The following is a 113664-nucleotide window of genomic DNA, read 5'->3' on the forward strand; positions in this document are numbered from 1 at the left end:
GCGAGGTCGCCAGCTATTGCGGATTGACCCCCAGTCCCTGGAAGAGCGGCGGCATCGATCGCGAGCAGGGTATCAGCAAAGCCGGCAATCGGCGGGCGCGCCAGAAGGCGATCGAGCTGGCGTGGCTCTGGCTCCGCCACCAGAGCGACAGCGCGCTCAGCCGCTGGTTCCGCACCCGCACCGCCAACGCCGGCAAGCGCACCAAACGCATCGCCATCGTCGCCCTGGCGCGCAAGCTGATCGTGGCGCTGTGGCGCTACCTCACCACTGGCCTCATTCCGGAGCAGGCAACCATGAAGGCATAAAACAAGCCACGTCGCTACGCATCGCGGCTTCGCCGCGCTCCGTGCGAGATGGATGATGACCGTGCCATCCTAGGGCTCAAACGCCGTTTCGTAGATGGGTCTCATCCTCGCCAGGCTTCCTCGCCGCAAGCATGCGGAAGGTGGGTACGGATCAAGCAATCCGACCGGATATGAGGTGATGCAGTGAGCTGCAAAAATCTTCGGAAGCCATTCCTCGCATGCTGCCCGATCGTCGCGCTGCGCTTCGCATGGCTCCGCGCGCCGCCCTCTCACCACAAAAACCTGACCCAGACCCGGAGAGAACCTTGACTCACAAATCCCCATATGAGGGTGGGTAGAGCGAAGCGAAGCGAAACCCACCAACTTCACGCGGCGGCGACAAGTGATGGGTTTCGCTTCGCTCCCCATCAGCCGGGCCGAACCATCCTTCGAGGCTCGCTCCGCTCGCGCCTCCAGCGACAAAGGCGAGGCCTTTGCGCGGGGATGACGGGTTAAGATCGCGTGCTCGCTCTAAAACTCGCCGTGCCCCTGCGGATCGACCAGGCGGTTGATGCGCTGCGCCGCGGCCATGGCAAAGCGCACCGTCATCGCCTTGCGCGTGGCCGCCGGCAGGCGATGCTCCGGCGCCTCGCAATGCAGATGCGCGCCATAGGCGTCGGCGATGATCAAACCGGTGTCCTCCGGGAAGATCTCGCACGGCAGATCCTGCGTGAAGGCGAAGAACAGCCGGTCGCAATGCATACGGTAGTCCTGCCATTTCTGATCCGCACGCAGATCCTCGACCGACGACTTGATCTCAACGATCCAGATCTCGCCGCGCTCGTTCAACGCGACCAGATCGGCTCTTCGGCCGGACGGCAGCGGCAATTCGCTGATGCAGGAAAATCCCAGCGATCTCAGAAGCCTCGCCGTGCCGCGCGCGATCGCAAGCGCGGTCTCCGACTGGCGTCGGTCGGGCGCGGGCACAAGCGCGATCTGGCGGGCGGATGAGTCCATTGCGCTAAGATTAGCCGATTCCACGAGAGCATGATCCGGAAAAGTGGAAGCCGGTTTTCCGCGAAGATCATGCTCCAGCCGATAGAGCGCGGCAGCGCGGGAATCGGCCGCAAATTCGCGAGGAAGGCGCCTTGATTCCGGCCTCAAGCCACCGCGAAGCCGATGGAACCTGGTTCCGAGGGACGAAACCACTGCAGGAGAGACCCATGAGGTCACGCATCACGCTTCGCTCGTTCGTCTTCGCTCTCGCAACCCTGCCACTAACAGCCGGACTGTCATCGGCCATCGCCAAGCCGGTGGTCGAGGTCGCCTTCGTGCTCGATACCACCGGCTCGATGGGCGGATTGATCGAGGGCGCCAAACGGAAGGTCTGGTCGATCGCGACCGCAATCGTCGATTCCAATCCCGACGCCGATATCCGGATGGGCCTCGTCGCCTATCGCGACATCGGCGACGACTATGTGACCCGGAAGGTCGAGCTGACGCGCGACATCCAGGATCTCTACGGCAATCTGCTGGAATTGAAGGCGCGCGGCGGCGGCGACTGGCCGGAGAGCGTCAACGAAGCGCTCGACGTCGCCGTCAACAAGATGCAGTGGACGCAAGGCCGCGACAGCACACGCATCGTTTTTCTGGTCGGCGACGCCCCGCCGCACATGGACTATGCGCAGGACACCAAATACCCGGTCACGCTCGCCGTTGCCAAGCAACGCGACATCGTCGTCAACGCCGTGCTCGCCGGCAACGCTCAGGATACCGAGCGGGTGCGGCGCGATATCGCGCAGAACGGCAACGGCGAGTTCATCCCGATCCCGCAGGATGGCGGCCAGATCGTGACCATCGAAACGCCGTTCGACGAGGACATCATCATCCTGCAGCGCCAGATCAACGGCACCGTGATTCCCTACGGTCCGCGCGCACTGCAGAAGCGAACGGAATCCAAGGCCCAGCAGCTGGCGAGCGTCGCCGCGGCTTCGCCGGCCCGCGCGTCGGAGATGGCAAGCTTCATCAACAAGCGCGCCAAGGCGACGTCGGAGGCGGTCACCGGCGACGGTGACCTGGTCGCCGACGTCGCGGCCGGCCGCAACGATGTGGCAAAGGTCAGGGACGAGGATCTGCCGGACAATCTCCGCGCCATGAAGCCGGAAGCGCGCAGCGCCGAGATCGACAAGCAGATCACCCAGCGCAAGGCGTTGAACGAGAAGCTCGCCGCGCTGGTCACCAAGCGCGACAAATACGTCGCCGAGCACCGCAGGAGCGCGCCGAAGGCGTCATCGTTCGATCGCGTGGTCGAGGACACGCTGAAGGCGCAGATCAAGCGGTAGTCAGCCGGCACGGAGCGTCGTCCGGCTCCCTTGCGGGACGGCGCTCCACAGGAACCCGTCGCCGCCTCACCGCTTATCCTCCCGGCCGCCGCCACGGGTGGACTGGAGAGGATTGCCTGGTGATCGACGACCTCTGGTACAAGAACGGAGTGATCTACTGCCTGTCGGTTGGCACCTACATGGATGCCAACGGCGATGGCATCGGTGATTTCAGCGGCCTGCTCCGGCGCCTGGACTATTTGCACGGGCTCGGCATCACCGCGATCTGGCTGATGCCGTTTCAGCCTTCGCCCAACAGGGACGACGGCTACGACATCTCGGATTATTACGACGTCGATCCGCGCTACGGCACGCTGGGCGACTTCGTTGAATTTACCCATGGTTGCCAGCAACGCGGCATCCGCGTCATCATCGACCTCGTCGTCAATCACACCTCGGATCAGCACGCCTGGTTTCGATCAGCGCGCAGCTCGAAGGACTCGCCGTACCGCGACTGGTATGTCTGGTCGGACAAGAAGCCTGCCAATGCCAACACCGGCATGGTGTTTCCCGGCGTTCAGAAATCGACCTGGACGCGCGACAAGCAAGCCGGCGCCTGGTACTTCCATCGCTTCTACGATTTCCAGCCGGACCTCAACACATCGAACCCGCATGTGCAGGCCGAGATCCTCAAGATCATGGGGTTCTGGATTCAGCTCGGCGTCTCGGGCTTCCGCATGGACGCCGTGCCCTTCGTGATCGCGACCAAGGGCGCATCCAGGCGCAAGCCGGTCGAGCAGTACGACATGCTGCGATCGTTTCGGGAATTCCTGCAATGGCGCCAGGGCAACGCGATCATCCTCGCCGAAGCCAACGTATTGCCCGAGACGGACATGGAATATTTCGGGCGTGACGGCGACCGAATGCACATGATGTTCAACTTCCATGTCAATCAGCATCTGTTCTACGCGTTGGCGTCGGCGGATACGAAGCCGTTGGCGAAGGCCTTGACGGCGACCAAGCCACGGCCCGCGACCGCACAATGGGGCTTGTTCCTGCGCAATCATGATGAACTCGACCTCGGCCGCCTCTCCAAGCCGCAGCGCGAGACGGTGTTCGAGGCATTCGGTTCCGACAAGAGCATGCAGCTCTACGACCGCGGCATCCGGCGACGGCTTGCGCCCATGCTGGGCGGCGACCGCCGACGCATCGAGCTCGCCTACAGCGTGATGTGCACGCTTCCCGGCACGCCCGTGATCCGCTACGGCGATGAACTCGGCATGGGCGACAATCTCGACCTGCCCGAACGCAGTTGCGCGCGCACGCCGATGCAATGGTCGACCGAGCCCCACGCCGGCTTCACCGAAAGTGATCGGCCATGTGTGCCCGTCATCGACAATGGACCGTACGGCTATGAGCACGTCAACGCGGCCAAGCAACGGCGCGATCCCAATTCGATGCTGAATTGGACCGAGCGCATCGTCCGGATGCGCAAGGAAGTCCCCGAGGTCGGCTGGGGAGATTTCAAGGTCATCGCAAGCCGAAATCCCGCCATCCTGATCATCCGGTACGACTGGCGTAACAACTCGGTGCTGTTCGTGCACAATTTCGCGGAAAAGCCGCTCGAGATATCCTTCGACGTCGGGCTGCCCGACGATGCCGGCAATCTCCTCGTCAATCTCCTGACCGAGGACCACAGCCGCGCCGACGATGCCGGTCGCCACAAGCTTCTGATCGAGGCCTACGGCTATCGCTGGTACCGGGTCGGCGGGCTCGATTATCTGCTCAAGCGCAGCGACATCGATACCAACGAGCCCCGCACGCGGCGTCAATCGTCCTGATGCGGCCCAAGGATCACGCCCTCATTGGCGCGTAGATCGAGCACGCCTTCGACCTTCTCGCCCTGCCGGTCCATCAAGGTCGACAGCAGAACCTCGTTGCTGAAGCCGATCGCGCTCGACGAGACCGACGCCGGCGCCGCGCCGAAATTCAGCGCGATCACGGCGACGCCGTCAGTGCTGCGCCGCCGGTAGAGCAGCACGTCACCGTGCGCCGCCACCGGCTCATAGCTGCCATGGATGAGCTGCGGAAGTCTTTGCCGCAGCGCGATCAGCGCCTTGTAGAGATTGAGGATCGACGCCGGCTCCGCCTCGAGGCTTGCGACATTGTCGCTGGCAAAATCCTGCGCCAGCGGCAGCCATGGCGTGGCGGTCGAGAACCCGGCATGGCACTCGGCGCTCCATTGCATCGGCGTACGGCAGCCGTCGCGGCCGACGCCGATGTCAGGCACATTCTTCTCAAAGGGATCGCGCACCTGATCCGGCGCAATCGCAACCTGGCGCATGCCGATCTCGTCGCCGTAATAGAGCGTCGGCGTGCCGCGCAGCGTCAGCAGCAGCATCGCGGCGACCGGCGCCTGCGCCGGCCCCACCCGGCTCGCCACCCGCGGCCGGTCGTGATTGCCGAGCACCCAGTTCGGCCACGCCCCCGGCGGCAGCGCCTTTTCGTAGTCGGCGATGATCATCTCGACCGCACGCGCACTCCACAAGGTCGACAGCAGCGCGAAGTTGAACGGCATCTGCGCGCCGCGCAGATCGTTGCCGTAATAGGCAACCAGCCGGTGCAGCGGCAGATAGATCTCGCCGATCAGCACGCGGTCGTCGAATTCCTCGGTGACGCCGCGCATCTCAGTGATGACGGAGTGCACCTCGAGCTGATCGGTCGAATATTGCGTCAGCAGCTTCTCGTGCGGCGGCCGGCCCTCGCGATAATGCGGGTTTGCCGGGTTATCGCGGAAGTCGGCATCCTTGATCAGGTGCCAGATCACGTCGACGCGAAAACCGTCGACGCCCTTGCGCAGCCAGAAGCGCATCACGTCGTAGATCGCGTCCCTGACCTCGCGATTGCGCCAGTTGAGATCGGGCTGCTGCGCGAGGAAGGCGTGATAATAGTATTGGCCTGAGGTCTCGTCATACGCCCAGGCGCTGCCGCCGAACTCGGACAGCCAGTTGTTGGGCGGGCCGCCGTCCGGCGCCGGATCGCGCCAGATGTACCAGTCTCGCTTGGGATTGTCGCGCGAGCTCTTCGCCTCGATGAACCAGGGATGCTGGTCGGATGTGTGGTTCGGCACCAGATCGAGGATCAGCTTGAGACCGGAATCGTGCGCGGCCGCGACCAGCGCGTCGAAATCCTCCATCGTGCCGAACAGCGGATCGATGCCGGTGTAATCGGAGATATCGTAACCGAAATCGGCCATCGGCGACGGGAAGATCGGCGACAGCCAGACCGCGTCGACGCCGAGCCGCGTCAGATAGGGCAGCCGCGTGATGATCCCCTTGAGATCGCCGACGCCGTCACCGTCGCTATCCGCGAACGAGCGCGGATAGACCTGATAGAAAATGCCGCGTCGCCACCAGTCCCTGTTGTCCTGATCCATCCCGTCCCCCCAAGCTCGCAGCCCGGCCCAGGCCGCTCCGCGCCCGGAGCGGCCGATCGGTTCAGGGATGACGCACAATTCGGGACGGAAAGATGGCCGGATTCAGCCGCTATAGCCGGTTCAATGCCGGGCCATCGCCAGCTGATAGATGGTGATCAGCACCTCGAACAGGATCAGGAAGACGATGATCAGCTCCAGCCGCAGCGAGCGGCCGGTGTCGATGATGTCGGTCAGCACCTGCGCGGTTTCGGCGACGACCGCGAGCTTGCGGTTCAGCGACTCCGCACGTTCCTTCAATTCATACTCGTCCTCGAGCCGGGCATAGAGGCGCTCGAGCTGCGGCTTGTCCCAGAGGATATCGGGCTTCTCCGACACCTCGACCGGCCCGGCCACGCGATGCCGCACCAGCAGCGCGTTGCCGATGTGCTTGAGGATCGCAACGCGGCCGCGATGGACGCGGCCGCCCTTGGCGAGCTCTCGTGCAAGCGGCTCGGTCGTATCGAAGACTGCCCGGACCTCGCGCTCGTGCCGCGCCAGCACCACGCTTTTCGCCAACGCCTCGCCGACGAGGATCAGCCGCTCCGGCGAGAGGCCTTGCAGATAGATCGGGCCGCCCGGCGGAATCTGATCCTCCTTCTCGGCGGCGAGCTCGATGATTGCGATCTCTTCCTCGCGCCGCGTGAACAGGCCGGTCATGCGCGACTGCAGGCTGCGCAGGAATTCATCCTCCTCCAGCGCATTGAGGCCGATCAGCACGACGACGCCGTAGCGGAACAGGATCGCCACGCCATTTTCATTGACGCGAAACGCCAGCGGCGTCGTGGCCAGCACGTCGCCGCGCTCGAGGCCCGACGTGTTGATGCGGTCCGCAACGAAGAAGGCGCGCGCGGTGGTCCGGGGTCCGCCGAGCGGTGATTTGGAAGCCTGGGTCATGAAGTTCCGGACTGCGAGGACTTGAATCATGATCGAGAGCAGCCGCGTACCGGCCTGCTCACGAACTTGTTCTGCTGGAGGTGACCTTATCACGGTCCGTTTTGGGATCACACGCCGGGGCGGCCGCATTTCCGGCGCGTGTTGACGGCGTTTGCCGGAAGCCTATGGTGCCCCCATGAACGAGACAACCGACACCAAGCCGAAGGCCGGCGCGATCATCGTGCCCGTGACGCTGTTCGAGCAGAACTGCACCATCATCTGGCACGAGCCCACCAAGAAGGCCGTGGTGATCGACCCGGGCGGCGACGTGCCGAAGATCCAGGCCGCGATCAAGCAGACCGGCGTGACGGTCGAGAAGATCTGGCTGACCCACGGTCATATCGACCATGTCGGCGGCGCCGCCGAACTGCGCGACGCGCTCCAGGTCAAGATCGAGGGCCCGCATATCGCCGACAAATATCTGCTCGACAATGTCGTCTCGAGCGGCGCGCGCTTCGGCATGGCCGGGGTGCGCAATTTCGGGCCAGACCGCTGGCTCGACGAGGGCGATCAGGTCTCGATCGGCGATCTCACCTTCGACATCCTGCACTGCCCCGGCCACTCACCGGGCAGCGTGGTGTTCTTCAACAAGGAGCTGCGCTTCGCCCATGTCGGCGACGTGCTGTTCGCCGGCTCGGTCGGACGCACCGACTTGCCCGGGGGCAGCCATCCGACGCTGATCCAGTCGATCAAGGACAAGCTGCTGCCGCTCGGCGACGATGTCGGCTTCATCTGCGGCCATGGCGCCGGATCGAGCATCGGCCAGGAGCGGATGACAAATCCGTTCCTGACCGGCGAGATGTAGCTACTTCATCAGCCCCGCGGCGGTGAGCGCCCGCGTGATGACGCCGCCGACATCGACACCCTTGCTCCGTCGCCTGCGCGGCCGATCGCTCTTGCCGCCCGATGCCACCTCCGGCTCGGCCGCTGGCACCGGTACCGTCATCGAGACCGTGTCGGCGCGCTCGCGCGGAATTCCGGTCGGCGCGATATGCGGCTGACGGACCTTGTCGGTCAGGCCGAAGAAGCTCGCGATGTGATAGGACGAGGAGATCCCGGCCTCGATCAGGAACGCGCCCTCCACGCCATAGCGCTCGTCGTTATCGGCAAGCCCGAGCGGCGTGCCATGGGCCATGTCGGCGATAGTGTAGGACTCGACCAGCGTTTCGCCGTCGGCGTTCCACCACACCTCGCGCGGATGGCCGTCGACATCCGCCTTCGACATCGCAGCAGGCGGCAGGCCGTGCACGTCGAGCCACTGCCGGACGATCGCATCGGCGTTGCCGGGATGCACGGTGCGGTCGGCGCTGCCGTGCCACACCGAAATCTTCGGCCATGCGCCGCCATGCGTGGACGCGTTGCGCACGAGACCGCCGAGCTCGGGCGCGGACAGCGCGCTGCCATGCATCATCGTGTGCAGCGCTTCGCGCAGATCGGTGGCGACGCCGAACGGCAGGCCGGCGATGATGGCGCCGGCAGCGAACACATCCGGATAGGTCGCGAGCATGACCGAGGCCATCGCGCCGCCGGCGGACAGTCCCGTCACATAGACCCGCCGCGGGTCGATCTCATGCGTGCCGATCATATGCGCGATCATCTGCCTGATCGAAGCGGCCTCGCCCTGCCCGCGCGCGATGTCTTGCGGGTTGAACCAGTTGAAGCAGGTGTTGCCGTTGTTCAACGCCTGCTGCTCCGGCATCAGCAGCGCGAAGCCGTAATGCGCCGCAAGCGCCGACCAGCCGGCGCCGAGATCGTAGGACGCGGCGGTCTGGCCGCAGCCATGCAAGACCACGACGAGCGCGGGCGACCGCGCCAGCTGCGCGGGCACGAACGAGAACATTTTCAGATCGCCGGGGTTGACGCCGAATTCGGTCGTCTCGACGAGCGGCGTCGGCACGGCCGGCGCGAGTGCGCCAAGGCCGCTGAACGCGTTCATCTTCGGCAGATGACGCAGAAATTCGACGTTGTTGATCAGGGACAACAGCAACTCCTGAGGTGATTTAGTTTTCTGTGTCACCCGATCAGATAATTGCTGCACTGCAAAATGAAAAGGCCGTGTGCTGTCTTTCCCTGCGGAATTGTGAGAATCGGCGTTAATGCGTGATCGCGCCGCGGGCCGGCCGAAATAGTTGCCGTAGCACCTTGTTTGAGCACCAACTTTTCAGGAATGCGCGCCGCGTGCAGCCGGATTCACGGGGTGGCGCGGCGCATCCATGACAGAAATGCGGCTGAAATGGCGATCGACAGCACAAACAATGCGCATGCCGCAAACAGCGCCAGACGTGCTGACATCGTGCTCTCGATTGCGAAGAAGACTGCGCCGATCGCGGCGACGCCGGCCGCGTTGCCGATCTGCGTCGTCGTACCGTACATGCCGGAGCCGGCACCGGCGCTCGCGGGCTGCACGCTCGCGAGCACCGCGCTCGACAATGGCGCCATGACGAGCCCCTGGCCGTAGCCGAAGATCATCAGCACCAGCGCCAGCAGCAGTGCCGACGGTGCCGCGACCGTCTCAATCGTCGCGACGAGCACGGCGAGACCGACGATCTGCAGCGCACAGCCCTCGATCAGCACCAGCGTGCCGCGATGCCTGGCGCGCACGCCGCTGTGACGCGAGGCAACCACGAAGGTCAGCGCCAGCGGCACGAACACCAGCCCGGCCTGTAGCGGCGGAATCTGCAAGCCCTTCTGCATGAACATGGTCATGATGAGGTAGAAGGACAGGTTGGCGAAGAAGAAGAAAAACACCGCGACCAGCCCGCGCATGAAGGCGCGATCCGACAGCAGCGACAGATCGATCAGCGGCATGCCGCCGCGACGCGCGACGGCCCGCTCGAGCCGCACGAAGGTCGCGATCACAGCGATGCCCACTGTCATCACCAGCCAGACCCATGCCGTCCAGCCGAAATCATGGCCAAACAGCAGCGGACCGATCAGGCACAACAGGCCCGCGAACAGCACGATCGCGCCCGGGATATCGAGCCGCGTGCCGGCGCGGCGCGGCACCGTCGGCATGATCTTCAGCGCCGCCGCGATAATGATGACACCGCACGGCACGTTGACGAAGAACACTGCGCGCCAGCCGAGCCCGGCGAGGTCGAGCGTCACCAGCACGCCGCCGAGCATGAAGCCGGCGGCGCCCGCAAGTCCCAGCACGATGCCGTAGATGCCGAACGCCCGCGCGCGGGCGGCGTCTGAGAACAACAGATGCAGCGTCGCCAGCACCTGCGGCACCATCAGCGCCGCGGTTGCGCCCTGCGCGAGCCGCGCGACGATGAGCTCGGGCCCGGACTGCGCGAGACCGCACCACAGCGAGGTCACCGAGAACCCGGCGACGCCGGCGATGAACACATTCCTGGTGCCATGGATGTCGCCAAGCCGGCCGCCGGTGACCACCAGCGTGGCATAGGCGATCAGGTAGATCGCGATCACGGCCTCGATCTGCGCCGGCGTCGCGTGCAGCTCCGCCGCGATCGTCGGGATCGCGACGTTGACGATGAAGGCATCGACACCGAACATGAACTGCGCCGACACCACGATCGCCAGCACCCACCAGCGGCGGGACGTATCCGCTCGCGTCGAAACGATCTGGTGCATGTCCTGTCCTGCCCGAAATGATGTTACGGCGGACATCAGCAGATTCCGGTCATCGCTTCGATTACCTGCGAGGTAAGCCCGGGATCACAGACGCTCGAGCCCCGGCTGCCAATTTGCGTTGACGCGCTGGGAAACATTCCGGACGGCGGCAATCGCCGCCGATTTGCGCAACAACCATGCGACCGCCGCAACCCCCGAGCATTGCCTTGCCCCGGGCCACCCCGTAGGTTGGCGGAAAGCCCCCGATAACAATAGTCCGGAGAGAACGACCCATGGCGCGCCTCAAGTTCGGAGCCTTCCTCGCCCCGCATCACCCGATCGGCGAGCATCCGATGCTGCAATTCCGCCGCGACCTCGATTTCGTCGAGCAGCTCGACGCGCTCGGTTACGACGAATTCTGGTGCGGCGAGCATCACTCCTCGGGCTGGGAGACCATCGCCTCGCCGGAAATGTTCCTGGCCGCCGCCGGCGAGCGCACCAAGCGCATCAAGCTCGGCACCGGCGTGATCTCGCTGCCCTATCATCACCCCTTCAACGTGGCGCAGCGCATGGTGCAGCTCGACCACATGACCGGCGGCCGCGCCATCTTCGGCTCCGGCCCTGGTGCGCTCGCCTCCGACGCCCATACGCTCGGCATCGACCCGATGACCCAGCGCGACCGCCAGGACGAGGCGATCGCGGTGATCCGCCGCCTGTTCAACGGCGAGCGCGTCACCGCCAAGACCGACTGGTTCGAGATGCACGACGCCGCGCTGCAGATCCTGCCGCTGCAGGAGGACATGCCGTTCGTGGTGGCCTCGCAGATCTCGCCCTCGGGCATGACGCTCGCCGGCAAATACGGAATCGGCATCATCTCGCTGGGCTCGATGTCGACCCAGGGCCTGATGGCGCTGCCGCAGCAATGGCAGTTCGCCGAGGACGCCGCCAAGAAGGCCGGTACCACCGTGAGCCGTTCCAACTGGCGCGTGCTGCTGTCCTGGCACATCGCCGAGACCCGCGAGCAGGCGCGGCGCGAGGCCGGCGCCGGGCTGATGCGCTGGCACAACGAATATAACGTCGGCACCCTGATGCGGCCGGGCCTGACCGCGTTCTCCTCGCCCGACGAGGCCGTCGACAAGACCGCCTTCGTCGAAGGCGCCGCGTCCACCATCGGCACGCCGGATGATCTGATCAAGATGATCAAGAATCTGGTCGATGTGTCGGGCGGCGTCGGCTCGATCATCGGCTTCGCGCACGACTGGGCCAATCCGGAAAACACCCGCCGCAGCTGGGACATGGTCGCGCGCTATGTCGTGCCCGAGATCAACGGCTATATCGACGGCCTGCGCAAGTCGCGCCAGTTCCTGATCGACAACCGCGCCGTGTTCGAACGCGCCGGGCAGGCTGTGATGGCCAAGATCATGCAGAACGACAAGGCCGCCGCCGCACTTCAACAAACCGGCCCCGGCCGCGTCGCGATCCCCGCCGTGAATGCGCCGGATCTTGCGAAGGCCGCGGCCAAGCAGAAGGTGTGATTTGCGATCCTTCCTGGAGGAAGAAAGAACGCCAGCTCGCGCCACACCCACCGCCGTCGTCCCGGCGAAGGCCGGGACCCATACGCCGCGGCGGATGTTGTGAACGGGGCTCGTCGTTCCAGCATCGCTCAACAATGACCATTCGGGGTAGTAGGCCCTGGCTTTCGCCAGGACGACGGCGGGGATGGTTTGCGATTCAAGACGTCAAGCGGCGCGGTGTCATCACCCGCGCATGCGCATGCGGGTGATCCAGTATTCCAGAGACGCCTATGCTTGAGCCGAGAAGCCGCGGCGTGCTGGGTCGCCCGGTCGAACCGGGCGATGACAGTGCGAATGCCACACACGATCGTCGTCCTGGCGAAAGCCAGGACCCATTACCCCAAATGCGAATTGTTGCGCGACGCTGGGGCCACGATCCTTCTGACAACCAAAGCCGGTGGTTATGGGTCCTGGCTTTCGCCAGGACGACATTGAGTGTGTAGCGCGGCCGGCGGGTCATACATCCGCATTCTCGCGACATAAATTGTCCGCCTCATGCGCATTCGTCGACTGCGCATCGGCGTCCACCGCATCTCGACCCACGTTCGTGACGACCGCGAAGCGCCCCTCGATCGGGTGAGACGGACGGAATTGAACATCTGATTTGCACGGCGACGGAAGCGCTCATTTGCCCATCGGGTTAATACGTCGCAACCCGACGCCCCCGGCGACGCAGACTTGCGTCGCCTTGTGAACCACCCAAGGCAGACATGCACTCATGTCGAGACTCGAGAGCGTCTCACCTCTCCCCCGCCGCGCCGACCGGAGGCTCGCAATGACGATACCGAATCAGCCCGCCCCCTGATCGAATGCCTTGCGCAGTGCGACGTAGCCGGCCTGCTGCTGGCTCCAATTGCGGCCGCCGGTGATGGCGCCGTCGATGACGAGGTCGTGGCCGTTGATGAAGCTCGACTCGTCGCTCGCCAGGAACACCGCGGCATGCGCGATGTCGTCGGGCAGGCCGGCGCGCGGGATCGGCTGCGCCGCCTTGTAGACCTCGCGCATCACGGCTGCGGTCTTCTCCGCCGCTTCCGTCGACAGCCCGAGCGCCTTGCCGAAAATGCCGGTGGCGATCGCGCCCGGCGAGATCGAGTTGACGCGGATGCCGGACTCGCCGAGCTCCATCGCCACGCATTTGGTGAAATGGATGACCGCGGCCTTCGCGGCGCCATAGACCATCGATGAGGAGAAGCCGGCGAGCCGTCCGGCGATGCTGCCATTGTTGATGATGCTGCCGGAGCCCTGTTTGCGCATGTAGGGCGCGGCATGCTTCATGCCGAGCATGACGCTGCGCACCAGCGTCGCCATCGCGGCGTCGAACCGCTCGACGTCGAGACCTTCGATGCCCCCGGTCTGCGCCGGCCCGCCGGCATTGTTGAACAGGCAGTCGATCCGGCCGAACCTCTCGACCGCAAGCGCGATCAGCGCCTGCATCTGTTCCTCGACCGTAACGTCGGTCTGACGGAACACGCAAGTCTCGCCGAGCTGTTGCGCCAGTGCCTCGCCCTCCGGCGCGCGACGCCCGGCGATCACCACCTTCGCGCCCTCCGCGACAAAGACCTCCGCCGTGCGTAGCCCGATGCCGCTGGTCGCCCCTGTGATCACCGCGACCTTGCCGTCCAGCCGTCCCATGTCGGTCCCCTCAACTTACGTAGGATGTTGTGGATATTCCCCAGCTCCTGCTGCCAATACAAGCACTTGCAAGCCGCCACGCTCGCAAGGTCCGCCTGTGGCCAGAAGGCAACAACTGCGGTTTTTCGGTCGCAGCGGCCTTATTTTGGGTCGCCTGTTCACGTGAACTGGAACGACCGATGGCGAAGTGGATCGACGATTTCAGGGCGTGTTGGCGGGGCGATGCCCAGCCAACGGTGCGGCTTGCGGTGGCCTTCGCGGTGCTTTGTCTCGTTTTGGCCACGGCCGCGCGCTTCGGGCTCGCCCAGATCCGGCCGGATGTGTTCTTCACGCCCTATTTCCCGGCGGTGTTCTTTGCCACCGCCCTTGGCGGTTTCCGGATCGGGATCGCGACCGCGCTGGCGAGCGGCCTGCTCGGCGTGGTGCTCAATTTCAGCGGCGCGCACGCCGATCCGGCGCGCTTTGCGTTGTTGATGATGTTCTGGGTTGTGTGCGGCATCGCGATCTGGGGCGTCGAGCATTACCGTTCCCTGGTCGCACAGCAGCGCGAAGTTTCCAAACGGCTGATCGAGGAAGAGCAGTACCGCAAGGTCGTGGTCGACGAATTGCAGCACCGGCTGAAGAACAAGTCCTCGACCATTCATGCCGTGCTGCATCAGGCGCTGCAGGACCGGCCCGATGTCTGGCAGCGCATCGACCATCGCATCCGCGCGCTCTCGGCAACCGACGATCTGATCGCGCGGGTCGATGGCTATGGCTGCGATATCAAGGATTTGCTGCGCTCGGAACTCGGGCCCTACGGCCATGTGCGGTTCAATCTCAATGGCGAGCAGCTGTTCCTGCCCGCCAAGCTCGCCGTCTCGCTGGCGTTGATCTTCCACGAGCTCGCAACCAACGCCGGAAAATACGGCGCCTTCTCCTCGCCGCGCGGATTTTTACAAGTGTCATGGACGGTCGACGACGGACGTCTCAACGTGATCTGGGACGAGACCGAAGGACCGGCGGTCGAGGCGATCGGCGAAGCCGGCTTCGGCACCAAGCTGCTCAAGTCGGCGCTGCGGCCGTTCGACGGCAAGACCGAGATCAGTTACCTGAAGACCGGTGTTCACTGCACCATGCAGTGCAAGCTTCCGAACTGTTGATAAGTTGGCTTTCCGGCACACGCGCATGTGTTGATGCAACCGCGCGCAGCGCAATCGCTTTCACCAACGGTCGCGGCCGACATTGATACTCTGTTAATGACGATTGCCGCGACGGCTTGCGAAAGCCGCCGCGGTCTCATTCTGTCACGGCATTTCGCAGGTCCGCTTAACCAAAACTACAACGGACTTTGCCAAGGTCGGCGCATGCATAGTCTCACCAGGCACGATTTTCAGGCGGGCGCGGCAGCGACCGGCCAAGACGATATTTCCGGAAATGAATTGCGTATCCTGCGCGACCTGCTCCAGCTGTTGCCGGCGGGTGTGACGACCGTCCAGGACGAGCAGGGCCAGTTCATCCTGGTGAATGAAGCAGCCGCGAGCCAGCTGCAGCTGGCCGCCAGCGCGAGCCAGCCGTCCTCGGTCGATGAGCGCCACGCCGCCAACCTGGACCTGCTGCGCAGCGGCCGTCCAGTGGTGCTCGAGGAAACGCTCTCCTGCGGCGCATCCAAATACGTGTTTCTGACCTCGCACCGGCCGGTCCGGATCGCCGGTCGCAATCTCCTGATCTCGACCTCGACCGACATCAGCGAGCAGAAGGCGTTCGAGGACCAGCTGTTCCGCTCGGCCTATTACGACGAGCTGACCGGCCTGCCGACCCGCCGGGTGATAGAGCACCGCGTCAACGGCTTGATCCGCGACGATTCGCAAGGCCATTTCGCGCTCGCCTTCCTCGACGTCGACAACTTCAAGCACATCAACGACTATTACGGCCACGCGATCGGCGATGCGCTGCTCGTTGAGCTCTCGAAGCGACTCGGCCACGCGCTGCGCGACACCGATATCCTGTCGCGCATCTCCGGCGACGAATTCCTGCTGCTGCTCAACCCGATCAGCGGCAATGACGAGGTCGCCGAATTCATCCATGTCATGCAGGAGAGGCTGAAGGCGCCGTTCTTCATCGAGGACTCCGAGATCTTCGCCTCGACCTCGATCGGCGTCAGCCTCTATCCGATGCATGGCCGGAGCTACGAGGCGCTGCGCCAGAACGCCGACATCGCGATGTACCGCGTCAAGAACAACGGCAAGGGCTCGACCGCGTTCTTCGACAACAGCATGGAGCGCGAGGCGCTGGCGCGGATGAAGATCGAGCAGTCGCTGCGGCTGGCGATCCTGGAAAAGCGCTTCTGCTGCGCGTTTCAGGCCAAGGTCGATATCCGCACCCAGGAGGTGAAGGGCATCGAGGCGCTGGTGCGGCTGCGCGACGACGAGGGCGTGATCCAGGCGCCGGGCACCTTCATCGATCTCGCGGTCGAGCTCGGCCTGATCGACGAGCTGACGTTCCTGGTGCTGGCGGAGATCGTCAAGTCGATCGACCTGATCAACGACACGTTCGGTCCGACGGCGACGATCAGCATCAATGTCGCCGCCAAGCAGGCCTCCAACCTCGAATTCATGCGCCGGTTCGCTCGCGCGCTCGAGGAGACCGGCTTCCCGAAACGCTTCATGATCGAGGTGACCGAGGACGCGTTCGTGACGCGGTCACATTTCCAGGACCAGATCCTGCCGATCCTGCGCGGCATCGGCGTCGGCATCTCGATCGACGATTTCGGCATCGGCTATTCGTCGCTGTCGGCGCTCGCCGACATCACCGCCGACGAGATCAAGATCGATCGCTCCTTCATCACCGACATCCATCAGCGGCCGCGCAGCCAGGGCATCTTGCGCGCAATCGAATCGCTGAGCGAGGCGCTCGGCATGACCGTGATCGCCGAGGGTATCGAGTCCTACGAGGAGCTCACCTATCTGCAGGCGGCGAGCAAGATCCGCTATGCCCAGGGCTATTACTTCGCCAAGCCGATCTTCCTCGAGGATTTGAGGCCGGCGACACCGGTCGCCAGTGAGACGCGCGCCAGCATGGCAGCGCGCCCCGCCCAGGAAGGCCGCCAGGGCTATTCGCGCGCCAGCGGCTTCCGGCGGTAGGCGATAGGCGCCCATCAAATTGACGGCTGAACCACCTCGCCCCGCTTGCGGGGAGAGGTCGGATCGCATCGCCCTCTAAGAGCGAGCTTCGCTCGTCTCGACCCGTAAGAACGGGGAGAGGGAGCGGACAACAGCCCTACTTCTCCAGTACCGCCAACGGCTGCACGCCGTTATTCGCGGGGCCGGCCTGCATCGTGATCAGCATCATCGAGACCATGTCGTAATAGCCCATGATGGCGATGATATCCGTGATGCCGCGCTCGCCGAATTTATCCAGCGCCGCCTTGTAGACGGCGTCGCTGACCTTCTTGTCGCGATAGAGCGCGATGCCGAGATCGTACAGCGCAGCCTCGTCGTCCTTCATGCTCTCGGGCCGCGCGCCCTTGGCGATGGCGTCCGCGATTTTCGGATCGAGCCCGCCCTTCATCGCCAGCGGATAGTGCGCGGACCATTCATATTGCGCGGTTCAGTGCCGCGCCGTGATCAGGATCGCCATTTCGCTGAGCCGCGCCGGCAGCGAGGTATTCCAGCGCAGGTACTCCGACAGGTTCGACAGCTTCGGCGCCAGATCGGGATTGCGGATGTAGGCGCGGTAGGGCGGCGCGGTGAATTTGGCATTGCGCGGCGGCGCGCTGATCATGTCGGCCCAGGCCTTTTGCGCTGGCGACAGTTCCTCCGCCTTCAGCGGCGCAAAGCGCACGGCGTCCTCGGCCCGCACGGCCGACACCGACAATGCCAGCGCCGCCAGGATCCCTGCTCCGAATATTGTTCTCATTGTTGTTCTCCCTTTTCGGTGCAGGCGTCTTTGCGCCCCTGCCCGGTCGCGCGAGCTTAGTTGCCGTCGCGATGGATGCAATGAGGTGCCAGCTGTCGTTCAGCGCGGGCCGCCGAACCGAAGCGCCTCGTCACGGCAGGCGCGCGGTTAGGCCACACCTACCGCAGCACCGGGCGGCGGCGTATATAAAGAGCAGTCCCAAGCGGCGCGAAGGTGTCAGCCATGCAGCCTGTGTCTATCCTCCTGAACATCCTCTGGATCCTGATCGGTGGCGCGTGGATGGCGTTCGGCTGGCTGATCGCCGCCGTGATCATGGCTGTGACCATTATCGGGCTGCCCTGGGCGCGCGCCGCCTTCAACATCGCCGTCTACACGCTGCTGCCGTTCGGCTCGCGTGCGGTGCGCCGCGATGAGGTGACCGGCACGTCCGACATCGGCACCGGACCGCTCGGGGTGATCGGCAACCTGATCTGGTTCATCCTGGCCGGCTGGTGGCTCGCGATCGGCCATGTGATCACCGCGATCCTGCTGGCGGTGACCATCATCGGCATTCCGTTCGCCTGGGCGCATCTCAAGCTTGCCGGCATCGCGCTGTGGCCGATCGGCAAGGTGATCGTGCCGGCGTGACGCTGGCTGGGCCGTCGGCGGCTAGAGCCAATCCTTCGTGGTCTGGCTGCAAGCCTGGTAGTCGCGCCGCCAGACGAAGCCACCGCCGCCACACGGCGGGCGCGGCCGTGAGGTGGCGGGACACTCGTTCCTAACCCGCGCGGCGGTGCCCCATCCGTCGATCACGCAGGCACCTCGTGAGGTCCTGTGGCAACCGTCACCGCATCCCTCTGCGGCGTTGGCCGGGGTCAAGCCGAGGAAGGCACCGGCTGTCAGAAGCGTGATCAAACCTGCTCTCATGATGTTCTCCATCGAGCTGTCGGTCGTGCTGCTCCATTCGCGATACGAGCGTAGGCGATCTCAGTGCCGCTTGCCACCGAATCCGCGCACAAATTCTGGTGTCGGGGGCTCAGCGCGCCGCTCGCAGCCGGGGATGTCGAACACGGCGGTCAGGCCGCAGGGCGAATTGAGCATCTTGCCGCCGGCATGGCCGACGCCGGGCACGTCCCACACGCTGTGGTTCGGCGCGCCGTTGTCGCGGGCCTGCATCGCGGCGGCATAGGAATGCCCGCGCGCGTAACGATATGGTCCTTCGGCCTCCGCCATGCAGGATTTGTCGAGCGCGGGATGATTGGGGTTGGTGTCGAGCGTTCCAAGCAGATAGATCACGCGGCGTGCGACATAGGCCTGCTCCAGCGCAGCCGGCGAAGGCTCGGCAAGATAGGGCGGGCGGTTGTCCATGCCGAATTTCCAGCTGTTATAGCCATGGCAGTTCGCCGCGATCGCGGGCTCCGGCCGCTCTTTGGTGAAATAGGCGTAGGAGGACGGATTGGCGACCACATAGCGCACGCCGATACCCTCGCGCAGCAGGACCTGGTCGCCCTTCACCGCGATCGCATAGCGCTGCACCACCTGGGCGCCGCCGGAATGGCCGAACACGACGACCTGCTGCAGGTTGGGAAACAGCTTGCGGTCGCCGAGCTTCGCCAGGATGGCATCGAGCGCCTCAAACGAGCTCGCCGCGCTCGGCGCGAGCGCAGGCTCGCCGCCCTGCCAGCCATAGAGGCTCCAGCGCAGCGTCTCCGCCGGCAGCTTGAATGCCTCGACGTCGGACTCGATCAGGAATTGCGGCGCGATCATCAGCGCATGCTCGCCGGCATCGCCGGCTGCGGCCTGCGCGCTCAGCGCCGCGCGAAAATAGTCGTCGGCATTGCGCAGCACGCCGTGCAGCACGAGCACCGCGCGCGTAACATCCGGCAGCGGATTGGACCAGTCGGCCGAGAGGTAGAGCGGAAAGCTCGCTTTGCCGACGGCAATCCGCGCATTGGCGATCTCCTTGACCGGCTTCCGGTCGCGCTCGGTCTGTGCCTGCGTCGCGGACGCAGTGGGTACGTGAGCCGCCGCCACGACGAGCAAGGCCGCGGCCGCAAGCCAGACCCGGTGATGCATGGTTCGACTCCGTTGCTGCCGCGCGCTCGGCCGGATCATGGCGCGTCAGGCGCAGATTCGCCCGTGAATTTTCGGAAAGCTTCCGCACCCGCGCCTCAGGCGACGAGCCGCCCGCGATTGTTGGCGGCGAGGATCGGGCGGATCAGGCGGCCGAACCGCTCGGCCTCCTCGTCATGCAGATAGCCGGACAGGCAGAAGGAGTGGCAGCCGGCATCGATGAACTGCTGCAAGGTCGCGGCGCATTGCGCGGGATTGCCGACCACCGCGATGCCGGCGCCGGGCCGCACCTTAGTGATGCCGGTCCACAGATGCGGCATCAGAAGATCGCCGTAGTCGCGCGCGAGCTGCTGCACGCGCTGGTTGGCCTCCGAGCGATTGTAGAGCGTCTTCATCTCCTGCTTCTGCCGCTCGGTAGCGTGGCGCACCAGCTGGTCGGCCGCCTCCCAGGCATCGGCCTCGTTCTCGCGGCAGATCACCTGCAGCCGCATGCCGAAGCCGATCGCATCCTCGCGGTCATGCGCCCGCGCCATCCGCCGGATCTCGGCGATATTCTCCGCGATGCGCTCCGGCAGATCGCCCCAGAACAGATGGACGTCGGAATGCTTCGCCGACACCTCCCAGGCCTGCCGCGAGCCGCCGCCGAGATAGAATTTCGGAAACGGCTGCTGCAGCGGACGCGGCCTGATGTGCGCGCCGGAGATCGTGTGAAACCTGCCCTGGAAATGCACCGGGCTGCGCGTCGTCCACAGCGCCTTGAGGATCGAGACCTCCTCCTCCATCAGCGCGTAGCGCTCTTCCTTGGGCTGACGCACGCCCTCGGCCTCGACCTCGCTCTCGTTCTGGCCGGCGATCAGATTGATGCAGATCCGCCCGCCCGACATCTGGTCGAAGGTCGAGATCATCTTTGCCATCAGCACCGGGTTGATATAGCCGGGCCGCGCCGCAATCAGCGGCTTGATCCGGCTGGAGCGCGCCGCCATGAAGGCACCCGTGATCCAGGCCTCCCAGCACACCGAGCCGACCGGGATCAGCAGATACTCGAAGCCGGCATCCTCGGCCGCCTTGACCACGCGCTCGCAGAGTTCCGGCGAACCGGCGATCTGGGCTTCCATCAGCCCATAGGCCGTGGTGTCGCCATGCGTGGGCAGATACCAGCCGAATTCCAGCGGACGCATGGGCAAACTCCCTCGAAAGACGGCCTTTTTTCGCGGCCTGTCATATTGTCGGGAGGCAGTTTACAGCCCTCAACCAGTTGGACAACGCCGTTGCCGACAGGGAGCCAATCAGCTAAATGAACCCCTGCACGCACCCGTAGCTCAGCTGGATAGAGCGTTGCCCTCCGAAGGCAAAGGTCACACGTTCGAATCGTGTCGGGTGCGCCATTTCCGCTTCGTTTGCCGCCGTTCAATTGTAGCCTTTGCTGCGCTCCCCGCGGCTTAGGGGATTCTTGCAACAACGTTGGGCCGGTTTTTCTCGAGCCAGGCGACGGCCTCGGGTCCATCGACGATACACTCGAAGGTTTCCCAGGTTGGGTCCTCCAGAGATTCCAGTTGCAGTCGCTTCGCCGCATACTCAACGAGGTCGTGCAGGCGTTCGTATCCTTGTCTGTGCTCGAGGGAATCTGCAATCGCAGTGCTGGTCCATCCTCGTTGGGCCAAATCGATAATGCTCGGAGCATCAGCCTCGCTGAACCACGGTGTGGCATCGAACTCGATGCAGCGAACGTTGTCGGCGGTATGGCAAGTGGCGTGGATCATTGGATTCCTCCGTTTCCCGGCTAACTACCTGCGCCAGCATCGCACTTCTCACGTCGCTGCCTCGCACGCCGTCAGGCCTTGACCAAGTCCCCCAGCAGGTTCGCCGCCACCGTCAGCTTGGCGAGGGTCAGGCCGCTGGCAGCGATCTCCTCGACCGAGCGGCGGATACGCGTCGCCTCGGGGTGAGCCGCGAGCCAGGTCTCGACGGCCTGCTGGCCAGACTGGCCGGTTGCCAGCATATCGGCCGCCAGTCTCCTTTCGGCGCCGGCGATCTGCTCGACGGCGCGATCGATGGCCATGCGTTCGAAATAATCGTTGGCCGGCACACTGCGTGCGGCGGCGATGATGCGGTCGAGACGGAAATTCGCCTCGGCGGCGTAGAAGGTCGCGGCGGCATCGCCGATGGGGCGCTTGGTGCGCTCGGCAACCGTCACGATGTCGGGAGCCGAGACCAAAGCGTCAAGATCGGCGAGCTCGCCGGCGAGGCCGGCCGGGACACCGGCGTCGGCGAGTTCCTGCCGCCGCTTGACGCGCGCGGCTTGCAAGTCCGGCGGCAAGGCAGCGTCGAGCCCGGCGACGATCTGGCGGATCGCCGGGCCGAAGCGCGCGACAACGGCCTCCAGCCCGTCCTTGAAATCGGCATTGCGCACGTACCAGACCATGCGGGGGAGCAGGAGGTCCTGCACTGAAGCGTAGAGGGACAGCTGCAGCTGCCCGTCGATGCAGGCATCGAGCGCGTCGATCGCGTCATTGAGCCACTTCAGGCCGTAGCATTCGTCGACCGCCACATAGGCCATCACGATGGTCGGGATATCGGCGTCGGTCTCGTCGATCAAGCGCACGACGCAGGCCGGGCCACCGCGATTGATCACCGCATTGGCGAGACTGGTCGCGATGATCTCCCGCCGCAAGCGATGCAATCCGGCCGCGGTCGGGAATTTGTCCTGAACCTCGCGCGGAAAATACTGGGATAGTTCGCGGGCAAGATAGGGGTCATCGGGCACGCTGGTGACGAGCAGGTCATCGTAGAGGGTCAGCTTGGCGTAGGCGAGCAACACGGCAAGCTCGGGCCGCGCGAGGGACTGGCCGCGCCGTGTGCGCTCGGTGAGCGCGGCGTCGTCGGGCAAGAACTCCACAGCGCGGCTGAGCAAGCCGCGCTGTTCGAGCGACTGCATCAGGCGGGTGAGGAAACCGGTCTCGGCCACACCCTTGCGCTCGGCCAGCGAGAGCGCCAGCGTCTGCAGATAGTTGTTGCGCAGCACCAGCACGCCGACCTCGTCGGTCATCGCGGCAAGCAGGCTGTTGCGGTCAGTGGGACTGAGGCGTCCCTCGCGCTCGGGGCGCGCCAGTGCGACCTTGATGTTGACCTCGACGTCGGACGTGTTCACGCCGGCCGAATTATCGATGGCGTCGGTGTTGAGCTTGACGCCCTTCTGCGCCGCTTCGATGCGGCCGCGCTGGGTAACGCCGAGGTTGGCCCCTTCGCCGATCACCCGGGCGCGCACGTCGCCACCCGCGATGCGGATCGGATCGTTGGCGCGGTCCCCGACCTGATCGTCGCTTTCCCCGGAGGAGCGGACATAGGTGCCGATGCCACCAAACCACAACAGGTCCGCGCGAGCCTTCAGGATCGCCGTCATCACCTCGAAAGGCGTGGCCTGCGGCTTGTCGAGATCGAGCAGCGTGCGCACTTCCGGCGCAAGCGGGATCGCCTTGAGCGAGCGCGAGAACACGCCGCCGCCCTGCGAGATCAGCGACTTGTTGTAGTCCTGCCAGCTCGATCGCGGCAGATCGAACAGGCGCTGGCGCTCGGCGAAGCTGGTCGATGGATCGGGCGAAGGATCGATGAAGATGTCGCGATGATCGAAAGCCGCCACAAGCCTTGTCGCCGGCGAGAGCAGCATACCATTGCCGAAAACGTCGCCCGACATGTCGCCGACGCCGACCGCGGTGAACGGCATGGTCTGAATGTCGGTGCCGAGCTCGCGGAAGTGGCGCTTGACCGCCGTCCAGGCGCCGCGCGCCGTGATCCCCATCTTCTTGTGGTCATAACCCTGGCTGCCGCCGGATGCGAAGGCATCGCCGAGCCAATGGTTCTTCTCGGCCGAGATCGCGTTGGCGACATCGGAGAAGGTGGCGGTGCCCTTGTCGGCGGCAACGACGAGGTAAGGGTCGTCGCCGTCGTGGCGCACGGTGGATTCGGGCGGCACGACGATGTCGCCGTCGAGATTGTCGGTGAGTTCGAGCAGCGAGCGAACGAAGATGCGATAGCTTTCGGTGCCCTCCGCAAGCCAGGCGTCGCGCTTGGAAGGCGGCGGCAGGCGCTTGGGCACGAAGCCGCCCTTGGCACCGACCGGCACGATCACGGCGTTCTTGACCTGCTGCGCTTTCACCAGGCCGAGGATCTCGGTGCGGAAATCCTGCGGCCGGTCGGACCAGCGCAAGCCACCGCGCGCAACCTTGCCGAAGCGCAGGTGAATGCCTTCGACACGAGGGGAATAGACGAAGATCTCGTAGAGCGGTCGTGGAGCGGGTAAGTCGTCGATCCGGCGCGCCTCGAACTTGAAGGAGATCACCGGACGCGGATGTCCATCCTCGCCGATCTGCCACAGATTGGTGCGAACGGTAGCCTGCACCAGATTGGTGAAGCGGCGCAGGATGCGGTCTTCATCGAGCGAGGCGACGGATTTGAGCTGTTCCTCGATCTCGGCAAGCAAAGCCGTCTCACGCGCCGCGCGCTCGGCGTCCGTCAAGGCGAGGCGCGGATCGAGGCGGGTCTGGAACATCGCGACCAGGCTGGCCGTGATCGCGGCGTTCTTGCGCAAGGTCTCCCACATGTAATCCTGGGTGAACGGAGCGCGGATCTGGTGCAAATAACGCGACAGCGCCCGGATGGTCGAGACTTCCCGCCAGCTTAGGGCGGTGCGCAGGATCAGGCCGTTATATCCGTCGGATTCGGCGCGATCGGTCACCACCGCCATGATCGAGGCTTCCAGGCGATGGCTGAATTCTGGGTTGATCTCGATGGGCTGGCCGTCACTGGTCTCGATCGTCATGTCGTGCAGCCAGACCGGCGCAGGCCTGGTACCGGGCACGATCTGATAGGTGCGTTCGTTGACCACGCGCAGGCCGTGATTTTCGATCACCGGCACGCGGTAGGACAACGACAACGGTACGGCGTCCGAAAACACCTTAAGGCCGAAGCGCCTCGGATCGTCGCCTTCGATGCGGTAAACCGAAATCGTTACCGGGCGGGCCGGCGTCAGCTTTTCGACGGTCGTGATATCGGCGATCGCCTGTTCCGCGCCGAACACCTCGGTATAGCCGCCGCTGAAGGCCTGGGCATATCGGTTGGTGAGCATGCGCGCCCGCATGCCATCGGTCGACGCCGTGAGCGCGGCCTTCAGCTTGTCGGCCCAGGTCGCGGCAATGGCGCTGATCCCGGCTTCGAGCAGGGCGCGGTCGACGACGGGCGTTTTGCCTTCATAGCGTCCGATGATGAAGTGGACACGCGCAAGCGCCCCTTCAGGGAATGATACGTAGGAGGCGGACAGCTTCCCCTTGTAGACCTGCGCCAAAAAGGCTCCGACGCGCGTGCGGACGTCGGTGTCGTATTTGTCGCGCGGAATGAAGGTGAGGATGGAGACAAAGCGATCGAACTTGTCGACCCGCGGCAACGCCCGGACGCGCGGACGCTCGTAGAGGATCAGGATCTCGATGACGAAGTTATAGAGCGTGTCGACGTCGATCTGGAACAGCTCGTCACGCGGATAATCTTCGAGAATATGCATCAGCGCCTTGCCGGAATGGCCGTTCGGGTCGAAGCCCGCGCGCTGCAGCACCCGCGAAACCTTGTGGCGGACATAAGGGATCTGCCGTACCGAGCGAGTATAGGCGCCCGAGGTGAAAAGGCCGACGACGCGCAACTCGCCTTCGAGCCGGCCGTCGGGCGAGTAGAGTTTGATGCCCACATAATCCATCCGGGTGCGGCGATGGACGCGGCTGGAGACATTGGCCTTGATGACGATCAGCAGAGTCGGCTCGTGCATGAACTCGCGGATTTCCGGCGTCATCACCACCATTTCGCTGCCCCGGCGCAGGACCTTCACGTCCGGATCGCGCAGGATGCCGAGGCCTTCGCCGGTCGTAATGTCGTCCGACGCGTCGCTGTCGGGCGAGAAGCGATATTTGCGCACGCCGAGGAAAGTGAAATTGTCCGCGCAGAGCCATTGCAGGAACTGATTGGCTTCGGCGAGTTCGTCGATCGGCAGCGGCGGCGGATTGGAAGAGAACGTCTTGATCGCTTCCTCGACACTGTCACGCATGACGCGCCAGTCGGCAACGCAGGCGCGGACATTGTTCAACGTCCTGGTCAGGCCGTCGATCAGCTTCTGGCGATCGGAATCCGCGTCCAGGCGGGTGATGTGGAGATGAATCAGGCTTTCGCGCGCGCCCTTTGCTCCCTCCGGCAGTGCTTCCCCATAGAATCGCAACAGCTTGCCCCCTTCATCGCGCTCCACGGCGATGATCGGGTGAGCGACCAGGGTGACCTCGAGGCCCTGCTCGGCGAGCTCCGCCATGGTGGAATCGAACAGGAAAGGCATGTTGTCGTTGAGAATTTCGAGCACGGAAATCTCGCGCCCGTTCGGCAACGTCGGATTGACGACGCGGATATCGGCGCTGCCGGCGGTACGCCGCTGCACGTGCTCCCAGGCCTGCTCCGCCAGGAGGGCAAGCGAGGCGGCATCGTAATTGGCGAGATCCTCGATGTTGGTGTAGCCGAACAAGGGCTCGGCAAAGGCCCGGGGGCTCTTGCCCGCTGGCACGCTGCCCGCTGCATCGCGGATCAGGGCTGCCCGGGCCTTGTCGTCACGCCACGCCATAATGTCCTCCATTTGCCGTGCCGTCCGATCGCAGCCGCGACCATCCGCTTGATTCTGGAGTGCATCTCTTCGTGCGCCGCGATCGAATGCTAACACGAAATCCTAGCTTCGACGGCTGCCGACGACAATACTACGATCCCGCAGCGAGCGGCGCACGCTGCCGTGAGGCGTGCTGAATTTCGCTTGCGACAGCGGATGGGCCGAAGTCGGCGGCGACGGCGGCCGAACGCCCGGGCAGGAAAAATCACATGCAATTTCAATTATGTGCGGGTTCGCGCCACCGTTCGGCAGGGATGTCGTATCTGACGGACAGCGGCTGCACTCAGGTCAGGTCTTTCGGCATCGTGATGCCGAAGCGGAGAATCTGGCGATGGATGGTCGAGCGATCGACGCCGCGTTCGCGTGCCACCCGCGAGACATTCCAGCGATTGTTGCGCAACGCTGCAAGTAGCGCATCGGCTTGCCGCGACGTCGCCGCTCTGCCACGTACCGGCTTTCGGGCGATATCCTCGCCCAGGGGATGAGCGATCCGGTCCGGCAGATCGGCAAGATCGATCGTGCCGTCGTTCGACAGCGCGCAGCCATGATCGAGCGCGTTGATCAGCTCGCGGATGTTGCCAGGCCATTGGTACTTGAGCAGCGCGCTGCGCGCGCTTGCCGTCAGCGCATAGTTGGCCTTGTGCTCCGTCGAAAGCCGATGCAGGGATTGATCGATCAGCCACTCGATATCGGTCCGCTGACGCAGCGGAGGCAGCGCAAGCACCGCGCCGTTGAGGCGGAAATAGAGATCCTCGCGGAACTGCCCCGCCTTCACCAGCGCGACGAGGTCGCGATGGGTGGCAGCGATGACGCGGACATTGAGCGGGACCGGCCGGGTGCGGCCGACCGGCGTCACCTCGCGCTCGGCGAGCACGCGCAACAGGCGCGTCTGCGACGAGATCGGCATGTCGCCGATCTCGTCAAGGAACAGGGTGCCGCCGTCGGCTTCGAGCACGAGACCCTTCTTGCCCTTGGCCGCCGCTCCGGTGAAGGCGCCCGCCTCGTGGCCGAACAGCTCGCTCTCGATCAGGCTCTCCGGCAGCGCGGCGCAGTTGACGGCGACGAAGGGCCTGCCTGCCCGCGCACTGACCGAATGCAGCGCCTTCGTCAGGTGCTCCTTGCCGGTGCCGGTTTCGCCGGTGATGAGCAAGCCCATCTGGGTGTTGATGAGCTTGGCAGCGCGCGTCACCACATGATGCATGGCGGGATCGCCGCGGAACAGGTTGCGCAGCGGCGCCGGAAGCGCCGACTCGCTGCGGGAGGAGGCCGGCGCCGCCAGCCTGTTCGGGGGCGGCAGGGTCTGCGCGAACAGCGTCGCACCGCTGTTGGCAAGCCGCAGCGTGCGTTGGCCGGTGGGCCGCGAATGGGCGAAGCGCGGCAGGTCGTCGATGGTGCATTCGAAGATGTCGGACACGCCGAAGCCGTCGGCCCGCAGGCGCAGGTCCGGACGCTTGGCCAGTTCGCGGGCGAGCAGCTGCCTTGCGCGATTGTTGAAACCGATGATGCGGCCGTTGCTATCGACGGCCATGACATAATCCGGATCGACATCGGCGAATTCCGCGGAGCCGGACAGCTTGATGATCCATTCCTGCCGGAAACGGTTCAGCAGGTTCGCATTCTCGATCTTGTGGGCGAACGACTTGACCAGTTGCAGCGCCAGGAACTGGCTGGCCTTCGGCTCCGGCGAACGCAGCGCGGAGATGTCCAGCACCGCAGCGAGCTTGCCGCTGGGATCGAAGACCGGCGCGGCCGTGCAGGTCAGCGGAATATGGGTGGCGTCGAAATGGTCGGATTGATGCACCGTCAGAGCTTCTTCGGTCGCGATGCAAGTGCCGACTGCGCAAGTGCCGGCATGCGGCTCGTTCCAGTCGGCACCGAGATAGAGGCCGGCCCTGCGAAGCGTGTTGTTGAATGTCGGGTCGCCGATGAAATCCACCGTGATGCCCCTGGCATCGGTGAGCAGCAGGACGTAGCCGAGTCCGGCGATCTGACGATACAGCATCTCGACGCCGAAGCGCGCCGTGTGGAGGAATTCGTCCATGGCGTCGCGATGCTCGCGCAGTCGCCCGGACGTCACGATATGAGCGTCGCGCAGCACCAGCGGATCGAGCTTGTGTTCGGAGACGCATCGTACCCACGACTGATGGATGATTGCATCACGCGCGCTGGTCTGGCCGACCGCAACGCGAACCAGCTCGTCGATGTGCGCAGCCCGCTCCGTCGTCACGGCTGATGCTCCTGGATGTTTCCCCGCACGTTGTTGCGTCAAGTGTCACTCGGATTGTGCCGCCGATCAAGTTTGTTGCGTGCAACACCTGTTGCATGGCGCAACAAGTGAGGCGGCCTGGCGCCGGCAGTTAACGCGAGGAAATGCCGAGCGTTTTTCGAGATGCGCGGCAGTGGCATGAGGCTTGCTGACATGGTGGTCGAGGCAAGATTCGACCTCGCTAACGAACGCGCCGGAACCACGACGCAAAGGCGATCGACGCCGGCATATGGGAGAATGAAACATGCTCACGAAGGCCCCGGACGGAAAGATCACCGCGCTGCTCGATGAGTTCAACGCCGCATTGTCGTCGGGTGACATCGAACGCGCGATCGCGCTGTTCCAGACCGATTGCTACTGGCGCGATCTGGTCACCTTCACCTGGAACATCAAAACCATGGAAGACAAGGATCAGATCCGCGACATGCTGAAGGCGCGGCTTGCGGACAGCAAACCGTCGGGATGGCGCATTGCCGATGGCGAAGCTGCCAGCGAGGCCGGCGGCATCATCGAGAGCTGGATCGAGTTCGAGACCGATGTCGCGCGCGGCTATGGTCACCTGCGCATGAAGGATGGACGCATCTGGACCTTGCTCACCACGATGGCCGAGCTCAAGGGACATGAGGAGAAGTCCGGCTTTACCCGTCCGCTCGGCGCCAAGCACGGTCATGGCAAGGACCGTAAGAGCTGGCGCGAGGAACGCGACCAGGAAATCACCGAGCTTGGTCACGCAAAACAACCCTATGCGCTGATCATCGGCGGTGGGCAGGGCGGCATTGCGCTTGGCGCGCGGCTGCGGCAACTGAACGTGCCGACCATCATCATCGAGAAGAACGAACGCGCCGGCGATTCCTGGCGCAAGCGATACAAGTCGCTCTGCCTGCACGATCCGGTCTGGTACGACCATCTGCCTTATATCGACTTCCCGAAAAACTGGCCTGTGTTCGCACCGAAGGACAAAATCGGCGACTGGCTGGAGATGTACACGAAGGTGATGGAGCTCAACTACTGGAGCTCGACCACGGCGAAGTCGGCCAAGTATGACGAGAAAGCCGGGGAATGGACCGTCGTGGTCGAGCGCGACGGCAAGGAGATCACGCTCAAGCCGAAGCAGCTCGTGCTGGCGACCGGTATGTCGGGCAAGGCGAACTGGCCCACCTACAAGGGGCAGGACATCTTCAAGGGTGAGCAGCAGCATTCCTCGACCCACCCGGGGCCGGAGAAATATCGCGGCAGTAAGGTGGTGGTGATCGGCTCCAACAACTCCGCCCACGACATTTGCGCGGCGCTGTGGGAAGGTGGTGCCGACGTCACCATGGTGCAGCGCTCATCAACGCATATCGTGAAGTCCGACACGCTGATGGATATCGGGCTCGGCACGCTTTATTCGGAGCAGGCGGTGGCGAGCGGGATGACCACGCGCAAGGCCGATCTGATCTTCGCCTCGCTGCCCTACAAGATCATGCATGAATTCCAGATCCCGCTCTACGAGCAGATGCGCGAGCGCGACAAGGATTTCTACGCCGCGCTGGAGAAAATCGGCTTCATGCATGACTGGGGCGACGACGGCTCCGGCCTGTTCATGAAGTACCTGCGCCGCGGCTCGGGCTATTACATCGACGTCGGCGCCTGCGATCTCGTGATCGACGGTTCGATCAAGCTCAAGAGCGGCAAGGGCGCGGCGGTGCAGGAACTGACCGAGACCGGCGTCAGATTCGCTGACGGCACCGAACTCCCCGCGGATCTCGTCGTCTATGCCACCGGCTACGGCTCGATGAACGGTTGGGCCGCCGACCTGATCTCGAAGGACGTCGCCGACAAGGTCGGCAAGGTCTGGGGTCTTGGATCCGAGACCACCAAGGACCCCGGCCCGTGGGAGGGCGAGCAGCGCAACATGTGGAAGCCAACCCAGCAGCAAGCGCTGTGGTTCCACGGAGGCAACCTGCACCAGTCGCGGCATTACTCCCAATATCTGGCGCTGCAACTGAAGGCGCGGATGGAAGGCATCCCAACCCCGGTCTACGGCTTGCAGAAGGTTCATCACCTCGGTTGATCGACCGGATAATAACGAGATGTCGGGCGGATCGTCGTGCGATCCGCCCGGCCTCGCCTCAATGATGAGCCGACACGCTCTTCACGCATTGAGACAAGAGATCATCACCGGCAAAGTGGCCCACATCGCCCAGGCTGATCATGCCAACCATCCGCTTGCTCTTGTTGATCACAGGCAGTCTGCGGATCTTCAGCGTTTCCATGTGATGTATAGCTTTCGTCAGATCGTCGTCTTCCCGGCAGCAGTGTATGCCTTCCGTCATCACATCCCGCGCCGTGGTGCGCGCAGAGTTGAAGTCCTTGCTCGCGAGACCTTTGCAGACGAGGTCGCGATCCGTCACCATCCCGATCAGACGATCGTCTTGCCCGATCGGAATGCAGCCGATGTCGTGCCCTTGCATCAATTTCGCGATTTCGGTGATTGGGGTGTCGGGGCTTACCCAATCGACGCCCTTGTGCATCACGTCCTTGACTTTCATGGAGGACCTCCCGTCCAAGGCAGCAGCCCCCTCGCTCGCAACTATACAGCAGAGCTGGCGCGACTGCATGCGTGCTGCGCCTTAAGGCGCGGTGAAACCGGGTCGAAGCGTCATCGCGCTCGAGCCCCTTGCTTGAGCATGATCTCCGCGCAAGCGCGTTCCTCCCTTGTCTCGGGAGAGAGCCGCTTCGCACCTTTCCGGATCATGCTCCGGTCGGAGCGCACCGATAGACGGTCCCGCTGTCACGCCGCCTCAGTCGTGCGCACTGAAGCTGCCATGCAGGGAACCGGCGGTCAGGCGTGCGAATTGCGCACGACCGAGATGAAGCAACGTCTCATGATCGCCAGCTTCGATATAGATCTCGGGCTGCATCCGGATGCTGTCATCAACGATAACGTCGAGCCCGTAGCAGCTGCCGGCGGCGGGAACCGCCCCGTGCGCACAGTCCGCGAACAGCCGATCGATCTCGCCCTCAGCGGCCATGGCGATATCGTCACCGAATCTCGCCCTGAGATCCGCCAGCCTGAGGTGATGCGATGCCGGCAGCACGGCGAGCAGGTACCCGTCGTTGCGGCGCAGCACAATGGCCTTGGCCAAGCGATCGCCCGAGACGTGACAAGCCTGGGCGGTAAGGGCGGACGACATCGTCAGTACGTGCGGGATTTCGTCGTACTCGATGTTTTCTGCAGCAAGGTAGTTGTGCAGTCTGGGAGAAATGGTCATGGCATCACCTCCGGTGCGACATGCAACCATCCACCGTGGTCCTGCCCGCCGCACGATGAGCGGCTGCGTGGTTCTCAAGACAGAACATAGGTCTTGTCGCAGGACACTGCAATTCGATCCCTAACGGGGGCGCCGCGCCAGGTTCAAGTTCCGGGCCTTGTCCAGATTGCGGGCCTCGGCCAGCGTGGCCGCGCTCGGCAACAGAGCCGACGCAAGGTCGGCCTCGGTGAAATCTGCGCCGGCGACATTAGCGTCGGATAGGTCGGCTCCCGCAAGGTCAGCTCTGTGGAGGCTGCAGTTCGCCAAATTGGCGTTCTGCAGTTGCGCGAATTCGAGATCGGCGCGCGAGAGATTGGCGCCGCTTAGATCCGCGTTCCGCAGATCGGCGGATTTGAGCACGCCACGCATCAGGCCCATCGATTGGTTGCGCATATCAGCGCTCAGATCGGCGCCCGCAAGCCTGGCCCCGATCAGGCTGGCGCCGGAAAGATCGGCGGTTATCCGAGCGCCGCTCAAGTCGGCGCCGCCAAGCCTGGCACGCTGCATCTGCGTGCCGAGCAGCGATGCCTTGACGAGGGACGCCCCGGTCAAGTCTGCGTCGATTAGCCAAGCCTGGTTCAAGATAGCCCGATCGAAGCGGGCGCCTTTCAGATTGGTCCGGTTGAGCTTTACGAGATGAAGGTTGCCGCCGGTGAAGTCGAGGCCCGAGAGATCGAGGTGCGACAGTCGCTTTCCATCCAAATCCGCAGCGCGTCCGTCCCCTTGAGGGACCGACTTGAGGAGCGCGTCGACCTCGGCGCGCGTCATCTCCGACGTCGTCATTTCCGGACTGTTGAGGTCGACACTCCGCAGCATGTCCTGCGACACGGCGTCAGTCGGATCAACCAGGAGCGCCGCTATCGACACAAAGGCAAATGCGAGACGAAACGACATCGCCGTCTCTCCGCCGCTCAGTAACCCGGTATCGTCTCTTGCATTCTCCGGGTTGGCCGCGCCGTCAGGTTAGCTGGCCGGCTCCGGCCTATGCCAGAGTATGAAACCGGATATCGATCCTGGCAATGCCAGTGCCCCGTCCGAGGGAGGCTGCCCGCAAGCGCAAAGTGCCAGATTTCGGTCCGAAGAGGCGCGACAGGAAGAACGATCCGCCGCTCGTCGCCGACGGCGCGACGCGGCATCTGCTCGGCGATATCTCTCACGACGATGCCTACATAACGAGACTCACAGGGGCGGGCGCACGAACGTCCGTCCAAAGTCGCCGAACGCGCCCTCGTCGGCAAATCTCCCGAGCTGATCGTCGCTCCAGCCGAGCCATTCCGCAAACACCTCGCGCGTGTGTTCGCCGAGCATTGGCGGCGGCGTGGAAGGTGGCGGCGGGACGTCGCCGAATCGCGTCGGCCTCGCGATGAACTTCACATCTCCCGCGGCCGGATGGCCGATGGTCTGGACCATTCCGCGCTGCGTGAGCTGAGGCGTTTCGCAGACCTCGCCGACCGACTTGATCGCGCCGCACGGAATGCCTGCCACACCGAGCGCCTGCAGCCAGTCGGCGCGACTCCTCCGCGCGAAGATCGGCGAAAGGATCGCGACGAGCTCATTGCGGCTCGCCGCGCGCTTCGGGGCGGTGGCGAAGCGCACGTCTTCGCGCAACTCCGGACGGTCGATGACGCCGCAAAACGCCGCCCAGAACTTGTCGTTCGCGACCCCGACATTGATCCAGCCGTCACTCGCTTCGAACGGTTCATACGGGCTGATGGTCGGATGAACATTGCCGCGGCGCTTCGGGCTTTGTCCCGAGGCGAAGTACATGCCGGCGTTGAAGGTCAGCAGCGATGCCATGGCGTCGAGCATGGAGACGTCGACCCGGCCGCCCTCGCCGGTGCGGCTCTTGCGCATCAGGGCAGCCAGCACCGAATGCGACGCATAGAGGCCCGTGACGAGGTCGGCGATCGACGTGCCGACCTTGGTCGGCGGCCCATCCGGATCGCCGGTAATGTGCATCACGCCGGATTCGCCCTGCAGGATGAGATCGTAGCCAGGGCGCGCGGCGTCGGCGCCGGTGCGGCCGAACCCCGAGATGCTGCACAGGATGATGTCGCCCTTGCGGGCCCTCAGCGCGTCGAAGCCGAGCCCCCATTTGTCCAAGGTACCGGGGCGGAAGTTCTCGATAACGACGTCGGCGACGGATGCAAGATCGAGCACCGCGTCGCGCCCGGCCGGCGACTTCAGATCGATAGCACAACTTCGCTTGTTGCGGTTCACCGACAGGAAATACGCACTCTCGCCGCCGATGAACGGGGGGCCGTAACGGCGGCTTTCGTCGCCCTGTCGCGGATCCTCGATCTTGACGATGTCGGCGCCGAGATCGCCGAGCTGCATCGTGGCAAACGGGCCGGAGACCACCCGGCAGAGGTCGAGGACCCTGATGCCCGACAGCGGCTCGCGATCAGACGATCGCATCGGCGAGGTCCTTCATCGACGGCACCAGGATGTCGGGCTGATGCGGCGTGATGCCGAACGGGCGGCTGCGCCGGTCGATGAAGGCCGTCCGCATGCCGGCGGACTTGGCGCCGATGCAGTCGAAGGCATGATTGGCCACGAACAGCACCTGCGCCGGCTGCACGCCCATGATCTCGGCCGCTTTCGTATAGGTCGCGACATGCGGCTTGAACGAATTGGCCTCCGCCACCGAGATCACCCGATCGAACGGGACCTTGTGGTATTGCTTCGCGGTCTCGAGCATGTCGGGATCGCCGTTCGAGAGCACGACGAGCTTGTACTTGCGCTGCAGCCGCGCGAGTGCGTCCGGCACCTCCGGAAACGGCACCAGCTTCTCGATCTCGCCCACGAGGTAGCGCACATCGTCCATCGTGTAATCGATCTTGGCGCGGTCCATGACGTGGGCAACCGCGCGGTGCCCGATCTCGCGATAGGGCGTGTGCTCGCGATGCAGCAGCGCATCGATCATCGAGTTCTCGAAATGCGTGCGACGCCACCACGTGACGAAGGAGTTCGGATCGCCCTTCCAGCCCTTCTTCGCGAGGAAGGGCGCCGCGATCCTGGTCAGGCCGCCCTGCATGTCGACGACCGTGCCGTACTGGTCGAACATGCAGATCTTCACGTCACGCTTGATCGTCTCAAAGCTCATTGATGCCTCCTTGGTCCTGATCGATTGATACGCGCTGCACCATCATGGATGAAATGGATTTGTTATCTCTCGTCATTCACGATATGAATAATTGATGAACCTTCGATCCATCGACCTCAATCTGCTCGTCGCGCTGGACGCACTGCTGACCGAGCGTCACGTCACCAAGGCGGCAGACCGCGTCGGTCTCAGCCAACCCGCGATGAGCAATGCGCTCAACCGGTTGCGCGCGATGTTCAAGGACGAGCTCCTGGTGCGGACCACGACCGGGATGAAGCCCACACCCCGCGCCACCGAACTGGCGGAGCCGCTGCGCCAGGTTCTGCGCCAGGTCGAGCGCGTGATGGCGAGCGATGCCGGCTTCGATCCAGACAAGACGGAACGCACCTTCACGATCAGGATGTCGGACATTCTTGCGTGCCTGCTGCTGCCGCGACTCGCCGCAGCGCGGCCGCCGGAGGGCCGAATTTCCTACAACACGATCCATCTGCCGCCTTCGCTTACGATCGATGCGCTAGAGCGGGACGAGATCGACGTCGCGGTGAGCATGGGGCTCGAACATTCCGCATCGATCCGTTCCGAGACGCTGCTCCGCGACCGCATGGTCTGCCTGATGCGACGCGGGCACCAGATCAAGCGCGCACGGCTGACCTTCGAGCGCTTCATCGCGCAGGAGCACATGAAGGTCTCGATGAGCCCGACCGATCTTCGCTTCGTCGACGACGTGCTCGCCGAACGCGGCCATCGAAGACGCATCGCCCTGAACGTGCCGCATTGGCTGGTCGTGCCCCATGTCTTGAAGAAGACCGATCTGCTCGCGGTGATGCCGAGGCACCTCGCAACCGTGCTGATGGACGACGGTCTGAGGATGGAGGAACTGCCGTTCGAGTCCGCGCCGTTCGACTGGATGTTGTACTGGCACCGCAGATACGATCAGAGCAATGCCAACGGCTGGCTCCGCGACCGGATCAGAGCAGCGTGCTCCGACCTGAACTAGGCGCCGAGGTCCGCCGGCCTCCGCGCCATCGACGACCGCCCTCCCGCCTCGGCGTCCGTGACCGCCGACGCGTCCTCGAGAGATCGTCCCTTGGTCTCGAAACCGAACACGAGGAAGACCACGGCCTGGAAGACGAGGATGCCGGCCAAGGTCGTCAGCACGCCGGTCAGCCCCTGCCAGGCGAAGATCGCAACCACGACGTATTGAACCAGCGCGGTCGCGATGCGTCCGGAGGTGGCGCAGATCGCCGTGCCGCGAAGCCGATACCGCGTTGGAAACAGTTCGGGGACGTGCATCGCGAACCCGGTCGCCAGCATCACGTAGATCGCCGTGATCAGCAGGAAGCCCACGGCCGCGAGCGCAACACCATCCGGCATGTATGGATAGGCGATACCGAGCGCCGCGGCCGCAATCGACGAGCAGACGATCGACAGCCTGCGTCCGAGCCGGTCCGCCAGCACGAGCCCGATCAGCGATCCGACCGGGCCGCCCAGCGCCATCACGGTGGTGTAGCCCAGCGAGGAAACCACGCTGTGGCCGCCCTTGACCATGAAGGTCGGCAGCCAGCCGATGAACCCGTAGAGGCTGAAGCCGACGACGATGTGCAACAGGCTGCCGAGCAGCGTGCGCGCGAGATAGGGCGGCTGGAACAGACGCCAGACCGCGCCCGGAGACTCCTGCGCCGGCGCGCGGGCAGCGACGGCAGGCAGTTTCGCCTTGCGCGCGGCCTCGGCTTCGATCGCCGACAGGATCTTCTCGGCTTCATCGGCACGTCCGTTGGCGGCGAGCCAGCGCGGCGATTCCGGCATCGACTTGCGCAGAATCCAGACGACCATCGCAAGACAACCGACAAGGCCGAACATGTAGCGCCATCCAAGCGTCGGGATCACCCACAGGCCGACCATCGACGAGACGAACAGCGAGAAATTGGTGATCACGGCCAGCAGCCCGATCCAGCGCCCACGCGAGGAAGCCGGCACGAATTCCGTCAAGGTCGCATAGCCGACCACGATCTCCGCGCCGAGGCCAATGCCGATGATGAAACGCAGGCCGATCAGGACGATCATGTTCGGCGCGAAGGCCGCGGCGATCGAGGCGAGGCCAAAGATCGCGAGGTTCATCTGGTAAGAGAAGCGGCGGCCGAAGCGGTCACCGAGGATGCCGGAACACCACGCGCCGATCGTCATCCCGACGAAGGTCGCGGAGACGAATGCGGCGTTGAGCTCGAGTGTCGACCATCCTTCCTTCAGCACGGCGCCCAGCACGCCGCCGGCCAGATAGATATCGAACGCGTCGAGGAACATGCCGGCCCCGATCAGGGCCAGGATGCGCCAGTGGAATCCGCAGATCGGCAGCCTGTCGAGGCGCGCGCCCGCGTTGATGTCGATGTCGGCGGATCGCGCCATACCAAACCTCCCTGCCCGGCCTTTGGCAGCCGGATGCTCCGTCACCGATTGATGACGCGCAGGGGGTCGTCGTCCAATTCAAATCGAAAATTCGACTATTTGGCGCGGTGATGAAGCTGACGAGACCGCATGATCGCGTTCCATCCTGACACCGGGCTGACTTGCATTCGCCGTCGTTAACGATCCCGCCGTCGCGCGATCTCGAAATCACGGTGTCAGCACAAACATTCACAACGGGTTCATGTCGCCGCCACTATTCGACTCCAACGCTGGGGGAGAAGATTGGAGTATGCGCCATGCGCCGCATCGCCGGACTGCCTTTCGCCCTGGCTCTCAGCCTCTGCTGTTTCTCGCCGCCACACGCTGCGCGCGCGCAGCTTGCCATCGGCATCACCGTCAATGCAGCGCCGCCGCCATTGCCGGTCTATGTCCAGCCGCCGATCCCCGCGCCCGGCTACATCTGGACTCCGGGCTATTGGGCATGGAGCGACGACACCGGCTACTACTGGGTGCCCGGCACATGGGTGCTTCCGCCGGCGCCTGAATTGCTGTGGACACCCGGCTATTGGGGCTGGAGCGACGGCGCCTACGCCTTCCACGCCGGATATTGGGGCCCGACCGTCGGCTTCTACGGCGGCATCTCTTATGGCTTCGGCTACACCGGCGTCGGCTACGAGGGCGGCTACTGGCGCGGCGGCAGCTTCTTCTACAACAGCTCCGTCAACAACATCTCGAACGTCTCGGTCACCAACGTCTACAACAGGACCGTCGTCAACAACACGACCAACGTCAGCTACAACGGCGGCACCGGCGGCACCACGGTGAAGCCGACGCCGCAGCAGCTCGCCGCCCAGAACGGGCAGCACATGGCTGCGACCGGCGAGCAGACGCGGCACGCGCAAGCGGCGATGAAGAATCCAGCGCTGACGCTCGCCAACAACCATGGTCATCCGGCAGTCGCCGCGACCGCGCACGCAGCACGGTTCAGCGGCGCCGGCGTGATCGCCGCGCGCCCGGGCAAGCCGATCGCGGCGCCGCCGCCCCGACATGCGCAGACTGCGACGGGCCACGCTTTGCCGACGGGACACGCGCTGCCGACCGGGAACGCTCTGCCGCCAGGACACGCTCTACCGACAGCAAATGCTTCGCCGGCCGGACACGCTCTACCGACGGGAAATGCTTTGCCGCCGGGACACGCCCTGCCGACTGCGCATGCTCTGCCGGGCGCCGGCGCACATCCCGCACCGGCGCCGCACGTCGCTCCGCCGGCGTCAAGACCGCAGCTCGTGCAGCATGCACCGCCGCAGCCACGCGCGGCCGCGCATCCGCCGGCGCCGCGCGTCGCGCAAGCTGTTGTGCGTCGGCCCGCGTCGCCGCAGGTGTCTCGGCCGGCGCCGCGGCCTCATCCGGCGCCACGGCCGCATCCTGCTGCGAGGCCGCATCCGGCGCCACACCAGCACTCATGATCGGGCTCATCGGCGTGCCTGCGAGGGCACGCCGATGTCGTATGAGACCCCATCGCGGGCACCACGGCACGCGATGCACTCATCAATCCATGGACTTTTGGGTGCGAAGCGCGTCGTCAAGCCAGCGCGTCAGCCGCGCACCTGATCCCGTCGTAGATCTCCACGAGATCGGCTTCCGTCACGCAGTAGGGCGGCATGACGTAGATCGTGTTGCCGAGCGGCCGCAGCAGCAGGTTCCGGCGTTGGAAGAAGGCCTGAAGTTTTGGGCCGATGCCGGCGAGGTAGCCCGCATCGCTTGCCTTCAGGTCGAGTGCGGTGATGGTCCCGGTGCGGCGGACGTTTTCAAAGCGTGCATCGATACGGAATGGTGCGATCAGGCGCTCCTGCATCGCTGCAACCGAGGCGACGCGCTCGCCCGCGCCGTGTTGCCAGAGTTCGAGGTTGGCCCTTGCGGCGGCGCAGGCGACCGGGTTTGCCGTGTAGGAACTGGAATGGAAGAACGTGCGCGAACGATCGCTGGAATAATGCGCGTCGTAGATCTCGGCGCGGCACAGCGTCACCGCGAGCGGGAGCGACCCGCCGGTGAGGCCCTTCGAGTAACAGGCGATATCCGGGCTGACCTCGGCCTGCTCGCACGCGAACAAGGTGCCGGTCCGGCCCCAGCCGGTCATGACCTCGTCGGCGATGAACAGCACGTTTGAAGCTTCACAGATGCGCTTCATCTCCTTCAGCACCCAGGCGGGATACATCAGCATCCCGCCCGCGCCCAGGATCAGCGGTTCGACGATGAACGCTGCCGCGGATTCCTTCCTGCACGCGGCTTCGAGCGCGTCGAGCGTCGTCTGTTCATAGCCGGGCGCCGGAAACGGGATCGACGCGACGTCGAACAGCAGCGGCTCGTAAGCCTTGTTGAAGACGCCGCGCGCGCCGACCGACATCGTCCCGACCGTGTCGCCATGGTAGGAGTTTTCCATTACGATGATCTGCGTGCGCGTCGCGCCGATATTGTGCCAGTAGCCGAGCGCCATCTTCAGCGCCACTTCGACGCTGGTCGAGCCGGAATCGGAGAAGAACACGTAGTCGAGGCCAGGGGGCGCGAGCTTCACGAGCTGTGCCGCAACCTGTTCGGCCGGATCATGGGTATGACCGGCAAAGATGATCTGGTTGAGCTGTTCGGCCTGGTCCTGAATCGCGCGCACGATGTGCGGATGGCAATGGCCGTGGGTCACGACCCACCAGGATGCGATCGCATCGATGATGCGGCGATCATCCGCGGTGTAGAGATAGGCGCCCTCCCCACGCACGATCCTCGTCATCTCGCCGTGCAGCGCGTGCTGGGTGAACGGGTGCCAGATCGGCGACTTCCGAGCGGATGTCATGGATTGAAATCTTCCCGCCGGAACGACGCCTTGAACGCTGCCCGCAGCGTGTCTGCCGCAAGCGGAGCAAGCCAGGGCAACCGGCCCAGCCGGCGCACCTGCCCGATCTCGCAGATCGCGCGCTCGCTCTCGGGATTGCTCTCGCCGATGAATGCGATCCCGAGCATGTCGATCCCGCGCTTGCGCAGCGCCTCGACCGACAGCAGCGAGTGATTGATGGTGCCGAGCGCGGTGCGGGCGCAGAGCACGACCGGAAGGTGCCATCGCGCGAAGATGTCGATATAGAGCGTGCTGCCGTCGAGCGGCACCATCAACCCGCCGGCACCTTCGATCACCAGCGGCCGGTCCCCGACATCGGGCACGCCGAGCGCGGCAGCGTCGATGCGCACGCCGTCGAGTGCGGCCGACTGATGCGGCGAGGCGGGTGTTCGAAGCCGGTAGCGCTCCGGCACGATGCGATCGGCCGAAAGGCCGCCAAGCCGCACCACCAGTTGCGCGTCGGTCTCCTCTTCGAGGCCGGATTGAATCGGCTTCCAGTAGCTCGCGCCGAGGAAGGAGGCGAGGCCAGCGGAGAACACCGTCTTGCCGATCCCGGTATCGGTGCCGGTCACCACGATCCGGCCCGTCATTGCGACCAGCCGTTCGTCTCCGCGACGAGCGCGTCGAGCAGCGCGCGCACGTCCTCCTCGTCGACATTGAGGGTCAGCGCAATGCGCAACCGCGCGGTGCCCGCCGGCACGGTCGGCGGTCTGATGCCTCTGATATCGAAGCCGCGCGCCTGTAGTGCAGACGCCAGTTGCATCGCGCGCGCATTGTCGCCGACGATGTAGGGCACGATCTGCGAGCGCGACGGGCTGCGCCAACCGCGCAGGTCGAGCTCGCGATGCGTGAACGCGACCAGTTTTGCCAGGCGCTGCTGATGCCCGGGCTCCTGCTGCAGGATCAGCAGCGCCTCGCGCACGGCGACGGCCACAAGCGGCGACGGCGCGGTGGCGAAGATGAACGGGCGGCAACGATTGACCATGAAGTCGCGCAGCACGGTCGAGGCTGTGACCAGCGCGCCGGCGGCGCCCAGCGCCTTGCCGCAGGTATGAACGATCACGAGGTTCTCGCGCCCTTCATAAGGTGCAGTGTGCCCACGCCCCTGCTCGCCATAGACGCCGGTGCCGTGCGCCTCGTCCACCATCAGGAACGCGTCGTGTCGGTCCGCGATGGCGACGAGGTCGTCGAGCGGTGCGACGTCGCCATCCATGCTGTAGACGCTTTCGACCACGATCCAGACCCGGCCCGTGCCGCCCTCGGCGCGCCAGCCGCGAATGGTGTCTTCGACCGACCCGGGATCATTGTGCGCGCTGATCCGGAATTCGGCCCGGCCGGCCCGCGCGCCTTCATGGATGCTGGCGTGCACGAGAGAATCGAGCACCAGGAGGTCGCCGCGCTGCGGTAGCGTCGTCAGTACGGCGAAATTGGCGACGTAGCCGCCGCCGAAGAACAGCGCCGTCTCGGCCCTAAAGAACGCGGCGGCTTCGGCCTCGAGCCGTTCGTGCTCCTCGCAATTGCCGCGCAGCAGCCGCGACCCGCCGGCGCCGATCGGCGTGCCGGCATCGAGCGCGGCCGAGACCGCATTCTTGATGCGCGGCGCGCCCGCGAGCGCCAGATAGTCGTTCGAGACGAAATCGATGCCCGCGCGCGGCTTGAGACCGCGCAGCCGATCGGCCTTGCTCAGGGCGTGCAAGGCCGCGGCGTAATCAGCGACCTTGGCCGCGTGGATTGCGCTCATGCTTCTCTCTCAGATTTGTCGTTGGTCGCGCGGCGAATCCCGCCGCGCGCGTGCCGGAGCTGCGCTCAGGCGAGGGCGGAGTTGATGCCGAGCCGGTCCAGCAGATGGGCGTCGCGATCGCGCTGCGGGTTCCTGGTGGTCAGCAGCACATCGCCGATGAAGATCGAATTCGCGCCGGCGAGGAAGCACATCGCCTGCAGCTCGTCGGTCATGTATTGCCGTCCGGCCGACAGCCGCACCACGCTCTTCGGCATCATGATCCGCGCGGTGGCGACCAGACGCACCAGCGCGATCGGATCAGGCCGTTCCGCGGTGTCGTTGACCGGAACGCCTTTGACCTCATTCCACAGATTGATCGGCACGCTCTCCGGATGGCTGGGGAGATTGGCAAGCAGCATCAGCATGCCGAGCCGGTCATCGACCTGTTCACCCATGCCGATGATGCCGCCGCAGCAGACCTTGATGCCGGCGTCGCGCACATGCGCGAGCGTATCGATGCGGTCCTGCAGGGTGCGGGTGGTGATGATCTTGTCGTAGAACTCGGGCGAGGTGTCGACGTTGTGGTTGTAGAAATCGAGCCCGGCGTCGGAGAGACGCTCGGCCTGCTTTGGCGTCAGCATGCCGAGCGTGACGCAGGTTTCCATGCCCAGGCCCTTCACCGCGCTGACCATGTCGCAGACCTGATCGAGATCGCGGTCCTTCGGGCTGCGCCAGGCCGCGGCCATGCAGAAGCGGGTTGCGCCGGCGTCCTTGGCGCGCTGCGCGACCGCGACCACTTCGTGCCGCGGCATCAGGCGAGTGGCCTTCAGGCCGGTGTCGTAATGTGCGCTCTGCGAGCAGTAGCCGCAGTCTTCCGGGCAACCGCCGGTCTTGATGCTGAGCAGGCTCGCGGTTTCGACATGGTTCGGATTGAAGTTGGCGCGATGCACGCCTTGCGCCTGAAACATCAGGTCCGCGAACGGCAGGTTATAGAGTGCTTCAGCCTCGGTACGGTCCCAGGTCTTGCGGGGCGCTGCACTGGTGCGGCTGTCGGTCCGTTCGATTTCCACGACATCAACCATAGGGCTTGCTTTCTCGCTTGCTGTAGATCATAGATAATCTGAGATATTATCTATGATCTATGGACTTGGAACGATGCTAGCCGAGCCCGAACGCGCGCGCACCCGTTTTTTCGATAGATAATCTATGACAAACGAGAGCGAGAACACGACCACCGCGAGGCGCATCGCCGAAGCGATCGGAGAGCGCATCATCAGCGGCGAATTGCTGCCGGACGCGCCGCTGCGGCAGGACCATGTCGCGCGCGAATTCCATTCGAGCCACGTCCCGGTGCGCGAGGCGTTCAGGCAATTGGAGGCGCAGCATCTCGTCGTTGCGGTGCCGCGACGCGGGGTGCGGGTCGCCCCGCTCGACACCAGGTCGGTGAAGGAAATCGCCGAGATGCGCGCCGCGCTCGAAGTGGTCGCGTTGCGCAATGCCGCCCCCAGGCTCACATCGGCGCATCTGGCACGGATCGAACTCGCCATGATCGAAGGCGACAATGCCGAGACCGTGCAGGATTTCGAGATGGCCAATCGCGCCTTTCATCATGCGCTGGTGGCGCCCTGCGCGATGCCGCGGCTGCTCGCCAGCCTCGACGGCCTGCAGCTTGCGAATTCGCGACTGGTGTTCGCAATGGCGCGCAACGCCGGGTGGCGGCCGCGGCCGAGCCAGGATCATCGCGTGATCCTGCAGGCGCTGCGCGCACGCAACATCGAACAAGCCTGCAGCTTGCTGGCGCGGCATATTCAAACCATCGAGCGGCTTGCCCTGCCGGCGGCGTGATCACTTTGCTCCGAATCGAGCCGCGGACTCCGGTTCACCTCGCCCCGCGCGCGGGGAGAGGCATAGGCCGCCTTCAGCGGCCGTCCCCAAGAACGCCGAAGCCAAGGCTTCGGCTATGACGCATCGGCAGATGCGTTCCGGGTGAGGGGGAGTCTCCGCGAGAGTATCTGTCTCCGTGTGCGGAGGGAGCCCTCACCCCAACCCTCTCCCCGTGAGAACGGGGCGAGGGGGCGCGCCGCCTTTGCGACCGCCATTCAATCCAATCCCATCACTCTCTAAGCGATCGCGACGATCTCCAGTTCCTGATCGCCCGAGCCTGCGACGTCGCCCAGGGCTTTGCCCATCAGCGACCTCGCCACCGGCGAGACAAAGGAAATCGAGCCTGCCTTTGGATCGGCTTCATCCTCGCCGACAATGCGATAGGTCTGCACCCGCCCGTCGGCGCGGCTGAAAGTCACCGTGCTGCCGAAGACAACGGTTTCGGTGGAAGCAGGGTCAGGCACGACCTGCGCGGTGCGGAGCCGCTCCGTGAGATAGCGCGCGTCGCGCAGTGGGGCCGCCGACTGCCGCCGCCGTTCGTTGACGTCCTCGAGCTGCTGCGCAGTCTCGTAAGCCTCGCGCGCCTCCTGAAGATGGCACTCCAACGCTCTCCGTCCGGCTTCGGTCACCAGGTTGGGATGCGGCGAAATGGGGCGGTCCGGCAACAGCGTTTCCGACGCGGTCTCGGCACTTTCTTCCTTGGTGAAGGCAACGCTCAATCCAGAACTCCATCGATGAGGCCAGCAGCATAGACCCGCCCCACGCGCCCCCCTAATGCGCGAAGGGATTAGGCGGGATCTAATGCGAGGCAGGCTGTTCCGCCTTGCTCCGTCTGCCGAAGCGGTTCTTTACACCCTCGCGCCAGCCCTGGAAGGTGACGAACAGCATCGGCACCAGGAAGATGCCGACCGAGCTTGCGGCGAGCATACCGCCGAACACCGCGGTGCCGACCGCGCGGCGGCTGATTTCCGCGGCACCGGTCGCGACCACCAGCGGCACCAGGCCGAGGATGAAGGCAATTGATGTCATCATGACGGCGCGGAAGCGCATCTGCGCGCCCATCGTCGCGGCCTCCGCGATCGGCTTGCCGGCCTCGCGCTGCTCCTTGGCGAACTCGACGATCAGGATCCCGTTCTTGGCGGCGAGCGCGATCAGCACCACGAGGCCGATCTGGCCGTAAAGATCGAGGTTGAGGCCCGCGAGCTTGATCGCAAGATAGGAACCGAACACGCCGACCGTGACCGACAGCAGCACGGGAATCGGGATGGTCCAGCTCTCATACAGCGCGACCAGGAACAGATAGGCGAACAGCACCGCGAGCCCGAGGATGATGCCGGTCTGGCCGGAGGCCGCCTGCTCCTGATAGGCCGTGCCGGTCCACTCGTAGGAATAGCCGGAAGGCAGCGTCGTCTTGGAAAGGTCGGCCATCGTCGTGATCGCGGTGCCCGAGGACACGCCCGCCGCCGGGCTGCCGTTCACGGTGACCGAACGATAATTGTTGTAGCGCGTGATCACCTGCGGGCCGGTCACGATCCGCAAGGACGCGATGGAGCGGATCGGCACCATCTCGCCGCCGCTGTTGCGCACATAGATCTGCCAGATGTCGGGGATGTCGCGGCGGTTGGCCGCATCGCCCTGCACATTGACCTGCCAGGTGCGGCCGAACAGGTTGAAGTTGTTGACGTAGATGCCGCCGAGCGTGGCCTGCAGCGCGGTGAAGACGTCGGCCATGTTGAGGCCGAGCGCCTGCGCCTTGGCGCGATCGATATCGAGATAGACCGACGGGTTGGTCGCGGTGAAGGTCGAGAACACGCGGGCCAGATTCGGATTGCGGTTCGCCGCGCCGATCAGCCCGCCCATCACGCTGCTGAGCGAGGCCGGATCCTGCCCTTCCAGTGCCTCGAGCTGATATTCGAAGCCGCCGGAGGTCGAAAGCCCGATGATCGGCGGCAGGTTGAACGGCAGCACCGATGCCTGACGAATCTGCGATCCCCCGACGAAGGTCTGCCCGATCGCCGCCTGCACCGAGTCGGTGACGGCCTTGCGGTCGGCGAACGCCTTCATGCGCGCCACCATGAATGCCGAGTTCGGCTCGCTGGCTCCGTCGAGCAGCGAGAAGCCGATGATCGACAGCACATGGTCGATCGCCGGATTCTTCTTCAGAAGCGCCTCAACCTGCTTGGTGACCTCGCTGGTGCGCGCCACCGACGCGCCGTCGGGCAATTGCACCGCGATGAAGAAGGCGCCCTGATCCTCCTCGGGCAGGAAGCCGGTCGGCGTGATCTTCGACACGCCGAACACCGCGCCGGCAAACACCAGCACCGCAACCAGCGACAGCACCGCCACACGAACCAGGCGTTGCACCACGCCGGCGTAGCGGTCGCGTACCCAGTCGATGCTGCCGAGCACCCGTCCCATGATGCCCCGGCGCGGCCCGCCATGACGCAGGAACACGGCGCACAGTGCCGGCGACAAGGTCAGCGCATTCAGCGCCGAGATCACCATCGCGGCGCTGATCGTCACCGCGAACTGGCGGAACAGCGTGCCGGAAATGCCCGGGATGAACGCGATCGGCACGAACACCGAGAGCAGCACAAGCGAGATCGCGATGATCGGCGCGGTGATCTGCGCCATCGCCTTCTTGGTGGCGTCGGCCGGCGACAGCTCCGGCTCCTCCTCCATGACGCGCTCGACGTTCTCGACCACGACGATGGCGTCGTCGACGACGATGCCGATCGCCAGCACCATCGCCAGCAGCGAGACCGTATTGGCGGAATAGCCGAGCGCGAGCAGCACCGCGAAGGCGCCGATCAGGCTGACCGGAACCGCGACCGCCGGGATCACCGTGGCGCGCAGATTGCCGAGGAACAGGAACACCACGATCACGACGAGCACGAAGGCCTCGCCGAGCGTCTTCATCACCTCCTTGATCGTATCGGACACGAAGGTGGTGGAGTCGTACTGCACGAGATAGGTCAGCCCCGGCGGAAACCGCTCCGACAGCCGCGCAAGCGTGGCCTGCACCGCCTTGGCCGTGGTCACGGCATTGGCGCCGGGCGCGAGATAGATGCCCATCGGCACGCCGGGATTGCCGTCGATCCGCGACTCCGAATCCATGTTCTGCGCGCCGATCTCGACGCGAGCAACGTCCCTGATCCGCAGCACCGATCCATCCGGATTGGCCCGCAGCACGATGTCGCCGAACTGCTTGGATGTCGTCAGGCGGCCCTGCGTCTGCACATTGAACTGGAACTGCTGGTCGTTGCTGATCGGACGCGCGCCGATGCGGCCGACCGGCGCCTGCACGCTTTGCGCCCGGATCGCGGCGATCACGTCCGACGGCGCCAGATTGAGGCTGGTCAGGCGCTGGGTGTCGAACCAGATCCGCATCGAATAGTTCAGCTTCGCGAACAGCGAGGCCTGTCCGACGCCAGGCGTGCGCGAGATCGCGTCCAGCACGTTGATGATAGCGTAGTTGGTGATGAACAGCGGATCCTGATCGCCGCTCTTGCTGTACAGCACGATGAATTGCAGCACTGCCGAGGATTTCTTCTGCACGGTCAGGCCCTGCGCCTGCACCTCGGTCGGCAATTGCGCGAGCGCGCTCTGCACGCGGTTGTTGACGTTGACGGTGTTGATATCGGGATCGGTGCCGAGCGCGAACGAGACCGTCAGCGTGTAGCTGCCGTCATTGCCGCTGGTCGACTTCATGTAGAGCATCTTGTCGACGCCCACGACCTGCGCTTCCAGCGGCTGGGCGACGCTCGATTCCACCACTTCAGCCGATGCGCCGGGGAACACGGCGGAGACCGTGACCTGCGGCGGCACGATGTCCGGGAACTGCGCGACCGGAATCTGCATCAGCGCCAGCGCGCCCGCGATCGTGATCACGAACGCGATGACGATCGCAAGCCGCGGACGATCGACGAAGACGGCAGAAATCATGGGTTATTGCCCGTCGATTTCGGCGTGGTGCCGGCGCCGCCGTCCGCCGAAACCTTCATGCTCGACTGGATCAGCGCGCTGACGGGCCCCGGCGCCACCACCTCGCCCGGCTTGACCTTCTGCAACCCCTCGACGACAACCTTGTCGCCGAGCGAGATGCCGCTCGTCACCGCCGCAATCGTTGCGGTCGATTGCCCAAGCTGGATCCGCCTTTGCTCGGCCTTGTTGTCCGCGCCGACCACATAGACATATTCGCCCTGCTGGTCCGACAGCACCGCCGAACGCGGGATCGCGAGCACCTCGACCGGCTGCACGCCTTCGAGGAGAACGGTCACGAACTCATTGTCGGTGAGTTCGCGGACCGAGCCGCCGGCTGCGACGGAGGTGTAGGTTGACGGGTTGGGGATGACGCCGCGCAGGGAGATGGTGTCGGTGTTCTGCGCGATCGTGTTGTTGACGAAGTTCAACTCGCCGGTCTTGTCGTAGAGCCGGCCGTCCGGCAACCGCAGGCGGATGACGACGGCCTTGAAGCCGCCGCGCGTCGCATAACGGTCGCGCAGATCGAGCGCCTCGCGCACCGGCACGGGAAAGGTGACGTACATCGGGTCCTGACTGACGATGGTCGTCAGGGTTCCCGAGCTCGGCGTCACGACGTTGCCCTCGGTGACCGCGGTGCGTCCGATCCTGCCGTCGATCGGCGAGTGGATCATGGTGTAGTCGAGATTGATCTGGGACAGGTCGACCTGCGCCTGCGCGGCCTGCACCTGCGCCTCGAGGCTCTGCTGGTTGGCGACCGCCGCATCAACATTGGATTGCTGGCCGGCCGGGCCGCCCATCAGGGCCTTGGCGCGATCGGTGGTCAGCTTGGCGTTGACCAGCGTCGCCTGCAACTGGGCGACCTGTGCCTTCTTCGATGCGAGATCGGCTTCGAACGGGCCGCGCTCGAGCTGATACAAGAGATCACCGGCCTTGACCTCGGAGCCCTCGACAAAGTTCCGCTTGTCCAGGAACGCGGTCACACGCGCCACCACGTTGACGCGGTTGGGGGCCTCGATGCGTCCGAGAAATTCGTTGGTTTCGGTGATCGGCCGCTTCACCGCCTCGAACACGCCCACGGCAGGAGGCCCGGGCGGCCCCGCCTGGGCATGGGCCGCTGATACTCCCGCCGCCATTAGTCCCGCCGATACGAGAAGCCCTGCCAAGCCACCGAGCATGCGTTCCGTACCACTCATGCAGTCCAACCCTTCGGCTACCAACAGACGCTACGAGACCGATGTGACGTCGAGTTCCCTCAGACCCGAAGGCCAGGATGGGCAGGTGCTTTGCAGCAGATCATAACGCGGCCAATCCGACAATGCTGTAAGCTGATCGCTCTTGTTCCAGCGATCTCCGCTGAAGGACAGTTCTGAGAAACGTCGCGGCGCTGCAATCGCACCGCGATTGCGACCGCCGTCCAGCGCGGGGCATGCCGCGGACACCGAAAACTCCCGGCAATGTGATGCAAATGAGCGCTACCTCGGTATGGTCGAGCTCAGCTCTGCGCGTGGTCGACGACGGATCGGGCGCGGCCGCGGACCGAGCGCTCACAGCGCGATGGCGCCCTTCAAACGAGACGTCTGTTGATAGAGAGGCGACGCAAGGTGCTCGTACAGCCAAGGCCTTGCACGCTTGCCGCTGACCTCGTGCACGCCGTCGAATACGTCGATGTCGATCAAATGCGGATGGCCTGACGATGCGTAGACCGACCGCACCTCCGCGAACTTCTCATCCCGCCCGAGCTCCATCGCGTTTGCACCGTCACGATTGCCAATCTCGGCGAACAGCGGACATGGACAAAGCAGATATGCCAGATCGGCGCCGGCGTATTTGGCGCGGCCGTTGCTGAAATGGATGTAGGCCGCAAGTTCGACGCCGAGATTCCTCGTGATCACGGATGACATCAGGAACTTCTTCTCGTCGCGCATATATCCCGACACGACAGTCGGCCGCATCTGCCCGGTCGCGGCTTCCAGATGCAGCGCGAGAAAGGCGCCCCAGGACACCCCGTAGACGCCGACATTCAAACCCGACGCGCCGGTGAGCTTCCTGCAAACGATTTCGCCGGCGTCGAGCGATGCGCATGACACGTTGTGGGCGGAGACACCGTGCGATGCCAGCATAGCGGCGATGTTGTTCTGGCTCTCCTGATTTCCGATCTGGATGATGTAAGGACACCAGACGACGTAGCCGTCCCGACATAGCCGTTTGCCGAGCGCGTTCATGTAGTCCTTGTCGGCATCGTCGAAGCAGCGCTCCGGCGTGCTCGCCATGCCGTGGCCGAGCAGGATCAATCCCTTGAATTCTCCGCCGGGAATTCCAAGACATCCGCGCACCGGCACGCCGCATTCCAGATCGAACTCGACCTTCACGACCGAGAAGCCATCCGCGGGCGCGCGCCAGAGAACCCGGATCTCGTCGTGCGACGGCCGATAAAGCCGCCGCGCCCGGAACAGAGATCGCATCTCTCCGCGAATCTCCGAACCGGTGGCGACCGCGTGCAGCCTGCCGCTTGCCGCAATATCGAACAACGACCGGCAGAACTGATCGTAGCCAAGGGTCGGCAAGTCGACATTCGCGCATGATCCCTGGCAATGGCCCAGCGCCAACCCCTCGTTGCCGGCCCGCGACGAGGGGCCGACCAGCGTCATCAACAATCCGGAAAGCGCCCTGCGGCTGATCATCGGCTCTCCCCGAGCCGACGATGGCTCGCATAAATGTCAGAGGTGGCCGCTCACAACGCGATGAGACGCGGTTTGAATCGTCATCGCGCTTAGGCCGCCCCTTAGGCATGATCCTTTTCGGACTTCGCACTTTTCCGGATCATGCCCTAGCTGGCGCCACGGATTGCGCGGATACAAATTAAAGGATGTTCATGCTCGAACGATCGCGTGCAGCGTTGCAAATGTGTGACGCCGACGGGGCTGGCGCAGCGCCAGTCACGCCAATCAGGTTTCGAGATGCTTCGGAATATTTCCACCTGTCACGCAGCTTCGATTTCGCCACACGCGGCGATGATCGTCGGGCCTTGATTATCGAGCCTTCCTCAAGTCTCTATCGAGACTCTATCAAGTCTTGGGCCTGCCCCCGCCGACCTGGCATCGGCCTTCGAATTCGTCGTCCGGGCGCCGGCGGCCGCGCGCCGGGTCGCAGCCGAGCGAGCAAGGCTCTACGCGCCCGCGCGAAAATCGCGAAGAAGAGCGGCGAAAACGCCGGAATTCCCCCCTGATGCGCGTGAACGCGCACCGGAATAACCCGGACTCGTGGCTCAGGCTGAATTGCTTTACGCAATATTTCCGGGGTCGCCGGGTTTATCTATTGGGCAACAACGGTTTTTGGAATGACCGATGGCGAACGACCTGCACGAGCATCTGATTGAACTGGCCTATGAGGCCGCGGTTGTCCCCGAATTGTGGCCGAATGTCCTGCATCAGGTCGGTGCGATCGCGCGTGCGCGCGGTATCGTGCTGCTGACGGCGGCCCCGCACGACGTCCGCTGGGTCGCATCCCCCGACATGCACGACGACACCGTGGCCTATGTCGAAGGCGGCTGGCACGAGCGCAACGGGCGATTGCCGCGCTTGCTCGCGGCCAACCATGCCGGCTTCCTGCGCGACATCGACGTGTTCGATACGCCCGAGGAGGTGCAGCAGGATTTCCAGATCCGCGAATTCTTCCGCCCGCGCGGGCTCGGATGGGGCGCCGGTACCGCGATCCCGGTGCCGAGCGGCGACGTGCTGATCTACAGCGTCGAGCGCGAATACCAGCACGGACCGATCGAGCGGGAGGCAATCGAGCAGCTCGACGCGCTGCGGCCGCATCTGGCGCGTGCGGCGCTGCTGTCGGCGCGGCTCGGGATGGAGCGCGCCAGGGCGGCAACCGAATCGCTGGCGATGCTCGGCCTGCCCGCGGCAGTGCTGCGGCGCGGCGGCCGCCTGATGGCGGCCAACACGCTGTTCGACCGCATGGTGCCCGACGTGATGCAGGATCGCGGCGAGCGCCTGACGCTGACGGCGACCACTGCCGATACGCTGTTCGCCCAGGCGCTGGCCGCGCTTGATCAGGGACTGATCAGCGTGGAGGTGCGCTCGGTGCCGATCGCGGCGCAGGAGGATCGGCCGCCGCTGATCGTGCATCTGGTCCCGATCCATGGCGCGGCGCGTGACCTGTTCGACCGCGCGGCGGCGATCGCGATCGTGACCCCGGTGGTGCCGGCCGAGGTGCCGACCGCGGAAGTGCTGCAGGGCCTGTTCGACCTGACGCCGGCGGAGGCGCGCGTCGCGCGCGGCATCGGCGAAGGACGCACCGTCGAGGCAATCGCCGGCGCATTCGGCATCTCCCGCGAAACGGTGCGCAACCAGCTCAAGGCGGTGCTGGCCAAGACCGGACTGGGCCGGCAGGTGGAGCTGGCCGGACTGCTCGCCGGCGCGAAGGTGCCGCCGGGGTCGTCAGGAGACTAGCGCACGCCGCGCAAGCCTCGGTACAGGGGTCGATGCGATCCTCCGGGAATTCGCAAAAGGATCGCATGTTCAAACGGTACCGGTTACGCTAGGGGTAGCTTCCCTCCCTCCGCGCGCCCCGCCCGGCGCATGTCCAGTCAATGAGTACAACTGAATGGCCGAAGCCGACCTCGACGCCGTCATCCGGCAAACCGCAAAAGCGCAGACCAAGGCCGTGATGGCGGCTGCCAAGAAACGCCAGGCCGTCTGGGTCACGCGCGCCGCCAAGGCCAAGGACAAGGAGGCCAAGGCACGCTTCCGCTTCCTGGCCAAGAGCACGATGCTGAACGCAACCGCGACCGCCAAGAGGTTGCAGAATTCGGCCGAGAACGCCGCCGACGCCTATGCCCGCGCCATGAAGAAGGCGATGGAAGAGCCGCCGCCGGCCAAGACGCCGGCGAAGAAGAAAACCGACGGCTAGTCGATGCCGCGTTACGTCGCCCTGCTGCGCGCGGTCAATGTCGGCGGCACCGGCAAGCTGCCGATGACCGAGTTGAAGGCGATGTGCGTCGACGAGGGATTTGCCGACGCGCAGACCTATATCGCCAGCGGCAATGTCGTGTTCTCCTCGAAGCTCGGCGCGGCCAAGGTCAAGGCCACGCTGGAGCGGCGGCTGCAGGCCTATGCCGGCAAGCCGGTCGGCGTCGTCGTCCGCAGCGCGGACGAGATCGCCGCGGTGCTGAAGGCCAATCCGTTTCCGAAAGCGCCGCCGAACTATACTGTCGCGATCTTCCTCGACGAGCCGCCGCCGAAGGACGCCTTGAAGGATATCAAGGGCCGGCAGGACGAAGAGGTGCGGCTCGGCAAGCGCGAGATCTATGTCGCCTATGGCAGCGGCATGGGCCGCTCGAAGCTGAAGATCCCCGCCGCCGCCAAGGGCACCGCGCGCAACATCAACACCATCGCGAAGCTCGCCGAGCTGGCGGCGGGTGAGTGAGCAATCGGCCCCATTCGCCTAGTGAACCGTCATCCTGGGGAGCGCGCACTTGCGCGCGTCTCGAAGATGCACGGCACGGCCGGTGGCCGATTCATCCTTCGAGACGGCCGCGTTGCGGCCTCCTTGTACTGAAGACTGCTCAGGATGACGGGTTAGGCACTTCAGTTCGTGGCAGATAGCGCGAAGTCGCTAGGTTTCCCGCACCGCGAATCCTTCGGCGCTGAGCCTTGCCAGCACCTCTTCCAGATGGGCGCGGTCGCGGGTTTCGATCACGAGCTCGAGCAGCGTCGCTTTCGCCGGAAGATCGGAGAAGGTGCGCTGATGCGAGACCTCGATGATATTGGCGCCGGCATCGGCAAGCAGGATCGACACCGCCGCGAGCTGTCCGGGCCGGTCGACGATGTCGAGCGCCAGTTGCGTCAGCCGTCCCTCGCGGGCGAGCTCGCGGGTCAGGACCGAGGCGATCAGCCTGGTGTCGATATTGCCGCCGGTCAGCACCAGGCCGACATTGCGGCCGGCAAAGCGCGCCGGTGCCGCGAGCACGGCGGCGAGGCCGGCCGCGCCGGCGCCCTCGACCACCGTCTTCTCGATCGAGATCAGGGTCGCGACCGCGCGCTCGATCTGGTCCTCGCTGACCAGGATGATGTCGTCGACGAGCTCGCGCACGATTTTCGTGGTGATCTGCCCGGGAGCCTTGACCGCAATGCCCTCGGCGAGGGTGTCGCCGCGCATCGGCAGCTGCTCGCCTTTGACCGCATTGTACATTGACGGATAGAGCTGGGCCTGCACGCCGACGACCCGGACCGACGGCTTCAGCGCCTTCGCGGCCGTGGCGATGCCCGAGATCAGCCCGCCGCCGCCGATCGGTACCACCAGGATATCGAGCTCCGGCACCGTCGCGAGCATTTCAAGTCCGATCGTGCCCTGTCCTGCAATGATCAGCGGATCGTCATAGGGATGGATCAGGATCAGGCCCTTTTGCGCGGCATGCGAGCCGACGAACGCGAAGCATTCTTCCAGCGTCTGCCCGGTGATGATGACCTCGGCGCCGTGCCGCCTGGTGTTCTCGATCTTCACCATCGGCGTCCCGATCGGCATCACGATGGTGGCGGGGATGCCGAGCCGCTTCGCGTGATAGGCCACGCCCTGGGCGTGATTGCCGGCCGACATCGCGATTACCCCGCGCTTGCGCTCCGCGGGCGACAGCGCCTGCAGGCGATTCAGCGCGCCGCGTTCCTTGAAGGTCGCGGTGAACTGCAGGTTCTCGAATTTGAGGAACAGGCGACAGCCGCAGATCTCGCCCAGCGTGCGGCTCTCGTTGCAGGCCGTGACCATGACCGCATCCCGGATCACATCCGCGGCACGGCGTATGTCGGCAAGGGTGATGGCGGTGGTGTCGGAAGGCTGCGGCATCGGGTTTCGCTTTGGTCCGTTTCGTCAGACGGAACCTAGCGGGTTTCGGCGCCGAAAACGACCGCGCAGAGCATGATCCGGAAAAGTACGAAGCGGTTTTCCGGAAAGATCATGCTTAAACAACGAGCTAGAGCGCGATGACGATTCAACCTGATCTCATCGCGCTTTAGCGTGCGGCCAACACCCGTTCCTCCGGTCTGGCCGGACCGGCCAGCTGAACCTCATCGCATTTTGGGCATACAAGCGCGGTGCGGAAATGCTTGTCGAGCACAATGGTTCGCGTCCTGCCGCACTGGCAGCGCCATCGGCTTATCCATGGAAGACCGGCCCGGGTTCGCGATGCAAGGAAAGCATGCGCCTGGCTGCCCCGGTCCGGTTAACCCAATATGACTTGAAGCCGGATAATTTGTCGCGCCGCTAAAAGAGACCGGCGCTGAGATCAAGGCCGTAGCTTGCCCTGAGTGCCGCGACGAACAGGACAGCGGACGCAAACAACAGGACATGCCGGGCGATGCTGCTCCGAAGCGAATTGGCCGGAAACGCGCGTGCGATCGATTGAGCCAAAGCAGTCATTTGCGACCTCCGGAGCCACGCCCCGAAGGTAGGTCGCGTGCAGCGCAGTGAGGTTCAATGCGGCTCGCGGATCGGCCGGCGGCGCGCCAATGTGCTCTGTTCGGTATCGCTCGGTGCCCGCACCCGATTCTTGAAGCGGTGACCGACCACGATCAGCCTGCCCTCGGCGCGGATTACGGTCTCGGCCGATGGCGCGGACGGCAGATTGTCTTGCGTGACCGCCTCCAGCGCGCGCAGGAACTCGCGACCGGCCGATGTGATCTCCCAGCCTTCGACGTCACGGAGCACATAGCGATTGCTAAAGATGTCGAGTTCGGGGACCCGCGACGCCAGACGTTTGATCCGCGCATGCCAATCGTCGCCGCTCGATGAGAGGATTGCGAGATCGTGCTTGAGTGAATTGATTGTGGCTTTGCCGCGGACGTGACTGGCCAATATTTTTAAGATCGCAACCTGTATGCTCAACTCGACGCCTCGACCGCCACGGTTCTTTTTGTTCTGCGCAGCCGACCTGGAAATTATCGCGCTAATGACTCAGGCGTCCAGTCATCAGCGCCAGTTATCCAGAACCCGACAAGACGGTATCGACTTACGCCGCGCGTGATGTGTCGACGCGGCGCTCGGGCCGGTGCGACGACATCGATTCCTCCTCCATATCCTGCGGCGCGCCCCAAAATTCCTGCACCGTCGGCCCGTGCTTGAGTCTTTTGTCGCGCAGGAAGCCGAGAATTTCATGCGGCCAGACCCGGCGGCCCATCTGCGTGTACCAGCGCATCGCGTGACGAAGTCCGGCGTCGCGGTGGAGCAGCACGCGGAGCAGCGCCTTCGGGCGGCACTGCAGCACCATCTCGGTGAACTTGAACCAGAGCAGTACGCGCCATGGCGGCATGTGCCGGGTCGCGAGCACCTGATGCTTGTAGTCCCAGAGCCTGCGATCGGTCTGGATGACGCGCCGCTCCGCCGCGAGACGGAAATAGGGCGTCCAGCGATGCGGCGTGACGTAGAGCATCTGGATCTGGTCGGGATCATAGGACAACAGCTGCCTGAGACCGCGCCAATGGTCGCGATCGGTTTCCTCCTCGAAGCCGACCACCCAGGTCGCCATCGACAGGATGCCGTGCTGGCGCATCAAACGGATGGCCTCGCGATCGATCGTGGTGGTCGCGCCCTTGCGGATCAGCTCCAGCGTCTTCTCGTCGGTGTTCTCCATGCCGAGCAGGAAGCGCTGCCAGCCCGCTTTCTTGTAGAGATGCAGGATGTCGGCGTCGCGCACGATGTCGTCGGCGCGGGTCGAGCCGACGAGGATCAGATCGACATCCTCCACGATCAAGGCCTCGAGAAAGGCCCGCCACGCCTTCTTCGAGACGGTCGGATTCTCGTCGGCGAAATTGATCACCTTGACGCCGTGCTCGCGATGGAGCCGCGCCAGCTCCTTCGCAAACCGCACGGGATCGCGGTGCCGCCATCGCGTCCAGAAGCCGCGCTGGCCGCAGTAGTTGCAAAGATGCGGACAGCCGCGCGAGAACTGCACGACGACGGCGCGCAGGCCGCCCCAATAGCTGTAGCGCGCGTGATCGATCAATTCCCATCCGACGCGATAGGCATCGAGATCCCGGATAACAGGCGCAGGCGGCGTGACGCGCGGCCCATAATCGTCGCGGAATGCGATGCCGTTGATGATGCGAAGATCCTCGCCGGCCTCCAGCGCCCGCATCAGACGGCGCGCGGTTTCTTCGCCCTCGCCGCGCACGATCGCGGTGACGTAGCGCTCCTCGCGCAGGATGTCGCGCCAGTGATAGGTCGGAAACACGCCGCCATAGACGATCCGCACGTTTGGCACGGCCTTGACGATCGCCTGCGCCACCTCGGCGATCACAGGATGGCCCGACGTCGAGCCGGAATGACCGAACAACACCGCATCCGGTGCAAATCTCGATGCCTCCGCCACGATGGCTTCGACCGGCATCGGCCCGAACTCGGCATCGACAAGACCGACGTCGTGGCCGTCATCGATGAGCGGCCCGCCGATCGACAGCAGGCCGAGCGGCGGCAGATGGTCGTCGGGGATCCGGCTGCCGATCGCCGGGTGCGGCACGTTGACGAGAAGAATGCGCATGGATGATCGCTCCCGCTTTGGTTGGCGTGATCGTTCGTCCCCGCAGCTTGTGAAAGAGAGCCCAACCCCCCGGCCGGGCTTTAGGAAGAGCTGGAAGCGCAACCTCCTTGTTTGAGCATGATCTTTTCGGAAAACCGCTTCACACTTTTCCGGATCATGCTCTTAGAGGTTCGGCACCTCCGCCGGCGCGATCGCGGTCAGCCCGCCGAAGCGGCGCTCGCGGCGATGGAAGGAGGCGAGCGCGTCGGCGAGATCGTCGGCATCGAATTCGGGCCACATCCGCTCGGTGAAATGCAGCTCGGCATAAGCGCCCTCCCAGAGCAGGAAGTCCGACAGCCGCTTCTCGCCCGAGGTGCGGATGATCAGGTCGACGTCGCGCAGGCCGGCCTCGCCGGTGATGAGATCGGCGAAAGTCTCGCGGCTCAGCTCGCCGGCGCCGGCCGCGCTCGCGGCCGCGTTCAGGATGGCGTCGCGCGCCGAATAGTCGATCGCGATGCGCAGATGCAGCGTGGTGCCGCCGGCGGTCTCGGCCTCCGCGCGCGTGATCGCGGCGGCGATGCCGTCGGGCAGCCGGTCGCGGCGGCCGATCACGGTGAGGCGAACGCCGTTGCGCACGAGCGCGGCGATCTCGTTGGCGAGGTAGAACCGCAACAGCCCCATCAGTGCCGCGACCTCGGCCTTCGGACGGCGCCAATTGTCGCTCGAGAAGGCGTAGAGCGTCAGCGTGCCGACGCCCTGGTCCGGCGCGGCCTCGACGATGCGGCGGATCGCCTCGACGCCGGCCTCGTGTCCGCGCAGCCGTGACAGGCCGCGCCGCGTCGCCCAGCGGCCATTGCCGTCCATGATGATGCCGACATGGAGCCTGATGGCGGCTTCCGGCTTGAGCGCGACGTTACTTTGCATCACAAAGTCTCCGGACAAAAATGGGATGATTCAAACCGGCTGGATACCGAGGCGGCCAGCTGCGCCGTCGTCCTTGCCGGCGGCCTTCTCAGCCTTGCCGCCGGCCTTTTCTGTCGTGCCGGCAGCCTTGGCCGCGTCACGCACCAGCTGCTCGAGCACGGCGAGATAGTCGAGGAAGCGGCGGCGGCCGCTCTTGGTCAGGCGACAGGTGGTGTGCGGACGATTGCCTTCATAGCCCTTGATGACGTCGACGAGACCGGCCTCCTGCAGCACCTGGAGGTGCCGGCTGAGGTTGCCGTCGGTCAGGCCGCAGAGCTGCTTGAGATCGGCAAAGGCGAGCCCCTTCGGATGCGCCATCAGCGAGGTCAGCAGCCCGAGCCGCGCCTTCTCGTGGATGACGCGGTCGAGGCCTTCATAGGCGAATGGCGCGGTGGTCAGGTCAGTCTTCGGCATCATGGCCTCCGGAAGCGAAATAGAGCAGCGCTGCGAGCAGCAACTGGCCGATCGCGAATGGCAGTCCCATGGTCCAGGGCGACAGCGCGTGGCTCTGGCTTGCAATCAGCAGCACCGTGAAGCCCGACAGGAAATACCAGGCGCCGCCGAGCGCGATCGTGCGCGGCAGCAGGCGGACCGAGGCGAACACGCCGAGGCTGACCAGCACCTGCCACAGGCCGGGCAACATCCACAACGTCTCGGGCGCGAACTTCCATTGCAGGATCGCGAGCAGCACGCCGGCGATAACAGCGGGAACGAACTGCTCGATCGCCTGCTGGACCATCGCGTCCGCAAGGCCGGAATGATGCCGCCGCGAGCGCGCCTGCATCTCGATCCAGATCAGCACGGCGGAGACCAACGCGGCCGCCGCCCAGCCTGCGAGGAACGCGATCGGATGAGCGGTGGGATCGGCGAGCCAAAGATATTGCGCAAGCGCCGTGATGAGCGCGATGCCGCTGGTGGCGGCGACGGTCGCCGGACCGTAGCCGCGAAACGCCGTTCCGGCCGCAATCTGGCTGCGGATGGCGAGGATATCGGCCAACGCCTTGTCGAGGTCACGCATGATTCGCCCGAACTTTGTGTTACAAAGTATACGGGATCGCCAAGTAAACGCAAGCGGCATCGCGCGGCTTGCCGAGCGTGATGTTTAACAGCCGGTTATTGCGCGGATTGCGGCGAAACCGTGCCGCGTCAGACCTTCACCAGGCTGGCAAAGCCGCCATAGATCATCCGCTTGCCGTCGAACGGCACGTCACCCATGCTCATCGATGCAAGGCGCGGATCGGCCATCACCTTGGCGTTGATCCGGTCGCGCTGGGCGCGCGACTTGTAGGTGATCCAGGCAAACACGACGGTTTCGCCGGCCTTCAGTTTCACGCTCTGCGGAAATGAGGTCAGCTTGCCCGGCTTGACGTCGTCGGCGACCCATTCGCGATAATCGAGCGCGCCATATTCGCGCCAGACCTTGCCGGCCTTCTTCGAGAGCTGCGCATAGGCTTTGAGTTTCTTCTTCGGCACGGCGACGATGAATCCATCGACGTAAGGCATTGGGCGGTTTCCTGCTGTTTGGGCTCCCTGCCATTGCGAGCGCCTGCGAAGCAATCCATCTCTTCAAACGCCGAGGATTGGATTGCTTCGTCGCTTCCGCGCAAAATTGCTCTGCAATTTTGTCGCGAGCCCCTCGCAATGACGATCAGGAGTGACAGCAGGATGCCTGAACCGGCGCCGGTTGGTACTGGTCACGTAGCCGCACCCAATCCATCGGATAGGGCAATCCTTCCTCGTGGCGGCCGAGCGGCGTCAGGTCGAGATAGTGATAGGCGGCATTCATCATGTCGAGGCCGCGCGCGAAGGTCGAGTAGGTATGGAACACGCTCCCTGTCTCGTCGCGGAAGAACACGCTGATGCCGGGCAGTTCGGGACCATAGAGCGGCGTCGTTCCATAATTGTATTTCGCGTCCCCCGCATCGATCTGCCCTTGCGTGAACGATACGCCGTAATCGTAATTGAAGTCGCTCTCTCCCGAGGAGACCCAGTCGAAGGTCCAGCCCATCCGCGCCTTGAATGCGTCGAGCTTTGCGAGCGGCGCCCGCGAGATCGCGATCATCGTGGTGTCGCGCGCGGCGAGATGCGGAACCATGCGCTCGAAGCCGTCGACCCAGAACGAGCAGCTCTTGCACGCTGCGTCCCATTCCGGCGCGAACATCACATGCTGCACCACGAGCTGCGGCCTGCCCTTGAAGAGATCGCCGAGCGTCATTTTGCCGCCCGGCCCGTCGAACACATAGTCCTTGTCGACCTTGACCCAGGGCAGTTCGCGGCGCTGCCGGCTGAGCGCTTCGCGGGCCTGGGTCAGTTCCTTCTCACCGGCCATCAATGCCTTGCGGGCTGCGATCCATTCCTCGCGCGAGACGATGTTGTGCTGTTGCATGAGATGCTCCTTTGCAGGTCAGGCGTCGACGTATTGTTCCAGGTTGCCGAGGAATTCGGTCCAGCCGCGCTGGTGGTTGTCGCGGGCGGTCTCATCGACGAACTGTGCGTGATGGAAGGTGAGCAACGTGCCGCCGGCATCGGGCTTGATCGATATCGTCACCTCGGACTCGCGCTCCGGCGTAGAATGCCAGGCCCAGCTGAACACCAGCTTCTCGTTCGGCACCACCTCGCGATAGGTGCCGCCGACCTCGTGATATTCGCCGTTCGAGCCGGTGAACTTGATCCGGTAGCGTCCGCCGACGCGGACATCGAGCTCGGCCTGCGTCGTGCCGGGCTTGACCTGTCCCGGCCCGAACCACTGCGCTAGATTTTCCGGCTCGGTCCACGCGGCGTAGACTTTTTCCGGCCGCGCGCGGAGGCGCCGCGTGAGGGTGAGGCTTGGGCGCGCGGCGAGGCCGGCGTCGGCGGCGACTGCGGATTGGTTTGCCATGGTTCTTCCTCCACAAAGGCGGCAAGGCGGTCGAGGTTGTCGGACCAGAATTGCGCATAGCGATTGAGCCAGTTCATCGCCTGCTCCATCGGCCGTGCGGTGAGCCGGCACGCCACCGTGCGTCCGGTCTTTTCGCGAGCGACGAGACCCGCATCGGTGAGCACGTCGAGATGCTTCATGATTGCGGGCAACGACATCGCGAACGGCTGCGCCAGCTCGCTCACCGACAGGCTGTCCTGCTCGCCGAGCCGCGCCAGCAACGCGCGGCGGGTGGGATCGGAAAGCGCCGCAAAGGTGCGGTCCAGCGTCTCGTCCTGATACTTAACCATGCGGTTTAGTATAGGCGCAAACGGCGCGACGTCAAGCGCGCGACTTCACGATCGCGTCAGGATGGACCCAGCCGGGGGACGAACGTCAGGAACGGTGGCGACGGACCGCCTTGCGGTGATGCCGCAACGCTAGTCGGGATATACGGTCCGGTGCCGACGCTGATAGCGGCGCGGTGGCGGCGGCGGTTCGCTGAACAGGAAGCGCGGATTCTCGCCGCAATAGAGATAACGGCCGGACACGCTCGCGAGGCATTGCTGGTAGGTCCGGTAAGCGCATTCGCCGGGATAGCCCAAGCTCGGGCCCTGCGCGCACCATGGGTAGTCATAAGGATCGGCGGAAGCTGGCGTGATACTCGCCGCGCCTGCGAGCGTCATCGTTCCCAGAACAAGCATTGCCAATCCCGATGCGCGCATGATCCGGCTCCTCGGACGCCGCAGTTAGCCAGGCGCGGCACCTTTGATAAGGTTCCTGAACGTCATTCTATTCCGCGTCAAGGCCGACGGCTTCGGCCGCGGACCGGCTGTACCACGCGGGCCACATTTGTCCCGCGCGATCCAGCATCGCGCCTCTTGCGAGGCCTACTCGACCTTGAGGCCGGCGAACTCGACCACCTTCTTCCACTTGTCGGTTTCGGCCTTGATGTCGTTGCCGAAGGCTTCCGGCGTCTGGATCAGCGGATCGCCGCCGAGCTCGACAAGACGCTTCTTCATGTCGGGTTCGGCGAGCACGGCGTTGATCTCGGTGTTGAGCTTGGCGATAACTTCCTTCGGCATGTTCTTCGGCGCGCCCATGCCAAACAGCGCGCTCGCCTCGTAGCCCTTCACGGTTTCGGCGACCGACGGGACATCCGGCAGTTGCGAGGATCGCTCCGTTGACGTCACAGCCAGCGCGCGCAACGCGCCGGAGCGGATGTGCTGGATGATCGAGGGCATGTTGTCGAAGATCACCTGCACCTGGCCGCCGAGCATGTCGGTGATCGCGGGCGCCGCGCCGCGATACGGCACGTGCTGCATCTTGCAGCCGGTCATCGCCATGAACATCTCGCCGGAGAGATGCACCGAGGTGCCGTTGCCAGAAGAGGCCATGTTCACCTTGCCGGGATTGGCCTTCACATATTCGATGAACTCGGCGACGGTCTTGGCCGGCACGTCCTTGTTGACGGTCATCACGTTCGGCACGCGATTGAAGGAAGCGACCGGCGCGACGTCGCGCACGAAGTTGAACTTCAGATTGGCGTAGAGCGAGGCATTGATGTAGTTGGCCGGATTGACCAGCAGCACGGTGTAGCCGTCCGGCTCGGCGTTGATCGCCGCCTCGGTGCCGATATTGTTGCCCGCGCCCGGCTTGTTCTCGATCACGAATTGCTGCCCGAGCCTCTCCGACAGCCGCTGCCCGACCAGGCGCGCGATGATGTCGGTGGCGCCGCCCGGCGGATAACCCACGATCCAGCGCACCGGCCGCGCCGGATAGTCGGCAGCGGAAGCGCGGCCGATCGCGAATGTCGAAATCCCCGACCCGATCAGGCCCAGCGCGGTACGGCGTGAAATCATGAAGTTTCTCCCGATCCAGCAGGGTTTGGCGCCCTGCCCGTTTCTGTTGCGTTGCGTGCGGCGCGGTTTTAACAAACAATGCCTGAAGCGACCAGTGCGACACGTGCGCCGCCGACCGCGACGAAAGACTAAGCTTCGGCTCTGATCGCACCAGAACCGGCGACCACATCGCTCGAAATCACTCTGGACCGAAGAGGATCGATCATGTCCGTCAAGGTAAATGGGCTCGACCATCTCGTGATCAACGTCACCGATGTCGTGCGCTCGGTTGCCTGGTACAGCAGGATCCTCGGCATGGAGGTGAAGGTGTTCGACCCCGGCAAGGGCAAGACACCGCGCACCTCGCTGGTGTTCGGCAACCAGAAGATCAATGTGCGGCCGCGCGATGCCGACAAGGTGGACTGGTTCACCGCCGAGCACGAGGCGGCCGGCAGCGACGATCTCTGCTTCCTCACGTCGAGCACGCCCGAGGAAGTGGTCGCGCATCTGAAGGCCAATGGCGTCAGGATCGAGGAAGGCCCCGTCGCCAAGCAGGGCGCGCGCGGCACGCTGCGCTCGGTCTATTGCCGCGACCCCGACGGCAGCCTGATCGAGATCTCGTCGTACGAAAAGAACGCGACCTAGCTTTCGTTCGTCCTTGCGAGCCGGCGCGGCGTGCGAATGCGCGCCCGATGACGGATGCCGCGAATAAATCGATCTCTTCCGCGCGGCGGAACAGATTGCTTCAGCGCAAAACCGCTTTGCAAATCACGATTTGCTCTCGGCGCACGCCGATGGCAGAACTGCTCCCAACCAAGACCAATGGCGGCCGGCAAGGCCGCGCGGGAGGACATATGAGCAATTCACGAGCAGTGCCGGGCATCGTGGGACCGTTTGCGGGACTCGACGTGCCATGGCTGCTGCGGATGCGCGCCGAGGTGCGGCGCGACCATCCATTCCTGATCTGGGCGCCGTTCGACACGCCGGCACGGCGCTGGAGCTACGGCGAATTCCATGAGCGCGTCGGCGCGCTCGCTGCGGGCCTTGCGAAGCGCGGCATCCGGCAGGGCGACTATGTCCTGATCCATCTCGACAATTGCATCGAGGCGATCATGTCGTGGTTCGCCTGCGTCGAGCTCGGCGCGATCGCGGTCACCACCAACACCCGTTCCGCCGCCGCCGAGATCGAATATTTTGCCGGCCATTGCGGCGCGATCGCCGCGATCACCCAGCCGGCCTATGCAGAACTGATCGCCGCCAACTGCAAGAGCCTGCGCTGGATCGCGGTGACCTCGCACGACGCCGGGCAAGCGCCGGCACAGCTGCCCGCGCGCGGCGACAGCTTTGACGCGCTGTTTGCCGACAGTGCCGACCGGCCACGTCGCCCGACCGATCCGCTCGCCCCCTGCAGCGTGCAATACACCTCCGGCACCACGTCGCGGCCGAAGGCGGTGCTGTGGACCCACGCCAACGCGCTGTGGGGCGCCAAGATCAATGCCGCGCATCAGGACCTGCACGCCTTTGATGTTCACCAGACCTATCTGCCGCTGTTCCACACGAACGCGCTAGCCTATTCGATGCTGGCGAGCCTGTGGGTCGGGGGCACCTGCGTGATCCAGCCACGCTTCTCGGCTAGCCGCTTCTGGCCGGTGGCGCTCGAGCACGGCTCGACATGGACCTCGACGATCCCGTTTTGCATGAAGGCGCTGCTGGAGCACGAGGTGCCGAAGAATCACAAGTTCCGGCTCTGGGGCACCGCCGTGAACGAGCCGCCGGCGTTCAGCGTGTTCGGCATCAAGATCATCGGCTGGTGGGGCATGACCGAGACCATCACGCACGGCATTATCGGCGAGGTCGATCAGCCCAACACGCCGATGTCGATCGGCCGCGCCGCGCCGGAATACGAGGTCCGCATCGTCAATGACGACGGCACGCCGACCGGCGTCGGCGAGACCGGCAACCTCCTGATCAAGGGCATCCCCGGCCTGTCCCTGTTCGCCGAATATCTGCACAACGAACAGGCCACGCGCGAAAGCTTCGACGAGCACGGTTACTTCATTACCGGCGACCGCGTCACGATGCTGCAGCACGGCTACATCAAGTTCGGCGATCGCTCCAAGGACATGCTGAAGGTCGGCGGCGAGAATGTCGCAGCTTCCGAGATCGAACAAGTGATCGCGGTGGTGCCGGGCGTGCGCGAAGCCGCTGTGGTGGCGAAGAAGCACCCGATGCTGGACGAGGTGCCCGTCGTCTTCATCATCCCGCAGGCCGGTGTCGCCGCCCTGCCTGCCGATTTGCACGACAACGTCATGACCGCCTGCCGCTCCGGACTCGCGGACTTCAAGGTGCCCCGCGAGATCCGCTTCGTCGACGAAATGCCGCGCTCGACGCTGGAGAAGGTCGCGAAGGCGGAGCTCAGGAAGATGCTGGAGTGACGCGGCCCTGGCCGCGTCAATTCACCTCGAACCGGATCGGCAGCTTCTTCGGGCCGTTGACAAAATAGGCCTGCGTCATCTTCACCTCGCCGTCGAGCGACAGCGACTTCAGGCGCGGCAGCAGCTCCTCGAACAGGATGCGCATCTCGAGCTTGGCGAGGTACTGACCGAGACAGAGATGCGCGCCGTAGCCGAACGCGACATGGCGGTTGGGCTTGCGATCGCTGCGGAAGCGATCGGGGTCCTCGAACACCTCCTCGTCGCGATTGCCCGAGGCGTAGCACAGCATCAGCCAGTCGCCCTTGGCGATCTTGCGGCCGCCGAGCTCGGTATCCGCGGTGGCCGAGCGCATGAAATGCTTGACCGGCGTCATCCAGCGGATCGACTCATCGACCAGGCCCGGGATCAGCTCCGGGTTGGCCTTCACCTTGGCGAATTCCGCGGGGTCCCTGGCCAGCGCCCAGATCGCGCCCGCGGTCGAGGATGAGGTGGTGTCATGACCCGCGGTCGCGACGATCATGTAATAGCTGGTCTGATCGTGCTCCGGCATATACTCGCCGCCAATCTTCGCGTTGGCGATGACGGTGGCGAGATCGTCGCGCGGGTTCTGGCGGCGATCCTCGGTGATCTTGCGGAAGTAGGCGGAGAAATCGGCGATGATCGCCTGCAACATCGCCGAGACCTGCTCCGCGCTGAGCGCGTCGCGGACGCGCGCGGTGTCGGGATCCTGCGGGCCGAACAGCTCCTGCGTCAGCTTGAGCATGCGCGGCTCGTCCGCCTCGGGCACGCCGAGGATCTCCATGATGACGTGGAGCGGATAGCCGAGCGCGACGTCCTCGACGAAGTCGCAGGCGCCGCCCCTCGCGAGCATGCGCTGCACCGTGGCGCGCGCGATCTCGCGGACGCGGGCCTCGAACTTGCCGAGATTGGCCGGCATGAACCAGCCTTGCGTCAGCGCGCGATATTTCGGGTGATCAGGCGCGTCCATCTGCACCAGCGAGCGCACCAAATTGGGCCCGCCGGTGATCTTGCGAACGCGCTCCTCGATCGCCTGCGTCGTCAGCGTGGTCGGCCGGTCGGCGTTGTGGAACAGCTCGTTCTGCCGGCTGATCGCCTGGATATGGGCGTGCTTGGTCACCACCCAGAACGGATCGAACTTCTCGGGCCGCGCGATGCCGAGCGGATTGTTGGCGCGTAGCCAGCGATAGCTGTCGTGGATGCGGTCGTCCGCATAGGCGACGGGATCGACGAGGGTTGCCGCGATGTCGGCGGGGATGTCGAAATCCCCGGTCGTTGCCGTATCCATGATCGTCCTCACTCGCCCCAGCATCGGTCTTGCCGATGATCAACGGAATCTAGGCGGGGTTAAGGAGGACGACTTGCGTTGATTGGCTAGGATCCCCGCCAAAGGCGTCATTGCGAGGAGCGAAACGACGAAGCAATCCATCGGCCCGCACACACGGAGCGATGGATTGCTTCGCTTCGCTCGCAATGACGACGAAAATCGTTGGAGATCAATAATGCCCGAACGCTACCGGACGGAACGCCTGCAGCAATTGCTGGTCGAGCTTGCCGCCCATCTCCTCCATCATGGAGAACGCCTTGGCGTGGGTGAACTGCAGCCGGTAGGCGCGCTTCTCGACCAAAGCGGCATAGACGTCGACGATCGTGGTGACGCGGACGATGTCGCTGATCTGGTCGCCGCTGAGGCCGTTGGGATAGCCGGTGCCGTCGAGGAATTCGTGGTGATGCAGGATCACGTCGAGCATTTCCGGCGGGAAGCCGCCTTGCGCGGACAGCGCCTCATAGCCGCGGCGCGGATGCTCGCGCATCTCGGCCATTTCCTCGACCGTCAACGAGCCGGGCTTGTCGAGCAGCGCGACCGGAACGAAGGCCTTGCCGACGTCGTGCAGCAGCGCGGCACGGGCGAGCCGGCGCTGATCGTCCTCACGCATGCCAAGATGCTGCGCGAACGCGACCGCGAAGCCGGTCACGAACAGGCAGTGGCGATAGGTCTCCTGGTGATGGCAACCGACGGTGGTCAGCCATTCGCGCAGCGAGTTGTGCTTGATCGCCTTGAGGATCTTGTTTTCGGCGGCGACGATGTCCTCGAACTTGAGCGGCTCGCCGGCACGCATCCGCTCGAACATCTTGACCATCACGCCGTGTGCGGCTTCGACGCCGCGGTTGAGCGCCTTGCCGCGGTCGGTCTCGTCATAGCCGCTGTCGTCGGGGAACGCGGCGCGGATGCGCTGCAGGATGCCGCGCGCATCAAACGGCCGCGAGATCGTGTCGGTGGCGCCGAGCGCCCAGGCCTGCATCGAGGCGTGGTGCAAGGCATCTGCCAGCACGAACAGCCGCGGCATCTCGCGATAGGCATCGGCCTGCAGCTTGGCGCGGACCAGCTGCACGGCTTCGGGCGAGCGCAGGTTGATGTCGACGACGATGCCGGAGAGATCGCGGGCCGGCTGCTCGGGAATATCTGAGGTCGGAACGGTATCGACCTCGCCCACCGAGCGCAGGATGCTGGCGAGCTCGTTGCTCTGATCGCTTCGATCTGACGCCAGCAGCAGGCGGCGCTTCGAAGTCTGGTTGTTGGCTAAGGCAGTCATGGCATCCCCGTCGCAGTAACGACCGACGCCGGGACGCTACCTGACGATGCGTTCCCTCCGGCTTAATGGGGATGCTGAACGGCGCTTAAGCGCAATGGATACAATTTGAGCGATCGCCGAATCCGCCAGCAAAATCAGGCCGACCGAAAATCAATGCAGATGCGAGTGTCGGCGGAGAATCATGAATTTTTGCGGCTTCGAGGACGTTGATGCCGTCACCGCCCGGCCGACGCGCGGAGCAAAGGAAAACGCCGGAGAGCTCGTGCTCTCCGGCGTTCTTGTTCGTTCAGATCGTTACGCCTTCATCGCCGCCTTGACGGCTTCTGCGGTGATCGGCAGGCCGCGGACGCGGGCACCGACCGCGTTGAAGACGGCGTTGCCGATCGCCGGCGCCACCACCGTCACCGCGGGCTCGCCGACGCCGGTCGCCTTCTCGCCATTGGCGATGACGTTGACCGCGACTTCCGGCAGCTGGCTCATCCGAAGCGGCGTGTAGCTGTCGAAGTTGGTCTGCTCGATGCCGCCGTCCTTCAACGTCGCCTTCTCGAACAGCGCCAGTGACATGCCCCACAGCGCCGCGCCCTCGACCTGGGCCCGGATGCCGTCGGGATTCACCTGCGTACCGACGTCGGTGGCAACCGTCAGCTTCTTCACCGTCACCTCGCCCGACGGGGCGACCGCGACATGGGCGACGCAGGCGGTCCAGCTCGCCGTGGCGCGCTCCTGCGACGACACGCAGGCGACCCCCATGCCTTCGCCCTTGGGCAGCTGCTTGGTGCCGTAGCCGGCAAGGCCCATCGCGGCGAGCAAGGTGTTGCGGAGACGCTGCGCGCCGCCGTCATTCTTGCCCTTGCCGTCGAGCAACGAGATGCGCAGCTGCGCCGGGTCCTTGCCGGTCGCATGCGCGATCTCGTCGATCATGCTTTCGACCGCCCAGAACGTCCAGCCCGGCGCCACCGAGCGGAGCTGACCCGACGGGGTGGCGTTGTGCGCCATCTCGTTCTTGATCGCCCGCACATAGTGGTTGGGCACGGTGTAGAAGAAGTCCGCTCCGTTCACGGTGAAGGAGTCGAGCGGACCCTTTTTGTCGACCGACGGTGTGAGGAAATCGGGGATTCCCCAACGCGCGGTCGGCCAGGCCGAGACCACATCGTGGCTCATCGCGACGATCTTGCCGCCGCCGTCCATGCCGGCCTTCACCTTCTGGTAGGTCAGCGGACGCGAGAAATCCATCGTCATGTCGTTTTCGCGCGTGTAGATGACCTTGACCGGCTTGCCGACGGCCTTCGCCGCCTGAACCGCGGGCACCATCATGTCGGCGTCGAGACGCCGGCCGAAACCGCCGCCCAGCCACATCTGGTGCATCACCACGAACTTCGGATCGATCCCGGCGGCGCCGGCCGCAATCGCGCCGGAGCGCGTCGCGAACTGGTTGCCGGAATAGATGTGCAGGATGTCGCCCTTGAACTCCGCGGTGGCGTTCATCGGCTCCATCGGCGCGTGGATGTTGATGTTGGTGGTGTATTCCGCCTCCAGCACCTTGGCCGCCGAGCCGAAGGCCGCCTTGGGATCACCGTCCTTGACGAAGAACTGGCCGGAATCGTCCAGTCCCTGAAGCCGCTTGGCTTCCGTGAGCAGCGATTCGCTCGACAGCTTTGCGTTCGGACCGCCGTCATAGCTGATCTTCAGCGCCGCCGCGGCCTTCTTCGCCTGCGCATAGGTGTTGGCGACCGCGACGACCCAGCCGGTCGTGGTGTTGGTCTTGTCGTCGAGGGTGACGGCCTTGATGAAGCCGGGCAGCTTCCTGGCCGCGCTATCGTCGACCGACTTCACGGTGGCGCCGTAACGCACCGGCGGGGTGACCAGCGCGCCGTGGACCATGCCCGGCACCATCACGTCGATGCCGTACTTGGCCGTGCCGTTGGTCTTCGACGGGATGTCGAGCTGCGGCACCGAGACGCCGATCATGGTGTACTGGTCGGGCGTCTTCAGCTTGATTGCCTTCAGATCATCCGCCGTGAAGGTCTTGGTCGCCTTGCCGCTCTTCACCACCTCGGCGAACGACATCGACTTCTTCGACTTTGCGTGGCTGATCTTGGAATCGCGTACCACCAGCTCGCCGGCCGGCACGCCCATGGAGGCCGCCGCCGCCTCGGTCAATGCGATACGGCCGGCTGCGCCGGCGCGGCTCATCGCATCGAAGTTCATCATCGTCGACCAACTGCCGCCGGTGATCTGCGCGCCCAGCACGGGATCGTTGAACTTCGGATCGTTGGAGGCGAGCTGAACCCGCATGTCCTTCCAGTTCGCGCCGAGCTCTTCGGCCACGATCTGCGCCATGGTCGAGGCGACGTGCTGGCCCATGTCGGCCTTGCCGCAGGTCACGGTGACGAGACCGTCGGGCGCGATCGAATACCAGACGCTCGGCTCGAAGTTGGCGGGCGCGGGTGCCGCGAGCGCCTGGTCGATGCCTGACCCAGCATAGCCGAGTACGAGGCCGGTTGCAGCGGTGCCGACCAGGAAGGAACGGCGGCTGAGATCGGTCGTCTCTGGAGCGAGGTTTTTCACGTGCTTGTTCATGTGGCCCTCCGCTCGGATCCGGTGGCCGATGCGGTGCGCATGTCGGACGCAGCGCGCATGATCGCCTTCTGGATTCGTGAATAGGTCATGCAACGGCAGAGATTGCCGTCCATATGCGCGACCACTTCTTCCTTGGTCGGGTTGGTGTTCTTCGACAGCAGCGCCGCCGCCTGCATGATCTGGCCGGACTGGCAGTAGCCGCATTGCGGCACTTGCTCAGCGACCCAGGCCTTCTGCAAGGGATGATCGCCCTTGGCGGAGAGGCCTTCGATGGTGGTGATCTTCTTGCCGACGGCGTCGGCGACCGAGGTCTGGCAGGACCGCACCGCTTCGCCGTTGACGTGAACCGTGCAGGCGCCGCACAGACCGGCGCCGCAACCGAATTTGGTGCCCGTCATCTGCAATTGCTCGCGGATGACCCAAAGCAGCGGCGTGTCATTGGCCGCCTCGACGGACATATTCCGTCCGTTGATATTGAGATTTGGCATCTCTCTCCCCTTCCGGTGTAGGAAGCCGCTTACGGCGGCAACTCACTGTTGGGTCTTGGCCGGCGCCCACCGGGTAAGCGACAGTTGCCGAAACAATGATCCGGTTCCCGGCTGGAGGCAATCCAATTTGGAATTGCTCGAAAAGAATAAATTTCCGAAGATGCCTGTTGTGCGATGCGGCAACGGCATGACGCTTTTTGGAATGCCGGCGTTCGTGTCTAATCGACAGGCGCTTGCTCAAAGCGTCGGCAGCAAGCACCGGCAACGCCGTCCGATAACAGCGGCGAGAGAAACACAAGGAGCCCGTCAATGGCCAAGCTCAACCGCAACGGCGTCGAGATCTACTACGAGGTTCACGGCAGCGGCCCGCCGCTGATCCTCACCCACGGCTATTCCTCGACCTCGACGATGTGGCAGGGCCAGATCGAGGCGCTGTCGCAACGCCACAAGCTGATCCTGTGGGACATGCGCGGGCACGGCCAGTCCGACTATCCCGACGATCCCGATGCCTATAGCGAAGCGCTGACGGTCGGCGACATCGCCGCTCTCCTCGACGCCACCGGCGCCGACAAGGCAATCGTCGGCGGGCTGTCGCTCGGCGGCTACATGTCGCTCGCCTTTCACCGCGCCCATCCGGAGCGGGTGCGGGCGCTGCTGATCATCGACACCGGCCCGGGCTTCAAGAAGGACGACGCCCGCGATGTCTGGAACCAGCGCGCCCGCGACACCGGCGACCGCTTCGACCGCGAAGGGCTCGAGGTGCTGAGATCGTTGAGCGCCGAGCGCGCGTCGGTCACCCATCGCAACGCCAGGGGCCTCGCGCTGGCCGCGCGCGGCATGCTGGCACAGCGCGATGCACGGGTGATCGAATCGCTGCCCGGGATCCAGGTGCCATCGCTGGTTGTGGTCGGTGCCGACGACACGCCGTTTCTGGCGGCGTCCGACTACATGGCGGCGAAGATCCCCGGTGCGCAGAAGGCGGTGATTCCGAACGCCGGCCATGCCGTCAACATTGACCAGCCGCAGGCCTTCATCGCCGCGGTGCTGCCGTTCCTGGATGGCCTTGAAGCCGACGCGCCAGGAAAGCCCGCGTCATGAAGACAATCGCCGTTGCCTTGTTGCTGACTGCGGCGACGACAGGGGCGAGCGCGCAGAAGCTGCCGTTCGTGACAGCCCCATCCACTTTCACCGCGACGCTGTCGAACACCACGCCGCTGGCGTTCGGCATGGGCGTTGCGGACGCGCAGCGCGCGCTCGGCACGCCGCTCACCTATGTCAGCGGACGGCCCGGCAACGAGATCTTCCTGACCTTCCGCGACCTCGGCGGCAGCGGGCTGTTTCCGCACCACGACCGCCTCTTCCTCCAATTCCGCAAACACCGGCTGACCGGCTGGAAGGCCGACTGGGGCGAGAACTGGATGTGGCGCTAGATCATGCTCAATGCATGATCGGCTTTCGCAGGGATCGCCAAGAAGCTTCATGCAACCCCCAACTGACAAGGATGGACCATGGGACAAGACATCAAACTCAAGGCTTCGGACGGCTTCGAACTCGGCGCCTATCGCGCCGATCCTGCCGGCGCGCCGAAGGGCGCGGTCGTCGTGATCCAGGAGATTTTTGGCGTCAATCACCACATCCGCTCGGTCTGTAACCGACTGGCGAAGGACGGCTATGTCGCGGTTGCGCCCTCGATCTTCGACCGCATCACGCCGAACTTCCAGAGCGGCTATTCCCCCGACGAGATCGCCGAGGCGCGGAAGTTCGTCGCCAATCCGGACTGGGCCGCGATGCTGCGCGACACCCAGGCGGCGATCGACGCGGTGAAGTCGGTCGGTCCGGTCGGCATCATCGGCTTCTGCCTTGGCGGCAGCGTCGCCTATGCGGCCGCCACCAGGCTGGCCGGGCTGTCAGCCGCGGTCGGCTATTACGGCGGCGCCGTCGTGCGCTTCGCCGACGACAGGCCGGCGGTGCCGACGCAGCTGCATTTCGGCGAGAAGGATGCCGGCATTCCCTTGGGCGATGTCGAGACCATCAAGTCGAAGCGGCCCGAGGTCGACGTCCTCATCTATCCCGGCGCGCAGCACGGCTTCCATTGCGACGAGCGCGCCAGCTACGACAAGGCAAGCGCCGACATCGCCTGGCCACGCAGCATGGAATTTTTCGCAAAACATCTACGCTGATAGGGCGAACCCGGAATGACGAAGGACGCTGTCCTTCGTCAGAACCAGCGCTCGCCGACGAACACCGTATCGCCCGGGCTCATCGGCGTGCCCAGCGGCACCACGAAGCGCCCGGAGCCGGACGCATCGGTGTGAGTCAGCGTCACGCTGTCGCGGCGGGCACGCGGCGAGAAGCCGCCGGCAATTGCGACCGCGCTCTCGACCGTCATGTTCGGCACGTAGGGATATTGGCCGGGGGCCTGGACTTCGCCGAGGATGAAGAACGGACGATAGGACTCGATCTCGACCGCCACCGAAGGCTCGCGGATATAGCCGTTGCGCAGCCGTGCCGAGATTTCGCCGGCAAGCCCGGCGGGCGTGCGGCCGCGTGCCGGCACCGAGCCGATCAGCGGCATGGTGATCGCGCCCGCGGCGTCGATCGCATAGGAATTGGTCAGGCCTTCCTGGCCGTAGACCACGACGCGGAGCTTGTCGCCGGGGCCAAGGTGATATCCGTTGTCGTAACCGGCGGGGGGTCCACCCGGGGAGGCGGCGGCATAGACGACCGGGGCGGCGGCCGGTGCGGCATAGCCATAACCAGGGGACGCGCTGGCGAAGGCGGAACGCAATGTGCTGATCGCACCGCCGCCGCCTGCATCGGCAACTGGAGCGGGTGCGTAGGCCGGGCCGTAGGTGACGGCATCGACTCCTTGCGGGCCGACGGCGACGGGACCGGACGTGCTCATGCAGCCAGACAGCGCGAGCGCAGCCACAACGGCAGTGATCGGCAATCGTAACGCGCGTGCAACCGGCACCGGACCTATCCCTCAACGGCGAGACAGGCCCAGTCTTGCACCACTTATGGTTAACAAAGGGTTTTCGAGGATCGAGCGGGAGGCCGGAAAAGCCGGCCTCCCATTGGCTTGGAGCCGTGCCCGGGAAGAGCGCAAACCGGCTTTCCGGAGCGGGCTCTTTCTCAACAAGACGGTCAGGCGGTGACGCCGACGCCGATCGGGCAGGACACGCCGGTGCCGCCGAGCCCGCAATAGCCCGCCGGATTCTTGGCGAGGTATTGCTGGTGGTAGTCCTCGGCGAAGTAGAATTCACCGGCCGGCGCGATCTCGGTGGTGATGGCGCCGAGGCCCTTGGCGGCAAGCGCCTTCTGATACATCGCCTGCGACTCATCGGCGGCTTTGCGCTGCGCGTCGCTGAACGTGTAGATCGCGGAGCGATATTGCGTACCGATGTCGTTGCCCTGGCGCATGCCCTGCGTCGGGTTGTGGTTCTCCCAAAACGTCTTCAGCAGCTTCTCGTAGGAGATCTTCTTCGGGTCGAACACGACCAGCACCACTTCGGTGTGGCCGGTGCGCCCCGAGCATACTTCCTCATAGGTCGGGTTCGGCGTGTGGCCGCCGGCATAGCCGACCGCGGTGGTGTAGATCCCCTCGCCGAGTTCCCAGAATTTGCGCTCCGCGCCCCAGAAGCAGCCGAGCCCGAACACCACCTGCTCGAGGCCTTGCGGATAAGGCGGCTGCAACTTGCTGCCATTGACGAAATGGGTGATCGCGGTCGGGATCGGCGTCGCGCGGCCCGGCAACGCCTCGGCGGCGCTTGGCAACGCAGTGGTCTTGCGCATGAACAACATGGACACCTCCAGGCGGGACATCGGCCGACGCGGCAACGGCCTGCGGGCCGGCTGTCACCTATATATGTCCTTACGCGGATGATGGCAGCCCCGTTACGGGGCGCTGCAGCCAAGGAGGGCTGCCGACAAGTCAGTCGCGCGCGTAGCCGATCAGGGGCTTGCGCGGCCGGAACAGGATCATCAGCAGGATGCCGGCAATGCCGAGCACTGCGAACACCGGCTGCTCCAGAAGCAGGCGGATCACGTCATTCCAGAGCCAGGGCGCGAAGCGATCCACCCAGGCATGGAATGCCTGCTGGCTCGACTGGTGGATGTCGTTCCAGAACTGGCCGAATTGGGTGAACCGCAGGCTCTGGTCGGCGACGTAGCGGGCCCCGTCATAGACCATGAAGATGAAGCTGCCGGCCAGCAGCAGAAGGCCGATCAGACGGAAAAAGCCGCGGATCATGCGTCACCCTAACTCCCAGTCGCGCCCCACGCGTCGTCAGGCCTTACCGGGCGCCCCCCGGAAATTCAACCTCTTCAGCGGCTTATCCGGCCCCCGCCGGGGCGATTTCGGGCCCTTTTTGGGTCCCGAAAGCGTTGACGCTTAAGCCCGCGCCATCTATAAGACCGGCCGATGGCGGCGGGCGCAATCCTGCCGCCGCTGTTCTTTGGACAGTGCCGCATGCGGGGGCAGCATTTTGCGCTCTTCGCATGGCCGCCTCAAGGACACCCAAGAAAACCACCTTGGACAAATACATCAGAGTTGGGATTTGAACCGGCCGGTGCGCGCAAGCCCGACCACCGAGCGATCACCGCCGAAGGACAGTTAGAGAACCATGGCCAACACCACCTCCGCCAAGAAGGCGACCCGCAAGATTGCCCGCCGTACCATCGTCAACAAGTCGCGCCGCACGCAGATGCGTGGCGCGGTGCGCACTGTCGAGGAAGCGATCAAGAGCGGCGACCGCGAGGCGGCACTGAAGGCGATGAGCCGCGCCGAGCCCGAGCTGATGAAGGCAGCGCAGCGCAACATCATTCACAAGAACAACGCGAGCCGTAAGGTGTCGCGTCTGTCGCAGCGGATCGCCAAGCTCACCAAGTAGAGCTCGCGAAGCAAAGCTCGCCGAGCGAGCTGACTGAAAAACACACTTGTCACGAAGCCCGGCTCGCGCCGGGCTTTTTGTTTTTGTCTCGCATTTTGTCGTGGAAGTTTCATAGCGCGAGAAGAGTCGGCGTTGCCGCGCAACGAACTGCGTGTCATGTTTCGTCGCGTCCGTAGTTCTACCGGCTCAACATGCTTAACGCGGAGCACTCGCGCACAGATTGTTCTTCGCTAAGCTAGATAGATGGAATAGCGCGCCGGCTTCTCGCGTCGAAATTTGCGAAGCGGGGTTACCCTGCAAAAGTAATCGAGAAAAATGACGTCTCGCGAGTTACTTATGCACATAGCGCCGAACAGCGATTGGAAAAATGACCGGCGCGAGACCAAATGTAAATTTTCTATGAAAAATTTTTGGTATTGCACCGTCGTTTGTGACACGCGTGAATCTGTGCGCTGATTCAAAAACTTGCTTTCGCAACTCAGCGTCGGCGCCGCCGCAACAGTCGCGAAGAGTCTCGATCCCCGTCGAATCCACGGATTGTCAGAAAATCAGCTTGGTGTATTTATTTCTTGTTCGCGACGCCCACGGCTCTCCAGATCAGCGCGGTTTGAGACCCAGGGGCGGACGCACAAATCGGCGGCGGTGTGTGCGTTAGCGACGCTTTCCAAGCGAAGCTGGATTGACGGCTCATAGCGATATGAGGACGGTCGACCTGTGTCAAAATTTCTCCGGCGATGTCCCCGGCAATTTGGGGGATCGAACAAGAGAGACCAGGACGTCAGTCGGAATCTGGCAGCGGGAACGCGGAGCGAGTGAACGGGTTGACGACGACACGGCGGCGGCGAAGCGCCGGGCATTTCGGTGTTCGGTAGCGGCAGTTCGAACTTGAAGACACGAGCAAGCTGACAACTTGCCGCGATACGTCGCGGCGGGAGGGGGAGGTCTTATGCCTTACGGTATCATCACTGCAGTCGAACCAACGACAGCCGAAGCGCAAATTTCCAGTGGTGCCGTAATCAACCCCTCGGACGTCAGCTCCCACCCGAAGCGTCCGTCGAGTACGCGCTGACCTCGCGGGGCGCATCTTCTCCAAACAGCTGATCTGTCGGGTGGCGCATGGCCGCCGCACGGGAGAGCTTTGTCCGGAGCAGACCGCGCCCGCTAGAGGTCGCGCCGCGGCAGGAAACCTGCACGGCGCTTTCGCAACGATTATCTCTCAGACTTGGAAGTACGAAGGCAATGACGAACACGGAACAGGATCGCTGGTCGCGGGTGAAGGGACGTTTGCGGACGAGCGTTGGCGAGGACGTCTACACGAGCTGGTTCGCTCGGATGGATCTGGAGAGCGTGCACGACGAGAGCGTGCACCTGTCGGTTCCGACCCGGTTCCTCAAGAGCTGGATCCAGGCGCACTATGCCGAACGCGTGCTTTCCTGCTGGCAGGCCGAGATGCCCGAAGTGCATCGCATCGACCTCACCGTGCGCTCGGCGATCCGCGCGACGGCTCCGGTGAAGGAAACGGTTGCACCCGTCGAAGTGCGCCGCATCGAGCGCACCGACGGCCGGCTCGTGCCTGAACTGCGCTCGGTTGCGACCGCGCCGGTGTCCGCGAGCCACGACGCGCTCGGCGGCTCGCCGCTCGATCCGCGCCTGACCTTCGCCAGCTTCGTCGTCGGCAGGTCCAACACGCTGGCTCATGCGGCGGCCCGCCAGGTCGCGGAAGGTCGCCGCGGCGATCCCGTGATGTTCAACCCGCTCTACATTCATGCCGGCGTCGGCCTCGGCAAGACGCATCTGCTGCAGGCGGTGACCTGGGCCGGCAATTCCGGCAGCGAGCGCAAGGTGCTGTATCTCACCGCCGAGAAATTCATGTACGGCTTCGTCGCGGCGCTGAAGACGCAGACGGCGCTGGCCTTCAAGGAGGCGCTGCGCGGCATCGACGTGCTGGTCATCGACGATCTGCAGTTCCTGCAGGGCAAGTCGACGCAGGCCGAGTTCTGCCACACGCTGAACGCGCTGATCGATGCCGGCCGCCAGGTCGTGATCGCTGCCGACCGTCCGCCGTCGGATCTGGAAAGCCTCGACGACCGCGTGCGCTCGCGGCTCGCCGGCGGCCTCGTGGTCGAGATGGGCTCGCTCGGCGAGGAACTGCGGCTCGGCATCCTGAAGTCGCGCGTCGCCGCCGCCCGCGCCCACCATGCGAGCTTCGATGTACCGGAGGAAGTGCTCGACTATCTGGCGCGCACCATCACCCATAACGGCCGCGACCTTGAAGGCGCGATCAATCGCCTGCTGGCGCACTCCAAGCTCAACAACCAGCCGGTGACGCTGGAGATGGCCGAGCGCGAGGTGCGCGACCTGATCCGCCCGCAGGAGCCGAAGCGGATCAAGATCGAGGACATCCAGCGCGTGGTCGCCCGGCAGTACAATGTCAGCCGCTCCGACTTGCTGTCGTCCCGCCGCACCGCCAATGTGGTGCGCCCGCGCCAGGTCGCGATGTATCTGGCGAAGACACTGACCTTGCGCTCGCTGCCGGAGATCGGCCGGCGCTTCGGCGGCCGCGACCACACCACGGTGTTGCACGCCGTGCGCAAGATTGAGGCACTGGTCGCCAAGGACACGGCGCTGTCGGAGGAAGTCGAATCGCTGAAGCGCCAGCTGCAGGAATAGGGCCGCTTCATCCGGCCGGCTCGTTCCATCGCCCTCCCCTTTGCCAAAGGGGAGGGCTAAACTTTTTTCTGACCCAAAACGTGGGGAACGGGGCTCGTTTCACGCCCGTATCCCTTGCACCGGCCGCCCATACGCGCCACCTTGCGGTCCCCCCGTGGGTTTGATCAAATCCGGTATTGATCCGGCTTTTCGGGTTTCCAATGCCGCGGTGCTGCCCTGAACGGCCGCCCGGCTTTTCCATCTGAGGGATCTGGCGGGTATTGCAATGAAGGTCACCGTCGAGCGCGCGCAACTCCTGAAATCGCTGGGTCACGTTCACCGCGTGGTCGAGCGCCGCAACACCATCCCGATCCTCGGCAACGTGTTGATCCGCGCCGAGGGCGCCAAATTGTCGCTGAAGGCGACCGACCTCGACCTCGAGGTGACGGAGACCTTGGCCGCCGAGACCGGAACCGCCGGCTCGACCACGGTGCCCGCGCACATGTTCTACGACATCGTCCGCAAGCTGCCCGACGGCTCGCAGATCGTGCTGGAAGCCGACGGCGACCGCTCGGTGCTGGCTGTGCGTGCCGGCCGCTCGCGCTTCACGCTGCAGACCCTGCCCGAGAGCGACTTCCCGGGCCTTGCCGCCGGCGACATGACGCATTCGTTCTCGCTGCCGGCCTCCGACATCAAGCGCCTGATCGACCGCACACAGTTCGCGATCTCGACCGAAGAGACCCGCTACTACCTCAACGGCATCTATCTGCACGCGGCAGGCAACGCCAAGGCGGCGACCCTGCGCGGGGTTGCGACCGACGGCCACCGGCTGGCGCAGATCGACCTCGCGCTGCCCAAGGGCGCAACCGGCATGCCCGGCGTGATCGTCCCACGCAAGACCGTTGGCGAAGTACAACGGCTGATCGAGGGCGACGACGCCGAGATCTCGATCGAGCTGTCGGACGGCAAGATCCGCTTCACGCTCGGCAATGTGGTGCTGACCTCGAAGCTGATCGACGGCACCTTCCCGGACTATGGCCGCGTCATTCCGCAGAACAACGACAAGGAACTCGTCGTCGACAAGAAGGATTTCGAAGCCGCCGTCGACCGCGTCTCGACCATTTCCAGCGAACGCGGCCGCGCGGTGAAGCTCGCGCTGTCCGCGGGCAAGCTGGTGCTCTCGGTCACCAACCCGGATTCCGGCAGCGCCACCGAGGAACTCGAGGTCGAGTACGCCTCCGACGCGCTGGATATCGGCTTCAACTCGCGCTATCTGCTCGACATCGCCGCCCAGATTGAGGGCGAGGTCGCAGTGCTGAAGCTCGCCGATCCCGGCTCACCGACCCTGGTGCAGGACCGCGACAGCAAGGGCGCACTCTACGTGCTGATGCCGATGCGGGTGTGATTCCTCCTTCTCGTCATGGCCGGGCTTGACCCGGCCATCCATCGAGCAAGAGATGACCTATTGGGTGTACATTCTCGCGAGCAAGCCCGGTGGAACCCTTTACGTCGGTGTAACCAATAATCGGGGCCGGCGCGTCTACGAGCATCGCGAAGGTCTGGCCGAGGGCTTTACCAAGAAGTACGGCATCAAGACGCTCGTCTATTTTGAGGCACACGAGACGATTGCCGTCGCACTTCAGCGCGAGAAGAATATCAAGCACTAGTCGCGTGAGTGGAAGATCGATCTGATCGTTGCCGGCAATCCCGACTGGCGAGACTTATATGATGAAATTGTCCGCTGACGCGGACGATGGATTGCCGGGTCAAGGCTGGCAATGACAAGGTAATATGACCCCGTCCCGCATTCACCGCCTGTCGCTGACGCATTTCCGCAATTACCGGACGGCGACGCTGCAGGTCGCCGGCGACATGGTGGTGCTGGTCGGGCCGAACGGTGCCGGCAAGACCAATTGCATCGAAGCGGTCTCGTTTCTGTCGCCGGGCCGCGGCCTGCGCCGCGCGACGCTGGAGGACATCGCCGACAACCAGGGCGACGGCTCCTGGGCGGTCTCGGCCGAAGTCGAGGGCGCGCTCGGCCTTGCGACGCTCGGCACCGGTATCGATCCGCCGACCGGCGACGCCGGCAGCACGAGGCGCTGCCGCATCGACCGCGAACCGGTGGGGTCCGCGACCGCGTTCGGCGATCATCTGCGCATCGTGTGGCTGACGCCGGCGATGGACGGCCTGTTCATGGGCGCCGCGTCGGAACGGCGGCGCTTCTTCGATCGCCTGGTGCTGGCGATCGATTCCGAGCATTCCAGCCGCGTCTCGGCACTGGAGCGCTCGCTGCGCTCGCGCAACCGGCTGCTCGAGGTGCGCAACTATGACGACCATTGGTGTGACGCGATCGAGCGCGAGACCGCCGAGCTCGCGGTCGCGGTCGCCGCATCGCGGGGCCAGACCGCCGCCAAGCTCGCCGTGATGCTGCGCGAGCGCGGCGCGGCCTCGGCCTTCCCCTCCGCCGAGATCATGCTCGACGGCTGGATGGAGAACGCACTGCTGCAGGAGCCTGCAACGGCGGTGGAGGACCGCTACCGCGAGATCCTGCGTACCAGCCGGCCGCGCGATGCCGCCGCCGGGCGCACGCTCGACGGCCCGCATCTGACCGATCTGCAGGTGGTCTACGCGCCGAAGAACATGCCGGCGCGTGACGCCTCGACCGGCGAGCAGAAGGCGCTCTTGATCGGGCTGGTGCTGGCGCACGCTACGATGGTCGCGGAGATGACCGGCATCGTGCCGCTGCTGCTGCTCGACGAGGTCGTCGCCCATCTCGATCCGAACCGCCGCAAGGCGCTGTTCGACGAGCTCGCCAAGCTCGGCGCCCAGGTCTGGATGACCGGCGCCGATCCCGCGGCGTTCCTCGACATCGGCCCTCGGGGGGAGATTTTCGACGTCGAATCCGGCCGCGCCGCACGGCGCGGCTGAGGGTGCGGAATCTGCTCCGCGAGGGCCTCGAATCCGCCTTCGAATCGGGCTTTTCGAGACCGCCGAAATCGGCCCTTGAAAGCCTTGAAACAGGCCTAAAAAATCCTATTTATTCAATAGTTTGTAGATGGAGACTTTGCGCTAGGCGCAACCCCTCTTTCATGGCACAAATAGCGGAATCAGCGCCTCATATTGCGCAGCTGATTCGGATATCCTCGAAGGCCTCACATGACTGAACCTGCCCGGCAGACCCCTGCCGAATCTGAGCATCCCGTTCCGGCCGAATATGGTGCGGAATCGATCCGGGTGCTGAAGGGCCTCGACGCCGTCCGCAAGCGCCCCGGCATGTATATCGGCGACACCGACGACGGTTCCGGCCTGCACCACATGGTCTACGAGGTCGTCGACAACGCGATCGACGAGGCGCTGGCGGGCCATGCCAGCCGCGTCCTGGTCACCCTCAACGCCGACAATTCCGTCACCGTGTACGACGACGGACGCGGCATTCCGGTCGGCATCCACAAGGAAGAGGGCGTCTCGGCAGCCGAAGTCATCATGACCCAGCTGCACGCCGGCGGAAAATTCGACCAGAACTCCTACAAGGTTTCCGGCGGTCTGCACGGCGTCGGCGTCTCCGTTGTCAACGCGCTCTCCAGCAAGCTCGCGCTGCGGATCTGGCGCGACGACAAGGAACACTACATCGAATTCGCGCACGGCGATGCCGTGGCGCCGCTCAAGGTGGTCGGCGATGCCCCGGGCAAGCGCGGCACCGAGGTCACCTTCCTCGCCTCGGTCGAGACCTTCAAGAACATCGAATATGATTTCGCGACGCTGGAGCACCGGCTGCGCGAGCTCGCCTTCCTCAATTCCGGCGTCAACATCGTGCTCTCGGACATGCGTCACGCGGTCGAGAAGCGCGAGGAGATGCACTATTCCGGCGGTGTCGAGGAATTCGTCAAATATCTCGACCGCAACAAGAAGGCGATCGTGCCGGCACCGATCATGGTGCGTTCGGAAGCCAACGGCATCGGCGTCGAGGCGGCGCTGTGGTGGAACGACAGCTACCACGAGAACGTGCTGTGCTTCACCAACAACATCCCGCAGCGCGACGGCGGCACCCATCTGGCCGGCTTCCGCGGCGCGCTGACGCGCCAGGTCAACGGCTATGCCGATGCCAATGCGAAGAAGGAAAAGGTCGCGCTGACCGGCGACGATTGCCGCGAAGGCCTCACCGCGGTGCTGTCGGTGAAGGTGCCCGATCCGAAATTCTCGTCGCAGACCAAGGACAAGCTGGTGTCCTCGGAGGTTCGGCCGGTGGTCGAGAACGTCCTGAACGAGGCGCTCGCCGCCTGGTTCGAGGAGAATCCGAAGGAAGCCAAGGAAATCGTCGGCAAGGTCATCCAGGCCGCCGCGGCCCGCGAGGCTGCGCGCAAGGCGCGCGAGCTGACCCGCAAGAATCCGCTCAGCGTCTCCTCGCTGCCCGGCAAGCTCGCCGACTGCCAGGAGAAGGACCCGGCTAAATCCGAACTGTTCATCGTCGAGGGCGACTCGGCAGGCGGCAGCGCCAAGCAGGGCCGCAACCGCGAATTCCAGGCGGTGCTGCCGCTGCGCGGCAAGATCCTGAACGTCGAGCGCGTCCGTCCCGACAAGATGCTGTCCTCCGAGCAGATCGGCACGCTGATCACCGCGCTCGGCACCGGTATCAGCGACGATTTCTCGGTCGACAAGCTGCGCTATCACAAGATCATCGTGATGACCGACGCCGACGTCGACGGCGCCCATATCCGCACGCTGCTGCTGACCTTCTTCTATCGTCAGATGCGCTCGATCATCGACGGCGGCTACCTCTATATCGCCCAGCCGCCGCTCTATAAGGTCTCGCGCGGCAAGTCCGAGCAATACCTGAAGGACGAGCGCGCCCTCGAGGACTATCTGATCTCGACCGGACTCGACGAATGCGTCTTCAAGCCGGCCTCCGGCGACGACCGCTCGGGCCGTGATCTGCTGTCGCTGGTCGAAGACGCCCGGGTCATCCGCTCGGTACTGCGCAACCTGCACAGCCGCTACAATCGCGCGGTCATCGAGCAGGCCGCGATCGCGGGCGTGCTGAGCCCGAGGATCACCGCCGAGATCGCCACCGCCAACTCGGCGGCGGAATACATCGCCAAGCGGCTGGACGCCGTGGCCGAAGAGGTCGAGCGCGGCTGGATCGGCACCTTCACGGAAGGCCATGGCTTCCAGTTCGAGCGCACCGTGCGCGGCGTCAAGGAAGTGGCGGTGATCGACGACGCTTTCCTCGGCTCGGCCGATGCTCGCAAGCTCGATGAATACGCGACCAAGCTGCAGGAGATCTATGTGCGGGCGGGCAAACTGCGGCGCAAGGATACCGAGCAGATCATCCACGGTCCGGTCGACCTGTTCGAAGCCGTGACCGATGCCGCTCGCAAGGGCATTTCGCTGCAGCGCTACAAAGGTCTCGGCGAGATGAATCCGGAGCAGCTCTGGGAGACCACGCTGGACAAGGACGCGCGCTCGCTGCTCCAAGTGAAGGTCAAGGAGGTCGACGAGGCCGACGATATCTTCACCAAGCTGATGGGCGACGTGGTCGAGCCGCGCCGCGAGTTCATCCAGGACAATTCGCTCAGCGCCACCATCGACATCTAGGGTTCTGCGCACGGCGAGGCGGGCGGGCGCTTTTCGGCGCGGTGGCGGCGCTACCTTTCGTGTGGAAGCTGCGCCGGGAGTTGTGTTACGGTGCCGGACGGCCATTGATTCCGTTGTGGAATTTCCAATGGCCAAGTCTGAATGATGCGTTAGGGGACATTCCGCGTGCCGCCGATCCAATACATCGTCGAAGGCGGCCGCCGCCTTTCGGGCACCATCGAGCCGTCGGGCAACAAGAACTCCGCGCTGCCGATCATCGCCGCGGCACTTCTCACCGAGCACCCGGTCACGCTGACCAACGTGCCACGTATCCGCGACACCGAAACGCTGGTCGAATTGTGCCGCTCGGTCGGCGCCACCGCCGAATGGACCGAACGCAACACGCTGCAGATTCATGCCAAGGAGATCCGCGCCGCCGATCTCGATCCGGCGCTGTGCGCGCGCATCCGCGCCTCGATCCTGCTCGCAGGTCCGCTGCTCGCCCGCTGCGGCGAGGTCGCGCTGCCGCCGCCCGGCGGCGACGTGATCGGCCGCCGCCGGCTCGACACACACTTCCTGGCCTTCGAGCAACTCGGCGCCACGGTCACCGCGACGCATCGGCTCGAATTCCGCGCCTCGCGCCTGAAGGGCGCCGACGTGTTCCTCGACGAGCCCAGCGTCACCGCGACCGAGAACGCGCTGGTCGCAGCCGTCGCCGCCCGCGGCACCACCTATCTGCGCAACGCGGCCTCCGAGCCGCATGTGCAGGACCTCGCCAATTTCCTGATCGCGCTCGGCGCCAAGATCGAAGGCGTCGGCACCAACACCATCATCGTGCACGGGCCGGCAACGCTCGGCAGCACGACTTTCGCGATCCAGCCCGACCATATCGAGGTCGGATCGCTGATCGGGCTTGCCGCGGTGACCCGCTCGCCGCTGCGCATCGCGCGCGCCGGCGTCGAGCATCTGCGCTCGATCCGGATGGGCTTTGAGCGGCTCGGCATCGTCTGCGGCGTCGAGGGCGACGACCTCGTCGTACCGTCCGGCCAGACCATGAAGATCCAGGACGATTTCGGCGGCCATGTGCCGAAGCTCGAGGACCAGCCCTGGCCGGCCTTCCCGGCCGACCTGATGTCGATCGCGATCGTCACCGCCACGCAGTGCGACGGCGTCATCCTGATGCACGAGAAGATGTTCGAATCCCGGATGTTCTTCGTCGACAACCTGATCGCGATGGGCGGCCGCATCGTGCTGTGCGACCCGCACCGCGCGATCGTCGCCGGCCCCAGCCGGCTGCGCGGCGCGCCGATGAACTCACCCGACATCCGGGCCGGTATGGCGATGCTGCTGGCCGCGGTATGTGCCGAGGGCACCTCCACCATCAACAACGCCGACCAGATCGAGCGCGGCTATGAGCGGATCGATGAGCGGCTCAACGCCCTCGGCGCCAAGATCAAGCGGATACCCGCGCGATCGTGATCCGGGCACGATCCGGAAAAGTGTAAAGCGGTCCTCCGGTCTCAATCGACAATCTGGGGCGCGACGACCTCTGCGTGAGATCGTCGCGTTTGCGCAACTTGGCCATCCTTCCGGCCGGTTTGCCGTGCTAAGCGTGCCGTCATGACCTGCATCGACAAGATCGACCCGGCCGCGCCGAACGCGGCCGTTGTCGTCCCTCGCAACCTGCTCACGGCCGAGCTCGCGGAAACGCTGAAGCTCGCGGTGCCGCTCGCGCTGACCCAGCTCGGGCAGATCGCGATGATGACGACCGATCTCGCCTTCATCGGCCGGCTCGGCAGCGAAAACGTCGCCGCAGCGGCGCTGGCGCACACCGTGTATTTCGTCAGCTTCACCATCGGCATGGGCATGATGTCGGCGGTCTCCCCCCTGGCCGCGCAGGCGTTCGGCGCGCGCAACCCACGCGTGATGCGGCGCGCGCTCCGCGTCGGCCTGTGGGCCGGCTTTTTCATGGTGCTGCCGCTGATGGCGCTGCCGTTCCAGGGCGAGCGCATCCTCATCGCGCTCGGCCAGACCCAGGCCACCGCGCATCTAGCGCAGCAATATCTGTTCGGTCTCGCCTGGGGCATCCTGCCGGCGCTGTGGTTCATCGCACTCCGCGGCTTCATGAGCGCGGTGAACCGGCCGGAGCCGGTGCTGTGGATCACGCTCGCGGCGATCCCGGCCAATGCGCTGATGGTCTACCTGTTGCTGTACGGCAAATGGGGCATGCCCGAACTCGGCATGTTCGGCGCCGGGCTTGCGACCACGATCGTCAATCTCGGCACCTTCCTTGCCGGCGTGTGGTTCGCGGCGCGCCGCCGTCCGTTCCGCAAGTACCATGTCTTCAGCCGGCTCTGGCGCATCGACTGGCCGCTGATGGGCAAGCTGGTCGCCGTCGGCGCGCCGATCTCGATCGCCTTCCTCCTGGAGTACGGCCTGTTCGGTGCGGCCGGCCTTTTGATGGGGCTGATCAGCACCACGGCGCTGGCCGCGCACCAGATCGCGCTGCAGATCGCGGCGATCCTGTTCATGGTGCCGTTCGGCGTCAGCATGGCCGCTACCGTGCGGGTCGGTCAGGCCGTCGGCCGCCGCGATACCGACGCGGTGCAGCGCGCCGGCTTTGTCGCGATCGCACTCTCTGGGATATTCATGAGCATCATGACGCTCGCGGTGATCCTGGCGCGCTTCGAGATCGCGGCGCTGTTCCTCGGCGAGGCCTCCGACACCACCGCGCAGCTCACCGCGGCGCTGCTGTTGATCGGCGCGACCTTCTTCATCGCCGACGGCATCCAGACCACGACCGCGGGCGCGCTGCGCGGCATGAACGACACCCAGGTGCCGCTGCTGTTCGCCGTCATCAGCTACTGGCTGATCGGCTTCGCGTCGGCCTCGGCGCTCGCCTTCTGGGCCAAGCTCGACGCCGCCGGTGTCTGGATCGGGCTATCGCTCGGGACGGCGGTCTATGCGACCCTCCTTGTCTTGCGTTTCCGCCTGCTGGCACGCAGACTGGGCAAATGAGGGTCGACGAGGTCACGCCGAACGTGGATTCCGCCGCGCTGCTCGCCGGCGCGCAGTTCATCGACGCGTTCCGCATCGCGACTGCGCGCCCCGACCTCGATGCGCGGCACGCCGCCGAGGCGATGGTGGCGCGGCAGCCGCGCTGGATCGAATGGCTGCTTGCCCTGCGTAATTTCATCGTCGCGCCGCTTGGCTTGAAAACCTCGGGCGCAGCCGACGGCGCGGCGCGCGACATGATCGGGATCTTTCCGGTGGTCAGCGAGACGCCGGAGCGACTGGTGGCGGGGTTCAACGACAAGCATCTCGACTTCCGGCTCGTCGTCGACGTCGCCTCCGCGGGGAGCTGTGCGCAGCATCACCGCGACCACGCTGGTGCACACCCACAACTGGTTCGGACGCGCCTATCTCGCAGTGATCCTGCCGTTCCACCGCCTGATCGTACCCGCGATGCTGCGCAAGGCCGGAGGCTGAACAGAGCTCTGGTCTCAAGCCGCGCTCTTCTCCGGCGTGTCGGCGACGATCTTCTCGGAGGCGTCGGCGTTGGTGCACCAATTGCCGTGGCAGCGCTTGAGGTCGTTGAGATTCTGCCGCATCTGATCGAGCGAGAAGCCGAGCGCGTAGAAGCGCTCGGCGGCATCGACCGGCAGGCCGCGGATCAGGCCATCCCGGCGGACCGCGGCGACCTCCTCGCTATAGGCGTGCAGCGCCGCATCGACCGGCGCCATGTCGGCCGGGCCGCTGCCGGCGCGCAACGCGGTCGCGACCGCCACCATGTAAGTCACGATCGCCTTGCTGACGTCGGCCAATGGCCGCGCCAGCCTCGCCTGGATATCGGCCGGCAGCGGCACCACGCAGGCCCGCCCGATCATCACGACGTCGTGCCGCAGCCGCTGGATGGTCCGCAGCAACGGGCCGGTGTCTGGCCCCGATGACAGATGCATCGAGCGCTCGCGCTCGGCCTCGAGACCGGTCGCGTGCAGATTGGTCACCGCGGTGCCGATGCCGTCCTGGATCCGGTGCAGCGCGTCGTTGTCGAGGCCGCGGGTCAGGCCGGCGAGCAATTCGGCGAACGCCGCCGACAGCAGCTCCAGCAGCTTCGATCCATTGACCCTGATCTGGCTGACCGCGCGCGACGGCAGCACCAGGAACGAGATCAGAAGCCCCGTGAGCGCGCCGACCGTCACCTCGAGGACGCGGTCGATCGCGGAGTCCAGCGGGTTGGAGTGATGCATCGTCGGCAGCAGCAGCACGATCACCGCCGTCACCGTCGCAGAGTTCAGGCTCGGATTGAGCGCGGCGATGAAGGCCAGCGGCACAATCGCCAGCACCAGCAGCGCCAGCAGGCTGCCCTCGCCGGAATGCGGGATCAGAACCGCGATCGCGCCGCCATAGACGGCGCCGCCGATGGTACCGAGCATGTAATCGCGGCTGGCCTTCAGCGAGCGGCCGACGCTCATCTGGGTCACGATCAGCGAGGTCAGCACCGCCCAGAGCGGCAGCATCAGGTTGAGCGCCAGCGCGATGGTATAGGCCGCCACGCCGGCGGACGCGATCCGGACCGCCAGCGCCAGCTGCGTCTTGCGGGTCCAGAGCTGGTCGAACATGCGTTTTGCGAAGGTCCTCATGCACCGTGATCCGCAATCAAAGGAAAGGCCCGTGTTACATGACTTGAAGCTAAACCGACCTGGACGTCAGGACTTGGAGCATGGCAGCTGCCCGCGGCGGCAAGGTGGCTTGAAAGGCCTGACCTGCCCGCCTACCCTGCGCCGCAAAATTGAGGAAACACGATGGCCCACGAAACCGCAACGCTCGCCGCCTATGTCGCCGACCTGAAATATTCCGACATTCCGCCGGAGGTGCTGGAGCGCGCCAAGGTTTTGACGCTGGATTTCCTCGGCAGCACCATCCGCGCCCGGCGCGACGCGGAATCGACGCCGTCGCTGATGAAGATGCTGGAGGCGCTGGCGCTCGACGGCAAGGGCGAGGCCACCGTGTTCGGCGATACCAAGACCTGGACCCCGGCAGTCGCCGCGCTGCTCAACGGCGCGCTCGGCCATTCGCTCGATTTCGACGACACCCACGCCGATTCATCGCTGCATCCGAGCGCACCCGTGGTGCCCGCCGCGTTCGCGGTCGGCGAGATGGTCGGCGCCTCCGGCCGCGACGTGCTGACCGCAATCGTCGCCGGCTATGAGGTGTGCTGCCGGCTCGGCAACGCGCTCGACCCGACCTCGCATTACGCCCGCGGCTTCCACCCGACCGCGACCGCCGGCACCTATGGCGCCGCCGCGGCGGCAGCCAAGCTGTTCGGCTTGTCGAAGGAGCAGATCGTCTCCGCTTTCGGCGTCTCCGGCAGCCAGGCCGCGGGCTCGCTGCAATTCCTGGTCAACGGCGCCTGGAACAAGCGCTACCAGGTCGGCGCCGCCGCGATGAACGGCGTGATCGCCGCGACGCTCGCGCGCAACGACTTCATCGGCTCGAGCGAGGCGGTCGAGGGCAAGCACGGCCTTTTGGTCGGCTACAGCGACGATGCGCATCCGGACAAGGCGGTGGCCGGGCTCGGCAGCACCTATGAGACGCTGAAGATCGGCGTGAAGCCGTATCCGAGCTGCCGCTACACCCACGCCGCGATCGACGCGCTGATCGCGATGCGGCGCGAGCACAATCTGACGCCGGACCAGATCAGGAAGGTCGAGATCGGCCTGCACCGCAACGGCATCACGCTGACCGGCGACGCCGCCACCAAGCGCCACCCGACCTCGGTGGTCGGCGGCCAGTTCTCGATGTTCTTCACCGGCGCGATCGCGCTCGACCAGGGCCATTTCGGCTGGGACGATTACGACCGGCTGGGCGATGCGGCCATCGACGCGCTCGCCGACAAGTTCGACGTGGTGCAGGACGACCGCCTCGAGGTCGGCCGCACCCACCCGTTCGGCGCCCGCGTCTCGATCACCACAGATGACGGCACCCATGAGCGCCTCTATGCCGATCCCTCCGGCGAGCCGACCTCGTTCCCCGACGCAAAGGCGATGCAGCAGAAGTTCCTGACGCTGGCCCGCCCGGTGCTCGACAAGCGCGCCGACCAACTCGCCGACGCCATCCTGACGCTGGAGCGCTTCGATCGCGTGGAGAAGGCGACGCAGCTGGGGCGGCAGTAAGCAGGCGGTCGAGGCGGCTCACGTCGCGAGCTGCAACTACTGCTGTCGTCCCGGCGAAGGCCGGGACCCATACTCCGCGGCTTCTGTTGTGAATGGGACTCGTCGTTCCACCATCGCGCAACCAGCAGCAATGGTGGTTATGGGTCCCGGCCTGCGCCGGGACGACGATGAGGATGGGTCGCAATTCAAGATGTCAAAGAGCGCGGCGTCATCACCCGCGCGGCGAAATGGATTCCGGGCTCATGCTTCGCATGCCCGGAATGCAGCTCACCTACTCCGCTCCGTCGATGATCACGAAATCCCCCTCTGAATATTTCTGTCGGATCGCCTTCGCCGCCTGATATTCAGGGCAGGTGTAACATTCCATCGCGGTGGCGCGGTCCCTGAATTCGATGACAAAGTTGCGCTGGCGCGTTGCGCCTTCCATCACCTCATAGGGGCCATTGCGCACGATGAAGTTGGCGCCGTATCTGGCGAATACCGGCATCGCGGCGGCGAGATATTCGGGATAGCGGGCTTCATCGTGAACCGTGACGTGCACGATCCAGTAGGCTTTCGGCATGATGGTCTCCGGCTGATGCGTGCTTTATGAAACTATGGCGCACCTCCTCACGAGATGCGCCACCGCATCAGAAAATTCCGAAGGCCGAGATTCAATTCACGATCGCGCGGGTGTTGTGTGACGTGCCGGTCAATTGCCGCCCGCGAGCCGCGGGCTTGCAGACGTCACGGTGACGACGTCACGGACCAGATCGAACACGCCGTCGGCCTCGGGCGGCATGTTCGGCGAGCGGCCGAGGCGCACAATGACGAGCCGCTGCGACGGCACGATAATCACGTATTGCCCGATCGTACCCTTGGCGAAGAAGGCGTCGCGCGGCCAGCCGTGCTCGACACGGTAGTGGGCGCCAAAGCTGTCGCCGAGATTGGTCCAGAAGCCGGCGCCATAGCCGACCCAGGCATTCGGCGTCGGCGATGCCGAATACTTCACCCAGCCCTCGGGCAGGATGCGCTTGCCGCCGGCCACGCCGTCGTTGAGATAGAGCTGACCCAAGCGCGCCCAGTCGCGCGCGCTCGCCATCATCGCGCCCGATCCTTCCGGCGTGCCCGCAGCGTCGAACTGCATCACGACATTGCGCATGCCGAGCGGTCCGAACAGCTCCTCACGCGCAAAGCGCATCACATCAGCCGCATGCCCGCCGGCGGCGTTGCGGACCAGGTGCGAGAGGATCAGGTAGTTGCCGTCGTGATAGTTCCAGACCCGGCCGGGCGCGCTCTCCAGCGGAGCGCTCTCGGCGAAGGCGGCCATATCCGATTCCATGTACTTCATGCGGTTGACCGGCTCGAGCACGGATGCCAGCGACGCCTGCAGCGAGCTGCCGAGCGCGAGGCCCGCGGTGTGGCGCAGCAGCTCGTCGACCGTAATCGCGTGGCGCGGATCGTCGGAATTCCGCCAGGCCGCGATCGGGACCGGCTGGTCGCGCGTCAGCCTGCCTTCGCGGACCAGGATTCCGATCAGGGCCGAGATCGCCGACTTGCTCATGGAGAAGCCGAGCAGCGGCGTGTCGATGCCGATGCCGTCGGCGTAACGCTCGGCGACGATGCGACCGTCCTTCATCACGACGACAGCGCGGGTGTGGCGGAATGGCGCCTCCGCGGGCTCGGCAAAGGTGCGGTCGAGCGCGGCCGCAAGCTGCGGGGTCTGCGGCGGGACGAGCTCCGGACCCGCGATCTCGGGCAGCAGCGCGGCCTGTGGCTTCTCCGGCGGAAGCGCGGTATCGCCCAGCGTCTCGCCATGGTCGAGCGTGCAGCCCATGCCCTCGCGATAGACCGCATGGCTGCGGCCGAGCCCGAACAGCGTCACGGTGACGTCCCTGCGGTCGAGGTCGACCTCGATGTCCATCGCCCAGGTGATCAGGCCGGCCCCCGGCATCGCATCGGTGGTCTCGGTCAGGTTTTGCCTGGGGTCGAGCCCGCTGACGAAGGTCTCCGAGCAGATGACGTTGGCCACAAAGCCGGTCGCGACCTCAGGCACATCGCGGGCGCGGGCGGCGGACAGTGCCAGCGCACCGAAGGCGGTGCTGGCGGCGAGAATGAGAAAGAGCTTTCGACGGGTCACGGGATCCTCCGGCATGGCGCGATAGGTGCGTGGCCGGATCAGGCCGCAGGGGACGGAAGAACGCTTGCCGGATTTGGAAGTCGGGCTAGCCGAGGATTGGAGGCGACTGGTCGATTCTGGAATTGTGACGTGATTACAATGACTTTGGCAGCGGGCTCGCTTCGCCGCTCCCGCTTGCGGGGGGAGGTCGGATCGCATCGAACGATGCGATCCGGGTGGGGGCTCTCCCCCAAAATGAAAGGGCGTACGTTGCGGAAGCACCCCCACCCCGGCCCTCCCCCGCAAGCGGGAGAGGGAGGTTCACACCGCACTTGCCTTCAGCTTCCGGTACTCCGTCGGGGTCACGCCGGTCGTCGCCTTGAAGGCGCGGTTGAAGGGGCCGAGCGACTGGAAGCCGGCGTCCATGGCGATGGTGATGACCGGGACTTCGGCCTGGGAAGGATCGGCGAGCGCGGCCTTGGCCTCCTCGATCCGGTGGTTGTTCAGGAAGACATTGAAGTTGCGATAGCCGAGCCGCTGGTTGATCAGCCGCCGGAGACGATATTCGGGGATCTTCAACCGGGTCGCCAGCGTGCCGATCGTGACGTTGTCGTGGCGGTAGATCCGCTCGTCCGCCATCAGCCGCATCAGGGCATCGACCAGCTTGCGATCGGCCGCCTCCTCGGCCGCGGCCGGCTTCGTCAGCACGACGGCCTCCGCCGGCACCGTGAACAGGTCGGCACCATCGACGCGCATCATCGCCCAGGTGATTGCGGCCACGATGGCGGCGAGCACGGCCGCGTTCGCCAGGTTGGCCCATTCCACTGTCACGCGGCTGCCGGCATAGGCAATCTGAAGCAGCGCGTTCAATCCGCCGTACAGCGCAGACGCGGCGACGATGAAGACGCGGACACGTCGGCGACGCTCGACCAGATCCGCCGACCACGATCCGATGGTTTGCGCCACCGCAAGCGCAACGAAGACGAGCGTGAGCGAATTGACCATGATGATCGCGATCCGCGCGTGACCGGCGGGGGCAATCCACATGCAATTGACGAAGCTGTAGGCCACGACCGCGGCCCAGGTCAGGCCGTGCCACCAGCGCAGCTGAAACGTGTCATCGAACAACGCGCGCGTGAACAGCCAGAACACCACGATATCGCCGGTCGAGAGCGCGATCAGGGGCGCATGCCAGTCCGAGACCGGCGGCCCGGCACCGATCGACGCGGTCACCGCATGTGCGGCCGAACCGAGCGCGAAGGCGGCCGCAAGGCGCCCGGAAAGCGCCTTGCGAAAATCGGTGAGCAGCAAGGCGGCAAGCACCAGCAGCAGCGCCACGCTGGCGCTGCGCAGGCAGAGTTCAAGTGCGGCCCAGTGTGAAGCAGCCGATGTCATCGCCGAACATTCGTCGGTCGGAGGTGGTTTTTCAAGATGGCTCGCGCTGCCAGCGGCTGCGCAGCGTCACCCAGATATCGACGACGTCGCCCTCGAGCTTGCCCGGGCCCTCGTTGACGGCACCGAGCCGTCGCGCCACCGCCTGCGAGGCAACGTTGGCCGGATCGATGCAATGAATGATGCGGTCGACCGTGAAGTTCGCGAACACAAAGTCGATCGCGGCCCGCGCCGCTTCCACTGCGTAGCCCTTGCCGCGATGTTCTTTGGCGATACCCCAGCCGACCTCGAAGCCAGGCCATTCCGGCGGATGATACGGGCCGACGCGGCCGATATAGCGGCTGGAGGATTTCTCCTCCACCGCGAACATGCCGAAGCCGTGCAGCGCCCAATGGCCCGAGATGACGGCGGCATTGCGCCAGCCCTTCAGCTCCGAGGTGACCGGCTGGTGATCCGGCGTGATGAAGCGCGCCGTCTCTGGATCGGACAGCATCCGCGTGTTCTCAGCGACATCGGATGCGCGCCACGGCCGCAGGATCAGCCGCGCGGTCTCGATCACGGGACCGTCGACCTGCAGCAGTCTTGCGCCTGGCTTGATCAGAGAAACCATGACTGTCTCCGGTTTCCAAGATTATGCTGTTATCACGCGCGCGCACGCGTCAGAAGTATGTCGTCGTCCCTGCGAAAGCAGGGACCCATAACCACAGGGCTTCGTTGCTTGACGAAGCCGTGGCCACAGCCTGCTCCATCACCGCGCCCTGTGGTTATGGGTCCCGGCTCGCGCGGAGCCTGTCATCGGGCGGCGCTTCGCGCCGACCCGTTGGCTTGGCCGGGACGACGATTGGAGTATGATTGCTACACCACCGTAAGGAGTCCGACATGAGCTGGCAGCCCTCGACCGATCCCGAACTCGGCGATCCCAAGACCTGCGACGCGCTGGATCTGATCATCGTGCCGCGCACCCGCGATCTCGGCGACGGCTTTGCCGTGCGCCGCGCGCTGCCGCACGGCAAGCGGCAGATGGTCGGGCCCTTCATCTTCTTCGACCATTTCGGACCGGTGCAGTATCTCGCCGGCAAGGGCATGGACGTGCGGCCGCATCCGCATATCGGGCTCGCCACCGTCACCTATCTGTTCGACGGCAGCATCATGCACCGCGACAGCGAGGGCAACATCCAGGAGATCCAGCCCGGCGCGATGAACCTGATGACCGCGGGCCGCGGCATCGCGCATTCCGAGCGCACTCCCGACGTGCAACGCCGCGACGGCCAGAAGATGCTGGGCCTGCAAAGCTGGATCGCGCTGCCGGCGGGCAAGGAGGAGATCGCGCCGTCGTTCCAGCATTATGGCGCAGGCGACCTGCCGATGATCTCCGAGCGCGACTTCACCGCGCGCATCATCGCGGGCTCGGCTTTCGGCATCACCTCGCCGGTCAGCATGGTCTCGCCCTGGTTCTACACTGAAGTGACCGCGAAGGCCGGCACCTCGGTGCCGCTCGACCCCGATCACGAGGAGCGCGCGATCTATCTCGTCGACGGCGAGGTCGAGATCGCGGGCGACCGCCACGAAGGGCCGCGGCTCCTGATCTTCCGGCCCGGCGACCGCATCACCGTGAAGACGCTGCGGCCGACCCGCATGATGTTCCTCGGCGGCGACGCCCTGGAGGGGCCGCGCCACATCTGGTGGAATTTCGTCTCCTCCTCCAAGGAGCGGATCGAGCAGGCCAAACAGGACTGGAAAACCGGGCGTTTCGCGCAGGTTCCACACGAACACGAGTTCATTCCGCTGCCGGAGTGAGCTAATTCCTGTGGCTCTTTGATTTGAGCATGATCTTTTCGGAAAACCGCTGCACAGTTTTCCGGATCATGCTCTAGTCTGCGGCGCCCGCGCGCCTCGTGCGGGCGCTCGTCATTGAAGGCTCTAGAAAGATCACGCCATGACCGCGATGCTATCCAGCGATTTGCCCCTGCCCCGGATCGGCCGCGGCAAGGTGCGCGATATCTACGCCGTCGGCGACGATCGGGTGTTGCTGCTGACCACCGACCGCATCTCGGCATTCGACGTGGTGATGGCGGAAACCATTCCGATGAAGGGCGCGGTGCTGACTCAGATCAGCGCCTGGTGGTTCCGGCAGCTCGAGGGCACCGTGCCGCATCACATGATCAGCGCCGATGCCGACGAGATCATTCGCGCCGTGCCTGAACTGAAGAACCATCGCGCCGACATCCTCGGGCGCGCGATGCTGTGCAAGCGCACCACCGTGTTCCCGATCGAATGCGTGATCCGCGGCTACGTCTCGGGCTCGGCGTGGAAGGAATACGCGGCCGATGGCACGCTTGCCGGCGAGAAGCTGCCGGCCGGCCTGGTCGAGAGCCAGAAGCTCGAGCCCGCAATCTTCAGCCCGGCGACCAAGGCCGAGGCTGGCCATGACGAGAACATCACGGTCGCGCGGGTGCGCGAGATCGTCGGTGCCGACGTCGCCGCGACGCTGGAGAAGATGGCGCGCGACGTCTACGGCTATGGCGAGCAGACCAGCCGCGCCCGCGGCATCATCATCGCCGACACCAAGTTCGAGTTCGGCCGCGACAAGGACGGCCGCATCATCCTGATCGACGAGGTGATGACGCCGGATTCGTCGCGCTTCTGGGCGGTCGATGCCTACAAGCCCGGCCAGCCGCAGCCGAGCTTCGACAAGCAGCCACTGCGCGACTATCTCGACGTCGAGCGTCGCGCCGGCCGCTGGAACGGCGACGCGCCCGCCCCGCCGCTGCCGGCGAGCGTGGTGGATGCAACGAGCAAGCGGTATCTGGAAGCGTATCGCCGCGTGACGGGAAGCGAGCTGAAAGTCTGATCGGTCGTCCGTAGCGTGGGTAGAGCGAAGCGAACCCCACGATCTCTATCCGTGGCACGATGGTGATGGGTTTCGCTACGCTCTACCCCATCCGCGTCTTAATGGTTGCTACGAAATATCACCGCCAACCCCGCGAAGGCGCGCAGCGTCGTGCCCGCCATTGTGGCCGTGCTCGTGATGGTGGGCGCGCTTCGCTTTGCCCACCCCGCGGAGTTGCGCCTTTCGTCGCGGGATTGCACCGTAGTCGCCTCTGATGTCACTCTCCGGGCACAAACAAGAACAAGCCCAGGGAGCGCCCCATGTCCGATACCGTGCTCGTCGAACGCGATGGTCCCGTCACCATCATCTCCATCAACCGTCCGCACAACCGCAACGCCGTCGATGGCGCCACCGCGCGCAAGCTGTATGACGCGTTTCTCACCTTCGATGCGGACGCGAGCGCATCCGTCGCGGTGTTCACCGGCACCGGCGGCTATTTCTGCGCTGGCGCCGATCTGAAGGCGGTGGCGGCGGGCGATCCCGAGAAGAAGCGCGAGGTCGGCGGCCACGACACGATCGCGCCGATGGGACCGAGCCGGCTGCGGTTGTCGAAGCCGGTGATCGCCGCGATCGAAGGCTTTGCGGTCGCCGGCGGCATGGAGCTCGCGCTGTGGGCCGACATGCGTGTTGTGGCCGAGGACGCAACCTTCGGCGTGTTCTGCCGCCGCTTCGGCGTGCCACTGATCGATCTCGGCACCATCCGCCTGCCGCGACTGATCGGCCATTCGCAGGCGATCGACCTGATCCTCACCGGACGCCCGGTCGGCGGCGCTGAAGCCCACCGCATGGGGCTCGCGAACCGATTGGTGCCGAAGGGCGAGACCCGCGCCCACGCCATCGCGCTCGCCAAGGACATCGCGAAATTCCCGCAGAACTGCCTGCGCGCCGACCGGCTGTCGGCGCTGCGGCAGTGGGACCTCGACGAGGAAGAGGCGATCAGAAGCGAGATGCGCGGCGGGCTCGAGGTGATCGCCTCGGGCGAAACGCTGTCGGGCGCGGCGCGCTTTGCCTCCGGCGTCGGCCGTCACGGCGCCTTCGGCAATGAGGGCGGCCACGGCTGAAGATCACGTCTCGCCTGCCCTCTCCTTCCCCCTGAAAGGGGGAAGGTCGGGATGGGGGGCAGCCGCAGGCGACGCTTGATGCGGGAAAGCAGATCCCCACCCGCTTTGCTCTGACGAGCAAAGCGACCTCCCCTCTTCAAGGAGAGGTTGACGCCAATTCCGCGGCCCTGGGTTTCGTTGGCTTTGCGCGAGAAGCAAAATGCGCGCGCTGAGAACTGGTTGTCACAAAAATCCTGTTGTCGTCCTGCGCCGGGCTCGTCTACGACTGGCGGCGAAAGTTCAGGACATTTTTTAACGTGATTAGTCGATCGCTTTATTTCGGCTCGCAAGCGCGGCGGGCGATGCACGACGTGCTCGGCGGCGGTGCTGCCAGTGTGCTCGGCATCACGTTCGGCCTGTCCTACGCGCTCTTGATCTTCGCCGGGCCATTGTCGCCCTATCTGTCATACGGCGTGGCGGCGACATTCATTTCCTCGGCAGTGCTCGCGACCTTCATCGCGCTCGGCAGCTCGCTGCCCTTCGCGGTCGCCGGCCCCGACACCTCCACCGCGGCGGTGACGGGCATCCTGATGGCCTCGCTGGTCGAGCGCATCGCTGCCGCCAATCCGACGGCGCCGCTGCTCGCGCCGGTGCTGATCACGCTCGGGCTCTCGACCATCGTCACCGGCATCGTGCTGTGCTGTCTCGGGCTGACACGGTTCGGCCGTGCCATCCGCTACGTGCCTTATCCTGTGGTCGGCGGATTCCTCGGGGCAACCGGCCTGTTGATCGTGCTGGGCGCGATCAGGGTGATCACCGGCTACCCCGTGCAGCTCAGCACCCTCTTCTACTTCACCAACATCATCACGATCTCCGAGCTCAGTGCCGCCTGCGCGATGGCGCTGGTGCTGTATCTGACCTGGCATCGCTCGCGCACCCCGTTCGGTCTGCCGATCATCCTGATCGGCGGCGTGATCGTGGCGCACCTCGTATTCTGGATCATCGGCATCACGCCCGAGGAAGCGCATCTGACCGGCTGGACCTTCGAGCCGCCGCCGGCATCGACCTTCATGCTGCCGTGGCACATGGCCGAGCTTGCACAATATCCATGGTCGGCGGTGCCGGACCTGCTCGGCAACATGATCGCCGTCGTGTTCGTCACGGCCGCGAGCACGCTGTTCAACACCACCGGCATCGAGGTCGCGGTGCATCGCGAGGCCAATCTCGAGCGCGAACTCAACATCACCGGCCTCGCCAACATCGTGACCGGCGCGCTGGCCGGCTATGCCGGCTGCATCTCGGTCAGCCGCTCGATTCTTAATTTCTCCAGCGGCGGGCGCGGCCGGCTGTCGGGGCTGACAGTCGCTGCGATCTCGCTGCTGATGCTGGCAGTGGCTCCGCAGCTGCTCGGCTACATGCCGAAATTCGTGCTCGGCGGCCTCCTGCTCTATCTCGGCGCCGACCAGCTGCACAAATGGATGATCGAATCGCGCAAGCGGCTGTCGAAGACCGAATATGTGTCGTTGCTCGCGATCATCACTATCATCGTGACCTGGGGCTTCGTGCCCGGCATCCTGATCGGCGTCATCATCGGCTGCGCCACCTTTGCGCTCAGCGCGGCGCGGGTCGAGGCGATCAAATACGGTTTCGACGGCTCGGAATATCGCAGCTCGCTGGATCGCTCGCGCGACGACCGCGAGGTGTTGTCGGCGCATGGCGGCAAGATCCAGGGGCTGACCCTGCAAAGCTATCTGTTCTTCGGCTCCGCCAACCGCCTGTACCAGCACGTCAAGGCGCTGCTGCGCGAGCACCCGGAGTGCCGCTATCTGCTGTTCGACTTCAAGCTCGTTACCGGCGTCGATTCATCGGCGGCCTACAGCTTTGCGCAGATCAAGCGCAGCGCGCACGAGGTCGGCGTCGAGCTGGTCCTGGTGCATCTGTCGGCCAAGGCCGAGCAGGTGCTGCGCTCAAGCGATTTCATCACCGAGGGTGTCACCGTGATCGACGAGCTCGATCGCGCGCTTGAATGGTGCGAGAACCAGATCATCGCCCAGCACCAGGAGCTCGCGCAGGAGGAAGCCGATCTGCGCGGCTGGTTCACGGGATTGCTCGACAGCGAGAACGACGCCGACGCACTGATCCGGCGCTGCCAGCGCATCGAGGTCGACGCCGGCGAGGTCATCGTGCATGCCGGCGACGCCGCCGATTCCATGCACTTCATCCTCGACGGCCGGGTCGGCATCATGGTGCCCGCCGAGGACGGCCGCTCCACCCGGGTGCGCAGCCTCGGCCGCTACACCACGATCGGCGAGATGGGCCTCGTCTCGCAGGCCCCGCGCAGCGCAACCATCCAGGCCGAGATGGCGAGCGTGCTCTATGTGCTGAACACCCACCAGTTCACCGCGATCCGCGACGAGGAACCCGAGCTCAGCCACAAGCTGCTGACCTATTTCGTGTCGGTGATGGCGGAGCGGCTGACGTTTGCCAATCGCACGATTGCGGTGCTGCGGCGGTAGACAAGGCGTAGCCCGGATGGAGCGCAGCGCAATCCGGGGTTTAGCCGCGCGGCAGCATCGGCCCCGGATTGCGCTTCGCTCCATCCGGGCTACGAGAGTGAGGTCGAGCTACAGCAACCCCCGGCTTTCGCTCGCCGCGAGCTCCGCCATCAGCGCCTTATCCTGATAGCGCGCGAGCGAAAGGCTGCGAGCGAAGGCCGGCACGGGCGCGCCGACCACAGCGCGGGCGCAGAGATCGCCGGTGGCGCAGGCGCCCATCGTGCCGTAGCCGGAGAGCGCGGTGGCGAGGAACACGCCCGGTGTCTTCGCAGCCCCGATCAGCGGCCAATTCTCTCTCGTCATCGGATAGTAGCCGCCGTAATGCACGCGGTCGCGCGGCAGCGCGCCGAGATATTGCGCGAGCTTTGGCTGCAGCCGGCTCGCCGCGCGCAGCACGACTTCGGGGAAATAGGGATTCAGCTCCGGCTCGCGATCCGGCTCGGTGGTCTGTTCCGCGTTGAACGCCCAGCCGAGCTTGATCCACTCGCCGTGATCGCCGCCGTCGGGCCGGCAATGGATGCTGCCCGGCATCGGCGCCAGCAGACGCGAAAATTCCGGCGCCGCTGACAGCGCCTCGCGCTCGTCATCGGACCAGGCCAGCGTCTGGCCGTCGAGATCGATCGCGAACGGCATTTTGCGATCGACCGCGCGGTTGCGGTCGGCGAACGCGATTTTCTGCTGCAGCACGTTGACGATCGGCAGCTCTTCGCCATGCATCGCCGCGACATGCGCCGCGAACGGGCCCGCGGCGTTGACGATGATGTCGGCCTTGATGGTCTGCCTCGCGCCATCGGCGAGTACATCGACGGTGAAGCGACCAGTCTTCGCGATGCCGAGCACCTTGGCCCGCTGGAATTGCGCGCCGAGCGGACGCACGGTCTCCAGCATGTACTGGCCGAGCTGCTGGCCGCTGATATCGCCGGCGCGGCGGATATGCAGCGCCGTCGCGACCTCCTTGTCGAAGCTCGGGTAATGGGCCTGGATCAGGTCGCGGCCGAGCAGGACGTCGACCCCGTCAGGCGCGCTCTGCCAGTCCGCCGAATGCGGCGGCAGATAGCCTCGGCCGTCGCCCTCATGCATGCGGATCAACTGTTCGGCCTTCGCGCCGTAACCGGCATGCAGCTGCTGCAGCAGTTCCTCGGGCTTCTCCTCGCGGGTGACCAGAAGATAGCCGCGCCGCGTCATGTGGATGCGGTTGTCGCTGCGGCGCGCGATCTCCTCCATCAGGTCGGTGGAATGATTGGTGAAATCGGCCATCGTCGGATGCGGCCACCGGTTGCGGTAGTTCTCGCCCGACTGCGCCGAGGTCAATGCCATCGGCTGGCCTTCGTCGACGATCAGCAGGCGCGAACGCTTGTGCTGTATGGCGAGGTAATAGGCCGTGGCGATGCCGACGATGCCCGCACCGATCACCAGGATTTCGACATCATTGGTCTTCACGCGCACTCTCCTGCGGCCGCGCAGCGCGGCCCGCGATCATTCACATTGTCTGAGCGACGATCAGGCAGGGCGCCCTTCGCCTGCATCGCGCAGCGCCTGGCGCTGCGCCGAGCGCAGCGTCTTCTGCGTCTCCTCGATATGGTCGCGCAGCAGCCGGACCGCCTTCTTGACCTCGCCGTCGCGGCAGAATTCGAGCAGCCGGTAGTGCTCGCGCTGCGGCCGCTCCTTGCCGGTCGCCTGCGACACCAGCGCCCGGGTGAAGCGGCCGACATGGCCGTAATTCGCCTCGATCATGCTGAGCAGGCGCGGGCGATTGCACGGCGCGTAGAGCGTGGCGTGGAATTTCCAGTTGAAGGCGCCCCATTGCGCCGGATCGGGCTCGGCATCATAGGCGCGGAGGATTTTCGTCGCCTCCTCGAGATCGATCTCGCCCATGGCCGGGACCGCCAGGCGCAGCGCGTGGCATTCGAGCGCGATCCGGATCTCGAGCAGCTCGATCACCTCGTCGATCGACAGATCCGAGACCACCGCGCCGCGGTTCGGCAGGAAGGTCACAAAACCCTCGGCCTCGAGCTGGCGCAACGCCTCGCGCACCGGGATGCGGCTGGTCCCGAACCGCGCGGCAAGCTCGTCCTGACGCAGCTGCAATCCGGGCGCGAGCTCGCCCGAGCTGATCGCGGCCCGCAATGCCTCGCGCACGGCGTCCGGTGCTGAACCGTGGGGTCCGGCCCCTCGATGGCTGATGACGGTTGCGGGTTCCATCCGGCTTCTCTCTCTGTGCGGCGGGCATCAGGATATCCGCCATGGTCCATATTGTATAAAATCGGTTTCCAATTTATGCAATGCTATGTATAAAATCTGGCCTCATCGTATCCAACATTGCCAGCGCTCGCGAGCACCTGATGCGTCAAACCACCAAGCGGTTGATCTGCCTAGCTTTTCTTGCGGCGACGGTGTCCGCCCCGGCGCAGGCCCAATCGTCCGGCGGCACCCTGGCCAAGATCCGCGATGCCGGCGAAATCCGGCTCGGCCACCGCGACGTCTCGGTCCCGTTCTCCTATCTCGACGACAACCAGCAGCCGGTCGGCTTCGCGATGGACCTCTGCGCGCGGATCGTCGATGCGGTGAAGGCCGAGCTCAAGCTACCGGCGCTGCAGATTAGGCTGCAGCCGATCCAGCTCTCCACCCAGATCCCACTGATCGAGAACGGCACCATCGACATCGTCTGCGGTCCCGCCACCAATACGCTGGAGCGGCAGAAGGTCGTCGCCTTCAGCAACACGATCTTCGTGTCGAGCATCCGCGCGGTGGTGCATAAGGACGCGCCGATCAAGACCTTTGAGGATCTCGGCGGCCGGCCGGTCTCGCTGACCTCGGGCTCGACCTCGATCGGACTGTTGAGCGCACGGGCCCAGGAGAAGAACTTTCAGACCAGAAACATCCTGACGGCGGACCACGCCGCATCATTCCTCGCGCTGACCACCGGGCGCAGCGAAGCCTTCGTGATGGACGACATTCTGCTGGCGAGCCTGATCGCGGGCAGCCGCAACCCGGCGGACTGGCGCATCATCGACGACAGCCTGCGCACCGAACCCTACGGGCTGATCATCCGCAAGGGCGACCCGGAGTTCAAGGCGCTGGTCGACAAGACGCTGGTCGCTATGATGAAGAACGGCGAATTTCAGGAGCTCTACGCAAAATGGTTCACGCGGCCGATCCCGCCGAAGAACGTGAACCTGAATTTTCCGATGACGGCGCCGCTGAAGGATGCCGTCGCCAACCCGAACGACAAGGGCGTGTGATCAAGCGAAAGCCCGGCTCCGATTCAATCGGAGCCGGGCTGAAGCGCGACGACAATGACGGCGATCAGACGCCGGCCATCATCACGTATTTGATCTCGACATATTCATCCATGCCATGGCGCGAGCCTTCGCGGCCGAGGCCCGATTCCTTGACGCCGCCGAACGGCGCCACTTCGGTCGTGATCAGGCCGGAGTTGACGCCGACCATGCCCGACTCCAGCGCCTCGGCGACGCGCCAGACGCGGCCGATGTCGCGCGAATAGAAGTAGGAGGCGAGGCCGAACGGCGAGGCATTGCACATCGCGATCACGTCGGCCTCGTCCTTGAAGCGGATCACCGGCGCAAGCGGACCGAAGGTTTCCTCGTGCGACACCAGCGCGTCCGGCCGCACATCCGACAGCACCGTGGGCTCGAAGAAGCTGCGGCCGAGCGACGAGCGCTTGCCGCCGGTCACGATCTTGGCGCCGCCCTTCACCGCATCGGCAATGTGCCGTTCGACCTTCTCGATCGCTTCCATGTTGATCAACGGCCCCTGCGTCACGCCCTGCTCCGTGCCGTCGCCGATCTTCATCTCGGCGACCTTCTTCGACAGCTTCGAGACGAACGCGTCGTAGATCTTGTCCTGGGCATAGAGACGGTTGGCGCAGACGCAGGTCTGGCCCATGTTGCGATACTTCGAGACGATGGCGCCTTCGACGGCGGCATCGATATCGGCGTCGTCGAACACCACGAACGGCGCATTGCCGCCGAGCTCGAGGCCAAGCTTCTTCACGCCGACCGACGCCTGCCGGTACAGGATCTTGCCGACCTCGGTCGAGCCGGTGAAGCCGACGAAGCGCACCGCCGGATGCTCGCACAGCACCTTGCCGATCGGCGGCGCATCACCGGTGATGATGTTGAACACGCCCTTCGGCACGCCGGCTTTCTCGGCCAGCGCAACGAGCGCGAGCGCGGACAGCGGCGTCTCGTTGGCGGGCTTCAGCACCACGGTGCAACCGGCCGCCAGCGCCGGCGAGACCTTGCGGGTGATCATCGAGTTCGGGAAATTCCATGGCGTGATGGCGCCGCAGACACCGATCGGCTGCCGGATCGCGAGCAGACGCGCGTCCGGACGCTGGGTCGGGATCGTCTCGCCGTAAACACGCCGCGCCTCTTCCGCGAAGAATTCGACATAGGCGGCGCCGATATCGACCTCGCCGAGCGCTTCCGCCAGCGGCTTGCCCTGCTCGGAGGTCAGGATCAGCGCAAGGTCCTCGCGGTTGGCGATGATCAGATCGAACCATTTGCGCAAGATGTTGGAGCGCTGTTTCGCGGTCAGCTTGGCCCAGGTCGGAAACGCGCGCTCGGCGGCCTCGACGGCCCTGGTCGCGTCATCGGCGCTCAGCTGCGGGATCTTGATCAGCTCGACGCCGGTCGCCGGATTGTTGACGGCGAATTCGGGGGTGCCGACCCAGGCGCCGTCGATGTAGCAGCGGTCGCGCAGCAGCGAGGGGTCCTTCAGGCGGCTTTGCAGGGAGGATGCTGCGGATTGGGTGGCGCGTGCGGCAACGGGCGGGGTCATGGCGTTACTCCTGTCATTTCTGGAATTTCTTGGGGGTGTTCGCGCCTATATAAGCGGAAAGCCGCTGCGATGCACCGGCGCCGGGCGCGACCCTGCCTCAAGCAATATTGGGGGCTCGCGCGCGATCTTTTTTTTACGCGCCGTCGTGCAGCGGCGCTCAGACCGCCCCGCCAGACATATAGGTTTCCCGACGGCCGATCATGCGCTCGGCCGCGGCCTTGGCGTCCGCCTTGGTCGAGGTCGCGCAGGTCCGGTATTCGAGGTCGGCCTGCGCCTGCGCATCGCGGCGGCCGAACCAGGATTTGGCGCCGGTCTGCAGCAGCGCCAGCGCCCGCGCGACATTCTCGACGGCCTCGAACGAGTGCAGTGCGCCGGTACCTGCGTAGCGAACTTCGTAGAGACCTGGGCTGATCGGCGCTTCGATATTCTCGCCGCGGCCCGGCCGCGGATAGCGCTTCCATTCACTCCATGTCGAAATCATTGCTGCGCCCCCCGCAAGGCGGGAAATGACGAATCTTTTCGTCAAATCCGGTCCAATCCGCCGCACCGTTTGTGCAGCGATCTGAATGCGTTAATGCAAATAATCAGGTGCGAAAATCATTCCTTGATCACGTTACCGTGGCCGCCCGCGAAGGTCACCGGGACTTGCGCGGCGTCCCCTGCAAAATCTGCGCGCGTGGTGAACGCCTCCCGACCAAGGCCGTTCCTAGCAGCCGGCCTTCACGACATCGCGACGTGGTCGCATCGCGCCCGCCTTGCGGGAGCGGAAAAGCGGGAGGATGATCCGCCCACTTCAAAACAATAAACCCCACCGGAGGAAGCCCCCAATGCAGAGCAAGGCTCAGATCGATCAGGTATTGCGCCAGAAGAGCGAGGCAAAGGAAATTCCCGGCGTGGTCGCCATCGCGGCCACCGGCAAGGACGTGATTTACGAAGGCGCGTTCGGCAAGCGCGACCTCTCCAAGAGCGATCCCATGACGGCGGACAGCGTGTTCTGGATCGCCTCGATGACCAAGGCGGTGACCTCGGCGGGCGCGATGCAGCTCGTCGAGCAGGGCAAGCTCTCGCTCGATGAGCCGATCGGCAAGCTGTTGCCCGATCTCACTGCGGTGCAGGTGCTCGACGGCTTCGATGCCAAGGGCGAACCGCAGTTGCGGCCGGCGAAAAAGCCGATCACGCTGCGCCAGCTCATGACCCACACCGCCGGCTTCGCCTACGATATGTGGGACGCCAATCTCGGGAAGTACCTCGAAAAGACCGGCACGCCCGGCATCATCACCTGCCTGAATGCCGCGCTGAAGACGCCGATCATGACAGATCCCGGCACGCGCTGGGAATACGGCACCAATATCGACTTCGTCGGCAAGGCGGTGGAGGCCGCATCCGGCAAGAAGCTCGATGCCTATCTGCGCGACAACATGTTCGCGCCGCTCGGCATGAGCGACACCGCCTTCAAGATCTCCGACGACATGCGCAAGCGGCTGGTCGGCATGCACGCCCGCGGCGAGGACGGCACGCTTGCGGCGATCCCGTTCGAGCTCGAGCAGAACCCCGAATTCCACATGGGTGGCGGCGGCCTGTATTCGACCGCGGCCGACTACATCAAGTTCTGCCAGATGATCCTCAACAAGGGCAAAGGCAACGGCAATCAGGTGCTGAAGGCCGAGACGGTCGCGACCATGGGCCAGAATCACATCGGCGAGCTCACCGTCGGCAAGATGACGACGGCCCTGCCGATGTATACCAACGATGTCGATCTCTATCCCGACATCGTCAAGAAGTGGGGACTGAGCTTCCTGATCAACACCGCCAAGACGCCGGAAGGCCGCAGCGCCGGCAGCCTCGCCTGGGCGGGCCTTGCCAACACCTATTACTGGATCGATCCGTCGCGCGACGTCTGCGGCGTGATCCTGACCCAGCTGTTGCCGTTCGCCGACAAGCACAGCCTGGAGGCCTTCGCAGGCTTCGAGAAGGGCATCTATGCCGGGCTGGACGCCGGCAGCGGGCAAAGGGCGGCGTAAGGCTCGATGAGATAAGTCGTACCAGCCGTTATGGGACTTCTCTCCCTCTCCCCGTTCTTACGGGGAGAGGGTTGGGGTGGGGGCTATTCCCGCGCAGACGGTCGCAATTGGACTCGCAGAGACTCCCCTCACCCGGATCGCATCTTCGATGCGATCCGACCTCTCCCCGCACGCGGGGCGAGGTGAAGCGGAACCCGTCGCCGCTACAATCGAAAACCATACCCGCCATTGGTCGGGCCTGTCCCATCTGCGCCAAACGACTAAGATCGCGCAAAAAAGCGCGGCGACACGAACACGACCACGAGGAGGACGAGCTTGGCACCCACACCCAAGGGAGACAGCAAGGCAGACAGCTATGTCTGCGGCATTTCCGATACGCCGTTGCTCGGTGAAACCATCGGCCGCAGCCTCAACCGTGCTCGCGCACGCTGGGGCGAGCGCGAGGCGCTGGTCTCGCCCAGCCACAATGTGCGCTGGACCTGGAACGAATTCGCCTGTCACGTCGATGCCTTGGCGGCGGGCTTCATCGCACTCGGGTTGCAGCGCGGCGAGCGGATCGGCATCTGGTCGCTGAACCGCCCGGAATGGACGCTGACGCAATTCGCCGCCGCGAAAGCCGGACTGATCCTCGTCACCATCAATCCGGCCTATCGGCTGAGCGAGCTGGAATTCGCGCTCGGCAAGGTCGGCTGCGCCGCGATCGTGACGGCGACGGCATTCAAGACCTCGGCATATATGGAGATGCTGAATACGCTGCTGCCCGAGCTCGCAAGCTCGGAGCCCGGTCACTTGCGGTCGGCGCGGCTGCCGAAACTGCGCGCCGTGATCCAGATCGGCGGACCGGCGGCGCCGGGCACCATTCCATTCGATGCGGTATCGCAGATGGGCGGCGAGCGCCATCGCGAGCAGCTTGCGGCGCTCGGCGAGAGCCTGCAGTTCGACGATCCCGTCAACATCCAGTTCACCAGCGGCACCACCGGCTCGCCGAAGGGCGTGACGCTGACCCATCACAACATTCTCAACAACGGCTACTTCACCGGCCGCGCCATGCGCCTGACCGAACAGGACCGCATCTGCATTCCGGTGCCGCTCTATCACTGCTTCGGCATGGTGATGGGCAACCTCGCTTCCGTCACGCTCGGCACCACCATGGTCTATCCCGGCGAAGGCTTTGATCCGCTGGCGACGCTGACGACGGTCGCGCAGGAGAGATGCACGACGCTGTACGGCGTGCCAACCATGTTCATCGCCGAGCTCGACCATCCCGACTTCGCGCGCTTCGACTTGTCCTCGCTGCGCACCGGCATCATGGCCGGCGCGCCCTGCCCGATCGAGGTGATGAAGCGCGTCAACACCGAGATGAACATGCGCGAGGTGACGATCGCCTACGGCATGACCGAGACCAGCCCGGTGAGTTTTCAGAGCGCGACCGACGATCCACTGGAGCGCCGCGTCTCGACCGTCGGCCGCATCCATCCGCATGTCGAGGTCAAGGTGGTCGATCTCGGCGGCAAGGTGGTGCCGCGCGGCGAACGCGGCGAGCTCTGCACCCGCGGCTACAGCATCATGCTCGGCTATTGGGACGAGAAGGAAAAGACCGGCGATGTGCTCGACGCCAATGGCTGGATGCACACCGGCGATCTCGCCGTGATCGACGACGAAGGCTATTGCAACATCGTCGGCCGCATCAAGGACATGGTGATCCGCGGCGGCGAGAACCTGTATCCGCGCGAGATCGAGGAGTTCCTCTACCGCCATCCGAAGATCCAGGACGTGCAGATATTCGGCGTCGCCGACGAGCGCTATGGCGAAGAGCTGTGCGCCTGGGTCAGAATCAGGCAGGGCGAAACGCTCACCGCCGACGAGGTCCGCGCCTTCTGCCAAGGCCAGATCGCCCACAACAAGATCCCGCGCTATGTCGAGTTCGTCGATGAATTCCCGATGACGGTGACAGGGAAAATCCAGAAGTTCGTGATGCGCGATGCGGTGGAGCAGCGGCTGGGATTGAAGGCGGCGAAGACGGCGTGATCTCTCTTCTCCCTCGCCCCGCTCTTTGCGGGGAGAGGGTCGGGGTGAGAGACCGCCTCCGCAAATTCGAAAGCAGTGAATACGCGGAGACTCCCTCTCACCCGGAACGCATCTACGATGCGATCCGGCCTCTCCCCGCAGGCGGGGCGAGGCGAAGGAGAAAAGCCCCGCCTAAACCAGCAGCCCCTGCTGCTTCGCCAGATCCTGCAGCGACACCAGCGGCCGGGCGCCGATGTGCTGGATCACTTCGGCCGCGGCGAGCGCGCCGAGCCGGCCGGCATTCTCATGGCCGACCTTGCGCACGAGACCGACGAGGAAGCCGGCGGCGAACAGATCGCCGGCGCCGGTGGTGTCGACCAGCCTGTCGATGGGCGAGGCGGGCGGCGCGACGACACTGTCGCCGGAGATCACGACGCACCCCTTCTCGCTGCGGGTGACGACGCCGAGTTTGGTATCCTTGCCGAACTGCTTCAGCGCGGTGTCGAAATCCGAGGTCTGGTACAGCGAGTGCAGCTCGGACTCGTTGGCGAATACCAGATCCACCACGCCCTTGCGCATCAGATCGAGGAATTCGTCGCGGTAGCGATCGACGCAGAACGAATCCGACAGCGTCAGCGCGACCTGGCGGCCCGCGCCGTGCGCGATGGTCGCCGCCTTCACGAAAGCGTCCTTGGCGTTCTTCGGATCCCAGAGGTAGCCCTCGAGATAGATGATGCTGGCGGCAGCGATCTGGTTTGGATCGATGTCGTCGGGCGTCAGGTCCTGCGCGGCGCCGAGATAGGTGTTCATGGTGCGCTCGCCGTCCGGCGTCACCAGGATGTAGGAGCAGCCGGTGGCCGGGCCGGTCCTGGCCGGCGCGGTGTCGAAGGTCACGCCGGCGGCGCGGATGTCGTGGACGTAGAGCTTGCCGATCTGGTCGTCCTTGACCTTGCCGACATAGGCCGCGCGGGCGCCGAGACTGCCGACGCCGACGATGGTGTTGGCGGCCGAACCGCCCGACATTTCGGTCGCCACCCCCATGTCGCCGTAGATCGCGGTGGCGCGCGCCTCATCGATCAGCTGCATCGAGCCCTTGGTCATGCCGTGACGGGCAAGGAATGCCTCGTCGGTCTGCACCAGCACGTCGAAGATCGCGTTGCCGATTCCAAGAACGTCGTATTTTGCGTCAGCCATAGACCTGCCCTGTGTTAACGCCACCCAACAAGAGTGGCGGCCTATCACGTTACGCCTCGGGGCAGCAAGGGAAGCTATTTGGGCGAAACCCTGTCAGCATTGCGCTCTGCCAACCCGTCATCCTGAGCGCGTAGCGTGTCTCGAAGGATGAACGGCCCGGCTCTGGCCGATTCATCCTTCGAGGCTCGCTTCGCTCGCACCTCCAGCGACAAAGGCGGAGCCTTTGCGCGGGGATGACAGGTTTAAGACGGCACCACTGGAAGCAATACCTGCTACTGCTATACAGACCCCATGTTCCGCTCCTTCCTCACGGTCTCCTCGGGAACGCTGGCCTCGCGACTGCTCGGTTTCGTGCGCGATTCCGCGATCGCGGCGCTGCTCGGCGCGGGACCGGTGGCGGATGCATTCCTGGCGGCATTCCAGCTTGTGAATGTTGTGCGACGGCTGTTGTCCGAGGGCGGGCTGAATGCCGCCCTGGTGCCGGCCTGGCTGAAGGCGCGCGATGCCGGCGGCATGGACGCGGCAACCGCCTTTGCCGGCCGCGTGCTCGGCACCGTCAGTGCCGCGGTGATCGCGGCCGCGCTCGTCATCGGCGTGCTGATGCCGCTGGTGATCGCGGCGATCGCGCCGGGTTTTGTCGGCCGCGACACGCTGCAATTCGCCGTCGACGACGCGAGGCTGATGCTGCCCTATCTCGCCTTCGCCGGCCCGGTCACGGTGATGATGGCACTGCTCAGCGCGCAGGGGCGCTTCGCGCTGACCGCGTTCTCGCCGCTGTTGTTCAACATCGCACTGATATCGGTGATGGCCGTGCTGCTGGTGCGGCAGCAGGAGCCGGCGCAGGCCGCGCTGGTGATGGCGGCGACGATCGGGGCCGCCGGCTTCCTGCAACTGTCGATGCTGGCGCTGCGCGGCGCAAGGCTCGCCTCGCCGCTCCGCGTGTCCTTCGATCCTGACATGCGCGGCTTTCTCGGCCGCGCGATCCCCGGCATGGTCGCGAGCAGCGCGCCGCAATGGCTGATGGTGGCAGGCGCGGTGATCGCGTCGACCTCGCCGTCGGCGGTGTCCTGGCTCTATTTCGCCAACCGCCTGCTCGAGCTGCCGCTCGGCATCGTCGGCGTCGCCATGGGCACGGTGCTGATCCCGGAGATGACGCGCGCCGTGCGCAGCGGCGAATCCAGCGCGATCGCGCATGCGGAATCGCGTGCCCTCGAGCTTGCGGTCGGGTTGGCGCTGCCGGCGACGCTCGGCCTGATGGTGTTGAGCGAGCCGACCGTGCGGATGCTGTTCGAGCACGGCGCGTTCACCGCCCGGGATAGCGCGGCAACCGCGCAGGCCTTGATCTGGCTGACGCTGGCCTTGCCGGCGCATGTGCTGGTGAAGGCGCTGTCGCCGGCATTCTTTGCGCGCGAGGACACGCTGACGCCGCTGCTCGCGACGCTGAAAGCGATCGTGGTGGCGATTGCGACGGCCTTCCTGCTCGGCCAGATCTTCGGTGCGAGCGGAATTGCCGCAGGCATCGCGCTCGGCGCCTGGAGCAACGCACTGGCGCTGATCCGCAAGGGGGCCGCGACCTTCGGCTTCTCGATCGATGCCGATGCGCGCCGCCGGCTGCCGCGCATCCTGGCCGCGGCGCTCGCGATGGGCGCCCTGCTCTGGCTTGCGGAGGGCGGGCTGCCGTCGGCCGGCAGCCACGGTTTCGCGCAGGCAGCCTCCCTGCTCGTGCTGATCGCGGCAGGTATCGCCGGTTACGGGCTGTTCTTGCAGCTTTTCGGCGTCACCGGCTGGCGCGAGGCGGTTAACGCCGTCAGGCAAAGGCGCCCCGCCTGACTTGCGCGCGCGGAGCTTAAGTGGCAAACGACGCGGCAAAACTAGCCATTTCCGGGAATCGAGACCATGGCGTTCGTTGAACGGGTTTTCTCAGGCGTCCAGCCGACGGGCAATCTGCACCTCGGCAACTACCTCGGCGCCATCGTCAACTTCGTGAAGATGCAGCAGACCCACAACTGCATCTATTGCGTCGTCGACATGCATGCGATCACGCAGGGCGTCGAGGTCTGGGGCGGCCCGGCCGAGCTCGCCCGCAACACCCGCGAGGTCACCGCGGCCTTCATCGCCGCGGGCATCGATGCCAAGAAGCACATCGTGTTCAACCAGAGCCAGATCGCCGGCCACGCCGAGCTGACCTGGATCTTCAACTGCGTCGCGCGGATCGGCTGGCTGAACCGCATGACGCAGTTCAAGGAGAAGGCCGGCAAGGACCGCGAGAACGCCTCGGTCGGCCTCTACGACTATCCGGTGCTGATGGCCGCCGACATCCTGCTCTACCGCGCGACCCATGTGCCGGTCGGCGAGGATCAGAAGCAGCATCTGGAGCTGTCCCGCGACATCGCGCAGAAATTCAACAACGATTTCGGCGACTCGATCCGCGGTCATGGCTTTGCCGACGGCCTGTTCTTCCCGCAGCCCGAGCCGCTGATCACGGGGCCCGCGACGCGGGTGATGAGCCTGCGCGACGGCACCAAGAAGATGTCGAAGTCGGATGCGTCGGACAATTCGCGCATCAACCTCACCGACGACGCCGACACCATCGCGCAGAAGATCCGCAAGGCGAAGACCGATCCGGAGCCGCTGCCGTCGGAGGAGAAGGGTCTCGAAACCCGCCCCGAGGCCGACAACCTGGTCGGCATCTACGCGGCGCTGGCCGGCATCTCCAAGCAGGAGGTGCTGACGCAGTTCGGTGGCGGGCAGTTCTCCAGCTTCAAGAACGCGCTGGTCGAGGTTTGCGTCGCGAAACTGGCGCCGATCGCCTCCGAGATGAAGAAGCTGGTCGCCGATCCCGGCCATGTCGACGCGGTCCTCGCCGACGGCGCCAACCGCGCCCGCGGCATCGCCGACGAGACCATGCGCATCACCAAGGACATCGTCGGCTTCATCCGCCCGCGCTGACGCGCAGGGCAGGAACTGCGCGCTCCCTCTCCCAAACGGCGAGGGAGTATGGCACCATGGGTTGGTTTGGTTCAGCACCGGGACATGCATGACCACCCAGCGACGAAGCTACGAGTCAGGTCACAAGCCGAA

95 protein-coding genes, 1 tRNA gene and 3 pseudogenes (2 of these 99 cut by a window edge) are annotated in these 113664 nt (G+C 64.9%); 41 read left to right on the top strand and 58 right to left on the bottom strand.

Annotated elements, in window-relative coordinates; translation table 11 throughout:
- Positions 1–305 carry the final stretch of an IS110 family RNA-guided transposase gene (locus tag ACVWY5_RS37695; RefSeq protein ID WP_456671754.1) on the top strand. The gene continues 736 nt to the left of window position 1, outside the view, so 305 of the gene's 1041 nt are visible here — the last part of the coding sequence; its start codon lies off the left edge, out of view; its stop codon occupies positions 303–305.
- A gap of 510 nt (positions 306–815) precedes the next feature.
- On the opposite strand, the gene ACVWY5_RS37700 is transcribed toward ACVWY5_RS37695, so the two are convergent.
- Positions 816–1301, bottom strand: coding sequence for an MmcB family DNA repair protein (locus ACVWY5_RS37700; protein ID WP_028335610.1), 486 nt, complete (start codon positions 1299–1301; stop codon positions 816–818).
- Positions 1302–1507: 206 nt separating this feature from the next.
- Between ACVWY5_RS37700 and ACVWY5_RS37705 the strand changes: the two genes are divergently transcribed.
- Together ACVWY5_RS37705 and ACVWY5_RS37710 are read left to right on the top strand one after the other, a co-directional pair.
- Positions 1508–2626, top strand: a complete 1119-nt coding sequence (locus ACVWY5_RS37705) for a vWA domain-containing protein (protein WP_028335609.1) — start codon at positions 1508–1510, stop codon at positions 2624–2626.
- A 119-nt stretch (positions 2627–2745) separates the two neighbouring features.
- Positions 2746–4446 (top strand): alpha-amylase family protein, encoded by a 1701-nt coding sequence (locus ACVWY5_RS37710; protein ID WP_028335608.1) that lies wholly within the window; start codon positions 2746–2748, stop codon positions 4444–4446.
- Here ACVWY5_RS37710 and ACVWY5_RS37715 read toward each other — a convergent pair.
- The gene (locus tag ACVWY5_RS37715; RefSeq protein WP_028335607.1) at positions 4434–6041 is read right to left on the bottom strand and encodes an alpha-amylase family glycosyl hydrolase; all 1608 of its coding nucleotides are present in this window, start codon (positions 6039–6041) and stop codon (positions 4434–4436) included. The genes ACVWY5_RS37710 and ACVWY5_RS37715 overlap by 13 nt on opposite strands.
- A gap of 120 nt (positions 6042–6161) precedes the next feature.
- On the bottom strand, positions 6162–6974 hold the full coding sequence (locus ACVWY5_RS37720) for an RMD1 family protein (protein WP_028335606.1): 813 nt from the start codon (positions 6972–6974) through the stop codon (positions 6162–6164).
- Positions 6975–7149: 175 nt separating this feature from the next.
- Here ACVWY5_RS37720 and ACVWY5_RS37725 point away from each other — a divergent pair, with 175 nt between their 5' ends.
- Positions 7150–7818: an MBL fold metallo-hydrolase gene (locus ACVWY5_RS37725; protein WP_028335605.1), complete on the top strand. Its 669-nt coding sequence runs from the start codon at positions 7150–7152 to the stop codon at positions 7816–7818.
- On the opposite strand, the gene ACVWY5_RS37730 is transcribed toward ACVWY5_RS37725, so the two are convergent.
- Complete coding sequence (locus ACVWY5_RS37730) at positions 7819–8994, bottom strand: extracellular catalytic domain type 1 short-chain-length polyhydroxyalkanoate depolymerase (protein WP_028335604.1); 1176 nt, start codon at positions 8992–8994, stop codon at positions 7819–7821.
- A 209-nt stretch (positions 8995–9203) separates the two neighbouring features.
- The gene (locus ACVWY5_RS37735; protein ID WP_028335603.1) at positions 9204–10610 is read right to left on the bottom strand and encodes an MFS transporter; all 1407 of its coding nucleotides are present in this window, start codon (positions 10608–10610) and stop codon (positions 9204–9206) included.
- Positions 10611–10882: 272 nt separating this feature from the next.
- On the opposite strand from ACVWY5_RS37735, the gene ACVWY5_RS37740 reads away from it, so the two are divergent.
- A complete protein-coding gene (locus ACVWY5_RS37740; protein WP_028335602.1) occupies positions 10883–12124 on the top strand; it encodes an LLM class flavin-dependent oxidoreductase in 1242 nt (413 codons plus the stop codon).
- An 828-nt stretch (positions 12125–12952) separates the two neighbouring features.
- Here ACVWY5_RS37740 and ACVWY5_RS37745 read toward each other — a convergent pair.
- Positions 12953–13795, bottom strand: a complete 843-nt coding sequence (locus tag ACVWY5_RS37745) for an SDR family NAD(P)-dependent oxidoreductase (protein ID WP_028335601.1) — start codon at positions 13793–13795, stop codon at positions 12953–12955.
- Positions 13796–13974: 179 nt separating this feature from the next.
- Here ACVWY5_RS37745 and ACVWY5_RS37750 point away from each other — a divergent pair, with 179 nt between their 5' ends.
- Together ACVWY5_RS37750 and ACVWY5_RS37755 are read left to right on the top strand one after the other, a co-directional pair.
- Positions 13975–14937, top strand: a complete 963-nt coding sequence (locus ACVWY5_RS37750) for a sensor histidine kinase (protein WP_028335600.1) — start codon at positions 13975–13977, stop codon at positions 14935–14937.
- A 204-nt stretch (positions 14938–15141) separates the two neighbouring features.
- Complete coding sequence (locus ACVWY5_RS37755) at positions 15142–16917, top strand: putative bifunctional diguanylate cyclase/phosphodiesterase (protein WP_456671755.1); 1776 nt, start codon at positions 15142–15144, stop codon at positions 16915–16917.
- 136 nt (positions 16918–17053) lie between these two features.
- Here the strand turns inward: ACVWY5_RS37755 and ACVWY5_RS37760 are convergent, their stop codons facing one another.
- On the bottom strand, positions 17054–17344 hold the full coding sequence (locus ACVWY5_RS37760; RefSeq protein ID WP_321176930.1) for a hypothetical protein: 291 nt from the start codon (positions 17342–17344) through the stop codon (positions 17054–17056).
- Between the two features lie 39 nt (positions 17345–17383).
- Positions 17384–17692 (bottom strand): hypothetical protein, encoded by a 309-nt coding sequence (locus ACVWY5_RS37765; protein ID WP_321176929.1) that lies wholly within the window; start codon positions 17690–17692, stop codon positions 17384–17386.
- A gap of 222 nt (positions 17693–17914) precedes the next feature.
- On the opposite strand from ACVWY5_RS37765, the gene ACVWY5_RS37770 reads away from it, so the two are divergent.
- On the top strand, positions 17915–18319 hold the full coding sequence (locus ACVWY5_RS37770; RefSeq protein ID WP_028335598.1) for a YccF domain-containing protein: 405 nt from the start codon (positions 17915–17917) through the stop codon (positions 18317–18319).
- A 21-nt stretch (positions 18320–18340) separates the two neighbouring features.
- On the opposite strand, the gene ACVWY5_RS37775 is transcribed toward ACVWY5_RS37770, so the two are convergent.
- From ACVWY5_RS37775 to ACVWY5_RS37785, 3 genes are all read right to left on the bottom strand, one after another.
- Positions 18341–18598: a GCG_CRPN prefix-to-repeats domain-containing protein gene (locus ACVWY5_RS37775; protein ID WP_410712130.1), complete on the bottom strand. Its 258-nt coding sequence runs from the start codon at positions 18596–18598 to the stop codon at positions 18341–18343.
- A gap of 60 nt (positions 18599–18658) precedes the next feature.
- Positions 18659–19747, bottom strand: coding sequence for a hypothetical protein (locus ACVWY5_RS37780; protein ID WP_051376222.1), 1089 nt, complete (start codon positions 19745–19747; stop codon positions 18659–18661).
- Positions 19748–19842: 95 nt separating this feature from the next.
- Positions 19843–20922: an LLM class flavin-dependent oxidoreductase gene (locus ACVWY5_RS37785; protein WP_028335597.1), complete on the bottom strand. Its 1080-nt coding sequence runs from the start codon at positions 20920–20922 to the stop codon at positions 19843–19845.
- A gap of 130 nt (positions 20923–21052) precedes the next feature.
- Between ACVWY5_RS37785 and ACVWY5_RS37790 the strand changes: the two genes are divergently transcribed.
- A tRNA-Arg gene (locus tag ACVWY5_RS37790) sits at positions 21053–21129 on the top strand.
- Positions 21130–21183: 54 nt separating this feature from the next.
- Here the strand turns inward: ACVWY5_RS37790 and ACVWY5_RS37795 are convergent.
- From ACVWY5_RS37795 to ACVWY5_RS37805, 3 genes are all read right to left on the bottom strand, one after another.
- Positions 21184–21504, bottom strand: coding sequence for a hypothetical protein (locus ACVWY5_RS37795; RefSeq protein ID WP_028335596.1), 321 nt, complete (start codon positions 21502–21504; stop codon positions 21184–21186).
- 71 nt (positions 21505–21575) lie between these two features.
- A complete protein-coding gene (locus ACVWY5_RS37800) occupies positions 21576–26399 on the bottom strand; it encodes an NAD-glutamate dehydrogenase (protein WP_028335595.1) in 4824 nt (1607 codons plus the stop codon).
- 310 nt (positions 26400–26709) lie between these two features.
- Positions 26710–28653, bottom strand: coding sequence for a sigma-54-dependent Fis family transcriptional regulator (locus tag ACVWY5_RS37805; RefSeq protein WP_028335594.1), 1944 nt, complete (start codon positions 28651–28653; stop codon positions 26710–26712).
- A gap of 283 nt (positions 28654–28936) precedes the next feature.
- On the opposite strand from ACVWY5_RS37805, the gene ACVWY5_RS37810 reads away from it, so the two are divergent.
- On the top strand, positions 28937–30745 hold the full coding sequence (locus tag ACVWY5_RS37810; protein ID WP_028335593.1) for an NAD(P)/FAD-dependent oxidoreductase: 1809 nt from the start codon (positions 28937–28939) through the stop codon (positions 30743–30745).
- Between the two features lie 58 nt (positions 30746–30803).
- Here the strand turns inward: ACVWY5_RS37810 and ACVWY5_RS37815 are convergent, their stop codons facing one another.
- The 5 genes from ACVWY5_RS37815 to ACVWY5_RS37835 all read right to left on the bottom strand — a co-directional run bounded on the left by ACVWY5_RS37815 (position 30804) and on the right by ACVWY5_RS37835 (position 35091).
- A complete protein-coding gene (locus ACVWY5_RS37815; RefSeq protein WP_028335592.1) occupies positions 30804–31223 on the bottom strand; it encodes a CBS domain-containing protein in 420 nt (139 codons plus the stop codon).
- Positions 31224–31475: 252 nt separating this feature from the next.
- The gene (locus tag ACVWY5_RS37820) at positions 31476–31946 is read right to left on the bottom strand and encodes an aminoacyl-tRNA deacylase (protein WP_028335591.1); all 471 of its coding nucleotides are present in this window, start codon (positions 31944–31946) and stop codon (positions 31476–31478) included.
- A gap of 120 nt (positions 31947–32066) precedes the next feature.
- Positions 32067–32879 carry a pentapeptide repeat-containing protein gene (locus ACVWY5_RS37825; RefSeq protein WP_028335590.1) on the bottom strand — a complete coding sequence of 271 codons (813 nt, stop codon included), beginning with the start codon at positions 32877–32879 and terminating at the stop codon, positions 32067–32069.
- Between the two features lie 285 nt (positions 32880–33164).
- Entirely contained in the window at positions 33165–34403 is a 1239-nt protein-coding gene (locus tag ACVWY5_RS37830) for a CaiB/BaiF CoA transferase family protein (protein WP_028335589.1), read from the bottom strand.
- A complete protein-coding gene (locus ACVWY5_RS37835) occupies positions 34390–35091 on the bottom strand; it encodes a haloacid dehalogenase type II (RefSeq protein WP_028335588.1) in 702 nt (233 codons plus the stop codon). The genes ACVWY5_RS37830 and ACVWY5_RS37835 overlap by 14 nt, the downstream gene beginning before the upstream one ends.
- 94 nt (positions 35092–35185) lie before the next feature.
- Between ACVWY5_RS37835 and ACVWY5_RS37840 the strand changes: the two genes are divergently transcribed.
- Positions 35186–36088: a LysR family transcriptional regulator gene (locus tag ACVWY5_RS37840; protein WP_028335587.1), complete on the top strand. Its 903-nt coding sequence runs from the start codon at positions 35186–35188 to the stop codon at positions 36086–36088.
- On the opposite strand, the gene ACVWY5_RS37845 is transcribed toward ACVWY5_RS37840, so the two are convergent.
- Positions 36085–37494, bottom strand: coding sequence for an MFS transporter (locus ACVWY5_RS37845; protein WP_028335586.1), 1410 nt, complete (start codon positions 37492–37494; stop codon positions 36085–36087). The two genes, ACVWY5_RS37840 and ACVWY5_RS37845, sit on opposite strands and share 4 nt — an antisense overlap.
- 296 nt (positions 37495–37790) lie before the next feature.
- Here ACVWY5_RS37845 and ACVWY5_RS37850 point away from each other — a divergent pair, with 296 nt between their 5' ends.
- A complete protein-coding gene (locus ACVWY5_RS37850) occupies positions 37791–38960 on the top strand; it encodes a YXWGXW repeat-containing protein (protein ID WP_051376221.1) in 1170 nt (389 codons plus the stop codon).
- A gap of 116 nt (positions 38961–39076) precedes the next feature.
- Here ACVWY5_RS37850 and ACVWY5_RS37855 read toward each other — a convergent pair whose 3' ends face one another.
- The 4 genes from ACVWY5_RS37855 to bioB form a co-directional block, all read right to left on the bottom strand.
- Positions 39077–40339: an adenosylmethionine--8-amino-7-oxononanoate transaminase gene (locus tag ACVWY5_RS37855; RefSeq protein WP_028335585.1), complete on the bottom strand. Its 1263-nt coding sequence runs from the start codon at positions 40337–40339 to the stop codon at positions 39077–39079.
- Positions 40336–40968: a dethiobiotin synthase gene (bioD, locus tag ACVWY5_RS37860; RefSeq protein ID WP_028335584.1), complete on the bottom strand. Its 633-nt coding sequence runs from the start codon at positions 40966–40968 to the stop codon at positions 40336–40338. Before bioD ends, ACVWY5_RS37855 begins: the two co-directional genes overlap by 4 nt.
- Positions 40965–42119 carry an 8-amino-7-oxononanoate synthase gene (locus ACVWY5_RS37865; RefSeq protein ID WP_028335583.1) on the bottom strand — a complete coding sequence of 385 codons (1155 nt, stop codon included), beginning with the start codon at positions 42117–42119 and terminating at the stop codon, positions 40965–40967. The genes bioD and ACVWY5_RS37865 overlap by 4 nt, the downstream gene beginning before the upstream one ends.
- Before the next feature lie 65 nt (positions 42120–42184).
- On the bottom strand, positions 42185–43180 hold the full coding sequence (gene bioB / locus ACVWY5_RS37870; protein WP_028335582.1) for a biotin synthase BioB: 996 nt from the start codon (positions 43178–43180) through the stop codon (positions 42185–42187).
- 124 nt (positions 43181–43304) lie between these two features.
- On the opposite strand from bioB, the gene ACVWY5_RS37875 reads away from it, so the two are divergent.
- Entirely contained in the window at positions 43305–43943 is a 639-nt protein-coding gene (locus tag ACVWY5_RS37875; RefSeq protein WP_028335581.1) for a GntR family transcriptional regulator, read from the top strand.
- Between the two features lie 275 nt (positions 43944–44218).
- Here ACVWY5_RS37875 and greA read toward each other — a convergent pair whose 3' ends face one another.
- The 4 genes from greA to ACVWY5_RS37895 form a co-directional block, all read right to left on the bottom strand.
- The gene (gene greA / locus ACVWY5_RS37880; RefSeq protein WP_028335580.1) at positions 44219–44701 is read right to left on the bottom strand and encodes a transcription elongation factor GreA; all 483 of its coding nucleotides are present in this window, start codon (positions 44699–44701) and stop codon (positions 44219–44221) included.
- Between the two features lie 79 nt (positions 44702–44780).
- Positions 44781–47927 (bottom strand): efflux RND transporter permease subunit, encoded by a 3147-nt coding sequence (locus tag ACVWY5_RS37885; RefSeq protein ID WP_028335579.1) that lies wholly within the window; start codon positions 47925–47927, stop codon positions 44781–44783.
- Positions 47924–49159 carry an efflux RND transporter periplasmic adaptor subunit gene (locus ACVWY5_RS37890; RefSeq protein WP_431016000.1) on the bottom strand — a complete coding sequence of 412 codons (1236 nt, stop codon included), beginning with the start codon at positions 49157–49159 and terminating at the stop codon, positions 47924–47926. The genes ACVWY5_RS37885 and ACVWY5_RS37890 overlap by 4 nt, the downstream gene beginning before the upstream one ends.
- Positions 49160–49510: 351 nt before the next feature.
- On the bottom strand, positions 49511–50647 hold the full coding sequence (locus ACVWY5_RS37895) for a hypothetical protein (protein WP_028335577.1): 1137 nt from the start codon (positions 50645–50647) through the stop codon (positions 49511–49513).
- 663 nt (positions 50648–51310) lie between these two features.
- Between ACVWY5_RS37895 and ACVWY5_RS37900 the strand changes: the two genes are divergently transcribed.
- From ACVWY5_RS37900 to ACVWY5_RS37910, 3 genes are all read left to right on the top strand, one after another.
- A complete protein-coding gene (locus tag ACVWY5_RS37900) occupies positions 51311–52423 on the top strand; it encodes a helix-turn-helix domain-containing protein (protein WP_038377680.1) in 1113 nt (370 codons plus the stop codon).
- A 154-nt stretch (positions 52424–52577) separates the two neighbouring features.
- Positions 52578–52883 carry a hypothetical protein gene (locus ACVWY5_RS37905; RefSeq protein ID WP_051376220.1) on the top strand — a complete coding sequence of 102 codons (306 nt, stop codon included), beginning with the start codon at positions 52578–52580 and terminating at the stop codon, positions 52881–52883.
- Positions 52884–52886: 3 nt separating this feature from the next.
- Positions 52887–53399, top strand: a complete 513-nt coding sequence (locus tag ACVWY5_RS37910; RefSeq protein WP_028335575.1) for a DUF1697 domain-containing protein — start codon at positions 52887–52889, stop codon at positions 53397–53399.
- A gap of 189 nt (positions 53400–53588) precedes the next feature.
- On the opposite strand, the gene ACVWY5_RS37915 is transcribed toward ACVWY5_RS37910, so the two are convergent.
- The 13 genes and pseudogenes from ACVWY5_RS37915 to ACVWY5_RS37975 all read right to left on the bottom strand — a co-directional run bounded on the left by ACVWY5_RS37915 (position 53589) and on the right by ACVWY5_RS37975 (position 63201).
- Positions 53589–54812, bottom strand: coding sequence for a threonine ammonia-lyase (locus ACVWY5_RS37915; RefSeq protein ID WP_028335574.1), 1224 nt, complete (start codon positions 54810–54812; stop codon positions 53589–53591).
- Between the two features lie 417 nt (positions 54813–55229).
- Positions 55230–55385, bottom strand: a complete 156-nt coding sequence (locus ACVWY5_RS37920) for a response regulator (protein WP_428841128.1) — start codon at positions 55383–55385, stop codon at positions 55230–55232.
- Between the two features lie 54 nt (positions 55386–55439).
- Positions 55440–55850, bottom strand: coding sequence for an aminoacyl-tRNA deacylase (locus ACVWY5_RS37925; protein WP_244481768.1), 411 nt, complete (start codon positions 55848–55850; stop codon positions 55440–55442).
- A 124-nt stretch (positions 55851–55974) separates the two neighbouring features.
- The gene (bchE, locus tag ACVWY5_RS37930; protein WP_028335571.1) at positions 55975–57501 is read right to left on the bottom strand and encodes a magnesium-protoporphyrin IX monomethyl ester anaerobic oxidative cyclase; all 1527 of its coding nucleotides are present in this window, start codon (positions 57499–57501) and stop codon (positions 55975–55977) included.
- 162 nt (positions 57502–57663) lie between these two features.
- Positions 57664–58404, bottom strand: coding sequence for a di-trans,poly-cis-decaprenylcistransferase (locus tag ACVWY5_RS37935; RefSeq protein WP_028335570.1), 741 nt, complete (start codon positions 58402–58404; stop codon positions 57664–57666).
- Between the two features lie 30 nt (positions 58405–58434).
- On the bottom strand, positions 58435–58857 hold the full coding sequence (locus ACVWY5_RS37940) for a transcriptional regulator (RefSeq protein ID WP_038377679.1): 423 nt from the start codon (positions 58855–58857) through the stop codon (positions 58435–58437).
- On the bottom strand, positions 58844–59461 hold the full coding sequence (locus ACVWY5_RS37945) for a hypothetical protein (protein ID WP_028335568.1): 618 nt from the start codon (positions 59459–59461) through the stop codon (positions 58844–58846). Before ACVWY5_RS37945 ends, ACVWY5_RS37940 begins: the two co-directional genes overlap by 14 nt.
- Positions 59462–59589: 128 nt before the next feature.
- The gene (locus ACVWY5_RS37950; RefSeq protein WP_028335567.1) at positions 59590–59946 is read right to left on the bottom strand and encodes a DUF1428 domain-containing protein; all 357 of its coding nucleotides are present in this window, start codon (positions 59944–59946) and stop codon (positions 59590–59592) included.
- 145 nt (positions 59947–60091) lie between these two features.
- Positions 60092–60829: a DUF899 domain-containing protein gene (locus tag ACVWY5_RS37955; protein ID WP_028335566.1), complete on the bottom strand. Its 738-nt coding sequence runs from the start codon at positions 60827–60829 to the stop codon at positions 60092–60094.
- A gap of 18 nt (positions 60830–60847) precedes the next feature.
- Positions 60848–61210, bottom strand: a pseudogene (locus tag ACVWY5_RS37960) (SRPBCC family protein); the annotation flags it as partial.
- Positions 61195–61650, bottom strand: coding sequence for an ArsR/SmtB family transcription factor (locus tag ACVWY5_RS37965; RefSeq protein WP_080667144.1), 456 nt, complete (start codon positions 61648–61650; stop codon positions 61195–61197). The gene ACVWY5_RS37965 and the pseudogene ACVWY5_RS37960, both read right to left, overlap by 16 nt.
- 129 nt (positions 61651–61779) lie before the next feature.
- The gene (locus ACVWY5_RS37970) at positions 61780–62064 is read right to left on the bottom strand and encodes a DUF3551 domain-containing protein (protein ID WP_028335563.1); all 285 of its coding nucleotides are present in this window, start codon (positions 62062–62064) and stop codon (positions 61780–61782) included.
- A gap of 165 nt (positions 62065–62229) precedes the next feature.
- Positions 62230–63201, bottom strand: a complete 972-nt coding sequence (locus tag ACVWY5_RS37975) for a Bug family tripartite tricarboxylate transporter substrate binding protein (protein WP_016843619.1) — start codon at positions 63199–63201, stop codon at positions 62230–62232.
- Positions 63202–63405: 204 nt separating this feature from the next.
- Here ACVWY5_RS37975 and ACVWY5_RS37980 point away from each other — a divergent pair, with 204 nt between their 5' ends.
- Entirely contained in the window at positions 63406–63825 is a 420-nt protein-coding gene (locus tag ACVWY5_RS37980; RefSeq protein WP_028335562.1) for a VOC family protein, read from the top strand.
- Positions 63826–64034: 209 nt separating this feature from the next.
- Positions 64035–65615, top strand: coding sequence for an AMP-binding protein (locus ACVWY5_RS37985; protein ID WP_028335561.1), 1581 nt, complete (start codon positions 64035–64037; stop codon positions 65613–65615).
- A gap of 16 nt (positions 65616–65631) precedes the next feature.
- On the opposite strand, the gene ACVWY5_RS37990 is transcribed toward ACVWY5_RS37985, so the two are convergent.
- The 4 genes from ACVWY5_RS37990 to ACVWY5_RS38005 all read right to left on the bottom strand — a co-directional run bounded on the left by ACVWY5_RS37990 (position 65632) and on the right by ACVWY5_RS38005 (position 71295).
- Positions 65632–66921 (bottom strand): cytochrome P450, encoded by a 1290-nt coding sequence (locus tag ACVWY5_RS37990; RefSeq protein ID WP_028335560.1) that lies wholly within the window; start codon positions 66919–66921, stop codon positions 65632–65634.
- Between the two features lie 208 nt (positions 66922–67129).
- Entirely contained in the window at positions 67130–68227 is a 1098-nt protein-coding gene (locus tag ACVWY5_RS37995; RefSeq protein ID WP_028335559.1) for an HD domain-containing phosphohydrolase, read from the bottom strand.
- 294 nt (positions 68228–68521) lie between these two features.
- Positions 68522–70807, bottom strand: a complete 2286-nt coding sequence (locus tag ACVWY5_RS38000) for a molybdopterin cofactor-binding domain-containing protein (RefSeq protein ID WP_028335558.1) — start codon at positions 70805–70807, stop codon at positions 68522–68524.
- On the bottom strand, positions 70804–71295 hold the full coding sequence (locus tag ACVWY5_RS38005; protein WP_026192016.1) for a (2Fe-2S)-binding protein: 492 nt from the start codon (positions 71293–71295) through the stop codon (positions 70804–70806). The genes ACVWY5_RS38000 and ACVWY5_RS38005 overlap by 4 nt, the downstream gene beginning before the upstream one ends.
- 309 nt (positions 71296–71604) lie before the next feature.
- On the opposite strand from ACVWY5_RS38005, the gene ACVWY5_RS38010 reads away from it, so the two are divergent.
- The 3 genes from ACVWY5_RS38010 to ACVWY5_RS38020 all read left to right on the top strand — a co-directional run bounded on the left by ACVWY5_RS38010 (position 71605) and on the right by ACVWY5_RS38020 (position 73475).
- Positions 71605–72393 carry an alpha/beta fold hydrolase gene (locus ACVWY5_RS38010; RefSeq protein ID WP_028335557.1) on the top strand — a complete coding sequence of 263 codons (789 nt, stop codon included), beginning with the start codon at positions 71605–71607 and terminating at the stop codon, positions 72391–72393.
- Complete coding sequence (locus ACVWY5_RS38015) at positions 72390–72725, top strand: hypothetical protein (RefSeq protein WP_028335556.1); 336 nt, start codon at positions 72390–72392, stop codon at positions 72723–72725. Before ACVWY5_RS38010 ends, ACVWY5_RS38015 begins: the two co-directional genes overlap by 4 nt.
- A 78-nt stretch (positions 72726–72803) precedes the next feature.
- The gene (locus ACVWY5_RS38020) at positions 72804–73475 is read left to right on the top strand and encodes a dienelactone hydrolase family protein (protein WP_028335555.1); all 672 of its coding nucleotides are present in this window, start codon (positions 72804–72806) and stop codon (positions 73473–73475) included.
- 38 nt (positions 73476–73513) lie between these two features.
- Here ACVWY5_RS38020 and ACVWY5_RS38025 read toward each other — a convergent pair whose 3' ends face one another.
- From ACVWY5_RS38025 to ACVWY5_RS38035, 3 genes are all read right to left on the bottom strand, one after another.
- On the bottom strand, positions 73514–74269 hold the full coding sequence (locus ACVWY5_RS38025; protein WP_028335554.1) for a polysaccharide biosynthesis/export family protein: 756 nt from the start codon (positions 74267–74269) through the stop codon (positions 73514–73516).
- A 173-nt stretch (positions 74270–74442) separates the two neighbouring features.
- Positions 74443–75099, bottom strand: a complete 657-nt coding sequence (gene msrA / locus ACVWY5_RS38030; protein ID WP_028335553.1) for a peptide-methionine (S)-S-oxide reductase MsrA — start codon at positions 75097–75099, stop codon at positions 74443–74445.
- Between the two features lie 130 nt (positions 75100–75229).
- Positions 75230–75547 (bottom strand): hypothetical protein, encoded by a 318-nt coding sequence (locus tag ACVWY5_RS38035; protein ID WP_016842666.1) that lies wholly within the window; start codon positions 75545–75547, stop codon positions 75230–75232.
- Between the two features lie 373 nt (positions 75548–75920).
- Between ACVWY5_RS38035 and rpsT the strand changes: the two genes are divergently transcribed.
- The 9 genes and pseudogenes from rpsT to ACVWY5_RS38080 all read left to right on the top strand — a co-directional run bounded on the left by rpsT (position 75921) and on the right by ACVWY5_RS38080 (position 87896).
- Positions 75921–76187, top strand: a complete 267-nt coding sequence (rpsT, locus tag ACVWY5_RS38040) for a 30S ribosomal protein S20 (protein WP_028335552.1) — start codon at positions 75921–75923, stop codon at positions 76185–76187.
- Positions 76188–77426: 1239 nt separating this feature from the next.
- Positions 77427–78857 carry a chromosomal replication initiator protein DnaA gene (dnaA, locus tag ACVWY5_RS38045; RefSeq protein ID WP_028335551.1) on the top strand — a complete coding sequence of 477 codons (1431 nt, stop codon included), beginning with the start codon at positions 77427–77429 and terminating at the stop codon, positions 78855–78857.
- Positions 78858–79122: 265 nt separating this feature from the next.
- Entirely contained in the window at positions 79123–80241 is a 1119-nt protein-coding gene (dnaN, locus tag ACVWY5_RS38050) for a DNA polymerase III subunit beta (protein WP_016842669.1), read from the top strand.
- 52 nt (positions 80242–80293) lie between these two features.
- Positions 80294–80581, top strand: a pseudogene (locus ACVWY5_RS38055) (GIY-YIG nuclease family protein).
- Positions 80582–80627: 46 nt separating this feature from the next.
- Positions 80628–81764 carry a DNA replication/repair protein RecF gene (recF, locus tag ACVWY5_RS38060; protein ID WP_028335550.1) on the top strand — a complete coding sequence of 379 codons (1137 nt, stop codon included), beginning with the start codon at positions 80628–80630 and terminating at the stop codon, positions 81762–81764.
- Between the two features lie 228 nt (positions 81765–81992).
- Entirely contained in the window at positions 81993–84428 is a 2436-nt protein-coding gene (gene gyrB / locus ACVWY5_RS38065) for a DNA topoisomerase (ATP-hydrolyzing) subunit B (protein ID WP_028335549.1), read from the top strand.
- A gap of 165 nt (positions 84429–84593) precedes the next feature.
- Complete coding sequence (gene murA, locus ACVWY5_RS38070; RefSeq protein ID WP_028335548.1) at positions 84594–85886, top strand: UDP-N-acetylglucosamine 1-carboxyvinyltransferase; 1293 nt, start codon at positions 84594–84596, stop codon at positions 85884–85886.
- A 141-nt stretch (positions 85887–86027) separates the two neighbouring features.
- Positions 86028–87425, top strand: coding sequence for an MATE family efflux transporter (locus ACVWY5_RS38075; RefSeq protein ID WP_028335547.1), 1398 nt, complete (start codon positions 86028–86030; stop codon positions 87423–87425).
- Positions 87422–87896: pseudogene (locus tag ACVWY5_RS38080) on the top strand (DUF2867 domain-containing protein). Before ACVWY5_RS38075 ends, ACVWY5_RS38080 begins: the two are co-directional and overlap by 4 nt.
- A gap of 14 nt (positions 87897–87910) precedes the next feature.
- On the opposite strand, the gene ACVWY5_RS38085 reads toward ACVWY5_RS38080, so the two are convergent.
- Positions 87911–89050 (bottom strand): FUSC family protein, encoded by a 1140-nt coding sequence (locus ACVWY5_RS38085; RefSeq protein WP_028335545.1) that lies wholly within the window; start codon positions 89048–89050, stop codon positions 87911–87913.
- A 162-nt stretch (positions 89051–89212) separates the two neighbouring features.
- On the opposite strand from ACVWY5_RS38085, the gene ACVWY5_RS38090 reads away from it, so the two are divergent.
- Positions 89213–90583, top strand: a complete 1371-nt coding sequence (locus ACVWY5_RS38090) for an MmgE/PrpD family protein (RefSeq protein ID WP_028335544.1) — start codon at positions 89213–89215, stop codon at positions 90581–90583.
- 271 nt (positions 90584–90854) lie between these two features.
- On the opposite strand, the gene ACVWY5_RS38095 is transcribed toward ACVWY5_RS38090, so the two are convergent.
- The 4 genes from ACVWY5_RS38095 to ACVWY5_RS38110 all read right to left on the bottom strand — a co-directional run bounded on the left by ACVWY5_RS38095 (position 90855) and on the right by ACVWY5_RS38110 (position 94683).
- A complete protein-coding gene (locus ACVWY5_RS38095) occupies positions 90855–91145 on the bottom strand; it encodes a DUF1330 domain-containing protein (RefSeq protein ID WP_028335543.1) in 291 nt (96 codons plus the stop codon).
- Between the two features lie 129 nt (positions 91146–91274).
- Positions 91275–92702 carry a serine hydrolase domain-containing protein gene (locus tag ACVWY5_RS38100; RefSeq protein WP_028335542.1) on the bottom strand — a complete coding sequence of 476 codons (1428 nt, stop codon included), beginning with the start codon at positions 92700–92702 and terminating at the stop codon, positions 91275–91277.
- A gap of 300 nt (positions 92703–93002) precedes the next feature.
- Positions 93003–94076, bottom strand: a complete 1074-nt coding sequence (locus ACVWY5_RS38105; protein WP_038377678.1) for a helix-turn-helix domain-containing protein — start codon at positions 94074–94076, stop codon at positions 93003–93005.
- 31 nt (positions 94077–94107) lie between these two features.
- Positions 94108–94683 (bottom strand): GNAT family N-acetyltransferase, encoded by a 576-nt coding sequence (locus ACVWY5_RS38110; protein WP_028335540.1) that lies wholly within the window; start codon positions 94681–94683, stop codon positions 94108–94110.
- A 269-nt stretch (positions 94684–94952) separates the two neighbouring features.
- Here ACVWY5_RS38110 and ACVWY5_RS38115 point away from each other — a divergent pair, with 269 nt between their 5' ends.
- The 4 genes from ACVWY5_RS38115 (at position 94953) to ACVWY5_RS38130 (ending at position 100519) form a co-directional block, all read left to right on the top strand.
- On the top strand, positions 94953–95870 hold the full coding sequence (locus ACVWY5_RS38115; RefSeq protein ID WP_028335539.1) for a pirin family protein: 918 nt from the start codon (positions 94953–94955) through the stop codon (positions 95868–95870).
- 139 nt (positions 95871–96009) lie between these two features.
- Complete coding sequence (locus tag ACVWY5_RS38120; RefSeq protein ID WP_028335538.1) at positions 96010–96924, top strand: phosphoribosylaminoimidazolesuccinocarboxamide synthase; 915 nt, start codon at positions 96010–96012, stop codon at positions 96922–96924.
- 299 nt (positions 96925–97223) lie between these two features.
- A complete protein-coding gene (locus ACVWY5_RS38125; protein ID WP_028335537.1) occupies positions 97224–98024 on the top strand; it encodes a crotonase/enoyl-CoA hydratase family protein in 801 nt (266 codons plus the stop codon).
- A gap of 341 nt (positions 98025–98365) precedes the next feature.
- Positions 98366–100519, top strand: coding sequence for a SulP family inorganic anion transporter (locus tag ACVWY5_RS38130; RefSeq protein WP_080667142.1), 2154 nt, complete (start codon positions 98366–98368; stop codon positions 100517–100519).
- Between the two features lie 108 nt (positions 100520–100627).
- On the opposite strand, the gene ACVWY5_RS38135 is transcribed toward ACVWY5_RS38130, so the two are convergent.
- Positions 100628–101998 carry an FAD-dependent oxidoreductase gene (locus ACVWY5_RS38135; protein ID WP_038377677.1) on the bottom strand — a complete coding sequence of 457 codons (1371 nt, stop codon included), beginning with the start codon at positions 101996–101998 and terminating at the stop codon, positions 100628–100630.
- A 60-nt stretch (positions 101999–102058) separates the two neighbouring features.
- A complete protein-coding gene (locus ACVWY5_RS38140) occupies positions 102059–102760 on the bottom strand; it encodes a GntR family transcriptional regulator (RefSeq protein ID WP_051376219.1) in 702 nt (233 codons plus the stop codon).
- A 140-nt stretch (positions 102761–102900) separates the two neighbouring features.
- On the opposite strand from ACVWY5_RS38140, the gene ACVWY5_RS38145 reads away from it, so the two are divergent.
- A complete protein-coding gene (locus ACVWY5_RS38145) occupies positions 102901–103800 on the top strand; it encodes a transporter substrate-binding domain-containing protein (protein WP_028335533.1) in 900 nt (299 codons plus the stop codon).
- Positions 103801–103864: 64 nt separating this feature from the next.
- Here ACVWY5_RS38145 and ACVWY5_RS38150 read toward each other — a convergent pair whose 3' ends face one another.
- Together ACVWY5_RS38150 and ACVWY5_RS38155 are read right to left on the bottom strand one after the other, a co-directional pair.
- Positions 103865–105361: an NAD-dependent succinate-semialdehyde dehydrogenase gene (locus ACVWY5_RS38150; protein ID WP_028335532.1), complete on the bottom strand. Its 1497-nt coding sequence runs from the start codon at positions 105359–105361 to the stop codon at positions 103865–103867.
- 157 nt (positions 105362–105518) lie between these two features.
- Positions 105519–105842 carry a hypothetical protein gene (locus ACVWY5_RS38155; RefSeq protein ID WP_028335531.1) on the bottom strand — a complete coding sequence of 108 codons (324 nt, stop codon included), beginning with the start codon at positions 105840–105842 and terminating at the stop codon, positions 105519–105521.
- 346 nt (positions 105843–106188) lie between these two features.
- Between ACVWY5_RS38155 and ACVWY5_RS38160 the strand changes: the two genes are divergently transcribed.
- Both ACVWY5_RS38160 and ACVWY5_RS38165 read left to right on the top strand, forming a co-directional pair.
- Entirely contained in the window at positions 106189–107382 is a 1194-nt protein-coding gene (locus tag ACVWY5_RS38160; RefSeq protein WP_028335530.1) for a serine hydrolase domain-containing protein, read from the top strand.
- A 315-nt stretch (positions 107383–107697) separates the two neighbouring features.
- Positions 107698–109410, top strand: coding sequence for an AMP-binding protein (locus ACVWY5_RS38165; RefSeq protein WP_051376218.1), 1713 nt, complete (start codon positions 107698–107700; stop codon positions 109408–109410).
- 171 nt (positions 109411–109581) lie between these two features.
- On the opposite strand, the gene ACVWY5_RS38170 is transcribed toward ACVWY5_RS38165, so the two are convergent.
- The gene (locus ACVWY5_RS38170; protein WP_028335528.1) at positions 109582–110583 is read right to left on the bottom strand and encodes an adenosine kinase; all 1002 of its coding nucleotides are present in this window, start codon (positions 110581–110583) and stop codon (positions 109582–109584) included.
- A gap of 291 nt (positions 110584–110874) precedes the next feature.
- Here ACVWY5_RS38170 and murJ point away from each other — a divergent pair, with 291 nt between their 5' ends.
- The 3 genes from murJ to ACVWY5_RS38185 all read left to right on the top strand — a co-directional run.
- The gene (gene murJ / locus ACVWY5_RS38175; RefSeq protein ID WP_028335527.1) at positions 110875–112413 is read left to right on the top strand and encodes a murein biosynthesis integral membrane protein MurJ; all 1539 of its coding nucleotides are present in this window, start codon (positions 110875–110877) and stop codon (positions 112411–112413) included.
- A gap of 66 nt (positions 112414–112479) precedes the next feature.
- Complete coding sequence (gene trpS / locus ACVWY5_RS38180; RefSeq protein ID WP_028335526.1) at positions 112480–113532, top strand: tryptophan--tRNA ligase; 1053 nt, start codon at positions 112480–112482, stop codon at positions 113530–113532.
- A gap of 88 nt (positions 113533–113620) precedes the next feature.
- Positions 113621–113664: the start of a universal stress protein gene (locus ACVWY5_RS38185; RefSeq protein WP_028335525.1), read on the top strand. It continues 451 nt past the right edge of the window; the window shows 44 of its 495 coding nt (coding positions 1–44); its start codon is at positions 113621–113623; the stop codon falls past the right edge of the window.

This window comes from Bradyrhizobium sp. USDA 3256 (genome assembly GCF_054058275.1).

What these genes read in the sequence shown, in the direction of transcription:
- ACVWY5_RS37900 (WP_038377680.1), top strand. Translation starts at nt 51,311, where the DNA reads ATGGCGAACGACCTGCACGAGCATCTGATTGAACTGGCCTATGAGGCC.
- murJ (WP_028335527.1), top strand. Translation starts at nt 110,875, where the DNA reads ATGTTCCGCTCCTTCCTCACGGTCTCCTCGGGAACGCTGGCCTCGCGA.
- ACVWY5_RS37700 (WP_028335610.1), bottom strand. Translation starts at nt 1,301, where the DNA reads ATGGACTCATCCGCCCGCCAGATCGCGCTTGTGCCCGCGCCCGACCGA.
- ACVWY5_RS37915 (WP_028335574.1), bottom strand. Translation starts at nt 54,812, where the DNA reads ATGCCGCAGCCTTCCGACACCACCGCCATCACCCTTGCCGACATACGC.
- ACVWY5_RS38160 (WP_028335530.1), top strand. Translation starts at nt 106,189, where the DNA reads ATGCAGAGCAAGGCTCAGATCGATCAGGTATTGCGCCAGAAGAGCGAG.
- ACVWY5_RS37975 (WP_016843619.1), bottom strand. Translation starts at nt 63,201, where the DNA reads ATGATTTCACGCCGTACCGCGCTGGGCCTGATCGGGTCGGGGATTTCG.
- ACVWY5_RS38020 (WP_028335555.1), top strand. Translation starts at nt 72,804, where the DNA reads ATGGGACAAGACATCAAACTCAAGGCTTCGGACGGCTTCGAACTCGGC.
- ACVWY5_RS37825 (WP_028335590.1), bottom strand. Translation starts at nt 32,879, where the DNA reads ATGTCGTTTCGTCTCGCATTTGCCTTTGTGTCGATAGCGGCGCTCCTG.
- ACVWY5_RS37770 (WP_028335598.1), top strand. Translation starts at nt 17,915, where the DNA reads ATGCAGCCTGTGTCTATCCTCCTGAACATCCTCTGGATCCTGATCGGT.
- ACVWY5_RS37775 (WP_410712130.1), bottom strand. Translation starts at nt 18,598, where the DNA reads ATGAGAGCAGGTTTGATCACGCTTCTGACAGCCGGTGCCTTCCTCGGC.
- ACVWY5_RS37765 (WP_321176929.1), bottom strand. Translation starts at nt 17,692, where the DNA reads ATGAGAACAATATTCGGAGCAGGGATCCTGGCGGCGCTGGCATTGTCG.
- ACVWY5_RS37745 (WP_028335601.1), bottom strand. Translation starts at nt 13,795, where the DNA reads ATGGGACGGCTGGACGGCAAGGTCGCGGTGATCACAGGGGCGACCAGC.
- ACVWY5_RS38015 (WP_028335556.1), top strand. Translation starts at nt 72,390, where the DNA reads ATGAAGACAATCGCCGTTGCCTTGTTGCTGACTGCGGCGACGACAGGG.
- bioB (WP_028335582.1), bottom strand. Translation starts at nt 43,180, where the DNA reads ATGGTTGATGTCGTGGAAATCGAACGGACCGACAGCCGCACCAGTGCA.
- ACVWY5_RS37800 (WP_028335595.1), bottom strand. Translation starts at nt 26,399, where the DNA reads ATGGAGGACATTATGGCGTGGCGTGACGACAAGGCCCGGGCAGCCCTG.
- ACVWY5_RS37830 (WP_028335589.1), bottom strand. Translation starts at nt 34,403, where the DNA reads ATGCGATCGTCTGATCGCGAGCCGCTGTCGGGCATCAGGGTCCTCGAC.
- ACVWY5_RS37840 (WP_028335587.1), top strand. Translation starts at nt 35,186, where the DNA reads ATGAACCTTCGATCCATCGACCTCAATCTGCTCGTCGCGCTGGACGCA.
- ACVWY5_RS37890 (WP_431016000.1), bottom strand. Translation starts at nt 49,159, where the DNA reads ATGAGTGGTACGGAACGCATGCTCGGTGGCTTGGCAGGGCTTCTCGTA.
- ACVWY5_RS37910 (WP_028335575.1), top strand. Translation starts at nt 52,887, where the DNA reads ATGCCGCGTTACGTCGCCCTGCTGCGCGCGGTCAATGTCGGCGGCACC.
- ACVWY5_RS37990 (WP_028335560.1), bottom strand. Translation starts at nt 66,921, where the DNA reads ATGGATACGGCAACGACCGGGGATTTCGACATCCCCGCCGACATCGCG.
- ACVWY5_RS37845 (WP_028335586.1), bottom strand. Translation starts at nt 37,494, where the DNA reads ATGGCGCGATCCGCCGACATCGACATCAACGCGGGCGCGCGCCTCGAC.
- ACVWY5_RS38150 (WP_028335532.1), bottom strand. Translation starts at nt 105,361, where the DNA reads ATGACCCCGCCCGTTGCCGCACGCGCCACCCAATCCGCAGCATCCTCC.
- ACVWY5_RS37950 (WP_028335567.1), bottom strand. Translation starts at nt 59,946, where the DNA reads ATGCCTTACGTCGATGGATTCATCGTCGCCGTGCCGAAGAAGAAACTC.
- ACVWY5_RS37855 (WP_028335585.1), bottom strand. Translation starts at nt 40,339, where the DNA reads ATGACATCCGCTCGGAAGTCGCCGATCTGGCACCCGTTCACCCAGCAC.
- ACVWY5_RS38090 (WP_028335544.1), top strand. Translation starts at nt 89,213, where the DNA reads ATGGCCCACGAAACCGCAACGCTCGCCGCCTATGTCGCCGACCTGAAA.
- ACVWY5_RS38120 (WP_028335538.1), top strand. Translation starts at nt 96,010, where the DNA reads ATGACCGCGATGCTATCCAGCGATTTGCCCCTGCCCCGGATCGGCCGC.
- dnaN (WP_016842669.1), top strand. Translation starts at nt 79,123, where the DNA reads ATGAAGGTCACCGTCGAGCGCGCGCAACTCCTGAAATCGCTGGGTCAC.
- ACVWY5_RS37815 (WP_028335592.1), bottom strand. Translation starts at nt 31,223, where the DNA reads ATGAAAGTCAAGGACGTGATGCACAAGGGCGTCGATTGGGTAAGCCCC.
- ACVWY5_RS38130 (WP_080667142.1), top strand. Translation starts at nt 98,366, where the DNA reads ATGCACGACGTGCTCGGCGGCGGTGCTGCCAGTGTGCTCGGCATCACG.
- ACVWY5_RS37750 (WP_028335600.1), top strand. Translation starts at nt 13,975, where the DNA reads ATGGCGAAGTGGATCGACGATTTCAGGGCGTGTTGGCGGGGCGATGCC.
- ACVWY5_RS37835 (WP_028335588.1), bottom strand. Translation starts at nt 35,091, where the DNA reads ATGAGCTTTGAGACGATCAAGCGTGACGTGAAGATCTGCATGTTCGAC.
- ACVWY5_RS37740 (WP_028335602.1), top strand. Translation starts at nt 10,883, where the DNA reads ATGGCGCGCCTCAAGTTCGGAGCCTTCCTCGCCCCGCATCACCCGATC.
- ACVWY5_RS37760 (WP_321176930.1), bottom strand. Translation starts at nt 17,344, where the DNA reads ATGAAGGGCGGGCTCGATCCGAAAATCGCGGACGCCATCGCCAAGGGC.
- ACVWY5_RS37905 (WP_051376220.1), top strand. Translation starts at nt 52,578, where the DNA reads ATGGCCGAAGCCGACCTCGACGCCGTCATCCGGCAAACCGCAAAAGCG.
- ACVWY5_RS37820 (WP_028335591.1), bottom strand. Translation starts at nt 31,946, where the DNA reads ATGACCATTTCTCCCAGACTGCACAACTACCTTGCTGCAGAAAACATC.
- ACVWY5_RS37965 (WP_080667144.1), bottom strand. Translation starts at nt 61,650, where the DNA reads ATGGTTAAGTATCAGGACGAGACGCTGGACCGCACCTTTGCGGCGCTT.
- ACVWY5_RS37955 (WP_028335566.1), bottom strand. Translation starts at nt 60,829, where the DNA reads ATGCAACAGCACAACATCGTCTCGCGCGAGGAATGGATCGCAGCCCGC.
- ACVWY5_RS37875 (WP_028335581.1), top strand. Translation starts at nt 43,305, where the DNA reads ATGACAAACGAGAGCGAGAACACGACCACCGCGAGGCGCATCGCCGAA.
- ACVWY5_RS37985 (WP_028335561.1), top strand. Translation starts at nt 64,035, where the DNA reads ATGAGCAATTCACGAGCAGTGCCGGGCATCGTGGGACCGTTTGCGGGA.
- ACVWY5_RS37865 (WP_028335583.1), bottom strand. Translation starts at nt 42,119, where the DNA reads ATGAGCGCAATCCACGCGGCCAAGGTCGCTGATTACGCCGCGGCCTTG.
- ACVWY5_RS38005 (WP_026192016.1), bottom strand. Translation starts at nt 71,295, where the DNA reads ATGCCAAATCTCAATATCAACGGACGGAATATGTCCGTCGAGGCGGCC.
- ACVWY5_RS37705 (WP_028335609.1), top strand. Translation starts at nt 1,508, where the DNA reads ATGAGGTCACGCATCACGCTTCGCTCGTTCGTCTTCGCTCTCGCAACC.
- ACVWY5_RS38115 (WP_028335539.1), top strand. Translation starts at nt 94,953, where the DNA reads ATGAGCTGGCAGCCCTCGACCGATCCCGAACTCGGCGATCCCAAGACC.
- ACVWY5_RS37720 (WP_028335606.1), bottom strand. Translation starts at nt 6,974, where the DNA reads ATGACCCAGGCTTCCAAATCACCGCTCGGCGGACCCCGGACCACCGCG.
- bioD (WP_028335584.1), bottom strand. Translation starts at nt 40,968, where the DNA reads ATGACGGGCCGGATCGTGGTGACCGGCACCGATACCGGGATCGGCAAG.
- ACVWY5_RS38170 (WP_028335528.1), bottom strand. Translation starts at nt 110,583, where the DNA reads ATGGCTGACGCAAAATACGACGTTCTTGGAATCGGCAACGCGATCTTC.
- ACVWY5_RS37895 (WP_028335577.1), bottom strand. Translation starts at nt 50,647, where the DNA reads ATGATCAGCCGCAGGGCGCTTTCCGGATTGTTGATGACGCTGGTCGGC.
- ACVWY5_RS37885 (WP_028335579.1), bottom strand. Translation starts at nt 47,927, where the DNA reads ATGATTTCTGCCGTCTTCGTCGATCGTCCGCGGCTTGCGATCGTCATC.
- ACVWY5_RS38000 (WP_028335558.1), bottom strand. Translation starts at nt 70,807, where the DNA reads ATGAACAAGCACGTGAAAAACCTCGCTCCAGAGACGACCGATCTCAGC.
- ACVWY5_RS37940 (WP_038377679.1), bottom strand. Translation starts at nt 58,857, where the DNA reads ATGCCGAAGACTGACCTGACCACCGCGCCATTCGCCTATGAAGGCCTC.
- gyrB (WP_028335549.1), top strand. Translation starts at nt 81,993, where the DNA reads ATGACTGAACCTGCCCGGCAGACCCCTGCCGAATCTGAGCATCCCGTT.
- ACVWY5_RS37980 (WP_028335562.1), top strand. Translation starts at nt 63,406, where the DNA reads ATGTCCGTCAAGGTAAATGGGCTCGACCATCTCGTGATCAACGTCACC.
- ACVWY5_RS37795 (WP_028335596.1), bottom strand. Translation starts at nt 21,504, where the DNA reads ATGATCCACGCCACTTGCCATACCGCCGACAACGTTCGCTGCATCGAG.
- ACVWY5_RS37935 (WP_028335570.1), bottom strand. Translation starts at nt 58,404, where the DNA reads ATGCAAAGTAACGTCGCGCTCAAGCCGGAAGCCGCCATCAGGCTCCAT.
- ACVWY5_RS38095 (WP_028335543.1), bottom strand. Translation starts at nt 91,145, where the DNA reads ATGCCGAAAGCCTACTGGATCGTGCACGTCACGGTTCACGATGAAGCC.
- trpS (WP_028335526.1), top strand. Translation starts at nt 112,480, where the DNA reads ATGGCGTTCGTTGAACGGGTTTTCTCAGGCGTCCAGCCGACGGGCAAT.
- ACVWY5_RS37920 (WP_428841128.1), bottom strand. Translation starts at nt 55,385, where the DNA reads ATGACTGCTTTGGCTCAATCGATCGCACGCGCGTTTCCGGCCAATTCG.
- ACVWY5_RS38105 (WP_038377678.1), bottom strand. Translation starts at nt 94,076, where the DNA reads ATGACATCGGCTGCTTCACACTGGGCCGCACTTGAACTCTGCCTGCGC.
- ACVWY5_RS37850 (WP_051376221.1), top strand. Translation starts at nt 37,791, where the DNA reads ATGCGCCGCATCGCCGGACTGCCTTTCGCCCTGGCTCTCAGCCTCTGC.
- msrA (WP_028335553.1), bottom strand. Translation starts at nt 75,099, where the DNA reads ATGTTGTTCATGCGCAAGACCACTGCGTTGCCAAGCGCCGCCGAGGCG.
- ACVWY5_RS37995 (WP_028335559.1), bottom strand. Translation starts at nt 68,227, where the DNA reads ATGACTGCCTTAGCCAACAACCAGACTTCGAAGCGCCGCCTGCTGCTG.
- recF (WP_028335550.1), top strand. Translation starts at nt 80,628, where the DNA reads ATGACCCCGTCCCGCATTCACCGCCTGTCGCTGACGCATTTCCGCAAT.
- dnaA (WP_028335551.1), top strand. Translation starts at nt 77,427, where the DNA reads ATGACGAACACGGAACAGGATCGCTGGTCGCGGGTGAAGGGACGTTTG.
- ACVWY5_RS38035 (WP_016842666.1), bottom strand. Translation starts at nt 75,547, where the DNA reads ATGATCCGCGGCTTTTTCCGTCTGATCGGCCTTCTGCTGCTGGCCGGC.
- ACVWY5_RS38010 (WP_028335557.1), top strand. Translation starts at nt 71,605, where the DNA reads ATGGCCAAGCTCAACCGCAACGGCGTCGAGATCTACTACGAGGTTCAC.
- rpsT (WP_028335552.1), top strand. Translation starts at nt 75,921, where the DNA reads ATGGCCAACACCACCTCCGCCAAGAAGGCGACCCGCAAGATTGCCCGC.
- ACVWY5_RS38085 (WP_028335545.1), bottom strand. Translation starts at nt 89,050, where the DNA reads ATGAGGACCTTCGCAAAACGCATGTTCGACCAGCTCTGGACCCGCAAG.
- ACVWY5_RS37715 (WP_028335607.1), bottom strand. Translation starts at nt 6,041, where the DNA reads ATGGATCAGGACAACAGGGACTGGTGGCGACGCGGCATTTTCTATCAG.
- ACVWY5_RS37735 (WP_028335603.1), bottom strand. Translation starts at nt 10,610, where the DNA reads ATGCACCAGATCGTTTCGACGCGAGCGGATACGTCCCGCCGCTGGTGG.
- ACVWY5_RS37945 (WP_028335568.1), bottom strand. Translation starts at nt 59,461, where the DNA reads ATGCGTGACCTCGACAAGGCGTTGGCCGATATCCTCGCCATCCGCAGC.
- ACVWY5_RS38110 (WP_028335540.1), bottom strand. Translation starts at nt 94,683, where the DNA reads ATGGTTTCTCTGATCAAGCCAGGCGCAAGACTGCTGCAGGTCGACGGT.
- ACVWY5_RS38155 (WP_028335531.1), bottom strand. Translation starts at nt 105,842, where the DNA reads ATGATTTCGACATGGAGTGAATGGAAGCGCTATCCGCGGCCGGGCCGC.
- bchE (WP_028335571.1), bottom strand. Translation starts at nt 57,501, where the DNA reads ATGCGCATTCTTCTCGTCAACGTGCCGCACCCGGCGATCGGCAGCCGG.
- ACVWY5_RS37725 (WP_028335605.1), top strand. Translation starts at nt 7,150, where the DNA reads ATGAACGAGACAACCGACACCAAGCCGAAGGCCGGCGCGATCATCGTG.
- ACVWY5_RS38075 (WP_028335547.1), top strand. Translation starts at nt 86,028, where the DNA reads ATGACCTGCATCGACAAGATCGACCCGGCCGCGCCGAACGCGGCCGTT.
- ACVWY5_RS37785 (WP_028335597.1), bottom strand. Translation starts at nt 20,922, where the DNA reads ATGCGTCCGCTGGAATTCGGCTGGTATCTGCCCACGCATGGCGACACC.
- ACVWY5_RS37810 (WP_028335593.1), top strand. Translation starts at nt 28,937, where the DNA reads ATGCTCACGAAGGCCCCGGACGGAAAGATCACCGCGCTGCTCGATGAG.
- ACVWY5_RS38125 (WP_028335537.1), top strand. Translation starts at nt 97,224, where the DNA reads ATGTCCGATACCGTGCTCGTCGAACGCGATGGTCCCGTCACCATCATC.
- ACVWY5_RS37780 (WP_051376222.1), bottom strand. Translation starts at nt 19,747, where the DNA reads ATGCATCACCGGGTCTGGCTTGCGGCCGCGGCCTTGCTCGTCGTGGCG.
- ACVWY5_RS37755 (WP_456671755.1), top strand. Translation starts at nt 15,142, where the DNA reads ATGCATAGTCTCACCAGGCACGATTTTCAGGCGGGCGCGGCAGCGACC.
- ACVWY5_RS38145 (WP_028335533.1), top strand. Translation starts at nt 102,901, where the DNA reads ATGCGTCAAACCACCAAGCGGTTGATCTGCCTAGCTTTTCTTGCGGCG.
- ACVWY5_RS38140 (WP_051376219.1), bottom strand. Translation starts at nt 102,760, where the DNA reads ATGGAACCCGCAACCGTCATCAGCCATCGAGGGGCCGGACCCCACGGT.
- ACVWY5_RS37970 (WP_028335563.1), bottom strand. Translation starts at nt 62,064, where the DNA reads ATGCGCGCATCGGGATTGGCAATGCTTGTTCTGGGAACGATGACGCTC.